The sequence below is a fragment of the Nocardia sp. NPDC050793 genome (genome assembly GCF_040654065.1).
Taxonomy (GTDB): Bacteria; Actinomycetota; Actinomycetes; order Mycobacteriales; family Mycobacteriaceae; genus Nocardia.
In genome coordinates, this window is sequence record NZ_JBFAHG010000010.1 from 57672 (window position 1) to 173014 (window position 115343).

Here is a 115343-nt window from a genome sequence, read left to right on the forward strand (position 1 = left end):
GGAGCGACCGGCCAGGCTGGAACCTTCTTCCAGACCGGCGACCCGCTCGGCCCAGTGTTCCTTGTCCGACTGGAAGCGGGCGCTGGCGCGGTAGTCGAGCTCCGACTCGAGCAGCGACTTCAGATCGGCGGCCTTCGCCGGGCTCGGCTCGACGCCGTTCACCGCGGCCGTGTAGTGCTCGGCGATCCTGGTGACGAAGGTCATCGCGCCGAAGCCGTCCAGCACGATGTGGTGCGCCCGCGAGTACCAGAACCAGCGGGAATCCTCGAGCCGCAGGGCGGCGGCACGGATCAGGCGATCGCCGACGATGTTCAGCGGGCGGCTGTACTCGGCGTGCATCCACTCGAGTGCGGCGGCTTCCGGATCGGCGGCCTCGCGCAGATCGACGTACTCCAGCGTGGAGTCCTGCGTGGTGTCGACGGTCTGGAACGGCTGACCGTCGCGCTCGACGACCTTCAGGTAGCCGGAGCCGAGCTCCAGCGCGGCCGCGCGGCTGGCACGCTCCAGCGCGGCGACGTCGAGGTCACCGCGCAGGTCGACGTACTGCGCGATATTGATCGGCACCTGCGGATCGACGTGCTGGGCGTACCAGATGCCCAGCTGTGCGGGCGACAGCGGGAAGAATTCGCCACCAGCTTCGCCGTTCCCGCCGAAATCCAGCCGGTCCAACCGTAACCTCGCTTCCGGAACACCACGCAAGCGCTCCCCGACGACACCCGGACAGGACGCTCACCTTTCACAGCGTGGCGCCTGCGTCCCCGGGTTCAGTTCTCATATCAATCAAGCAAAAATGTTCACTGGCACTATCTGTCCAGATGGCCGATCTTGTTACATGGGCCCGACCGCGCCCACTACCCACCGACCGGCAGAGCCGGGATGTTTCTCGCTGACCACCGGAACAATCTACCCGCGCCTACCCTGAGCGACCAACCAAGATCCATAGCGTCGGAACATCACGCCTGGCAGGGCGTTCGAGTCGAGTTTGCTGGATTCGGTGTAGCGGTTCTCACAGCGCGACCGAGCACACGGTGCGAGCCTCGGACGGATTTCGTCCAGGGCCCTTCCCGGCACGAGACCCGATCGGCGGGAGGCTCGTCCGCGACACGGTCCGGACACACCGTGGCGCACAGCCCGCTTCGCCTTCTCTACCAGCATCGCCGGGGCCTGCCGCCGTTTTCGGTGGAACCGTTGCCGCCCAGGGAGCGTCCAGTGGGTTGCCGGTATGTTCTTGGGCCAGCACGGTTCGGGTGCAGTAGCGGGGTCGATCGAGGCTCCGAAGCCATTGCAGTGGGCTGCGAAATATGTTGTGGGGACTGAGGATTGGCCTCGCCATTCCGCATAGGCGCGGCGCTGCCTCGCCGTTCACCACAGTTGTTTGAACGCCTCACAGAGGCGGTGGCTATGTGAGGCGTACGAAAGCTGTGTGCCGACCCCCGAGACTTCGGGTGGTTGGTGGCGCAGTCCGTGTCCGATCGGCTGGAGATCGCACGAAACCACTCGGCAAGTGCTGTTCAGTGGCGACCTGATCCGTCCGCTCGCACTGAGTGACGATCCCGCCTCGGGTCGTAGAGGTGCGAACCGGCGCAGGACACGGCGGGCGTCAGGGCGCGGCCGACGAGGATGACGGCCGCCTGCCGCAAGTCGGCGGCTTCGACCTGGTCGGCGATGTCGGCGAGGGTCCCGCGCAGGATCAGCTGGTCGGGTTGGCTGGCGCGGTAGACGACCGCGACGGGGCAGTCGGGTCCGTAGCCGGCGACGAGTTCGGCGGCCAGTGTCCGGATGCGGGTGATGGCCAGGTGCAGGACGAGGGTCGCGCCGGTGTGGGCGAAGTTGGCCAGCGCCTCGGATTCCGGCATGGCGGTGGAGCGGGCTTGGGTGCGGGTGAGCACGACCGACTGCACGAGTTCGGGCACGGTGAGTTCGGTGCCGAGGAGCGCGGCCGCGGCGGCGTAGGCGGGGACGCCGGGGGTGACGTCCCAGGGAATACCGTGGGCGTCGAGGCGGCGGGTCTGTTCGGTGAGTGCCGAGTAGAGGGACGGGTCACCGGAACAGAGGCGGGCCACGTCGCGGCCCGATTCGTGGGCGCGAACGAGGTGGGCGGTGATCTGATCGATGTCGAGGCGCTGCGTGTCGATCAGTTCGGTGTCGGGCGCGCAGTGGGACAGCACCTCGGGGTCGAGGTAGGTGCCCGCGTAGAGGCACACCGGGGAGGTGCGCAGGAGGGTGACCGCTCGCACGGTCAGCAGGTCCGCCGCGCCCGGCCCGGCCCCGATGAAGTGCACGGTCATGCGGGTCAGTCTAAATGGGCGGCGCTGGGCGAAGTCGCCCTCGAGACCCGCACATGGCCGGAGCGGCTGCTCGACGATGTCTTCGCCGAACCCGGCCGCCGCCGCGTCGCCCTCGCCGAGGTCGCGGCAGGCGCGAGCACACATCGAGCACCGCCGCCGTCCCAGAGGACGGGCCCGCCGAGCCGGTCGCGGTGCCGCTGCGGGTGGAGACGGAGCGGCAGCACGGCTGCCCTCGAAGGTCGAAGCGCTCGTCGCCGGCCCCGATCAGGCGGTGGCGTCGAAGTGGGCGATCACCTTCGTCGGACGTAACCGGACGACAAGTTCCCCGGGAACGCCGTTGCGCTTGCCGAACTCCTCGGCGCGGTCTTCACCCATGTAGCGGCCGCCGAGGGCCGTGGCCGTGCGCAACAGTTCGTCCGGGTCGTCCGACATCGTGACGACACCCTGAATCTGGATCGACGCGTACGGCGGCTCTTCGAGGTCGACACACAGGGCGATCCGGCCGTCCCGCACGAACGCCTTGCCCTTGGCGGTCTCCTTCCCGGTGTTGAACACGATCTCGTCGCCTTCGACGAGGAACCACACCGGCGTGACGACCGGACGTCCGTCGGACGCCACGAAGGCGACCTTGCCCGTCCGCGTGCCATGGCCGAGGAATTCACGCACCCTGGGATCCGACAGTGAGGTCATGCGCACACCCTAGGCGCAGACACCGACAGGGCTGGCCAGGCGAGCGCGTGTTCTCAGACCCGCCCTGCTCGCGAGCCCGCCTCATCCTGCGCACCGGACACCGAGTTCGGGTCGATCAGGAACCTTCCACAGCGGCCGTTCGCTTCCACGTAATCCCCGCTGTCGCAAGAACTCCCGGCGATCGCTCACCTCGAGAACCTGTCGGTGTGCGGTTATAGCCTCTACGCATGCCCACCGTCCTGCACGAAGTAGTGATCGACCTGATCCGGCAACGCCCGCGCCTTGCCGCCGAACTGCTCGGTTTAGTGTCGGACGATCCGCTACCCGAATTCGACAATGCCCGTTTGGATTCCGGCGACTTCCCCGATATCGACCCGACCGAGTACCGAGCGGACGCGGTGGTGGTGCTGGCATCCGGCACGGCGCCGGCGCTGGCCGTCATCATCGAGGTCCAACTACGACCGGATCCCGACAAGCAGTGGAGCTGGCCCGTCTACTTGACGACGTTGCGCGCCCGGCTGCGCTGCCGCACCGCGCTCCTGGTGATCTGTCCCACCGACCGCACGGCAGTCCGATGCCGCAGACCCATCGGTATCGCACCCGGGTGCACGCTCAGCCCCCTCGTCGTCGGCCCGAAGGACATCCCAGCCGTCATCGACTCCGAGGCCGCCACCGCCAATCCCGAGCTCGCCGTGCTGTCGGCGATCTCGTACCAGCGGCGCCCCGAACGCGATGCGATCCTCAAGACCCTGGTCGAGTATGTGCTCGACGCACCGAACGGCGAAATGTATCTTGACCTGGTAGCCGCTGTCATGTCGCCGGCGGCCCGGCACTTCCTGGAGAGCCTCATGACGACCGACACGTACGAGTACAAGAGCGAGTTCGCCCGGCGGTACTACGCGCGCGGAGAAGCACGAGGCCGGGCCGAAGGAGAGGCTCGCGGAGAAGCACGCGGAGAAGCGCGCGGTCGGGTCCAAGGAGAGGTCCGGTCCCTGCTGACGATTCTCCAGGCCCTGCGCATCCGAGTACCCGCGGCCGCCGAAACCCGGATCCGAGAGTGCACCGACGCCGATCAGCTGAACAGATGGATCAAACGCGCCGCTACCGCGAAGAACATCGACGAGGTGCTCGGCCAGTAGCTTCCGCCGACCTGTCCCTGCGATCCCCGAGGGAGCCACTTGCCAACGCAACACCAGAGATCGGGCAGCTCAGCATCCGAGATCGCTGCCTGGTCGCCGATCGCCAAGCTCTTCATAGAGGCGCTGCTGGCGAAGAACGCGTTCGATCACAAAGGTGCGTTCGCCCGTCTGCGCTATGAGTGCGCAGCGGAACGCGGTCGAGCCCATGGTTATGCCCGCGCGCTACTGACAATCCTGCGTGTCCGCGACATCCATGTGCCCGAGGAAGCCGAAGCCCGCATTCGCGAATGCACCGATCTCGAACAACTGGACACCTGGGTCTATCGCGCCGCCACCGCGAAGTCCCTGGACAAGGTGTTCGGGCGCTAGCCCTCCCTACCCATCCTCCCCCAGCAACATCTCCTTCTGCTCCCACACCCGCTCCCGAATCGCGTCCACCACCGCCGCGACCTCCGGCCTGCGCAGCGTCTCCGTCCGCGTCACGAGCCAGTACGCCAGCTGCACCGAAACCTCCTCGCGCAGCACTCGAACCAGGTCGTCGTGCCGGTCGGCCATGAAGCACGGCAGCAGCCCCAACCCCGCGGCGGCTCGCGTTGCCTCCACGTGCACGAAAACATTGGTGGAGGAGATGGATTCGCGCATCGCGGGGGCGAAGCTGGAGGCCAGGTCGAGATCGTCGACCTGGAGCATGGAGTCGATGAAATAGACGAGCGGATATCTGGCGAGGTCTTCGATCCCGCCGGGTATCCCGTTCTCGCGCAAGTACTGTCGCGATCCATATAGGCCGAGTCGATAGTCGGCGAGCCGAATCGCCTTGGCCCGGTGTACTTGTGGCTCGCCGACGACGACCTCGATGTCCAATCCCGAGCGCTGCTGCGACGCGCGGCGGGTGGCGGTCACGATCTCGACGGCGATCTTCGGGTGCCTGCGCTGCACCTGCGCCACGGCGGGCGCGGCGAGATAGGCGCTGAAACCGTCGGTGGCCGAGATGCGCACGACGCCCTCCAGCGTGCGGTTGCCCGCCGGGTCCGCGGTGAGCGACCTGACCGCCGATTCGACGGCTTCGGCCGCGGACAGCGCGTCGCGTCCGAGATCGGTGAGTTCCCACCCGCCGGTCACCCGTGTCAGCACGCGCCCGCCGAGCGTTTTCTCCAGCGCGGCGATGCGGCGCGAGATGGTGGTGTGGTTGATGCCGAGCTCGTCGGCGGCGGACACGAAACGACCGGACCGGCCCACCGCGAGCAGCACCAGCAGGTCATCTGCGCTGGGACGGCGGCCGAATCCGGGAGAAGCCGGACTCATATCTGCATCATTGCAGATCGGTCGTGCACATCTGGGCATTGCGACCGACAGAGATCTGCACGAATACTCGTTCTCGCCACAATATGTGGGCCCCATCACAGATGAGGGGTGATGTGGCCCCGGTCATGAAGGAGAGTTCGATGAGCGTGCGCGATACTTTGCGGGCGACCGACAGCGATCCCGGCCCGGCACCGGCCGGCCTACGGCGGGTGGTCGCCGCGTCGATGGCGGGCACGGTCGTCGAATGGTACGAGTTCTTCCTCTACGGCACCGCCGCGACGCTGGTCTTCAGCAAGGTGTTCTTCGCCAAGGGCACCAGCGATCTGGACGCGATTCTCGCCGCCTTCGTCACCTACGCGGTCGGCTTCGCCGCCCGACCGCTCGGCGGCATCGTCTTCGGCCACTTCGGCGACCGCTACGGCCGCAAGAAGCTGTTGCAGTTCAGCCTGCTGCTGGTCGGCAGCGCGACGTTCCTGATGGGCTGCCTGCCGACGTTCGGACAGATCGGCTACTGGGCGCCCGCGCTGCTGGTCGCGCTGCGCTTCATCCAAGGCTTCGCGGTGGGCGGCGAATGGGGCGGCGCGGTGCTGCTCGTCGCCGAACACAGTCCCGACCGCAGCCGCGGCTTCTGGGCCAGCTGGCCGCAGGCGGGCGTGCCCGCGGGCAATCTGCTCGCCACCGTCGTGCTGCTCGCGCTGACCTCGACGCTGTCGGACGCCGCGTTCTTGTCCTGGGGCTGGCGGGTCGCGTTCTGGTTGTCGGCGGTGGTGGTGCTGGTCGGCTACTACATCCGCACCAAGGTCACCGACGCGCCGATCTTCCTGGCGGCGCAGCGCGAGGCGGAGCAGGTCAAGGCGACCTCGTTCAGCGTGGTGGAAGTGCTGAAGCGTTATCCGCGAGGCGTTTTCACCGCGATGGGCCTGCGCTTCGGCGAGAACATCATGTACTACCTGGTGGTCACGTTCTCCATTACCTACCTGAAGGTGCACGTCGGCGCGGACACCAAGACCATCCTGTGGTGGCTGCTCGCCGCGCACGCGGTGCACTTCGTCGCCGTCCCGCTGGCCGGGTACCTGTCCGACCGATTCGGCAGGCGGCCGGTGTATTTCGCGGGCGCGCTCACCGCGGGCAGCTGGGGTTTCTTCGCCTTCCCGATGATGGACAGCAAGAATCACGCGATCATCATGTCCGCCATCATCATCGGACTGGTCTTCCACGCGCTGATGTATGCGGCCCAGCCCGCGATCATGGCCGAGATGTTCCCCACCCGGATGCGGTATTCCGGTGTGTCGCTCGGGTACCAGGTCACCTCCATCGTGGCCGGATCGCTCGCGCCGATCATCGCCGTCCGGCTGCTGGACAGCTTCGGCTCCTCGGTGCCGATCGCCTGGTACCTGGCGGGGGCGGCGGCCGTCACCGCGGTGGCCGTGCTCTTCGCGAGGGAGACAAAAGGTCTCGACTTGCAGGCAGTCGATCGGGCCGACGCCGAGGTGAGCGCTCGATGACCGACCTGTTCGGACGGCGCGCCCTGGTCACCGGCGGCGCGAGCGGCATCGGCGCGGCGTGCGCGCGGGAGCTCGCGGCGCGCGGCGCCGAGGTCACCGTGGCCGACACCGACGGTGACGGCGCGCGGAAGCTGGCGAACGAGATCGGCGGAAAGGCTTGGGTCGTAGACCTTCTCGAGGTCACTGCCTTGGAGGAGCTACGTCTCGAGGTCGACGTGCTGGTGAACAACGCTGGCGTGCAGCGCATTCATCCGATCGAGGACTTCCCGCCCGCGGAATTCCGCGACATCCTCGCCCTGATGGTCGAGGTGCCGTTCCTGCTCATTCGCGCGTCGCTGCCGCACATGTACCGCAACGGGTTCGGGCGCATCGTCAACATCTCGTCGGTGCACGGGTTGCGCGCCTCGCCGTACAAGTCCGCGTACGTGGCGGCCAAGCACGGGCTGGAAGGGCTGTCCAAGGTCACCGCGCTGGAGGGCGGCGCGCACGGCGTGACCAGCAACTGCGTCGACCCCGGTTATGTCCGAACCCCGTTGGTGGACAAGCAGATCGCCGATCAGGCCAGGACGCACGGCATCCCGGAGCAGCAGGTGATCGAGAAGATCATGCTCACCGAGTGCGCCGTCAAGCGCCTCGTCGAACCCGACGAGGTCGCTGCCCTGGTCGGCTGGCTCACCGGACCGCACGCGGGCATGGTCACCGGCGCCTCCTACACGATGGACGGAGGCTGGAGCGCTCGATGAGCGTGCGACGGCCGATCGGCGCGGGATCAGGCGGTTCGGGTGAGCGCGGACAGCGCCATCTCGCGCAGGATCGGCCTCGCCTTGCTGGCGGTCGCCGGGGGCGCACTGTGCGGGGTCGAGTTGAGCAGGCCGAACGCGGCATGCGCCTGCACCCGCGCCCCCTCTTCGGGCAGCCGGGGGTGCAGTTTGCGCAGTACCTCGACCCAGACCTCGACGTACTGGCGCTGGGTGCGCCGCAGCTCGTGCCGCGGTTCGGCGGGCACGTTGTCCAGGTCCCGGTCCTGAATGCGGATGAGCTCGGGTTCGCCGAACGCGAAGTCCAGGTGGAAGTCGACCAAGCCTTCCAGCGCCGCCTCGGCGGAGTTCGCGCCGACCACCACCGACCGGCCGCCCGCGAGCAGCCGCTGACTGACCCCGACCAGCAGCTCGACCAGCAGCGCCTCCTTGTTCGGGAAGTGCCGGTAGACCGCGGGGCCGCTGATGCCGACGGCCGCGCCGAGGTCGTCGAGCCGCACGCCGAGGAAGCCCCGGTCCGCGATGAGCCGGGCTCCCGCCTCCAGCAATTGCTTGCGCCGCTCTGCCTTCAGCTGCTCGCGGCGGGTGAGTGTCACAGCTTCCGCGCCGGTCACACCCGCTCCTTTCACCCGATCTGGACAACTCGGTTAATCGATATTAACCTGAATTCCAGTTATCGGCGACTAACTGGACGGCGGACGTGATGACGGTTACCCAAGAGGTCGGCAACCGCGCGGCGCACGAGGCGCTCACCGGCGACCTGCGCGCGCGATTGGCGGCGGCCGCGCTCGGTGGGCCCGCCAAGGCGCGGGAGCGGCATATCGCGCGCGGCAAACTGCTACCGCGGGAGCGGGTGGACCAGCTGCTCGATCCGGGCAGCCCGTTCCTCGAGCTCTCCCCGCTCGCGGCGAACGGGATGTACGACGACGAGTGTCCTGGCGCGGGTGTGATCGCCGGGATCGGGCGGGTGTCGGGACGCGAGTGCGTCATCGTGGCCAACGACGCCACGGTCAAGGGCGGCACCTACTACCCCCTCTCGGTGAAGAAGCACCTGCGCGCGCAGGAGGTGGCGCTGCAGAACCAGCTGCCTTGCCTGTACCTGGTCGACTCGGGCGGCGCGTTCCTGCCGCGCCAGGACGAGGTGTTCCCCGATCGCGAGCACTTCGGCCGCATCTTCTACAACCAGGCCACCATGAGCGCCAAGGGCATCGCCCAGATCGCGGCCGTGCTCGGCTCGTGCACCGCGGGCGGCGCGTACGTGCCCGCGATGAGCGACGAAGCGGTGATCGTGCGGAACCAGGGCACGATCTTCCTCGGCGGACCACCGCTGGTGAAGGCCGCCACCGGTGAGGTGGTCACTGCCGAGGAACTCGGCGGCGGCGAGCTGCACTCGCGCACCTCGGGCGTCACCGACCACCTGGCCGAGGACGACCAGGACGCGCTGCGCATCGTGCGCCGCATCGTGGCCACACTCGGACCGCGGCCGGAAAGCCCTTGGGAAATCACGGCTTCCAAGCCGCCCGCACTTGCGGAGTCCGAGCTGTACGACGTGGTGCCCGTCGACCTGCGCACGCCCTACGACGTGCGCGAGGTCATCCACCGCATCGTGGACGGCGGCTCGGACGGCGAGAGCGGATTCCACGAGTTCAAGGCCGAATACGGCAAGACGCTGGTCACCGGCTTCGCCCGGATCCACGGCCATCCGGTGGGCATCGTCGCCAACAACGGCGTGCTGTTCAGCGAATCCGCCATGAAGGGCGCGCATTTCATCGAGCTGTGCGACAAGCGCAAGATCCCGCTGCTGTTCCTGCAGAACATCACCGGCTTCATGGTCGGGCGCGACTACGAGGCGGGCGGCATCGCCAAGCACGGCGCGAAGATGGTGACCGCGGTCGCCTGCGCGCGGGTACCGAAGCTCACCGTCGTCATCGGCGGCTCCTACGGCGCGGGCAATTACTCGATGTGCGGGCGCGCGTACTCGCCGCGCTTCCTGTGGATGTGGCCGAACGCGCGCATCTCGGTGATGGGCGGCGAACAGGCCGCCTCCGTGCTGGCCACCGTCCGCGGCGATCAGCTGGACAGCAGCGGGCAGCCCTGGTCCGAGGAAGACCAGGAGGCGTTCAAGGCGCCGATTCGCGAGCAGTACGAGCACCAGGGCAACCCGTACTATTCCACCGCTCGCCTCTGGGACGACGGCGTCATCGATCCGCTCGACACCAGAACCGTTCTCGGCCTTGCTCTTTCGGTTTGCGCACAGGCGCCGCTCGAACCGGTTTCCTACGGCGTCTTCCGGATGTGATCGCGATGCTGAACCCACCCACCCCGTCGGCTTCGCCGACTGCCATCCCCCTGAACAGGACCCACCCCGTCGATTTCGACACCGTGCTCGTCGCCAATCGCGGCGAGATCGCGGTGCGCGTCATCCGTACCTTGCGCGCCATGGGCATTCGCTCCGTCGCCGTCTACAGCGACGCCGACGCCGACGCCAGGCACGTCATCGAGGCGGACACCGCCGTGCGCCTCGGCCCGGCGCCCGCGCGTGAAAGTTACCTGGACATCGAGAAAGTTGTGGCGGCAGCTGTGCGCACCGGCGCGCAGGCCGTGCACCCCGGCTACGGATTCCTGTCCGAGAACGCCGCTTTCGCCGCCGCACTGGCCGACGCGAACATCGTCTTCCTCGGCCCGCCCGCCCGCGCCATCGAGATCATGGGCGACAAGATCGCCGCCAAGAACACCGTCGCGGCCTTCGACGTGCCGGTGGTTCCCGGCATCGCCAAGCCGGGCCTCACCGACGACGAGCTGATCGCCGCTGCCGCCGAGATCGGCTACCCGGTGCTGGTCAAGCCGTCGGCGGGCGGAGGAGGCAAGGGCATGCGCATGGTGGAGGACCCGGCGCTGCTGCCCGACGCGCTGGTCAGCGCCCGGCGTGAGGCGGGCGCCGCGTTCGGCGACGACACCCTGTTCCTGGAGCGGTTCGTCACCCGGCCGCGCCACATCGAGGTGCAGATCCTCGCCGACCAGTACGGCAACGTGCTGCACCTGGGCGAGCGCGAATGCAGCTTGCAGCGCAGGCACCAGAAGGTGATCGAGGAGGCGCCATCGCCGCTGCTGGACGCGGCCACCAGGGAGCGCATCGGCGCCGCGGCGTGCAATACCGCGCGGAGCGTGAACTATGTCGGCGCGGGCACGGTCGAATTCATCGTCTCGGCCGACCGGCCGGACGAGTTCTTCTTCATGGAGATGAACACCCGGCTCCAGGTGGAGCATCCGGTCACCGAACTGGTGACCGGTGTGGATCTGGTGGAGTGCCAGGTCCGGGTCGCGGCGGGCCAGAAGATCGGCGCCCGCCAGGAGGAGATCCGGCTCACCGGGCACGCCGTCGAGGCGCGCGTCTACGCCGAGGATCCCGGCCGCGGGTTCCTGCCGACCGGCGGCGCGGTGCTGGACCTGGTGGAACCGGAAAGGTCTGGCGTGCGGGTGGATTCGGGCCTGCGCGTCGGCACCGTGGTCGGCAGCGACTACGACCCGATGCTGTCCAAGGTCATCGCGCACGGCCCCGATCGCGCCGCGGCGCTCGCCACGCTCGACCGGGCGCTGGCGGACACCGTGCTGCTCGGGGTGACCAGCAATATCGAATTCCTGCGCTTCCTGCTCGCCGACCCGGATGTGGCCGCCGGACGACTCGACACCGGTCTGCTCGACCGCAGGGTCGGCGACTTCCGGCCCGAACCCGTGCGCGACGAGGAATTCGTGGTCGCGGCCGCCTACCACTGGCTGCGGCGCTGGCCCGCCGAGCCGTCCGGCCCGTGGGACATCCCCTCGGGCTGGCGGATCGGCGTTCCCGCGCCCACCCCGATCCGGCTGGCCGGCGGCGACCGCACCGAGCACGTCTACCTCAGCGGCCGACCCGACGCCGCGCAGGTCAGCGTCGGCGAGGGCGAATCCCTCGCGCTGACAGCGACTTTCGCAGCGCGCACCGCCGAGAGCGGTGTGCTCACGGTGACCGTCGACGACGTGCGTCGGGGCTACCGGGTGGCCGAACACGACGGACAGCTGTGGGTAGCGGGCCCCGCGGGCGTTTCGGTGCTGCGCGAGGTCGCCGAGGTCAACGTGCGCGGCGGCGGCGAACACGTCGGCGACGCCGAGATACGCAGCCCCATGCCGGGTTCGGTGATCGCCGTCCCGGTGACTTCCGGCGCGACGGTGGCGGCGGGCGCGCCCGTCGTCGTGGTGGAGGCGATGAAGATGGAGCACACGCTCACCGCGCCGGTCGCGGGCACCGTCGAAGTGCTGGTCGCGCCGGGCGCCCAGGTGCGCCTCGACCAGCCGCTTGCCCGCATCGTCGCCGACACGAATACCTCTGAGCGAGAAGGAACTTCCGAATGACCGACTTCCTGTCCACCGGCACGCTGCCAGAGGACTACCGCGACCTGGCACTGACGGTCCGCGATTTCGCGCGGCAGGTGGTGGCTCCGGTAGCCGCCGAGCACGACGCGAACCACACCTTCCCGTACGAGGTCGTCGCGGGCATGGCCGATATGGGCCTGTTCGGCCTGCCCTTCCCCGAGGAGTACGGCGGCATGGGCGGCGACTACTTCGCGCTGTGCCTCGCGCTCGAGGAGCTCGGCAAGGTCGACCAGAGCGTGGCCATCACCCTGGAGGCGGGCGTCTCGCTCGGCGCCATGCCGGTGTACCGCTTCGGCGACGACAAGCAGAAGCAGGAGTGGCTTCCGCAGCTGACCAGCGGCCGTTCGCTGGCCGCCTTCGGCCTCACCGAACCGGACGCGGGCAGCGACGCGGGCGGCACCACCACCAAGGCCGTGCTGGACGACGGCACATGGATCATCAACGGCCGCAAGCAGTTCATCACCAACTCCGGCACCGACATCACCAAGCTGGTGACGGTGACCGCGGTGACAGGAACGACCGGCGGCAAGAAGGAGATCTCCACCATCCTGGTGCCGACCGACACCCCAGGCTTCGTCGCCGAACCCGCCTACAACAAGGTCGGTTGGAACGCCTCGGACACCCACCCGCTGAGCCTCACCGACGTGCGCGTCCCGGCGGAGAACCTGCTCGGCGAGCGCGGCCGCGGCTACGCCAACTTCCTGCGCATCCTGGACGAGGGCCGCATCGCGATCGCCGCGCTGTCGGTGGGTGCGGCCCAAGGCTGTGTCGACGAGAGCGTGCGCTACGCCAAGGAGCGGCTCGCCTTCGGCCAGGCCATCGGCCGCAACCAGGCCATCGCCTTCAAGATCGCCCGCATGGAGGCGCGCGCGCACGCCGCGCGCACCGCCTACTACGACGCCGCCGCGCTGATGCTCGCCGGCAAGCCGTTCAAGAAGCAGGCGTCCATCGCCAAGCTGGTGGCCAGCGAGGCCGCGATGGACAACGCCCGCGACGCCACCCAGATCTTCGGCGGCAACGGCTTCATGAACGAATACGCTGTGGCCAGGCATTACCGCGACAGCAAGATCCTGGAAATCGGCGAGGGCACGACGGAGGTGCAGCTGATGCTGATCGGACGGGAGCTGGGCCTGTGAACGAACGCAGCGAGCGAACCGTGGACACAGCACCGTCGGGCACAGCGGTGCCGAGCGCCGGCGAGGTGCGGCTGTGAACGACAAGCGTCGAATCGTCCAGCGCGGCTTGTGGTTCGAGGAGTTCGAGACCGGCGTCGTCTACGAACACCGGCCCGGTCGCACCATCACCGAGGCCGACAACGTCCTGTTCACCACGCTGACCATGAACACCCAGGCGCTGCATCTGGACGCCGCCTTCAGCGACGCGCTGCCGCCGTTCAACAAGCGGCTGGTGAACTCGATGTTCACGCTGTCCACGCTGGTTGGGCTGTCGGTGGCACAGCTGACCCAAGGGACCATCGTCGCGAACCTCGGCTTCTCCGAGATCAACTTCCCCAAGCCGCTGTTCCACGGCGACACCATGTACGCCGAGACCGTGATCGTCGACAAACGCGAGTCCAAGTCGCGGCCGGGCGAGGGCATCGTGACCTTCGCCCACACCGCCCGCAACCAGCACGGCGACGTGGTAGCGACGGCCACCCGCAAGACGCTGGTCCGCAAGGCCCCGGAGCAGGCATGACGTGGCAGATGAAAGGGCCGGGCTGGTTGTTCTGCCCCGCCGACCGGCCCGAGCGCTACGCGAAGGCGGCCGCGGCCGCCGACGTGGTGATCCTCGACCTGGAAGACGGCGTGGCGGCGGCGGACAAGGCAGCGGCCCGCGCGGCCCTGCTCGCCACCCCGCTCGATCCCGAGACCACCGTGGTGCGGGTCAACGCGGCGGACACCGAGGAGCACGCGCTGGATCTCGCCGCGTTGGCCGAGACCGGATACCGCCGCGTCATGCTGCCGAAAACCGAGTCAGCCGAACAGATCACGGCGTTGCCGGACCACGAGGTGATCGCGCTGGTGGAGTCGCCGCTCGGCGCGCTGGCGATCGGGCGAGCGGTCTTGGCGCGCAACGTGATCGGCGTCATGTGGGGCGCGGAGGACCTGATCGCGGGCCTGGGCGGCACCTCGAGCAGGCACTCCGATGGCAGCTATCGCGATGTGGCGCGGCACGTCCGCTCCAGCGCGCTGCTGGCCGCCAAGGCCTACGGCAAGTTCGCCCTCGACTCGGTGTATCTGAACATCCGCGATCTCGACGGCCTGCGCGCCGAGACCGACGACGCGGTAGCCGTCGGCTTCGACGCGAAGGTCGCGATCCACCCGAGCCAGGTGCCGGTGATCCGCGCGGCCTACGCACCCGCGGACGACGAAATCGCTTGGGCGAGGCGTGTACTCGACGAGGTGCCGAAGCACCGCGGTGTCTTCGCCTTCGAGGGCCGGATGGTCGACGCCCCCGTACTGCGGCACGCCGAACAGATCGTGCGACGCGCGCACGCCGAGAACTGATCCACCCCACGAGCCAGGAGGTATTGCGGTGCAACCACAGTGGGTGCCCACCGAACGGGACATCGCCGACGCCGAGGTGACCGATTTCGCGCGGTTCGTCGCCGAGCGCACCGGCGTCGCGACGTCGGACTATCACTCGCTGTGGCAGTGGTCGGTGGACGACCTGGCCGGCTTCTGGCGGGCGGTGTGGGAGTACTTCGAGCTCGGCGAGATCGACGGCGAGGTGCTGGCGAGTTCGGAGATGCCAGGGGCGCAATGGTTTCCGTGCACCCGGCTCAACTACGTCGATCAGGTCGTGCGCCAGGCCCGCACCGACCGACCCGCCATTCTGGCCGTCGGCGAGGACGTGCCAACCCGCGAGGTCTCCTGGGTCGAGCTGATCGACGCCACCGCCGCCTTCGCGCGCACCTTGCGCGAACTGGGGGTCCGGCGCGGTGATCGGGTGGTCGGCTACCTGCCGAACATCCCGGAGGCGGTGATCGCGTTCCTGGCGACCGCGAGCTTGGGCGCGATCTGGAGCGCGTGCGGGCAGGACTACTCACCGAAGGCCGCCCTCGACCGCCTCGGCCAGCTCGAACCGGCCGTGCTCGTCACCGCCGACGGCTATCGGTTCGGCGGCAAGGCACACGACAAGCGCGCCGACATCGCCGCGCTGCAAGAGGGTTTCGGCTCCCTGCGCGCGACGGTCGCCGTCTCCCGGCTCGGCCTCGAAGTCCCCGGCGCCGTGCCGTGGGGCGAGGCGATCGACACCGACAATGTCGCGGCGATCATCGAGACCGAGACGGTCGACTTCGACCACCCGCTGTGGATCGTCTTCTCCTCCGGCACCACCGGCCTGCCCAAAGGCATCGTGCACGGCCACGGCGGCGTGCTGCTCGAGCACCTGAAAGCCGTCGCGCTGCAATCCGATATCGGCGAGGACGACACGTTCTTCTGGTACACCAGCCCGAGCTGGATGATGTGGAACTTCCAGATCGCGGGCCTGCTGGTCGGCGCGACCATCGTCTGCTACGACGGCAGCCCCACCTATCCCGCGCCGGACGCGCTGTGGCGGATCGCCGCCGAGACGCGGACGACCGTGCTCGGCACCAGCCCCGGTTACGTGCTGGCGTGCATCAAGGCGGGCGTCGTCCCGCGCGACGAGCACGACCTCGCGGCGCTGCGCACGGTCGGCATCACCGGTTCGGCGCTGCCGCCCTCCTCGGCGCTGTGGCTGCGCGACAACGTCGGCGAGCACGTTCCGGTCAACTCGATCAGCGGCGGCACCGACGTGGTGTCGGCCTTCATCGGCGGTGTCCGGACGGTGCCGGTCTGGCCGGGCGAGCTCTCGGCCCCCTACCTCGGCGTCGCGCTCGACGCGTTCGACACGGAGGGCAAGCCGGTGCGCGGCGAGGTCGGCGAACTGGTTATCACCGCGCCGATGCCGTCCATGCCGGTGAGTTTCTGGCGCGACCCGGACGGAACGCGCTACCACGACGCCTATTTCGACATGTTCCCGGGTGTCTGGCGGCACGGCGACTGGATCACCATCACCGATCACGGCAGCATCGTCGTGCACGGCCGTTCGGATTCCACCTTGAACCGGCACGGCATCCGGATGGGCAGCGCGGACATCTACCAGTCCGTCGAGCGACTGCCGGAGATCACCGAGGCGCTGGTGATCGGCGCGGAACAGCCCGACGGCGGCTACTGGATGCCGCTGTTCGTGGTCCTCGCGCCGGGTGCGGAGCTGACCGACGAACTGCGCGAACGGATCAACTCGACCATTCGCACCGAGGTCTCGCCGCGGCACGTGCCGGACGAGATCCTCGTCGCGCCGGGCATCCCGCACACCCGCACCGGCAAGAAGCTCGAGGTGCCGATCAAGAAGCTGTTCCAGGGCGCCGAGGCCGCGCGCGTGGTGGAGCGCAGCGCCGTGGACGACCCCGACCTGCTGGACTGGTACGCGACGATCCGGCCGACGCGCTGAGCCCGAGGCCGACGGTCAGGCGCGGATTTGGCGAATGGCGCTGCGCCACAACGCCTGCTGCGTGCCCGTGAGGTGCGCAGCAGGGTACCGCTGCGGCGCAGATCCGGCAGCAACCGCACCTGGTCGACCATCGTCTTGCGGCGCACCGCCGTCGCTTTGCGGTCGACGTCAGTGCAAAGCGACTATGTCGTCCCCGAACTCGGCCACCACGCGCAACCGTCCACCCATGGCCGCGACGTAGGCCTCCAGGGTCCCGATCTCGGTGCGGGCCATGTCCCCACGCTCGATGCGGGACACACGCGTCTGGGTTACACCCATCGCCTGCGCGATCTCGGCCTGCGTGCGGGCCTGCGCCTTGCGCACTTGAGTGAGGCGGAAGGCGCGCTGAGCATCCAGTTCCCGCTGCCGAGCCTGCTGCACCTTGGCCGGATCAAGCTCGGCCTTCGCGCGCACGTCCTTCCAGCTCTGGGCCTTGATTGCCATCGTCACTCCTCCTCTTCTTCGTCGTAGTCGCCATTCAGCCAGCCTTTGTACCGCTGCTCGGCCACCGGAATGTTCTCTCGGTACCAACCCTGCCAGTTGCCCGTCTTGTCGCCCGCCACCAGCAAAATGGCCTGCCGCTCCGGATCGAATGCGAACAGGATTCGGATGTTGGTGGCCGCCGGTCGTAGCTCCTTCAGGTTGTGTAGCTGTGCGCCCTTGATACGGTCCACGGTAGGTCGGCCCAAGGTGGGGCCCTGCTCAGCCAACATGTCGATGGCGTTCGCCACCGCTTCCGCGTCGTCCTCGAGTTGGAGAAACCACTCGCTGACCGGGGTCAAGAGAGTCACATTCCACACATCAAGAATATACCCTCAGCGTTCTAGAACTTCTACGTTCTAATCACTGCTCCTGCGCACTCGGTCGCCCCGATCGCCGCAGATGGCACCAGCATGACCGGAAAGCCGCCGACGCCGGCACACTCCCTTGATGAATAGGTATTCAAGGTCAATGCCTCGGGACCGCACGGGACGGCCGCCGCGTCGCGTCGCGCGCACCTTCTCGGCCCGTTCGACGTACCGCGACCTGGGCAAATCACCGTGCGAGCGGAGTCGTTACGATGTCCGGCATGAGTGTCGACAATCGCCGTACGGCGCGAAAGCCAGTCAGCGGCGACTCGGCACCACGGGAGATCAAGCGCAGGCCCAAGAATCGGCGAGCCCAGATCGCCGCGGCGTCCGCCGCCGCTTTCGGCGCGCTCGGCTACCACGGTGTGAGCATGGAGGACATCGCCTCCGGACTCGGGATCAGCTCGGCCGCGCTGTATCGGCACTATCCGAGCAAGTACGCGCTGTTCCGGGAAGAGCTGCTGCGGGTGGGCCGGGCGATGACCGAGTCGGTCCAGCTGCCCGACGACGCCGCCGAACTCTCCTCCGAGCAGCGGCTGCACCGGGTGCTCGACGGACTGATCGGCGCGACCATCGAGAACCGCCCGAGCGTCACGCTGGTGCGCTGGGAGGGCCGCTACCTGGAGCCAGAGGATCAACAGACCCTGGCCGAGCAGCAGGCCACCGTGCTCGACGCCCTCGGCACCGCATTGCGCGGGCTGCGTCCCGAACTGGACGGCAACGACGTTCGGGTGCTGCGCGCCGCCCTGCTCAGCGCCATCACCAGCATCGCCGACCACCACGCCGCGCTGCCCGCGAAATCCCTTGCCCGGCTGCTCGACTCGGCATGCTCCGGGCTGGTGCGCGCCGAGCTCCCGCCCGCGGCGGCGACGGCGGAACCCGCGACCACGCTAGAGATCCCGGAGTCGTTCAAGCACGAGCTGTTGCTGCACAAGGCGGTCGAGCTCTTCCACGAGCGCGGCTATCCCAACGTGAGTGTCGAGGAGATCGCCAGCGCCGCAGGACTTTCCGCGGCATCGGCCGTGTACCGCTTCTACCGCGGCAAGAGCGATCTGCTGGCCGCCGCGTTCCGCAGAGCCGCCGACCGGGTGTCGGCGGCGATCGGCCCGGCCGTGGCGAGCTCCGACGGACCGGAAGCCGCGCTCACCACGCTGATCGAGCACTACGTCGCGGGCTCGTTCGCCGAGCGCGACCTCACGTTCGTGTATTTCACCGAGTTCCAGCACGTTCCGGCCGAGGAACGCACCGTGCTGCGCAATATCCAGCGGCTCAGCGTCGAAGAGTGGGCCAAGCTGCTGCGCGAGGTGCGCCCCGAGCTCTCACCCGCCGAGGCGCGCTTCCTCATCCACGCGGCCTTCGCGCTCGTCATCGATCTCGGGCGCGCGTTCGGCAGCGAACCGCTCGCGGCGCAGGATCGGGTGCGGCTGCTGATGCAGATCGTGCTGTTCGGCCGCCCGGCGCAGGTCTAGAGCGCTCCCCTTCGCATGGCGTGAGAGCAGCATCCCTCGCTCCGGTGATGTTACCGAATATTCTGAGCCGCATCGTAATAATCGTCCTAGCTAGAACTAGTGTTACCACTGGCTTGTGATCTTTCATTCAGTTTGATTTCGGGATGAGAAAGGCGGCTTTACCGAGCATCCGTTTGGGTTAGCATCGCCGCATGGATGCGCACAAGGGCCGCGCCCCGCGAGCGAGCGCGAGCGGTGAGAACGCCGCGCCACGGGTGATCCGGCGGCGGCCGCGAAACCGGCGGGCGCAGATCGCGGCGACCTCCGCGGAGGCCTTCGGCGCGCTGGGGTACCACGGCGTCAGCATGGAAGAGATCGCATCCCGGCTCGACATCAGCTCCACCGCGCTGTACCGCCACTACCCGAGCAAATACGCGTTGTTCCGCGAGGAGGCCCTGCGACTGAGCGCGCTCTGCGCCGAGGCAGTGCAGTTGCCCGACGACTTGGCCGACGCCCCCGCGAGCCTGCGGCTCGAGCACATTCTCGACACGCTCATCGAGAAGTCGATCGCCAACCGCCGCGGCGCGGCCCTGCTGCGATGGCAGAGCCGCTACCTCGACGAGGAGGACTACCGGGTCCTGATCGAGCAGCTGATCGAGGCGTACCGGGTGGTCGGCGGGTTGCTCGCGGAGGCGCGGCCCGAGGCTACGGGCGCGGACAGCGTCGTCCTGGCCACCGCCGCGCTCAGCGTCATCGGCAGCATCTCCGATCACCACGTGTCGATTCCGGTGCGTTCGCTGACCAAGCTGCTGCGCACGGCGTGCCTCGATGTCGTGCGCAGCGATCTGCCGCCGGTCGGCGAGCCGCCCGTCACCGACGGCGCCGCCGAGGTGCCGCTGCGCTTCAAACACGAGCTGTTGCTGCGGCGCGCCATCGAACTGTTCCACGAACGCGGCTATCCGAACGTGAGCGTCGAGGACATCGCCAATGCCGCGGAACTGCCCGCCTCCTCGGCCGTCTACCGCTTCTACCGGAGCAAAGGCGACATCCTGGCCGCCGCGTTCCGCCGTGCGGCGGACCGGGTTTCTGCCGCCATCGGCCCGGCCATCGCCGCATCCGGCGGTGACCCCGAGCGCGCCCTGACCAGACTGATCGAGCTGTACGTCGCCGGGTCCTTCGCCGAGCGGGAACTGACCTTCGTCTACTACGCCGAGATCAGCAATGTGCCGCAGGAGGACCGCACCGTGCTGCGGAACATCCAGCGGCTCAACGTCGAAGAGTGGGCCAAGCTCGTCGTCGGGGTGCGGCCCGAACTGTCCGCCGCCGAGTCACGGGTGCTGGTGCACGCCGCCTTCGCACTCGTCGTCGACCTCGGCCAGTGGCTGGGTCCGGACAACCCGATCTGCTCGCGGGCGCGGGTGATCCACCTGATGCAGGTCATCCTGTTCGGGCGGCCGGTGGCGACCTCGCGGTAATCCGGGACGAAAGATGAAGCGCTACTGTTGCGGCGCGGGGACCAGCGGTGAATTCACCTTGTTCACCAGCCATTTGCCGTCTACCTTCGCCATCCGCATCACCATGGACAGCTGACCGGGCGCGGGCTTGCCCTGGGTGCCGACGCTGGTAATGGTCTGACCGATCACCACGATCGCCTCCGCGGAGGTCTCGTCACCGCTCTTCACCGCGCACTGCACGTCGTTGGTCTTGGAGACCACCTCGCCCTGCGTCAGCACCTCTTTCAGCTCGCGGCTGGTGTCGTCGAACTGCTTCTTCCAATCGCCGGTCGCGCCGTCGAGCACCGCGGCGAAATAGGCGTCGAGATTCTTCGCGTCGTAGTTCGCGAGCACCGGCGCGTACGCGCAGGCGGCCGCCTTTGCCTCCTCGTGGGCTTCCAGCAGCGCCTCGTTGTGCCGGTTCTGCACGAAGTAGTAGCCGGTCGAGGCGACCGCGGCGCCGAGCAGAACGGCCACCGCGGCGCGAGCCGCGACAATTCCCTTGGGGCCGCAGGGAATGCGCAGCCAATCGCGCCAATTGTTGCCCGCCGCAGCCTGTTTCGTGTCGGCATCTGCGGCGGCAGGACCGGTCGACACCGCAGCCTTCACCTCGCGTTCCGCCGCAACTGGATTCGCGTCGGCGGCCACATCCGTTGGCGGCACTGCCTTCACCTCGTCCTCCGTCGCAGCCGGTTTCGCGTCGGCGACGGCCGCGGCCGCACCGCTGGACACCGCGGCCTTCACCTCACCATTCGCCACAACTGGTTTCGGGTCAGCGGCCGCATCGGTGGACGCCGCCGCCTTTGCCTCGTCGTCCCCGGCGGCTGGCTTCACATCCGCGGCCTCATCCACTACCCCCGCCGTGTCGCCCCCCGCGACGGACGCGGCGCCGGTGTCGACATCGTTGTCACTCATGGCATTTCCTTCCTATCGCCCGGGAGCGGGACGGGACAGTTCGTTACCGGTCACGCCGGGCGGCGGTCCGGACCCGTTGTCGGGCACATTCGGCCGCGGCGCGTTCGCCGAACCGCGCACCTGGAGCGCCGGGTTGTTCGTGACGCAGTAGTTGTAGAGCCGCACCCTGCTGTCGGTGGTTGCCAACGTCGGGACGACCGGGATGGTCTCGTAGTCGCAGGTCGGCCGCGGCCATGGGTCGACGAGAGTGTGGAAGGCGCCGTCGTGCGCCGGGATGCCGATCGCCTCGGCGCCTTCGCGCAGCGCGGGGAACAGCGCGGCGATGGCAGGCTGCCGCAGCTTCGCCGATTTGGTGATGGCCACGAAGTTCGTCACCAGATTGGTCACGGGGTCCTCGGTCTCGGTGACGAAGCCGCCCAGCGTCGCCAGCTGCCCCGGCGCGAGGTCGAGGAAGCGCCTGACCTCCTGGTCGGCGGCGGTCAGCTGCTCGAACAGCGCGCCCGCGCCGGTGGTGAGCGTCGTCAGATCGGGCTGGGCGTGCGAGGTGGTCTCCGCGATGATCTCGAGGTTCTCGATCAGCTGCCTGGTCTGCGGCAGCAGATCGGTCAGGCCTGCCATGGCCCTGCTGATGCCGGAGATCATGTTGCGCAACCGATCCGGGCCGCCCGCCAGCGCCTTGTCCAGCTCGTCGACGATGGCGGTGAGCCGCTGCGGGTTCATGCCGCCGATCATGCCGCTCACGTTCGCGAGCACCGATTGCACCGAGACCGGGGCCTTGGTCTGCGACATAGCCACCACGTCACCGTCGCCGAGATACGGTCCGGTGTCGGAGTCGGGCCGGAAATCCAGGTACTGCTCCCCTGCCGCGGACAGGCGGCCGACCGCGACGGCGCCGCCGACGGGAATGCGCGCCGAGGACTGGATTTCGGCGACGGCCGCGATCCCGATGTCCGCGACCCTGACCTCGCGCACCCGCCCGACCCTGGTGCCGCGGAAGGTGACGTCGTTGTTGGCCAGCAATCCGCCCGAGGTCTGCAATTCCACGGTGACGAGGTAGGTGTTCGGCAGCGGGTTGAAGCGCAGCACCTGCGCGCCCAGATATGCCGAGCCGAGGATCAGCACGAGCACGAGGCCGATATTGGCGACCGCTATTCGCTTGCGGACCAGATAATTCCAGAGTGGGATGTTCATCGGCCGCCCTCCGTATGCGGCGGGCTGGTCAGCCTGCCGATCACCTTCTCGATGACCTGCGCGAGGCTGCCGATGAAGGCGGGCACATCGCCCACTTCCGGCCACCGGCTGCCGCGCGGATCGGTCAGCGCGCCCACGCTCAGATACGAAACGGTCGCCGCGACAGACAGATTCGGCCCGTCGAAGGAGGCCATGATCGAGGGATACATCTGATCGAAGCGCTCGAGCGCCTGGCCGAGCTCGTCGCCCATCTGGGTGAATCCGGACATCAGCCGCTGAATGCTGTCGAACAGGCTCACGAACTCGGGGCCCGTGGTGTCGGTGAAATCGCCGAGTGCGGACATGGTCACCGACACCTTGCTGATCAATGCCGAAATGTCCCTGTTGTTCTCGGCGAACAGGCCGAGCAGTGCGGGGAAGGTGTCGGCCGCCTCGCCGAGTTCGGCCTTGCGCGCTGCCAATTCGCCGGTGAGCACATTGACGCCGGACAGCACGCTGTCGATGTCCGCTGTCCTGCGGTTGAGTGCGTCGATGGCGCTGCTCAATTCGATCAGCAGATGCGAGAGCTGCGGCGCTCGCCCGGCGAACATCGAATTCATCTCGGAGGTGATCTTGGCGGCCTGATTGAGGCCGCCGCCGTTGAGCAGCATGGAGATCGAGACCATCAACTGCTCCACCGAGGCGCCCGCCGAGGTGTGCTCGGTGCCGATGGTGTCGCCGGGACGCATCATCTCCGCGCCGTCCCGCGCGGCGGGCAGCGTCATGGCGACGAAGATGTCGCCGAGCGGGGTGGCCTGCCGTAGCTCCGCAGTGGTGCCGCGCGGCAGCCGGATGTCCTCGCGGATCTCCATTTCCACTTCGGCGACGAAGTTCGTGGTGCTGATGCCGGTGACAACGCCGATGTCGGTGCCGCCGATTTTCACGTGCGCGCGATCGGGCAGATTGAGCGCGTCGCGGAACGCGGCGTTGATCTTGTAACCGGGCGCGCCGATGCCAGGTTTGGGCAGCGGGACATTGTCCACGGTGATCGCGCAGCCGGTCGTCGTGCCGATGCTCGCGGCGACCAGCCCGGCCGCGATGGTGCGTCGCAGCACCGCCTTCGTCCTCATTCAGCGATCCCCAGCAGTGCGGCGGTGAGACCGAAATCCGGTCCCATGTCCTGAATCTTCCCGGTTCGGCAGCCGTCGAGTCGCAGCTGAATCCGCTCGCAGAACAGTGCGAGCGCCTCGCCGTCCAGCACGATCTTGTCGAGCAGGCCGTGCAGTCGTACGGCACGGTGCTCGCGGCTCATCGAGTTGCTGATGTTCTGGAAGAACAGCGGTGTGACGTCGACGATCTCGGTGAGCTGACGCGCGTTGGCACGCATCTGCTCGGTGATCGCCACGAAGCGGGTCAGCGCGCCGGCCAGCTGATCCTGGTTCTGTCCGACCACCGTCGAGGTGTTGTTCACGAAATCGTCGAGCTGGGTGAGCACCGCGTGCAGACCGGGCGACTGCTCGCCCATCAACTGCACCAATTCGGTGAGCCTGCCGCTGAAGTCGCGTACCGTCTGGTCGTTGGAGGCGATCACCTGGGTGATTTCGTTGAGCTTGACGATGGTGTTGGCGATCTGATCCCCGTTGGCGAAGGTCACCTCGAAAGCCGAGGAGAGCGCATCCAGCGTCTCCCGCAGCCGGTCGCCGTTGCCCTCGAGCAGCGGGAACAGCACCCGGCTCGCCATCGGCCCGTTCTCGCTGTCACCCTTCAACGCAGCGCCCAGCTGATCGAAATTCTCCAGGATCCGGTCCAATTCGACCGGTGTCCTGGTGCGGGCGAGCGGAATGTGCGCGCCGTCGGCGAGCGTCGGCCCGTCGCCGGTGTAGGCGGGGGCCAGCTCCACGTGCCGATTGGTGATCAGCTGCGGCGAGACCAGCGCCGCGATGGCGTCGGCGGGCACCTGCACGTCCTTGTCGATGGACATGGTGACTTCGACGTAGCTGCCGCGCGCGGTGACCGTGTCGACGCGGCCCACCGGAACACCGAGAATCGCCACCTCGTTTCCCGCGTAGAGACCGGCGACGTTCTCGAAATCCGCACTGATCCTGAGGTGTTCACCCAGGTACTGGTCTGGCAGCGAACTCACGCTCTCGGGCAGCAGCGAACAGCCGGTGCCCACGGCCGCGGCCAGACACACCGCGACCAGCTTCGAGACTCCACGAATCGTCATCAGTTGCACCCCGGTACCGCTTGTGCGAAACAAAGCCAGTTGTCCGGGAAGATCCACGGCGCCCAGACCTCGCCGTACGGCCCGTTGCCCAGCGCGTTGTTGAACTGCCGCACCGCGACCGGCATGATCTCGTACAGCCGGTCCAGGTTCTCCCGGTTCTTCTCCAGTCCCTCGGTCATGGTGTTCAGGTTCTGGATGAGCGGGCCGAGCTGGCCGTTGTTCTCGATGCCCATCTCCCGCAACAGCGCCGACAGCGCCGCCACGTTGTCGAGCAGCTGCCGCAGCAGGTCCTGCCGCAACGCCACCGCGTTGCCGATCGCCTCGCCGCGGGTGAGCAGCAGCAGCACGCTGTTCTGGTTGTCGGCGACCAGCTGCGAGACCTGATCCATGCTCTTCAGCAGCGCGTCCACCTCGTCGCGGCGGTCGTTGATCACCTTGGCCAGCGCGCCGATGCTGTCCAGCGCGGCGACGGTCAGCTGGGGCGAGTCGCCCATCTGCTGATCGAGCACGTCCAGCGCCTGGCGCAGCTTGCCCGGGTCGATGCGCTCGATCCGTTCGAAGGAGGACTTGTACTGCGGGTCCTGGATCACCTTGCCGAGGTTGTACGGCACGGATGTGTTCGACAGCCGGATGACGTTGTCCGGCAGACCTTTTCCATCTCCAGGAGTGAGTTCGACGTGCAGCCGTCCGAGGATTGTCGACATCTCGAGCGCGGCACGCGCGTCGGGCCCGAGCCGCAGGTCACGGCGCACCCGCAGGTCCACCACCACCTTGTCGCCGACCAGCCGGACCGCGCGCACCTGACCGACCTCGATACCGGAGACGTCGACGGTCGCACCCGGCCGCAGCCCCGCCGCCTGGGCGAACTCGGCCTTGATCGTCTTGTCCGCCAGCCGCGCCTCGGACACCACACTCGAGCCGACCAGCAGCAGCGCCACGAAGGCCGCCGCGATCACGCCGAGCCAGAGGTAGCGGTTCTGCGAATACTTCGGCAACCGAATCCGCGCCATCATCGGCAGACCTCCGATTGGGAATTGCCGCCGACCTGCGAGAACAGCCCCGGCGGGAGCAGCACGCCCCACAGTGAGACGTCCAACCGGCAGATGTAGGCGTTGCCGTACGTGCCGTAGCTGGTGAAGCGGGCCAAGGCGTTGAGGAGATCGGGGAACTGCACGGCGGCCTTGTCGAGCGCGGCGCCGTTGAGCAGCAGCATGGCGATGCCGGTGGTCGCGTCGTCCTGCGCCTCGGCCAGGTCGGGCTGCACCTGTGCGATCAGCGAGACCAGGGAATCGGTCGACTCGGCCACCAGTTCGACGGACTGCTTCAGCGACTCGCCCTCGGCGTAGAGCGCCTCCACCAGCGCTCTGGACTGGGCGATGAGCGTCTCCAATTCGCCCGAACGGTTGACCAATCCACTGATCACGCTGCTCAGGTTGGTGATCACGTCGCCGAGGATGCGGTCGCGCTGACCAAATGTGCCTGCCAGATCGGCGGCCTGGGTGATCAGCGTGCTCAGCGAGACGCCGTCGCCCTGCAATGCCTGAATCAGCGTCTCCGACAGCGAGTTCACCTGATCGGGCTGCAAAACGCTGAACAGCGGCTCGAAACCGGAGAGCAGCGCTGAGACGTCGAAGGACGGCTCGGTATTGTCCAGCGAGATGTGGCCGCCCGGACGCAGCGCCTCGCCTTCTTCTTTGCCGGGGACGAGCGCGATATAGCGCTGACCGATGAGGTTCTGGTACCGCACAAGGGCTTTGGTCGTCGTGGTCAACCGCTGCCTGTCCTGGATGCGGAAATCGATGACGGCCTTGTAGTCGTCGTCGAAATCGATCCGATCGACGCGGCCGACCCGCACGCCCGCCATCCGCACGTCGTCACCGACCCGTACGCCCATCACGTCGGAGAAGGTCGCGGAATAGGCGTGCGTGTCACCGGGCACCGAGCGCTGCAAGGTCGACCAGATGGTGTAGGTCAGCGCGATGGCCAACACGGCGAAGAAACTGAAGCCCGCGAGGGCTTTTCCGGATTTCATCTCACTTGCCCCGTTCCGTCGGCGCGGTGTCGTAGACGGTCACCGACCCACCCGCAAGCAGCGGCGTCAGCAGCAGGAGCTGAGCGGCGGTCGGTTGGCCACCGACGATCGCGGCGACACCGGCGTGCCCGCGCCCGCCCGCGATCGGACGCGCCGCCGGGGTGACCGCGGCGGGGGCGGTGATTCCTGGAATGACGGGCAGCCCGGGAATCGCAGGCAGGCCAGGTAGCCCCGGAATGACGGGCGCCACTTCGGCTCCCGGCAGCGCCAGCGTCGGCCGGGGTCCCGCGGCGTCCAGCCAGCGCGGTTGCAGCTGCACCGGAAACTCTTGGTCCGGCGCGACTTCCGGCACCGTCGGACCACCGCAGCGGGGACCGGACATCGAACCGTAGGTCGGGCAGTCCTCGGCCGTGTACTGCTGGAAGGGCGTGAAAGTGACGTCCATCGCCCACACCATCTGGCGACTCGGCCCGAAGTGGAACACCGTGGCCAACTTCTCCAGCGAGGCGTTGAGGTTGCGCGCGGTGTCCGGGATGGCCTGCGCGTCCTGTGCCAGGCTGCCGAACAGCTCGTCGAGGCCTGGGACGAGATGTTTTGCCGCATCCGGGTTTCGAGCGAACAGCGAGTTGACCGAGTCGATGGTGTTGCTCGCGTTGGCGAGCAGGGCGACAAGATTGTCGCGGCGCTCGGTGAGGGTGTGGGCAGCGGTCACCGATTCGGCGAGCACGCCGACCAGGTCCGGCGCCGACTTGCTCAGCTCCGTTGTCGCCCGCCCGAGGTCGCCGAGCAGCTCGCCGACGCCGGGGACGGCACGCATCTCGCTGACCCAGAGATCGAGCCGCTCGATCGTCGAACCCGGCACGCGCGCACCGGGATCGAGCGCCGCGGCGAGCGTCGCCAGCACCCGTCCGAGCTTCTCGGGCTGAATGTTGTCGAGCACATCGCGCAGCACGGTGAGGGTGGTCTGCAACTGCATGGTCGAGGTGCTGGTGTCTTCCGGGATCACAGCCCCGGCAGCCAGTTTCGCGCCCGCCGAACCGTTGTCCACCAGCTCGATCGCGGTGACGCCGAACAGGTTGTTCGGCACCACCCTGGCCGTGACGGCTGCCGGAATCGTCGGCGCGACAGCGGGCTTCAAGTGGATCTCGGCGCGCTGCCGCTCCCCCTTGGCGACCACCTCGACGCCCGCCACGGTGCCGACCACCATGCCGCGGAATTTCACGTCGGCGTGCTCGGGCAGTCCGTCGCCGGTGCTGGTGAGCTCGGCGGTCACCCGGACCTTGTCCTCGAAGTAGCCGTTGTAGCGCAGCATCAGCAGGCCGAGCAGCAGCGCGGTGGCTGTCAGCATCGCCAGGCCGGCCAGGGAGAGCTGGCGGGCAGTAGGCCCGCGGCCACTGGGATCGAGAAGCATGCCGCCCCCTACCCCGAGATCCGGAAGCCGGGGTCTATTCCCCAGATAGCCAGCGTCAGAACAAGATTCGCGAAGACCATCACGACGATCACCATCTTGATGGCCTGTCCGGCCGCGACGCCGACGCCCTCCGGCCCGCCCGAGGCGACATAACCGTAGTAGCACTGGATGAACGTCGCGAGCAGTACGAAGACGACGACTTTGAGCAGCGAGAAGAAGACATCTGTCCCGATGAGGAATTGGAAGAAGTAGTGGTCGTAGGTGCCCGCCGAGGTGCCGCCGAGGAAGAGCACCGAGAGCTTGGTGGCCAGGTACGCCGTGGCCAGACCCACCGTGTACAGCGGGATGATGGTCAGCGTCGCGGCGATCATTCTGGTGCTCACCAGGTACGGAAGCGGCCGGATGGCAATGGATTCCAGCGCGTCGATCTCCTCGGCGATCCGCATGGAACCAAGCTGCGCGGTGAACCGGCACCCGGCCTGGATGGCGAAGGCCAGCGTCGCCAGGATCGGGGCCAGCTCGCGCGTGGTGGCGAAGCCGGAGATCGCGCCGGTCAGCGGGCCCATGGTGAGCAGGTTCAGTGCGGTGAACGACTCCATGCCGACGGTGATGCCGCCGAACGCGCAGAGGATGATCACCACACCGACAGTTCCGCCGCCGACGACCAGCGAGCCGTTGCCCCAGCCGACATCGGCGGTCAGCCGCAGCACTTCCTTGCGATAGTGCTTCAGCACGAAGGGAATCGCGGCCAGCGCCTGGAAGAACGTGATGGCCTGGTGGCCGAGCCGCTGGTTCGCCCGATAGGGCACCGCGGCAACGGCACCGACCGCCCGGAACGGCTTCAGGGCGGGCGGGGTGTACTTCGTGCCCACCTCAGATCACCTTCGTCGGGAACAGCGTGTTGTACAACTGGGTGAGAATGATGTTGGTGGCGAAGAGCATCAGCGCCGAGGTGACGACCGCGGAGTTCACCGCGTTCGCCACGCCGCCGGGCCCGCCCTTGGCGTGCAGCCCGATGTCACAGGCGATGATCGCGGTGAGCGCGCCGAAGATGGCCGCCTTCACCAACGCGACGATGAGGTCGTTGGCCACCGCGAAGGACGCGAACGAGCCGATGAACGAACCCGGCGTCCCGGACTGGGCGTAGACGTTGAACATGTAGGCCGTCGCGAAGCCGACGAACACGATGAACCCGCACAGCAGCATGCTCACCAGCACCGCCGCCACCAGGCGCGGCGCGACAAGGCGGCGCACCGGATTCACGCCCATCACCATCATGGCGTCGATCTCCTCGCGGATGGTGCGCGAGCCGAGGTCGGCGCAGATCGCCGAGCCGACCGCGCCCGCGATCATCAGCGAGGTGACCAGCGGCGCTCCCTGGCGGATGATGCCGAGTCCGGCGACCGCGCCGATGAACGTCGTCGCGCCGACCTGATTGACCAGCGCGCCCACCTGAAGGGACACCACGACCGCGATCGGAATCGCGACCAGCACGGTCGGCGCCGCGGAGACGCTCGACATGAACGCGCACTGCCGGATGAACTCGTGATACGGGAAGCGGCGGGCGGCGATCGCCCGGAACAGCTCGATCACCGCGTCCCGGCCCAGCATCACTTGCCTGCCAAGGGTTTCCAGCGACCGCTGCGGATGACGCCGCCACAGACCCTTCAGATCGTCGACGGCTCGCTCCAGGTCGGTGCGTTCCGGATCTCGCTCCGGTTCGATCCGACCCGGAGGTCGTTCGATGGTTGTCACGCTGCCCGAGTCCTTTCTCGGCCTTCATCTCGCTCACTTCGCCGACCGGTAACGGTGACCCCCTCGAGGGCGCGGAGCGTGTGCAGTGTCGCATAGCTCACGCGCGCGACACAAGTCACATGTGAATAGGAATTCTCAACAACATCGAGACGCAGCGTCTCGATGAGGAAGCCGACACGAACTGGAGAACGAGTAGGTAACCTGCAAATATCCCAAGGTTATCGGCGCATTCCGGTGCCCATATCAGACACTTCCGGCTCGAACAAGTTTCCACGAAGTCACATGCTCGCCAGACACCAGCCCGAGCACGTGCCGATCAGGCCGGTTCGCTGAGGAAGTGCTGCAACGCCACCAACCCGTAGCCGAGCGCGGCGACGCCGGCCACGACGGCGCTGAGCACGGCGAGCCACAGTCCGTAGCGCAGAACCGGATTCACTTTCATCCGCCCACCGAGGATCTTGACGCCGATCACCAAGACGTCGATGAGCCACACCAGGATCATCATCAGGTCATGCACACATTCGAGAAGGTGAGCACCGGCCAGCACACGATCGACCCGAGGAACGAGATGACCACGTCGATGCCGTGCATATCGCGGAGATGACTCGTGTGGGTCAACGTCCAGACGACTCCCACCAGCCCGTAGGGGATTCCGAGAATGATCAAGGTTCCGAGGAACTCGGAGACCTTCATCTCGTAGCTGAATATTCGATCCAGCTTCTGGAGCATGTACGCCACATCCTTTCCTGCACCGGCCGAACCTGCTCGCGGCGCCCGCGCACGGCGAAGGAGATCGCGGGGGGCGCCCGACCGCGTACATCCGGTCCGGCATGGCCCGTATGTTACGCACGATTCACAGCTTCACGGAAGCGTTTTGGACAGATTCCCAGGAACGTGATCCCGAAGCATTCGGGCCAGTCGCCCGATTGACGACCCGTCGACACGTGAATAAGTTATCGAGCGTTCTGATGCGGGACGGGCGATAGCCCGCCAGGAAGGCAGGGAGGCGCAGGTGCTCGACACAAGCAACGTACAGCGGCGCCACCTCGGCGATCGACGCTTCGCCCCGACGCTGCCGCGGGCGGTCGCGCTCCAAGTGCTGCACCCCGCGATAGCCACTACGCTCCGCGAGCACGCATGGAACCGGCTCTGGGAACACAAGCGGCGCACCGTCGGCGGAATGATCAACATCGCCAACAGCGGCCGAGATCTGCGCTCAGTCATCCACTTCGGGCACGAGCGCGTCGACGCCCTAGGCCGTCGCTATCACGCACCGGCTTCGCGCTGCGGGCGCCACGGCTGCGATACGCCCGCCAGGCTCGCAATCTGCTGTAGAACAGCACGACACTTGCCCCGATCTGCACAGGAAAAATACCGCGAAAACCAGGACATCCTTCACACTTGCCATGCAGAATTGCGGGTAACATAATCGACGGAGGGGCGGTCTCGCCCTGGAGCAGGAGATGTTCGATGACGAGCAACCCGGTCGCGGCGACGACCCTCGGTTCCTCGTTTCCTTCCGTCTTGCCGCCCGCACACAGCGCGCCAGGGTGGCAGCGGTCCTCGCCGCCGGCGAGCGTGGGCGTGCCCGCTCCGCATCGACCTCCGGGTGGTCGAACGATGAAAGCACTCAACAGGTTTCTCAGCGTGGAGATGACAGTCTTCGAGTTCCTCGGCTGGCTCTTCCTCGCTGGATTCCTGTTCGGCGCCGGGCGATTCACGGTCGCGCGACTCGCGCGCCTGGCCCGGCCGCTCAGGAAGACAACGGAAGGAATCCCATGACCGCGGTCGCCCAGCCCCCCTACGAGAACGAACCGGCGCCACTGACCAAGGAGCAGACGCGCATTCCCATCAGCTCCGCGCACCGCCCGTTCACCAAGCGGCCGATCAAACTGTCCGACGCACTGGACTTCTGGTCCTTCGCGGGCGCCGCCGCCAACGTCGCGATGCAAATGGCAAGGCCCGGTGTCGGTTACGGTGTCGCGGAGAGCAAGGTGGAGAGCGGCGCGCTCATGAAGCACCCGTGGAAGCGGGCCCGCACCACCACCCAGTACCTGGCGGTGGCCATCCTCGGCACCGACGAGGAGCGCATGGCCTACCGGGAGGCGGTGAACGCGGTGCACCGCCACGTGCGGTCCGAGCCGGGCGCCGCGGTGAAGTACAACGCCTTCGACCGCAATCTCCAATTGTGGGTCGCCGCATGCCTGTACATCGGTTTCGAGGACACCTACCAGCTGCTGCAAGGCAAGATGAACGACGAGCAGGCCGAGGCCTTCTACGCCTCGTCCTCGACACTCGGTACCACGTTGCAGGTCACCGAGGACATGTGGCCCAAGACGCGCGCCGAGTTCGACATCTACTGGAACGAGGCGTGCCACCAGGCCGTCCTGGACGACTTCGTGCGCTCCTATGTCGACGATCTGCTGAACCTGCGCATGATCCACTGGTATCTGCGGCTGCCGTTCCGGAACCTGTTGAAGTTCTTGACGATCGGCTTTCTCGCGCCGTACTTCCGTGACCAGATGCGGCTGGCGTGGACTGCGGCCGATCAGCGCCGCTTCGAGCACCTGTTCGTGTTCGTCGGTTTCGTCAACCGGTTCATTCCCCGGTTCCTGCGGCACGGCGGCAGCCTCGCGCTGATGGCCGACCTGCGCCGCAGGATCCGCAGGGAGAAGAACCTCGTCTGAGATGTAGGAATGCGCACGGCCGCGGCGCGATGTGGGTGATAGTCACCCCGCTGCGCTCACGGGCACAGCGCGTGTTCCAGCATGCCGATCACGTCGGGCTCGGTCTCGGGCTTCTTCGTCAACGCGACGGTGACCGCGCGTCCGTCGACGGTCGCGCCGGACACCGTGTAGTAGCCGTGGATGCCACCGGCGTGTCCGACGTACTCCGCTCCGCACGGCAGCCGGGTCGAGCCGAGCCCGAGGCCGTAGACCATCCCCAACCCCGGGTAGATGGGCACCCCGGCCCGCATCTGCTCGAGTTCGGCGGCGGCCAGCACCCGCCCGGCCAGCAGCGCGCCGTAGAAGCGATTCAGGTCCGCGCCCGAGGACACCAGCGCGCCCGCCGCCCACGGGATGGACGGTTCGATGCGTGAGACGTCCGTGACGACGCCGTCCAAGGTGGCGTAACCCTCTGGGTGCGGGCCGCGGATATCGCGTTCACCCGGTCCCGGCAGGTACGTGTCGGTGAGTCCGAGGGGTTTCAGGATGCGCCGATCCAGCTCCTCGGCGTACGACGCGCCCGTGACCCGCTCGATCAGCATCCCGGCGACCAGGTAGTTCGTATTGCTGTACTGGTAGCGCTCGCCCGGCGCGAACACCGCCCCCGCGCTGTTGACCATCGCGATGCCGTCGTCGGGCGTCATCGTCCGGTTCTCCACACCCGCGCGGTACTCGTTGGCGCGCGGGTCCTCGGCGAAATCGGGCAGTCCGCTCTGGTGGCGCAGAATCTGCCGCACCGTGATGGCGCGGCCGTCGATACCGTCGCCGCGCAGCAGACCGGGCAAGTAGGTGTCGATCGGCTCGTCGAGACGAACTTTCCCCTCCGCGACGAGTTGCAGCACCACCGCACTGGTGAACGACTTGGTGATGCTGCCGACTCGAGTCCGCTGCGGAGGCTGCACGGGAATCGGCGCTGCGGTGCCGAGATCGGCCACCCCGGCGGTCCGGACTTCGGTCTCACCGTTCTCGGTGACCGTGGCGATCGCCCCGGTGACGCCCGCCTCGACCAACCGATCGATGTCCTCCTGCACGGCATGCAGCCGGGCCTCCGAGACGCCCTGCGACTCCGCCTCGGTGTCGTTCGCGCAGCCCGTGACGAGCAAGGCCGCCGTGGAGACGGCCGCGAGGATCGGAATCAGGCGCATACCTAGACGGTAGGCAGCGAGGGAGTCCCGCGCACCGGGACTCGCCGGATATTCCCTGAGCTCGCGGGACCACTTCAGGTGTAAGCCACCGCCGACTCGGCCTCCATGGATCGAGGCACCTTGTCCCCATTCGACGGGAGGGAGATTCCGATGCACTACGAGGTGAAAATTGTGATCATCGGCAGGGCCTGTGCTCCTGTGACCGCTCTAGTCAGACTGCTGCCCGAAGCTCGAAGTGCGGTAGCGTTCCAGGCGGCTGTCGGACGGCTTCGAGGGGAGTGGAGCAAATTGGTCTCGTGGCGGGACACCGCGTCGGAGGCAGCTCAGGGCGATCTCGACGGGTTGTTGGATTCGGCGTTGACCATGGCGGAGCAACGGCTGTCGGAGCGCGGCGAATTCTATCCGTTCGCCCTGGTGGTCGACCGTTCGGGTGCGACCGAGGTCGTCGCGGCGGGGACTGGGTCTGCTCAGCGCGCGCAGGAACTCAACGTGCGAGCGGTGGTCGGGATGCGTGCGGATATCCGTGCGGCGGCACTGGTAGTGGACGTGCGGTTACCCGAGACGGGTGGAGACGGGATCGAGGTACACCTCGAACACGCTGAAGGCACGGCGTTGAGCGTGCTGGAGCCCTATCGAGTCGAGCACGGTGCGGTAATTACTGGTCAGTTGGAGGCGTTCTCGGCGCAGCGGCGCATCTGGCAGTAGCCGTTGCGGCAACCGCGTCCGGGTCGATCAGCTCTCGTCGTAACGCACGATGCGTTCGGCAGAACGCTTGTGCCACTTGTTCTTCGAGGTCAGGAACTGCTCCACTGCACGACGAGTTGCTGTGCGGTCGTCCTGAGCGCCGAGCGGCGCTGCTCGTCGAGCCTGACAACGATCGCGCGTACGCGGCCTACCGGAAGTGGGGTGGTCGCGGGTCGGAGTCCTGACCCCGACCTGGCCGGACGCACCGACCTTCGACGCCCTGATCAAGCACCTCGACACCGATCGGTGAAATCGACGGGAGTCATATGGTGGCGTTTGATGATCAAATAGCCACCATATGACTCCCGCCGATTCGCCTTGACCACCATTTCTCAGGTCATCGGATATTTCGGCGGGATCCCCTAGCTACCAGACGAATACGCCTGGCCAGGGGACGATCACGGCCACTACGAGCACGCCGCCACCATAGCCTTCGCCGGGCTACCACCCCTTGACCTGAAACTCACTACGTCCGGGCAGATCTCGGTCTTCGGCGATACCGAGGGGCGGTCGGGAGCGTTGGGGTACATCCCCGAGAAGGTTCACACCCGCGAAGCGGTGCCGCCTGCGGGATCCCGAAATCGGTATGGGGTGAGGGGATTACGGAACGCTCTACTGCTTCATTCGTCCAGCAGATCTAGCCGCACACGACTTCTCCGACGTCGAAGTCTATTAGGGAGGCTACTGAAGCCCAGGCCAGTGCTCGTCGGTTGTCGCGCGGTCTGACCGAGACTACGTCGAATATCCGTCCGCGCGGGTGTCGGGAACGATGCGTCCCGCGGCGACGAGGGTGCGGAAGGCGGCTCCTTTGCGGGCGCAAGCATCGGCTCGGCAACCTCGGTGCAGCTGCATGGCGCGGTGTGCTTCGGGGACCGTGAAAGGGGCTGGGGGAGCGCGGTGTCCGTCGGCGGCGCGGGTGTCCCCGACGCAGGTTCCGATGATGCCGATGAGGGAGAGAACCAGACCGCATCCGGTCAGGATGGACAGGGTGGCGTACATCGAATCATTTGTCCGCGGTGCGCCGGAAGCAGTAGGCGGAGGCGGCTAGGTATTGGCGGCATCCGCTGCCGTGACCGGCGTGCACCGACGCGATGAATCGGGCGCGGTCGTCGTCCAGGACCTGCGGTTCCTGTGTGCAGTCACGGCTTTGGACCAGCCACAGCTCACGCAAGTCGAAATGCGGGACGTTCATCGTTCACCTCCGCGAAAGTTCAGTGCACCCGGCGCCGGGGCGCCGGCGGAACCGCGCTCGAGGCGGCTGGATCGAGGCCGCGTCGGGACCGTGCGCCGGATTCCGGAGAGCGAGCGCCCCATAGGGTCTGGGCACAACCTTGGCGCCGGGTGCGAAATACAGAGTGCGCGTTGCGATTGGGTACATAACAGCCCGGAATGCGGTAAATGCGAGTAATTTTCGAGTGAATCGGCCTAACGCAAGGAAGCGGGTCATATGGTTGAGGTCGACTGGACGGGCGAAGACGTACATGCCCTTCGCTCGGCGATGAAGCGGAGTCGTTACGAGTTCGCACGTTTGGTGGGCGTCACCCCGCGCACCGTGGTCTTGTGGGAGAACGGCCGGACAACCCGGATGCACGCCGCAAGCCGTCGGCTACTCGATCGAGTGCTGTCCGAGGCCGATTCAGTCGTCGTCACGCGATTCGAGCGGGCGATCACGGCGGGCCGCGACGCGGGCCGCGAAACCGACGATGCGAGCGCGGCGCTCGATCGGACAATCAAGCTCGGTAGGGAAACAGCGCTGGGCGGAACCGAGGTTCGGCCCGCGCCGATCGGGCTCGACAAGGAAGTCGAGGATGACGACGTGAGAAGGCGGGAACTGCTGGCCTGCATCGGCGCAGGCATGGCGGGCCATGCGGTCGATCTGTTGGCAAGTGAACCGGAGAAGATGCTTGCGGCCTTGGACGCCGGGTCGATCAGCGAGCGCAGGCTGGGCGTCCTGGAACATTCCACCGCGGAGCTCGGCAGGGTGGTCGTCCAGGTGCCGCCGCACGAGCTGCTTCAGACCACGCTCGACCAGTTCCGCACGGTCCGTGCGTCTCTCGGCGAGCGCCAGGCCACTCACCACCAGATCAGGCTGGTCCGCACCGCCGGCCGGCTGGCCAACGTGGTCGGCGAGATCTTGTTCAACGAAGGTCATTTCGGACAGGCCCGCCTGTGGTACAGCACCGCGATCCACGCGGCGCAGGACATCGGCGACCGCTACTCGGAGGACATCGCCCTCGCGGGCCTGGCCTACCTGCCCACCTACAGCGACAAGCCGAGGGAGGTGCTGCGCCTGCTCGACCCGCGTCTCGCGGAAGACCCGGCGACCGGCGCGGCCGCCGCCTGGCTCTGGGGTATGGCGGCGCGGGCGCACGCCGATCTCGGTGACGAACGCCAATTCGCCCACTGCATCGACAAATCCGCTCGTGCACTGGGCAGTGTCGGTGGCGAGGAGCTGCCTGTCGGCATCTTCTCGTTCCGTCCGGAGAAGCTCGCGTTCTACCGCGCCATCGGATACGCCCGGCTCGGCAAGCCCGACGAGACGGCCGCCGCAGCGGCGCACGCCATCTCGCTGTACGACCCGAACGAGACCATGGAACCCGCGCTGGTGCGTTTCGAACACGCGACCGCGCTGCTGGCCTCCGGCGAAGTCGACGAGGCCTGCGCGGTCGCCACCGCAGCTGTCACCGACGCGCACACCTACGTCGGCTTGACGGTCACCAAGCGCGCCAGGCGATTCGACTCGACGCTGCTGAACAGTGGCGGTCGCGCGGTGTCCGAGTGGCGGCAGAAAGCCAGGGCGGTCATCGACTCGCCGCGGGCGGAGGTGTAGTCGCGAACCGATCACGGTCATCGAACGCCGATTCGGCCCTCCTGACCTCCACCCGGTCGATGGATCGCGAACGGTTGTTGTCGGTGGCCTCTGCGAGTCTGGCCGGGTGGCAACGACACAAGCGATCACGGCCGCACCGTGGGTGGGCGGTGCGCCAGGGACCGACACCGGCCGGACCGCCGAGAAAGGCGCGGCATGACGGGTCGACTCGCAAACCCTTTCTGCGACTGGACCACCGACGAAGGGTGGCTGGCCGGCCGTCGTGCGGTGATCGATCACATACTCGCCGCCGTCGCGGAATACGAATGGTCGCACTGCCTCGCGCTGCGCGGCAGCATGCTGATGAGAACGTGGTTCGGCGACCGGGCGCGAGAACCAGGCGATCTGGATTTCCTCGTGTTGCACGAGCGACTACCGATCGGCGAGGTGCTCACCGACGAGCTGCCTGTCGACGTGGCTCGGCGCGCGGCGGCACGCTCGCGTGCACCCGGCAGCACAGTGCGGATCGATAGCAAGGTCGACTCGGAAGAGACCTGGTACTGGAGCCACGGCGCGTTCGGCCGCGGCTGGGCGCCCGGCATGTCTGGGTGGCGAATAGTGCTCTCGTGGCGGGGAAACGGGCACGTCGGCACGGTGCAGGTGAATTTCGTGACCGATGAGGTGATCTGCGAGGCGCCGCGGCGCACTGACGTTTCGCGGCTCGGGCCTCCCGAAGCATCGGTACCTCTGCATGCGTTCGGCCGGGAGATATCGCTGGCTTGGAAGGTCCTGTGGTTGGCTGCCGACGCACACCGCGACGGCAGCCCACGAGCCACGGATCTGTATGACGCCGTGTTGCTGGCGGAGCAGTGCACCTTGACGCGCGAACTGCTCGAACGAGCCGCGGCCGCAGCGCCGCCGGAATCCGACGTGTACGACTACGACTACGACGAGGACGCGGGGAGGATCGAACCGTCCTACCCCACTTTGGATTCCATGGTCCATGCCGCCAACGATGTCGACTGGACGGAGTTCGCCATCGCCCGGCCGCACCTGATCGACGCCCACGACGAATACGTCTGGCGCTTCGCGATCGCCGTCGCGCCGGTGGTCGACGACGCCGACACCCTGTATCCGCGACTCCTCGACCATTGTGCGCGCGAGCTGGCTACCGTGCGGAACGCACTGGCAGCGGGCGGCATGCCCGCCGCCGAACTCGCGTTGGCCGAGTGCGGTAGCTCCGTTGTCGTCCAACTCGTCATCGTCCGCGAACTATTGGGCCGCACCGAATGCTCACTGCAGGAAGCGGCGAAACACCTCGCCGCCATGCAATCCGTGCGCACAACGAATGTCGAGGATCTCCAGCGAATCGCCACCGCCCTGGCCGCGCACGCACCATGATTCGGCCACGAGGCGCGCCGGTCGGCAGGGGATGTGGACCGGCGCGCCCCGGCATTCAGTTGGTCTTCGGGATCATGGCGGCGATCAGCGATTTGGGGCGCATGTCGGTCCAGTGGGTCTCGACGTATTCCAGGCAGATGCTGCGCGCGGCCGCGCCGTAGGCGATGGTCCAGCCGGTTGGCACGGCGGCGAAGACGGGCCACAGCGAGTGCTCGCCCTCGGCGTTGACGAGGACGTAGAACTGGGCGTCATCGTCGTCGAACGGGTTTGTCATGGTTCACCTTTCGTGAGGCGGTCGGTTCATGCGCGGTCGGTGTCGGCCCAGCGCGCGGCCAGCACGTGGCCGATGCGGGCGAGGGCGGATTCGGCGGTCATCCGCCAGTGGGTGGCCGCGACGGCGTGGTTGTGCACGGTGCCGTCGATGGCCTCGGACCAGCTCGCGGCACCGGTGGCGCCGGTCGGATCGTCCAGGGCGGCGGTGAAATACACGAGGTTGCCCTTGTAAGGGCGGGGCCGGTAACGGCGGAGCAGTTCGAGGGAGCCGGTTCCCGCGTCCAGCAGCCGCCTGAGCCGTTCGGCGCCGAAGGAGCCGAACGGTTCCGGCAGTTCGGCGATGCGCGCGGCGAGTTCGGCGAGGCCGAGTTCGGTGTCCGCGTCGGCGGCTTGTTCGCCGAGCAGCCCGCCGAGCAAGTCGGCCAGCGGCACAGTGGTCTCGGCCGCCGCGACCGTGCGCGGGCTGTCCATCATGGCCAGTGTCGCGACGTGCTGTCCCCGGTCCTGCAACTGGATCGCGACGGCGTGCGCGAGAACACCGCCGAGCGACCAGCCCAGCAGGTGGTAGGGCCCCTCCGGCTGCACGGCGCGGATCTCGGTGACGTAGCGCCGCGCCCAGTCCTCGATCGAATCAGGCAGCGGCTCCGTCGAGTTCAGCACCGGAGATTGCAGGCCGTAGAGCGCGCGCTCCGGGTCGACGTACGCGGCGAGACCGGCGAACGACCACGCCACGCCGCCGACCGGGTGCACGCAGAACAGCGGCTCCTTACCGCCGCCCGGCCGGAGCGGGAGCAGCACGTCGAAGGCCGCCGCCGCGTCCACCCGCCCGCGGCCCGACCGGGTCAGCTCGAGCTGGGCGACCAACCCGGCCGGCGTCGGCGCGGAGAACAACCACACGACCGGGACCGGTTCGCCGAGCTCCGCGCTCAGCCGGGTGGCCAGGCGGGTGGCGAGCAGCGAGTTGCCGCCGCGCTCGAAGAAGTTGTCGTCCATGCCGACTCGCCGCGCGTCCAGCACCTCGGCGAAGACGGAGCACACCACGGTGTCGAGGTCCGTTGCTGGAGCGCGGAACTCGCGCGCGGTCAGTTCGGGGCGCGGCAGCGCGGCGCGATCCACCTTGCCGTTGGCGTTGAGCGGCAGCGCGTCCAGCCGAACCAGCGCGGCGGGCACCATGTAGCTCGGCAAAGCCTCGCCGAGCGCCGTGCGCAGCGCATCGGTGTCGAGCGGCGTCGACGCGGTGAAATAGCCGACCAGCATGGCGTTCTCGTCATCCGCGCGGTACGCGACGACGATGGCTTCCGCGACACCGGGTCTGGCGCGCAGCGCGTGTTCGATCTCGGCCAGTTCGATGCGATAGCCGCGCACCTTCACCTGGAAGTCGCGCCGCTCCACGTAGTGGAGATTGCTGTCGGAGCCCCAACGGACCATGTCACCGGTGCGGTAGAGCCTGCCGCCCGGCGCGCCGAACGGGTTCGCCACGAAACGTTCCGCGCTCAGCTCGGGCCTGCCGTGGTATCCGCGGGCCAGCTGCGCGCCGCCCAGGTACAGCTCGCCGGTGACGCCAGCGGGCACCGGGTGCATCCGGTCATCGAGGACGTACACCTGGGTTCCCGCCTCCGGAGTGCCGATTGGCACGGTGCCGATCGGCATCGACGCCGCACCCACGACCGCCCGGTACCGGGTCACCGAAACGGCCGTCTCCGTCGGCCCGTACAGATTGTCGACGCGAGCGTCGGTGAGCGCACCGATCCGCGCGACGGTCACGGCGGGCAACGCCTCACCGATCGCCAACATCCTGCGCAGCGACCGAGGCAGCCTGCGCTCGCCGGACACCTCGGCCAGCATGGCCAGCAGCGAGGGCACCAGCGTCATCGTGGTGACCGACGCCCGCCGGACCAGGTCGAGCACACTCTCCGGGTCACGCTGTGCGCCGGCCGGCGCGAGCACGATGCGCGCACCGGTGCGCAGCGCCCACCAGAATTCCCACACCGAGAGGTCGAACGCGGCCGAGGTCATCAGCAGCGTGGCGTCGTCGGCGCCGAGCCGGTACTCCGACTGCATCCAGTCGAGCTGGTGCGCGACCGCCCGATGCGACACGGCGACGCCCTTGGGGACACCGGTCGAGCCCGACGTGAAGATGACGTACGCGGTGTTGTCCGGCGACAGCGCCCGCACCCGTTCGGCGTCCCGCACCGGCGCGGCATCGGTGCTTGCCGGGACCGTCGTGATGTCGAACAGCACCTCGTGATCGGACACCTCGGCGGGCAGCATCGGCCTGCGCCCCGAGGTGAGGACCAGCTCGGGGTTCGCCGCCGCCAGCACGCCGGTGGTCCGGTCGAGCGGATGCGCCGGATCGAGCGGCACATAGGCGCCGCCCGCCGTCACCACCGCGTACATCGCGACGAGCAGGTCGATACTGCGTGGAATGGCCAGCGCCACCAGCGATTCCGAACCAATGCCACGCCTGATCAGCACCCTGGCCAGCCGGTTCACCCGCGCGGCGAATTCGGCGTAGGTCACGGTGTGCGCGTCGTCGACGACGGCGATCGCGTCCGGCGTGCGCGCCGCCTGCGCGTGGAAGGCGGTGGTCAGGGTGTCCGGCGCGAACTCACGGTCGGCGGCGTTCCATGCGACGAGCACGCGTTCGGTCTCGGCGCCGTCCAACAGGGGTAGGTCGCCGACGGGCACCTCGGGCGCGGCGCTGACGGCCGCGAGCAACCGTTGCAGTCGTCCCGCGAACCCCGCGACGGTCGCCTCGTCGAACAGCGCCGTGGCGTAGGTGATCGTCGCCGCGAGACCTGCGGGCGCGCCGTGCGCGTCGTAGCGGTCGGTGACCACCAGGTGCAGATCGAACTGCGAGACCTCGGAATCGAAGTCGACCGCGGTGGCGGTCAGGCCGTCCAAGGCGAAATCGGCCTCGGCCTGGTTGTGGAACGAGAAGCCGACCTGGAACAGCGGATGCCGCGCGGTGGAGCGCTCGGGGTTGAGCACCTCGACCAGCCGCTCGAAGGGAACGTCGGCGTGCGCGAACGCCGCCAGGTCGGCGGCACGCACCCGCTCCAGCAGTGCGGTGAACTCCTCGCCCGCGTCCACCCGGGTGCGCAGCACCAGGGTGTTGACGAACATGCCGACCACGTCGTCCAGTTCGGCCACGCCGCGCCCCGCCACGGGTGTGCCGACGGCGATGTCGCCGGTGCCGGACAGTCGCGCGAGCAGCACCGCGAAGGCGGCGTGGACCACCATGAACAGCGTGGCCCGGCCAGCGCACCCCAATTCAAGCAGGGCTGCGTGGGATTCGGCGTCGACGGCGAAATCGACGTGCCTGCCCCTGGTCGACGCGACCGCGGGACGCGGCCGATCGGTGGGCAACGGCAGTTGCGCGGGTAGCGCGTCGAGAGTTTCGGACCAGAACCGGAGTTGGCGCGCCACCAGCGATTCCGGATCGTCCTCGGAGCCGAGCAGTTCGCGCTGCCACATGCTGTAGTCGGCGTACTGCACCGGCAGCGGCGCCCAACCGGGCGCGCGGCCGTGCTTGCGCGCGGCGTAGGCGAGCATCACGTCTCTGGCCAGCGGCGCCAGCGAGGAGCCGTCGGCGGCGATGTGGTGCACCACCACCACGAGCACGTGTTCCGTTGCCGCCGAAGCACTGTCCTCGGATACGGGACGGAAAAGCCTGGCGCGCAGCGGAACCGCGTCGGCCACGTCGAACCCCGCGCCGACGAAATCCGCGACGGCGACAGTCAGGTCGTCGATCGGGACCTCGATCGGGGTGAGCACCGGCGTGCCCGCCGCGCCGACGGGCAGCACCAGCTGCACCGGCCCGGCCGTGCGCTGCGGGTAGACGGTGCGCAGCACCTCGTGCCTGGACACCACGTCGGCGACGGCGGCATCGAGCGCGCCGACATCGAGCGTTCCGCTCAGCCGCACCGCGAGCGGGATGTTGTAGGCGGTGGACTGGCGATCGAGGCGGTTGAGGAACCACATGCGCTGCTGCGCCAGCGACAGCGGGACCGGCTCGTCGCCCGTGCGGGCGGTGAGCGCGGGCCTAGCCGCCGACATGTCCGCGCCGCCGAGCTCGGACGCCAGCGCGGCCACGGTGGAGTGCTCGAATACGGTGCGCACGCCGACGGTGACACCCAATGCGGCGCCGAGTCGCGCGGCGAGCTGCGTTGCGGTGAGCGAGTTTCCGCCTAGGACGAAGAAGTCGTCGTCCAATCCGACGCGGCCGTCGTCGAGGCCGAGGACCCCGGCGACGGTCTCGGCCACCGTCCGCTCCGCAGCCGTGCGCGGTGCCCGGAACGCGGCGGCGCGGAATTCGGGTTCCGGCAGCGCCTTTCGATCCAGCTTTCCGACCGGCGTCACCGGCAGCTCATCGAGCGCCATGATGGCGGCGGGCACCATGTAGGCGGCGAGCGAACGACCCGCGAAGGCGGTCAACTCCGCCGGGTCGACGGTGCGACCCGGCGCGGCGACCACGTAGGACACGAGCGCGACGACGCCGTCGGCATCGGTATGCCCAACGGTCGCGGTGTATTCCACGGATTCGTGCGCGGCGAGCACGGCATCGATTTCGCCGAGTTCGATGCGCAGACCACGCACCTTCACCTGGTGGTCGGTGCGGCCGAGATGCTGAAGCGCGCCGGAAGCGGTCCAGCGCACCAGGTCACCGGTGCGGTAGATCCGTCCGCCCGCGGGCCCGTAAGGGTCTGCGACGAACCGGCCCGCCGAAAGACCTGGCCGCGCATGATATCCGCGGGCCAGGCCGGGACCGCGCAGATATAGCTCGCCCGCGACGCCGACGGGTACCGGGCGCAACCGGTCGTCGAGCACCAGTGCGGACATGCCGTGGATCGGCGTGCCCATGTCGAGCGATTCGCCGGGAAGCAGCCGCGCGCTGATGTGGGTGATGATCGTGGTCTCGGTCGGGCCGTAGGTGTTGAACATCTCGCGTCCGACGCTCCAGCGCCGCACCAGGTCCGGACCGTACGACTCACCGCCGACGGTGAGCCGCTCCAGCTCCGGCAGCTGCGCCGGATCGAGGGTGCGCAGGACCGCGGGCGTGACGAACGCGTGGGTCACCCGCTGATCGCGGATGAACGCGGTCAGCTCGGCGCCGCCGTAGACGCCCGAGGGCGCCACGACCAAGGTCGCGCCCGCCGCGAGCGCGAACAGCAACTCCAGCATCGAGGCGTCGAAGCTCGGCGAGGACACGTGCAGAACCCGTGACTCCGCCGTCACCGAGTACCGATCCCGTTGCGCCCGAGCCACTCCCGCGATGCCAGCGTGTGTGGCCAGCACGCCCTTCGGCACGCCGGTGGAGCCGGAGGTGTAGATCATCCACGCCGCGTGATCGGTGCGCACCGGACGCACCAGCTCGTCCGGGCCGAGCGGCGCCGCGCTGGTGTGCCGCATCCGCGCCGCGGTGGCGGGCGCGTCCAGCACCAGCCATTCGACGGCGCCGGGTAGGGCGGCGTGCGCGTCGCCGATCGTGAGGCCGATGACCGCGCCGGAGTCGGTGAGCATGTGGGCGATCCGGTCGGCCGGATAGGTCGGGTCCACCGGGACGAAGGCCGCACCGGTCTTGGCCACCGACCACACCGCGAGCAGCGCTTCGGCCGAGCGCGGAATGGCGATCGCGACGATGTCCTCCGCGCCGATGCCGTTCCCGGCGAGCATTCTGGCCAGGCGGGAGGACTGGTCGTCCATCATGCGGTAGGTCAGCGCGCGATCACCGCAGCGCACGGCAATGCCGTCCGGGTTCATGGCGACGGCCGCCGCCATCGTCTCGGCCAACGTCCGCGACGGCACGGCCGCGCCGCCGCGGCGGGCGAGCAGTTCGGCGCGCTCGGCGGGCGCGAGCAGATCCACCGCGCCGATCGGGTGTCCGGGCTCGGCGGTCAGCGCGCCGAGGACTCTGCCGAAGCGGCGCAGCAGCCCGGCGGCGGTGTCGTGGTCGAACAGATCGGTGGCGTAGTTCAGCTCCACGGCGAGGTGCCCGTCGGCATCCGCATCCGCGGCCACGGTGAACTGGAGGTCGAAACGTGCCACAGGCTCGTCGAATTCGACGGCCGAGAGTTCCAGCCCCGGCACCGAGAAGGCGTCGTCACCCGTGTTCAGGTAGCTCAGGGCGACCGTGAACAGCGGATGCCTCGCCTGCGTGGTCGCCGCGCCGAGCTCGTCGACGACCCGCTCGAACGGCACGGTGGCGTGCGCGAACGCCGCCAGGTCGGTGGCCCGCGTGTCGGCGAGCAGGTCGGTGAACGACTGCTCGGCGCGCGGCCGGGTGCGCAGCACCAGCGTGTTCACGAACATGCCGACCAGGTCGTCCAGCGCCGCCGCGCCGCGACCGGCGACGGGCGTGCCGATCGCGATGTCGTCGGAACCGGAAAGCCTGGCGAGCAACACCGACAGCGCCGCGTGCACCACCATGAACGGTGTCGCGTTGTGCTCACGGGCGAGGTCGCGCACCCGCGCGCCGACGCCACCGCCGATCCTGGCGCGCACATTCCCGCCGCGCTTACTGGCGACCGGCGGGCGTGGACGGTCGGCGGACAGCGCCAGGTCTTCCGGCAGATCGAGCAGGGTCGCACGCCAGAACGAAAGCTCCTCGGCGGCCACACTTTCCACCGCGGCGGCCTGCCACAGCGCGTAGTCCGCGTACTGGGCGGCCAGCTCCGGCCACACCGGCGGCGCGCCGAGCACGCGGGACAGGTAGGCAGCGAGCAGATCTCGCAACAGCGGCCGCATCGAGTATCCGTCTGCTGCGATGTGGTGCAGGACCGCGACCAGCACCCGGCTCGCCGGGCTCTCGCGCAGCAGTACCGCGCGCACAGGTACCTCGCCGGTGACATCGAAACCCTCGCTGAGGAATTCGGCGATCCGTTCGTCGATCCGAGCCGCATCGATGGTTTCGACGGCCAGCCGCACGGGCGCGGCGGCGGCGGGCAGGATTACCTGGTGCGCCGTGCCGTCGGCACCGGCCGGGTAGACGGTGCGCAGCACCTCGTGCCGCGCCACCACGTCGGCGAACGCCGCCGCGAGCGCTACTTCGTCCAATTCGCCGCGAATCCGCAGCGCGACCGGGATGTTGTGCGCGGCGGACGACGGATCGAGGCGGTTGAGGAACCACATGCCGCGCTGCACGGGCGCCAGCGGCACCGGCTCCGGACGCGGACCGGCGATCAGCGGAACTACGGAATCACCAGCGGCCGAGGCTATCCCGGCCGCCAGCGCGCGGACCGTCGGCGCCTCGAACAGCAGGCGCACCGGCACCCGCCTGCCCAGCCGTTCGCCGAGCCGGGCCAGCACCCTGGTGGCGCTGAGCGAGTTGCCGCCGAGGTCGAAGAAGCTGTCCTCGACACCCACCGGCCCACGGTCGAGCACGGCCTCGAAGGCGGCGGCGACCAGACGCTCGGCCGGGGTGACCGGAGCCGTGTAGGCCACGCGGTCGAACACCGGCTCAGGCAGCGCCGCGCGATCGAGCTTGCCGGATGCGTTGAGCGGGAACGCGTCGAGCACCACGAAGGCCGAGGGCAGCATGTAGGACGGTAGCGCCTCCCGTGCCGCGGCGCGCAGCGCGTCTTGGAGTTCACGCGCAGCGCTCTGCGATGTCGGCACCACATAGCCGACCAGGTGATCGCCGAGCACCAGTGCCGCGGCCTGGGATACGCCCGCGACGGCGGCGAGCACCGCCTCGATCTCGCCGAGCTCGATGCGCTGGCCGCGGAACTTCACCTGGAAATCGGTGCGCCCCAGGTACGCCAGCTCGGCGATGTCGCCGCCGGTCTCCCACCGCACCAGATCGCCGGTGCGGTACATGCGTTCGCCGGGAGCCCCGAACGGGTTGGCCACGAACCGATCCGAGGTCAGGTCGGGTCGGCCGTGATAGCCGCGGGCGAGTTGCGTGCCCGCCAGGTACAGCTCCCCCGCCACTCCTGGGAGTGTCGGCCGCAGCCGCGAATCCAGCACGTACACCCTGCTGTTCCACTCCGGGTTGCCGATCGGCATCACGGTGCGCTCGGTCTCGCCCGTCACGTCGCGGTAGGTGATGCTCACCGCGGCTTCGGTGGGGCCGTACAGGTTGTGCAGCCGGGCGGCGCTCACCGCGCCGAACGCGCGGACGGTCTCGGCGGGCAGCGCCTCGCCGATCACGAAGACCGTGCGCAGCGCCTCGAGGGCGGCGCGCTGCCCGGCGTCGTGCACGTGTCCGGCGAAGACGCTGAGCATCGAGGGCACGAAGTCGGTGACGGTGACGCCGTGGCTACCCATTACCTCGGCGAGGTAGCCGGGGTCGCGGTGCCCGTCCGGGCTCGCGAGCACCAGCGTCGCGCCGACGCGCAGCGGCAGGAAGTAACCCCACAGCGAGACGTCGAAAGTGGTCGCGGTCTTCTGTAGGTACACGTCGTCGGCGTGCAGCCGGTATTCCGACTGCATCCAGGTCATCTGGTTGACGATCGCGGCGTGAGAGACGCTGACGCCCTTGGGCTTTCCGGTCGAGCCCGAGGTGAAGACGACGTAGGCCGGGTTCTGCGGATGAATGGGCGCGCCGCGTTCCTCGGTGGCGACCGGGTCGTCGGCGTAACCGTCCAGCGCGACGGTGTCCACGCACACCGTGCGTCCGGTGTAGCCGAGCTCGGCGCGGTCGCGCTCGGTGGTGAGCAGGGCGGCGGGGCGCGCGGTGTCGAGGATGTGGGCGATGCGCTTGGCGGGATGATCGGGATCGATCGGCACGTACGCGCCGCCCGCCTTGAGCACCGCGTACATCGCCAGTACCAGGTCGGTGGAGCGTCGAATGGCCAGGGCCACCAGCGATTCCGCTCCGACACCCGCCTCGATCAAGTGGCGTGCCAGCTGATTGGCTCGCTGATCGAGTTCGCCGTAGGTGAGCACCGAGGCGGGCGCGCCGTCGTCGGGAACGTACACCAGCGCCGGATCGTTCGGCGTGGCCGCGGCCTGCGCCTCGAACTCGTCGAGCAGCATCTCCGCCACGAACGCGGTGTGCGCGGAGTCGTTCCACTCGGTGACCACCCGGTGCAGTTCGCCCGCGCCGAACAGGTCGATGTCGCCCACCGGCAGGCTCGGGTCCGCGATCGCCGCGGCAAGCAGCCGCTGGAAGCGCTCGCCGATGGTGCGGACGGTCACCGCGTCGAACAGGTCGGTGGCGTAGGTGAATCGCACCGCGTCGTCGGCGACGGTCAGTTGCAGGTCGAAACGGGTTGTCTCGTAGTCGAACTCGTATTCGGCCACGGTGACGCCGGGCAGCCGCACCGCGACGGGGGCCAGGTTCTGGAAGAACAACGCGACCTGGAACAGCGGGTGGCGCGCCTGCGAGCGCGGCGGGTCGAGCACCTCGACCAGCCGCTCGAAGGGCACCTCGGCGTTGGCGAACGCGTCCAGGTCGCCTTCCCGCACCCGCCGCAACACGGCGGCGAAGCAGTCCGCGCCCGGCACCTCGGTGCGCAGCACCAGGGTGTTGACGAACATGCCGACCAAGTCGTCGAGCCTGCGTTCGCCGCGACCGGCGATCGGCGCGCCGATGGCGATGTCCGAGGTGCCGGAGAGCCGGGCCAGCAGCACTGCCAGCGCGGCGTGCACCACCATGAACGGCGTCGCGTCGTGCCGCGCGGCCAGCGCGGCGATGCCCGAGCGCAGCGCCGGATCGAGCAGCAGTGTGACGCTCGCCGCGGCGTGCGAGGCGACGGCGGGGCGCGGCCGGTCGGCGGGCAGGTCCAGCTGCGCGGGCAGACCGCGCAGCGCCTGCCGCCAGTACGCCAGCTGACGGGCGGCGATCGCGTCCGGATCGTCCTCCGTGCCTAGGAGTTCGCGCTGCCACAGCGCGTAGTCGGCGTACTGCGCGGGCAGCGGAGCCCAGTCCGGTGCGGTGCCGGCGACGCGCGCGGCGTACGCGGCGGCGAGATCGCGGGCCAGCGGTCCCATCGAGAAACCGTCGGCGGCGATGTGGTGCACGACGAGGGCAAGCAGATGATCGCGCTCCGCGATCCTGGCCAGCCCGATGCGCAGTGGCACCTCGGCGGTCACGTCGAACGGGGTGGCGACGAATTCGGCGAGCGCGGCGGCCGGGTCGGTCGCGTCCAGTTCGGTGATCGCGGGCACAGCGGCGTCCAGAATCAGCTGATGGCCGGTGCCGTCGCGATCCGGGTAGACGGTGCGCAGTGTTTCGTGCCGGTCGACGACATCGGCGATGGCGGCGGTCAGCGCCTCGGTGTCCAGCTCGCCCGCGAAGCGGAGGGCGACCGGGATGTTGTTGACGGTCTCCTCGGGATCGAAGCGGTTCAGGAACCACATGCGCTGCTGGGCGGGCGAGAGCGGAATCGGGTCAGGGCGCGGGCCGACGGTGAGGGCGGGGCGACGAGCGGCGCCCGAGCCCTCCGCGCGCTCTGCCAGGGCCGCGACGGTCGGCGCGTCGAACAGTATCCGCACCGGGATGTCGGCGCCCAGCTCCGCGCCGAGCCGCGCGGCCACCTGGGTGGCGAGCAGCGAATTGCCGCCCAGCGCGAAGAAGTCGTCGTCGGCGCCGACCCGCTCGACGCCGAGCAGCTCGCCGAACAGCGCCGCGACGGTCCGCTCCGCGTCGGTCTCCGGCGCGCGGAAGACTGCCGCCGCGACGACGGGCGCGGGCAGCGCCGCGCGGTCCAGCTTGCCCGAGGAGTTCAGCGGGAACTCGTCGAGCACCACGAAGGCCGACGGCACCATGTAGCCGGGCAGTTCGGCGGCCAGCCGCGCGCGCACGGCCTCGATATCGATCGGGCCGTCGGCGGCGGTGAGGTAGGCCACCAGCTGATCGCCGTGGCCGGTGCCGCGCACGACGACAACGGCCTGGCCGACCGCGTCCGAGCCGGTGAGCGCGGCCTCGATCTCGCCGAGCTCGATCCGCAAACCGCGCAGCTTCACCTGGAAGTCGTTGCGGCCCAGGTACTCCAGTTCACCCTTCTTGTTCCATCTGACCAGATCACCCGTGCGGTACATGCGTCCGCCAGAAGCGCCGAACGGGTCGGCCACGAACCGATCGGAGGTCAGTTCCGGTCGCGCCACGTACCCGAGCGCCAGCTGCGCGCCCCCCAGGTACAGCTCACCCGGCACGCCGACCGGCGTCGGCCGCAGCCGGGCGTCCAGCACGAGCAGCCGGGTGTTGAACACCGGCCTGCCGATCGGCACCGAGTCGGTGTCGGCGTCGGTGACCTCGTGATAGGTCACGTCCACTGCGGCCTCGGTCGGGCCGTAGAGGTTGTGCACCCGCGCTCCGAGCACGCGCCGCGCCCGCTGCGCGACGGGTGCGGGCAGGGCCTCGCCGGACGCGAAGACCCGACGCAGCGCGGCGCAGTCGCGGGTCAGCGGCTCGTTGAGGAACACCGCGAGCAGCGACGGCACGAAATGCACCGTGGTGATGCGTTCGGCCGCGATCAGCCGGGCCAGGTAGGCCGGATCGCGGTGCCCGTCGTGCCGCGCGACGACGAGGCGCGCACCGATCTGCAAGGGCCAGAAGAACTCCCACACGGACACGTCGAAGGTGGCGGGCGTCTTCTGGAGCACCGCGTCGTCGGCGCGCAGCCCGTAGCGGTCTTGCATCCACACCAGCCGGTTGACGATGGCGGCGTGCGAGACGGCGACGCCCTTGGGGCGACCGGTGGAGCCGGAGGTGAAGATGACGTACGCGGGATGACCGGGAACGAGCGCGCCGAGCCGTTCGGCGTCGGTCAGCGGTCCGTCGGCGAAGCCGGACAGATCGAGGCGATCGATCCGAACCTGCGGCGCCGCAGTGACTTCCAGATCCATCCCCGAGGTCAGCACGCACACCGGACGGGCCGTGGCCAGTACGTATTCGGTGCGGTCGACCGGATGATCGGGGTCGAGCGGGACGTACGCGCCGCCCGCCGCCGCGACCGCGTACATCGCCGTGACCAGGTCGAGCGAACGCCGCATGCCCAGCGCCACAAAGGAACCCGGGCCCACGCCCTGCGTCACCAGCCAGCGCGCCAAACGGTGCACGCGGGCGGCGAACTCGCCATACGACAGCTCTGCGAAGCGATCCGGTGTGGGGTGGTGACCGGGCGACGGATCGGCCGTCGCCGAGCTCGATGACGGGTGATCGTCGGGCGACGGGTGGGCAAGCACCACATCGGGATACGCCGAGGGGCCTGCCGGGCTCGTTCCTTCGAAGGCGACCGCTATCGCCTCGGGTGTGCGCGCGACCTGCGCTTCGAACAGCGAGACCAGAGTGTGCGTGCTCGTGGCGACCGGGTGCGCGGTGTCGTTCCACCGCTGGAGCACCAGCGTCCGTTCGGCCGGGTCCAGCAGTTCGATATCGCCGACCGGGATCGTCGGGTCGGCCACCACCGTCTCCAGGATCCGGGTGAATCGCGCCGCGAAAGACTGCACCGTGGCGCGGTCGAACAGGTCGGTCGCGTAGCGCAGCAGCGCGCGCAACGCCGTGCCCGCGCCCTGCCGGTGTTCGACCAGTTCCAGTGCCATGTCGAACTGGGCCACCCGGTTGTCCAGCGGGTAAGCCGACACCTCGAGACCGGGCAGCTCGAGCACCGTGTCGTCGCGATGCTCGAGGGTGAGGAGGTTCTGCACAATCGGCGAATGCGACTGGGAGCGCATCGGGTTCAGCTCGTCGACGAGTCGCTCGAACGGCAAGTCGGCGTGCGCGAAGGCGCGCACGTCGGCCTCGCGGACCGCGCGGAGGAGGTCGGCGAAGGTCGCGCCCGCGCGCACCGGGGTGCGCAGCACGAGGGTGTTGACGAACATGCCGACGAGTTCGTCGAGCGCTTGTTCGGCGCGCCCGGCGACGGGGGTGCCGATCGCCACGTCCTCGGTCCCGGCGAGGCGGCCGAGCAGGGTGGCGTAGGCGGCGTGCAGCACCATGAACGAGGAAACACCCTGTCGCCGTGCGAGTTCTGCGATGGCGGCGGTCAGTTCGGCCGAGACAGCGAACTCCACGGCCGCACCCCGCCCGGTGGCGACCGGCGGACGCGGGCGATCGGCGGGCAGCTCCAGCACCGGCGCGAGTCCGGCCAGTTCGGCGCGCCAGTGCGCGATCTGCTCGGCCAGCATGGATTCCGGGTCGGAGGCCGCGCCGAGCGTCTCGCGCTGCCAGAGCGTGAAGTCGGCGTACTGCACCGGCAGCGGACGCCACCGTGGCGCTTCGTCCGCGTGGCGGGCGGTGTAGGCCACCATCAGGTCGCGGGCCAGCGGCGCGGTGGACACGCCGTCGGCGGCGATGTGGTGCACCACCACGACCAGCACGTGGTCTTCGGCGGCGGTATGGAACAGCTTGGCGCGCACCGGGATCTGGTCGCGCAGGTCGAACGGCACCGCCGCGAACTCCGCGACGGACTCCGGCAGTTCCGCCTCGGCGACCGAACTCGGGTCCAGTTCCAGCGCAGGCACATCCGCGATGGAACGCACCGACTGAAACGGGCCGTCGCCGTCGGACGGGAACACAGTGCGCAGCGACTCGTGCCGAGCGACCACGTCGTTCAGCGCGGCGGCCAGCGCGGCGGTGTCCAGCGCGCCGGTCAGCCGGATGGTGATCGGAATGTGGTAGACGGCCGATTCCGGATCGAGGCGATGCAACAGCCACATCCGAGTCTGCGCGAGCGACAGCGGAATCCGCACCGGGCGTGGACCGGCGACCAGCGCGGGCCGCGCGGCGATGTCGCCTTGCTCGGCCGAAACACGCACGCGCACCGCGAGTTCGGCCACGGTCGGCGCTTCGAAGACCTCGCGCACCGTGAGCGCGCTGCCGAGCGCCGCGTTGGCGCGGGCCACCAGTCGCATGGCAAGCAGCGAATTCCCGCCGCGCGCGAAGAAGTCGTCGTCCGCGCCGATCGGCTCGGATGCGCCGAGCAGGTCGGTGACCAGTGCCGCGAGCACCGATTCCGCGCCCTCCCGCGGCGCACGGTACGCCGCCGCGCGGCCACTGAATTCGGCCTTCGGCAGTGCCGCGCGATCCAGCTTCCCGACCGTGGTGAGCGGCATCTCGTCGAGCACGACCAGGTGCGCGGGCACCATGTAGCCGGGCAGCCGGTCGCGCACCGCGTCCAGGACCGCCTCGGCGTCGATCTCTCCGCTGACGTAGCCGACCAGGCATTCGTATCCGGTGCTGTCCTCGGCCACCACGACGGCCGCATTGGTCACGCCGTGCACTCCGGCCAGCGCCGATTCGATCTCGCCGAGCTCGATCCGCTGGCCGCGCAACTTGATCTGGAAATCGTTGCGACCCAGATAGATCAGGTCGCCCGCGCGGTTCCAGCGGACCAGATCGCCGGTGCGGTACATCACCGCGCCCGGCACGCCGAACGGGTCGGCGACGAACCGCTCCGCGGTCAGCCCGGAGCGGCCCTGGTAGCCACGGGCCAGCTGATCGCCCGCTAGGTAGAGCTCGCCGGGCACACCGACGGGCACGGGGCGCAGCCGCGCGTCGAGCACGTAGACGCGGGTGTTCCAGCAGGGACGCCCGATCGCCACATCGCGGCCGGAAGCCACGTCGCCGTCGGTGAATTCGTGATACACCGCCGAGATCGCCGCCTCGGTCGGGCCGTAGGCGTTGTGCACGACGCCGTCGAAGCTGCCGCGGATCGCGGCGAGCAGATCGGGCGTCAGCGCCTCACCGCCGCAGTGCAGGTGCCGGAACGAGCGCAGCGCGTCGCCCATGCCCTCGCCGATCAGCGCGGCGAGCACCGAGGGCACGTATTCGGCGATGGTGATCCCGTGTTCGCGCAGCAGCCCCGCGAAATAGGCCAGGTCCAGGTGTCCGCCGGGCCGGGCGATCACCAGCGGCGCGCCGACCGCGATGGGCAGGAAGCACTCCCACACCGAGACATCGAAGGTCAGCGGCGCGCGTTGCAGGATGCGGTCGGCCGCGGTGACCTCGTACCGGTGCTCGAGCCAGCGCAACTGGTTCATGATGGCGCGGTGGGTGACCGCGACGCCCTTGGGTCGCCCGGTCGAGCCCGACGTGAACAGCACGTAGGCGAGGTTGTCCGGACGCAGCGCGGCCAGGCGCTCGGTATCGACGACCGGCTCGGCGGAATAGCCGGAGAGGTCCAGCTCGGCGGGACGAAGTACGCGCACGTTCGGCAGCGCACGCAGTTCGGCGCCGCCCACGACCAAAACTATTGTGGGCTCGGCGCTTTCGATGACCTGCGCGAGCCGGTCCGCCGGATGCGTCGGGTCGAGCGGAAGGTACGCGCCACCGGCGCGCACGATCGCGAACATCGCCACGAGCATGTCCGGCGAACGCAGCGCGGCGAGCCCGACGACGGTGTCCGGACCGACGCCCTCGGCGATCAAAAGCCGCGCCAGCCGGTTCACTCGGGCGGCCAGCTCGCCATAGGTAAGCGTCGCGTAGCGACTCGATGAGGGGCGGTGGTCGGGTGACGGGTGGGCAAGCGTCGTGTAGCGACTCGATGGGGGATGGTGGCCGGGTGACGGGTGGGCCGGCGACTCGTCCTCGAAGGTCACCGCGCGACCGCCCGGATCGGCGGCGGCGCGGGCGGTGAGCAGGTCGTCGAGCGTCTCGGCGGGCAGCGGACGCGCGGTCGCGTTCCGGTCGGACAGCAGCATGCCGCGCTCGGCGACCGACATCAGCTCGACGTCGCCGACCGCGGTTCTGGTGTTCCGCGCCATGGCGCGCAGCACCCGCTCGAACCCGGCGAGGAAATCGGTGACGGTGTGCTCGTCGAACAGGTCGAGCGCGTAGTGCAGGTGCACGTCGATGCCGTCGGGCTCGCCGTCCGCGTCGTAGCGGTCGGTCAGGGTCCAGTCCAGGTCGAGCTGGATGGGGGCCGGCCCGATATCGAGCGCGCCGATGGCGAGGCGTTGGAGCCGGAAGTCCGGCTTCGTCTGGTTCTGGAGCGTCAACGCCACCTGGTAGAGCGGCGAATGTGCCTGCGAACGGACCGGATTCAGGGTGTCGACGAGCTGCTCGAACGGCACCGCGGCGTGCTCGAACGCGGCCAGGTCGGCGGCCCTGACCTCGGCGAGCAAGTCGGCGAGGGTGGCGTCGGCGCGCACCTCGGTGCGCAGCACGAGGGTGTTGACGAACATGCCGACCAGCTCGTCCAGCGCTTCGTCGCCGCGCCCGGCCACCGGTGCGCCGACGACGACGTCGCCGGTGGCGGCCAGCCTGCTCAGCAGCGCGGCCAGCGCGGCGTGCAGCACCATGAACGGGGTGACCCGGTGTTCCGCTGCGAGTTCCTGGATGTCGCGGTGCAGGTCGGCGTCGAGCCGTCCGGTGACGGCGCCGCCGCGGTTCGAGGCGACCGCGGGGCGGGTACGGTCCGAAGGCAGCGCGAGCACCTCGGGCAGACCGGCGAGGCGGTCCGTCCAGTAGCGCAGCTGCCCGGCCAGCACCGAGCCCGGGTCGTCCGCACGGCCGAGCGCCTCGCGCTGCCAGAGCGCGAAATCGGCGTACTGGATGGGCAGCGCACGCCAAGCCGGCGCGGAACCCGCGCAACGGGCAACGTAGGCGGCGGTCAAGTCGCGGGTCAGCGGCGCGAAGGACCAGCCGTCGGCCGCGATGTGATGCACCACGAACAGCAGGACGTGCACCGGCTTGGCGCCGCCGTCTTCGACGTCGAGCAGCCGAACTCGCAGCGGCACTTCGGAAGTCACGTCGAATCCGGTTCCGGCAGCCGCGGCGATCAACTCGGGCAGTTCGGCGGCGCGCACCGGCCGCGGCACCACGTCGACCAGCCGGGTGCCGGGGGGCAACACCACCTGGGTCGCCGCGCCGTCGTGTTCCGGGTAGACGGTGCGCAGCGTCTCGTGCCTGGCGATCACGTCGGCGACGGCCGCCGCCAAAGCGGCGACGTTCAGCGCGCCGGTCAGCCGCAGTGCGAACGGGATGTTGTAACCGCCACTCACGCTGTCGAATCGGTTGAGGAACCACATGCGCTGCTGGGCGATCGAGAGCGGGATGGTTTCGCCGCGCTCCCCGGCGCGCAACGGCGGCAGCGTCACGGGCGCGGCCGGGCCGTCGAACCGCACATGCCTGGCCAGCGCGCGGACGGTGGGCGCGTCGAACACGGCGCGCACCGGCACCGGCGTTCCGGTGGCCTTGGACAAACGCGCGACGAGCTGCGTCGCGACGAGCGAGTTGCCGCCGAGCGCGAAGAAGTCGTCGTCCGCGCCGATCCGCTCCGCGCCGAGGAGTGCGCGAAATGTCTGGGCGACAAGAGTTTCCGCAGCGCCTTCGGCGGCGCGGAATGTCACGGTGCGCCGCGCGGGGGCGGGCAGGGCGCGGCGATCCAGCTTGCCGGAAGCGTTCACCGGGAAGGCGTCCAGCACCACGAACTCGGCGGGCATCATGTACGCCGGTAGTCGGCGGGCGGCCTCCGCGCGAATCAGGTCGAGGTCGAGCGCGGTCTCCGAGACAAGATAGGCGACCAGCTGATCGCCGGTGCCGTGGTCGTCGCGAACCAGCACCGCGGCCTGCGCCACCCCGGGCGCCGCGAGCAGCGCCGTCTCGATCTCGCCGAGTTCGATGCGCAGGCCGCGCACCTTCACCTGGAAATCGGTGCGACCGAGGAACCGCACCTCTCCGTCCGCCGTCCACCGCACCAGATCGCCGGTGCGGTACATCCGTGCGCCCGGCGCGCCGAAGGGGTCGGCCACGAACCGATCTCCGGTCAGGTCGGCCCGGCTCAGATAGCCGCGCGCCAATTGCGCACCGGCCAGATACAGCTCGCCCGGCACACCGACCGGGACCGGACGCAGCCGCGCGTCGAGGACATACATCTTGGTGTTCCATCCGGGTCCGCCCATCGGCAGCGCGCCGGTGTCCGCGTCGGTCACCTCGTGCGCCGACACCTCGACCGCCGTCTCGGTGGGCCCGTACATGTTGTGCACCTGTGCCGAGGTGAGCGCGCGCATCCGCTGCGCGGTGGCGGCGGGCAGCGCCTCACCGGAGCAGAAGACGTGCCGCAGGGTCGGCACGGCGGGCTCCTCGGCGACGAACGCGGCCAGCATGGACGGCACGAAATGGGCCGCGGTGACGCCCTCGCGGCGGATCAGCTCGGCCAGGTAGACCGGGTCGCGGTGGCCGTCGGGGCGGGCGAGCACCAGCCGCGCACCCACCTGCAACGGCCAGAAGAATTCCGGCACCGACACGTCGAAGGCGACGGGAGTCTTCTGAAGCAGCACGTCGTCGGCGTCCAGTGCGACGTAAGCCGACTGCATCCAGCGCAGCCGGTTCACGATCGCGCCGTGGCCGACCGCGACGCCCTTCGGCCTGCCGGTCGAGCCGGAGGTGAAGATGACGTACGCGGTGTTCGCGGCGCGCAGCGTGCCGCGGCGTTCGGCGTCGGTGATCGGTGCGTCGGAGTATCCGGACAGGTCGAGCCGGTCGATGCGGATCTGCGCCGCGGCGAGGTCCAAGTCCGCGCCGGACGTCAGCACCGCGAACGGAATCGCGGTGGCGAGAATGTGTTCCGTGCGTTCGGCGGGATGGTCGGGGTCCAGCGGCACGTAGCCGCCGCCAGCGGCCGTGATCGCGTACATGCCGATCACCAGATCGATGGAACGCCGCATGCCGAGCGCCACCAGCGAATCCGGGCCGACGCCCTGTGCGATCAGCCAACGCGCCAGCCGGTTGACCCGCGCGGCGAGTTCGGCGTAGGTGAGCGTCGCGCCCTCGAAGGCGAGAGCGGGGCGATCCGGGGTGCGTGCCGCCTGCGCGGCGAACAGCGAAGCGAGCGTGGCGGATTCGTCGACGTGGTGCGCGGTGTCGTTGAAGCGGTCGAGCACCAGTGTGCGCTCGTCGGCGTCGAGAAGGTCGATCTCGCCGACGCGCGTCGCCGGATCGGCGGCCACCGCGCCGAGCATCCGCCGCAGCCTGGTGACGAAGGCGTCGACCGTCGCGGCGTCGAACAGATCGGTGGCGTAGCGCAGACTGCCGGTGAGCCCCGCGGTGACTTCGTTGATCACCAGGTGCAGGTCGAATTTCGCACCGTCGTCGGGGATGTCGATCGGCTCGACGGTCAGCCAGGGAACCTCGACGGCCTGCGGCGTCCGCTCGGCAGCGCCGAAGCTCAGCAGCACCTGGAACAACGGGTGCGCGCCGGTGCCGCGATCGACGTCCATGGCGTCCACCAGCTGCTCGAACGGCAGCTCCGCGTTGCCGAACGCGGCCACGTCGGCGTCGCGCACCTCGGCGAGGAAGTCCTCGAACGGTGTCTCCCAGCCGACCCGTGTACGCAGCGCGAGCGTGTTGACGAACATGCCGATCATGGCGTCGAGATCGCGCTCGCTGCGCCCGCCGATCGGCGTGCCGACGACGATGTCGTCCGAGCCGCCCAACCGCGCCAGTGTCGCGGCGAAGGCGGCGTGCAGCACCATGAACAGCGTCGCGCCGCAGTCGGCGGCCAGTGCCCGCAGCCCGGCGGCGACCTCGGCGTCGATCGTGAAATCGACGGCCGCGCCGCGCATGCTCGGCCGCGCCGGACGCGGCCGGTCGGCCGGCAGCGGCAGCTCGGCGGGCAGTCCGTCGAGGGCGTCGCGCCAGAACCGCAGCTGCTGGTGCGCCAGATCGCCGGGCCGTTCCGTCGCACCGAGCAGCTCGCGCTGCCACAGGCTGTAATCGGCGTACTGGACGGGTAATTCGGCCCAGTCGGGCTGTTTGCCGATCAGCCTGGCCCGGTAGGCGTGGATCAGGTCGGTGACGAGCGGCGTCATCGAGAGCGCGTCGGCGGCGATGTGGTGGACGACGAACACCAGCGCGTATTCGTCGGCGGGCACTCCGCGCGCCTCGTCGACCTGGTCGACGGCCAGCAGGGCGACGCGCGCGGGCAGCTCGGCGGTGACGTCGAAGCCGCCGCGCGCGATCGCCGCGATGGTGTCGGCGAGCTCGGCGCGCCCGACCTCGACGGGGTGCAGGCGCAAACCGATGTCGTCCGCATCCAGGATCGACTGGTAGGGGCCGTCCTCGCTCTCCGGATAGGCGGTCCGCAGCGATTCGTGCCTGGCGAGCACGTCGAGCACTGCCCGCTCCAACGCGCGCACGTCGAGCCTGCCGGTCAGGCGAAGCACCATGGGCAGGTTGTAGACGCCGGGCGCGTCGTCCTGGCTTTCCAGGCGATTCAGGAACCACAGCCGCTGCTGCGCGGGCGACAGGGGAATCCGCTCCGGCCGATCCCGGCGAGTCAAGGGCAGCCGCTTCCGGCCCGCGGTCGCCAGCTCGGCCACCGCGGCGGCGAAGCCCTCGACCGTGGACGCTTCGAACAGCGTGCGCACCGGGATGCGCACGCCGATCGCCTCGCCCGCCCGAGCGGTGACCTGCGTGGCGTCCAGCGAGCTGCCGCCGAGCGCGAAGAAGTCGTCGTCCAGTCCGGCCCGCTCGACGCGGAGCACCTCGCTGAAGACGGCGGCGACCAGTCGCTGCGCCGCGTCGACGGGCGCGCGAAAACTTCTGGCCTGCAACACCGGAACCGGCAGCGCCGTGCGATCCAGCTTGCCGCTGGTGTTGCGCGGGAAGTCGGTCAGCTGCACCAGGGCGGTCGGCACCATGTAGGTGGGCAGCACCCGGCCCACACCGGCCTTCAGCGCGTCCAGATCCAGATCGGCGCCGGAGCCCGGCGCCGCGATGACATAGCCCGCCAGATAGTCGCCGGTCTCGGCGGTGATCAGTCGCACGGCCGCCTGGCCGACCTCGGCCGCGGCGAGCAGCGCGGTCTCGATCTCGCCGAGTTCGATGCGCTGACCGCGGAACTTCACCTGGAAGTCGACCCGGCCGAGGTAGACCAGTTCGCCGTCCTGGCTCCACCGCACCAGATCCCCGGTGCGGTACATGCGCGCGCCGGGCGCGCCGAACGGGTTGGCCACGAAGCGATCCGAGGTCAGGTCGACCCGGCCGTGGTAACCGCGGGCCAGCTGATCACCGGCCAGATACAGCTCGCCCTGCACCCCGATAGGCACCGGACGCAACCGCGAATCCAGCACGTAGACTTGCGAATTCCACTCCGGCTCGCCGATCGGCACGTGCGGTGCGTCGTCTACCGTCACCTCGCGGTAGGTGATGGAAACCGCCGCCTCGGTCGGGCCGTACAGGTTGTGCAAGCCTGCGTCGGAGACCGCGTGAAAGGCCGCGACGGTCTCCGGCGGCAGCGCCTCGCCGATGACGAACACATCGCGCAGCGAGGCCAGCTCGTCGGCCGTCGCGTGCGCGGCGAAGACCGCCAGCATGGACGGCACGAAGTCGGTGAGCGTGACACCGTGGCGCGCAATGGTTTCCGCGATGTAGCGCGGATCGCGGTGGCCGTCCGGTGCGGCGAGTACCAGCGTCGCGCCCGCGCGCAGCGGCAGGAAGTAGCCCCACAGCGAGACGTCGAAGGTGGTCGCGGTCTTCTGGAGATACACATCGCCCGTGCGGGGACGGTATTCGTCGTGCATCCAGGCCAGCTGGTTGGCGATGGCGCGGTGGCTGATCGATACGCCCTTGGGCCGCCCGGTGGAACCGGAGGTGAAGATGACGTAGGCGGGATGCTCGGGGTGCAGCGCCGCCGTCCGGTGGCCGTCAGCGATCTTGGCCGCCGGGTGGTCGGCGAGGTCCAGTTCGTCGAGATGGTGCACGCGCACGGATGGCGGCACCGTGCCGGGCGGCGTGAACCCGGCGGCGCGGGTGGTGAGGATGGTGTGCGGCGCGGCCGTGTCGATGATGTGGCCGATGCGTTCGGCGGGGTGCGCCGGGTCCACCGGCACGTACGCGCCGCCCGCCCGCAACACCGCGTACATCGCGACGACCAGCTCGACCGAGCGCGGCATGGCAAGCACCACAAGCGATTCCGGGCCGACGCCGGTGGCGATCAGCATCCTCGCCAGCCTGTTCGCACGGTCGGAGAGCTCGGTGTACGTGAGCGTTGCACCGTCGTCGGCGACCAAGGCGACCGCGTCAGGGGTGCGCCGGACCTGGTTGTCGAAGCCCTCGTACAGGAAGCGGTCGGCGACCCGGTGGCCGCTGGCGTTCCAGCTCGCGGTCACGTAGTCGAACTCGCCCGCGTCGAGCAGTTCGATATCGCCGACGGGCGCGTCCGGCGCGGCGACGGCGGCGCGCAGCAGGCGAACGAACTTCGCGGCGAACTCCCGGACCGTCGCGGCGTCGAACAGGTCGGTGGCGTAGGTGAATTCGGCGCGGTAGCCACCCGCCGCAGCGGTGGGCTCGGAAAGCGTCAGCTGGAGATCGAACTTGGCGAACCCGGACTCGAAATCGACGAGCTCCGTATCGAGGTCGGGCATGGCGAGCGCGACGGGCGCCATGTTCTGCATGAACAGCGCGACCTGGAACAGCGGATGCCTGCCCTGCGAGCGCGGCGGATTCACCGCCTCGACCAACTGCTCGAACGGAATGTCGCCGTGGGCGAAGGCGCGCAGGTCCCGTTCCCGCGCGTGCCCGACGAGCTGGGCGAAGCTCGCGTCGGGCGCGACCTCGGTGCGCAGCACGAGGGTGTTGACGAACATGCCGACCAGGTCGTCCAGTGCGAGCTCGCCGCGGCCGGCGACCGGGGTGCCGACGGCGATGTCGGAGGTCCCGGAGAGCCGGGCCAGCAGTGCGGCCAGTCCGGCGTGCAGCACCATGAACGGCGTCGCGCCGCAGCGCTCGGCGATCCGTTCGACGGCGGCGCGCAGATCGGCGTCCAGCGCGAATTCGTGGGTGGCGCCGCGATAGGACGCCACGGCGGGCCGCGTGCGATCCGACGGCAGATCCAATTGTGCTGGGATCTCGGCCAATTCGGATCGCCAGAAGCCGAGTTGACGCGCGGCCTCGGAATCCGGATCGCCCTCCTCGCCGAGCACGGCGCGCTGCCACAGCGCGTAGTCGGCGTACTGCACCGCGAGCGGCTGCCAGCCAGGCGCCGTGCCCGCGCGGCGCGCGGTGTAGGCGGTGACCAGGTCACGCATCAGCGGGCCCATCGAGACGCCGTCGGCCGCGATGTGGTGCACCACGAGCACCAGGGTGTGGTCCCGCTGGCCGCTGCGCAGCAGCCGCACCCGCACCGGGATCTCCTCGGCGACGTCGAAGCCCTGGCTCGCGACGGCGCGCACCGCCTCGGCCAGCCGGTCCGCCGGAATCTCGGAGGGCGTCAGATCGAAGACGGCGTGCATGCGCCGCACCACCTGCACCGGACCGGCCTCGGTCTGCGGGTAGACGGTGCGCAGGATTTCGTGACGCGCGACGAGATCGGTGATCGCGGCCGACAGCGCGCGTACGTCGAGCGCGCCGCGCAGGCGAAGCGCCACCGGAATGTTGTCCACCGCGGCATTCGCGCCCAGCCGGTTGAGGAACCACATGCGCCGCTGCGCGGGCGAGAGTGGAACCTGCGCGGGGCGCGGACCCGCCACCAGCGCCGGGCGCGGCGTCCCCGCACCGGAGAGCGCGGCCACCGCCGCCACCGTCGGCCGGTCGAAGAAGTCCCTGACGTCGATCGCGATCCCGAGCGCCGCGGCGACCCTGGCGATCGCGCGCGCCGCGAGCAGCGAGTTGCCGCCGAGCGCGAAGAAGTCGTCGTCCGCGCCGACCCGTGGCGCGTCGAGTAGATCGGCGAAGATCTCGGCGACGCGACGCTCGGCCTCGGTCGCGGGTTCGCGGTATTCGACAACGGCGGCGCCGAAGTCGGGTTCGGGCAGCGCCCGCCGATCCAGCTTGCCGTTCGCGTTGACCGGCATCTCGTCGAGCACCTGCACCAGCGAGGGCACCATGTATTCCGGAAGGTGCGCCCGCGCGGTGGCCAGCACGGCCGCGGTGTCGACGACGGCGCCACCGGCCGCCACCACGTAGCCGACCAGGTGATCGCCGCCCGCGCGCCGATGCAGCGTCACCGCCGCTTGCGCCACCTGCTCGTCGCGCAGCAGGCCCGCCTCGACATCGCCCAGCTCGATGCGCAGTCCGCGCAGCTTCACCTGGAAGTCGGTGCGGCCCAGGTATTCCAGTTCGGCGGGACCGCCGTCCACGCCGGACACCCAGCGGACCAGATCGCCAGTGCGGTACATCCGGTCACCCGGCGCGCCCTCGGGGTTCGCCACGAACCGGTCCGCGGTGAGACCGGGACGAGCCACGTAGCCGCGGGCCAGCTGCACGCCGGACAGGTACAGCTCACCGACCACGCCCGCCGGAACCGGGCGCAGGTTGTCGTCGAGCACCAGCAGTTCGGTGTCGTCGGCGGCCGTGCCGATCGGCACCGTCGTAGTGTCGGCGGCGGTCACCTCGTGCGCGGTCACGTCGACCGCCGCCTCGGTGGGCCCGTACAGGTTGTGCAGGGTCGCGCCGCTGACGTCGCGGAAGGCGGCCGCGGTGGCCGCGGGCAGCGCCTCACCGGAAGCGAATACCAGGCGCAGCGTGTCCACGACGTCCTCGATCTCCGGCTCGGCGACGAACACGGCGAGCATCGACGGCACGAAATGCGCCACGGTGACGCCGTATTCGGCGATCGTCCGCGCCAGGTAGGCGGGATCGCGGTGGCCGTCCGGCTCCGCGATCACCAGCCGCGCGCCGATCTGCAAGGGCCAGAAGAACTCCCACACCGACACGTCGAAGGTGAACGGCGTCTTCTGCAACACCACGTCGGCCTCGGACAGCCGGTACAGCCGCTGCCGCCAGCGCAGGTTGGCCAGGATCGAGCGATGCGAGACCGCAACGCCTTTCGGGCGACCGGTCGAGCCGGACGTGAAGATGACGTAGGCGGTGTTGTCCGCCGCGGGCAGCGGAAGCAGCTCCGCGCCCAGCGGTTGTCCCGTTGCGTCGGTGAGCTGTCCGGCGCTGCGGAGTGCGGCCTCGAATTCATCGATGCGCAGCACCCGGCTGTCGGCGATAGACTCCGGCTGGTCGGCTGTGGTGGTGAGCACCAGCGTCGGGGCCGCGGTCTGGAGCACGTAGGCGATGCGTTCGGCGGGATGCTCCGGATCGATCGGCACGTAGCCGCCGCCCGCCTCGAGGATCGCGTACATGCCGACGAGCAATTCGAACGAGCGCCGCACGGCCAGACCGACCAGCACGTCCGGCCCGACTCCCAGCTCCCGCAAGCGCCGAGCCAGTGCCGTGACGCGCGCGTCGAACTCGGCATAGGTGAGAGTGGCGTCCCCGAACTCCAGTGCGACGGCGTCCGGAGTGCGCCGTACCTGCTCCTGGAATTCACTGACCAGCGTCTCTACCGGGGTGAACGTGGTCGGCAGTACGTCGGAGGCGATCAGCAGCGCGTCGTCGAGCAACCGGTCGAGCACCTCGCCGAGCGCGCCGTCACCGGATTCGAGCAACTCGGGAAGCTGGCCCGAGATCACCACGGAGACGAGTGCGTCCGGGCTCAGCCCGCCGCCCATGGCCGCGCCGAGCGCGGCGACCTCGGTGGCGAGCGCCGCGTAGCCGACCGCGGTGTCACCGTGCCGCAGCGCGATGCGCTCTGGCGCCAGCTCGGCCACGATATCGATGAGACCGGGTAGGTCCGCCACACCGTAGGCGCGGCGCAGGATCGCATGCCGGGGTGAGTAGGTGCGGTTGCCGAGTCCGCCGGATGCGACCGATTCTGCGTGAGACATCAGCTAATTCCTTTCGGAGACCACGGCCTGAGCCTCGGCGAGGAGGCGGTGCAGCGCGGTGGCGAGACCGTCGCCGCCGAGCGCCGCGAGCACGCCGGGCACCAGCCCGGCGAGGGAGACGTTGATGAGGACTTCCGGCGTCGCGGCCGCGCCCATGGCCTTGGCCACGGTGGTCAGCTTCGCGGCGAGATCGGCGTAGGACACCCGGTGCGCACCATGACTGAACGCGATCTCCTCCGGTGCGAGAGCGGCTGCCGCGGTGAGCAATTCGGGCAGCTCGGCGATCGTGGCCGCGGACGCTGCTGGCCGATGTTCGTCGTCGGTGCGGATGTCGATGGCGCGAATCGCGACCGTCGGGTCCGCCGCGATCGCCGCGAGCACCAGCAGCAGCCGGTCGGCGTAGCGCCGGACGGTCGTAGCGTCGAAAATGTCTGTCGCGTAGCCGAATCGGAACGTGAGCCCGTCGCGCTCGCCCGCGGCATCGAAGCGTTCGATGCCGGTGAGTTGCAGATCGAACTTCGCCTCGTCCGGTGCGGGATCCAGCACTTCGACGGCGAGACCTGGCAGTTCGACGCGGCTCGCGGGCAGGTTCTGGAAGGCGAACATCACCTGGAACAGCGGCGAGTACCCGCCGGACCTGGCGCGGCCCATGGCATCGACCACCTGCTCGAAGGGCACGTCGGCGTGCGAGAGCGCGGCCACGTCGCGTTCCCTGGCCTGGCGAAGCAGATCGGCGAAGCCGGAGCGCGGATCGATCTCGGTCCGCAGCACTACCGTGTTGACGAACATGCCGATCAGGTCATCGAGTTCCGCCGCGCCGCGCCCGGCCATCGGTGCGCCGATGGTGATGTCGGCTGCGCCGGACAGCTTGGCCAGCAACACCGCGAGTGCGCCGTGCAGCAGGGTGAACAGCGTGGTCCCGTGCTCGCGCGCGATCCGCTCCAGTGTGCGGGTCAGCTCGGCGTCGACCTCGAAATCGACCGCGGCGCCGCGCATGTCACGGTGCGCCGGACGCGGACGGTCGGCGGGCAGCGCCAGCGCTTCCGGGGTGCCCGCCAATTCCGTTGTCCAGTAGTCGAGTTGCCGTGCGTGCAGGCTCGCTGGATCGTCGGCGGAGCCGAGCAGCGCGTGCTGCCATTCGCTGTAGTCGCCGTACTGGACGTGCAGTGGCGTCCAGCCGGGTTCGCGGCCCGCCGCACGGTCGACGTAGGCGCGGACCAGGTCCCTGGTCAGCGGCGCGATCGAGTAGCCGTCCGCGCAAATGTGGTGCAGCACGACGACCAAGACGTGCTCGTCGGCGGCGAGTTCGAACAGCGCGGCGCGGACCGGCGGTGCGGCCGTGACGTCGAAACCGGCGGCCACGAATTCCGCGATACGACCGTCGATCTCGCTGGGGCGCAGTGGGATCGGCGTCAGGTCGAGCGGCACGGCAGCCGCGTCCAGCACTTCCTGCACGGGTCCTTCGTCGGTGTCCGGATAGCGGGTGCGCAGCGCCTCGTGCCGTTCAAGGACGTCCCGCGCGGCCGCCGCCAGCGCGGCGCGGTCCAGTGCGCCGGTGAGCCGGATGGCGGCGGGGATGTTGTACGCGGCCGAGTCCTGCGCGAGACGGTTCACCACCCACATGCGCTGCTGCGCGGGCGAGAGGCGGGCAGGGCGGTCGGTGTCGCGTCGCACGAGAGCCGGTCGCGCCGCGGCGCCGTCCAGGTCGGTCAGCCGCTGAGCAAGACCCGCTACGGTCGGCTCCTCGAACACCGCGGCGACCGGGACCCGCACGCCGAGTTCCGCGCCGAGGCGGGACGCGAGCTTCGTCGCGAGCAGCGAATTGCCGCCGAGTGCGAAGAAGTCGGTGTCGGCGCCCACCCCGCGGCCGGCCGTGTCCCTGTCGATCACCGCGGCGAAGGTGGCCGCGACCAGTCGCTCCAGGTCGGTGGCCGGTGCGCGGAAGGCCGCTTCCTCGAACACCGGCTCCGGCAGTTTCGCGCGGTCGACCTTCCCGTTGGCGTTGAGCGGCAAGGCCTCCAGCGAGACGATGGCGGCGGGCACCATGTAGGCGGGCAGCCGCGTCGCGAGGCTCGCGCGCAGTTCCGGGACGGACTCGGCGCATCCGTCGGCCGACACGACGTACGCGACCAGGCGTGCGCCCGCCCGCTCGTCCGCCTTGGCGACGGCCACCGCGGCACGTACCTCCGGCAGATTCAGCAACGCGGACTCCACCTCGCCGAGCTCGATGCGGAACCCGCCGATCTTGACCTGGAAATCGGCGCGCTCCAGGTACTCGAGGTCGCCGTCGGCGCGCCAACGGACGATGTCGCCGGTGCGGTACATCCGCGCGGACGCCTCGGCCGCGAAGGGGTCGGCGACGAACCGATCCGCCGTCAGGCCGGGCCTGCTCTGATACCCGCGCGCCAATTGCGCACCCGCCAAATACAGTTCGCCCGCGACGCCGACCGGGACCGGTTGCAGCCGGGTGTCCAGCACGTACACCCTGCTGTTCCAGGCGGGCGCGCCGATCGGCACCACCCGGCTCGGCCGCTCGGCCACCTCGTGCATTGTGATCGACACCGCGGCCTCGGTCGGACCGTAGAGGTTGTAGAGCCGCGCGCCACCGGCAGCCCGATCGAGGAACTCGGCGGCGGTCGCGGGCGGCAGCGTCTCACCGATGGCGAGCACTCGCCGCAACCCGGCGGGCAGCGGTGCGTCCGGCGACGCCGCCAGCAGCATGCCGATCTGGGACGGCACCGCGTACAGCACGGTGACGCCGTGCCGCGCCATCAGTGCGCGCAGTCGATCCGGGTCGCGTTCGTCGCCGGGCCTGGTCACCACCAGCGCGCCGCCGGTGACCAGCGGGGACCAGAACTCCCACACCGAGAGATCGAAGGTGGCGGGCGTTTTCAGCAGCGTCCGGTCGGCCGCGCCGAGCGCGAACCGCTCCCGCAGCCAGGCCAGCTGGTTGACGATCGCCGCGTGCGGCACGGTGACGCCCTTCGGCCGCCCGGTCGACCCGGACGTGAAGACGATGTACGCCGGGTGCTCGTCGCGCAGCGGGCGGATGCGCTCACTGTCGGTGATCGGCGCCGCCGAGAGATGCGCCGCCGCGAGCCAGTCCACCTCGAGAACACGCACAGGGGTCTCGATCGGCATGCCGTCGGCCACGGTGGTGAGCGCGCAGACCGGCGCGGCGGTGTCGATGATGTAGGCGATGCGGTCGGCCGGGTGGTCCGGATCGACCGGGACGTAGGCGCCGCCCGCGCGGACCACCGCGTACATGGCGATCACCAGCTCGATCGACCGGCGCATGGCCAGCACAACGGTGCGCTCGGGCCCGACGCCGTGGCCGATCAACGCGCGCGCCAGCCGGTTCACCCGCGCGTCGAATTCGATGTAGCTCAGCGTCTTTCCGGTATCGGCGTCGATGATCGCGGGCGCGGCCGGGCTGCGCGCCGCCTGCCGGTCGACCAGATCGGCGAGGGTCAGCCGCTCGACCGGATGCGCGGTGGCGTTCCACTCCCCCAGCACGCGGGCGCGCTCGTCGCCGAGCAGGTCGAGGTCGCCGACCAGTGTGTTCGGCTGGGCGACAACGGATTCCAGGATGGCCTGGAGCTGGCCGATGATCCGTTCCGCGGTCGCAGGCTCGAATAGATCGGTGGCGTAGCCGAGGGCCAGCTCGATGCCTTCGGGCGTGCCGTCGGCGGCGTACCGGTCGACGGCGAACAGGTGCAGGTCGAATTGCGCTACGCCGTTGTCGAATTCGAGCTCGCGCACGGTGAGCCCCGGCAGCCGCAATTCGCCGCGCTCGTGGTTCTGGAACGAGTAGCCCACCTGGAACAGCGGGTGGCGCGCGGTGGAGCGCTCCGGGTTCAGCACCTCCACCAGTCGCTCGAACGGCACGTCGGCGTGCGAGAAGGCGGCGATGTCGGCGCCGCGGGTCTGCCCGAGCAGTTCGGCGAAGGACCGACTGCCCTGGACGCGGGTGCGCAGCACCAGGGTGTTGACGAACATGCCGATCACGTCGTCGAGTTCGGCCTCCCCGCGCCCCGCGGTCGGGGTGCCGACAGCGATGTCGCCGACACCCGACAGCCGAGCCAGCAGCGCGGCGAAGGCGGCGTGCACGACCATGAACAGCGTCGCCCCGTGCGCGCGGCCGAGTCCCACGAGCTGCTCGTGCAGCCGCGGCGGCACCAGCCGAGCCGTCTTCGCGCCGCGCAGACTCTGCCGGGCCGGGCGCGGACGATCGGTGGGCAGCGCGAGCTGATCGGGCAGACCGGCCAGCGCCTCGGTCCAGTAGGCGATCTGCTCGGCCGCGCGGGAGTCCGGATCGTCTTCGTCGCCGAGCAGTTCCCGCTGCCACAGCGCGTAGTCGGCGTACTGCACGGCCGGCAGCGACCAGCACGGTGCGCGGTCGTCCAGGCGCGCGGTGTATGCCGTCATCAGATCGCGGACGAACGGCGCGACGGAGGACCCGTCGGCGGCGATGTGGTGCAGCACGCCCGCGAGTACCACGTCGTCGGAGGCAATGCGGAACAACCGCATCCGCACTGGGATCTCGGTGGTGACGTCGAACGCGGTGCCCGCCAGATCTCGAATGCGCTGCGGCAGCCCCGCTTCGGTGACGTCCATCGGATACAGCGCCGGAACCGCCTGCGCCGCGGACTGGATTCGCTGCGTCGGCGCACCGTCCAGCTCGGGGTAGGTGGTGCGCAGCGATTCGTGCCTGCCGATCACATCGGCCAGCGCCGACTGGAGTGCCGGCACGTCCACGTCGCCGGACAGTCGCAGTGCCAGCGGGATGTTGTAGGCGACGGACGCGCCGTCGAACCGGTTCAGGAACCACATCCGCTGCTGGGCAGGCGAGAGCGGCAGCGTCTCCGGCCGGGCGCGGGCCACCAGCGGCGGCCGGGCGGCTCCGGCCTCCCCCGCCGTCACGGTCTCGGCCAGCTGGGCGACCCGCGGCGACTCGAACAGCGCGCGCACGCCGACCGGCCTGCCGAGCGCCGCGCCGATCCGCGCGACGGCCTTGGCGGCGAGCAGGGAACTGCCGCCGAGCGCGAAGAAGTCGTCGTCGGCCCCGACCTGACCCGCGGCAGGCAGACCAAGCACCTCGGCGTACACCCCGGCGACGATCTCTTCGACGACCGTGCCGGGCTTGCGGTAGGTCGTCGCCGCGAAGAACGGAGCGGGTAGCGCGGCGCGATCGAGTTTGCCGTTGACCGTCAACGGGATTCGATCCAGCGCGACGACCGCGGCGGGCACCATGTGCTCGGGCAGCGTGCGCGCCAGCTCCCTGCGCAGCGCGGCCGCGTCGAGCGAGCCGTCGGCGACGACGACGTAGGCGACGATGCGCGCCTCGTCCACCAGATCGGTCCGCACCACCACCGCGGCCTCGCGGACCGCACCGGTGTCCAGCACGGCCGCCTCGATCTCGCCGAGCTCGATGCGGAACCCGCGCAGGTTCACCTGCTGGTCGGCGCGGCCGAGGTACTCCAGATCGCCGTCGGCGGTCCAGCGCGCCAGATCGCCGGAGCGGTAGGCACGCGAACCGTCGGCCGCATAGGGGTCGGCGACGAAACGGCTCGCGGTGAGCGCAGCCCGGCCCAGATAGCCGCGGGCCAGCTGACCGCCGGAGACGTAGATCTCGCCGGGCACCCCGACCGGCACCGGCCGCAGCCGCGCGTCGAGCACCCGCACCGCGAGCCCGGGGATCGCGCCGCCGATGACGCTCGCCGACCCCGTGCCCGGCTCGATCGGACGGTACGACACATGCACCGTGGTCTCGGTGATGCCGTACATGTTCACCAGGCGCGGGCCGTCGGGATAGCGCGCGAACCATCCGGCCAGCCGCTGCGGTTCCAGCGCCTCACCGCCGAAAATCACCTGGCGCAGCGCGAATTCGGCGGGCTCGGCCGCCGCGTCGGCCGCCATGAGCTGGTAGAAGGCCGACGGCGTCTGGTTCAGCACCGTCACCCGCCGCTCGACCAGCAGGCGGCGGAACTGCTCCGGCGAACGCGACGTGAAGTAGTCCACCACGACGAGTTCGCCGCCGTGCAGCAGCGCGCCCCACAGCTCCCACACCGAGAAGTCGAAGGCGTAGGAGTGGAACATGGTCCACACGTCGGAGGGGCCGAACTCGAAGTGTCGCCGGGTGTTGTCGACCAGCCTCAGCACGTTGCGGTGCGGTACGACAACCCCTTTCGGCCTGCCGGTGGAGCCGGAGGTGTAGATGACGTACGCGGTGTGCGCCGGGTGCAGCGGGGCCCGCCGGTCGGCGTCGGTGAGCGGCTCGGCACTCACCGACGCGAGGTCGGCCGCCACGTCGAGCACCGGGCCGCCGAACCAGTCGCGCGGCAGGCCCGTCGCGGCGGAGCTGACGGCGCAGACCGGGCGGGCGTCGTCGATCACGTACTCGATGCGATCGGCCGGGTAGCCGGGGTCGATCGGCAGGTAGCCGCCGCCCGCCTCCAGCACGGCGAGCAGCGCGACGACCAGCTCGACCGAACGCGGCAATGCCACCGCCACCAGGGTTTCCGGCCCTACACCTGCGGCGATCAGTCGCCGGGCCAGCCGGTTGGCCCTGGCCGCCAGCTCGCCGTAGGTCACGACCTCGTCGTCCGCGCGCACCGCGACGGCCGTCGGATCGAGCGCCGCGGCGCTGCGGAAGCGGTCGACCAGCGTCTCGTCGGCGGTCGCCAGATTCGGGCCGGTGCTCGCCCACTCGACCAGCGCGCGCCGCTGCTCCTCGGCGGAGAGCAGCTGGATGTCGCCGACCACCACCGTCGCGTCCGCCGCGACCGCGGCGAGCACCTGGGTGAACCGGCGGGCCAGGACGGCGACCGTCTCCGGCTCGAAAAGATCCGTGGCGTACGTGATCTCGATGTCGATGCCGTCGGCGCGGCCGTCCGCGTCGTCGGCGGCCACCACCGTGAACTGGAGATCGAATTCGGCGCCGACCGCGTCCAGCTCGACCGGACGCACCCGAAGACCGGCCAGCTCGAGCGCGGGCACGGTGAAGTTCTGCATGGTGAGCGCCACCTGGAACAGCGGGTGACGGTTGCGCGCCCGGTGCGGCGCCAGCAACTCGACCAGTCGCTCGAAGGGCAGGTCGGCGTGCGCGAGCGCCTCCAGGTCGCGGGACCGCGCCTCGTCCAGCACGGTCTCGAACCGCGCACGCGGGTCGATCCGGCTGCGTAGGACCAGGGTGTTGACGAACATGCCGACCAAGCCGTCGAGTTCGGCCTCGCCGCGCCCGGCCACCGGGGTGCCGATGGCGATGTCCGCGCTGCCCGACAGCCGGGCGAGCAGCACCGCCAGCGCCGCGTGCACGGTGCTGAACAGCGTGGTCTCCCGCTTGCGCGCCAATTCGCGCAGCTCGCTGTGCAGGTCGGAGTCGATGCGCAGCCGGTGGGTCGCGCCACGGTGGGTGGACACGGCCGGGCGCGGCCGGTCGGTGGGCAGCTCCAGCTGTTCCGGGAGGCCGTCGAGCGTGCGACGCCAGAACTCCAGCTGGCGGTGCGCACGCGCCTCGGGATCGTCGGCGGCGCCCAGGATTTCGGCCTGCCACAGGGTGTAGTCGCCGTACTGGATCGGCAGCGGAGCCCAGTCCGGCGCGGCGCCGTCGCGGCGCGCGGCGTAGGCGGTCATCAGGTCGGCGGCCAGCGGACCGAGCGAGAACCCGTCGGCCGAGATGTGGTGCAGCACCAGCAGGAGCACGTGCTCCACCTCCGCGACGCCACTGAGCGCGAAGAGGTGAGGGCGCAACGAAGTCTCTTCGGTGAGATCGAAAGTCACCGCGGCGCATGCGGCGAGGCGTTCGGTCAGCGCCGACTCAGCGACCCGCTCTTCACGTACCACGGGGGCGTGGCGCGGCACGGGCAGGACCACTTGCTCGGCGCCGTCGGGTCCGGCCGGGTAGACGGTGCGCAGCGACTCGTGCCTGGCGACGACGTCGCCGAGCGCCGCGGCCAGCGCAGGGACGTCGAGATCACCGACGAGCCGCAACGCGATGGGGATGTTGTCCACCGCGTCGCCCGGCCCGTCGGCGTCGGCGAGGAAGCGGTTCAGGAACCAGATGCGCTGTTGCGCAGGCGAGAGCGGCAATCGCTCGGGCCGCGGGCGGCGAGTCAGCGCGGGCCTGCCGCCCCGGCCGCGCAGCGCTTCGGCCCGCGTCGCCATGGCCTGCACGGTGGGTGCGTCGAAGAGCAGCCGCACCGGCAGCTGGGTGTCCAGCGCCGCGCCGAGCCGGGCCGCCACCCTGGTGGCGGTGAGCGAATTGCCGCCCAGCGCGAAGAAGTCGTCGTCGAGCCCGACGCGCGGCGCGCCGAGCACATCGGCGAACACGCGCGCGACGATCTGCTGCACGGGCGTCACCGGCGCACGGAATGCCGCCGCCTCGAACACCGGCGCGGGCAGCGCCTTGCGGTCGAGCTTGCCGGACGCGTTGAGCGGGAACTCCTCCATCGACACGAACGCCGAGGGCACCATGTACGCCGGGATACGCTGCCCCAGTGCCTCTTTCACGCACCCCACGTCGATGGCCGACTCGGGCGCGGCGATCAGGTACGCGACGAGCTGCGTCCCATCGCGCACCACGACGACGGCCTGGTCGATCTCCGGCTGCGCGGTCAGCGCGGCCTCGATGTCGCCGAGCTCGATGCGCAGACCGCGCAGCTTGACCTGGAAATCGGTGCGTCCCAGATACTCCAGTTCGCCCTTACCCGTCGCCCGGCCACCGCCCCCCATCGAATCGCTTGGCGATGCAGGTACCCATCTGACGAGATCACCGGTGCGATACATGCGCTCGGCGCTGGCGAACGGATTGGCCACGAATCGATCCGCCGTGAGATCCGGCCGCCGCGCATAGCCGCGCGCCAGCTGCACACCCGCGAGGTACAACTCACCCGGCACGCCGACCGGCACCGGCCGCAGCCGTGAATCCAGCACGTACACACGAGTGTTGGCCACCGGGACACCGATCGGCACGCTGTCGGTGTCCGCGTCGACCACTTCGTGGTAGGTGACGTCGACGGCCGCCTCGGTCGGGCCGTACAGGTTGTGCAGCCGCGCACCGGTCAGCGCGCGCAGCCGCTGCGCGGGTCCCGGTACCAGCGCCTCACCCGAGGCGAACACCATGCGCAGCGAATCGCACCGAGCCACCGCGGGTTCCGCGACGAACACGGCCAGCATCGAGGGCACGAAGTGCGCCACCGACACACGTTCCCGGCGGATCAGCTCGGCGAGATGGCGCGGATCGCGATGACCGTCCGGACGCGCCACCGCCAAGCGGGCGCCGATCTGCAACGGCCAGAAGAACTCCCACACCGAGACGTCGAACGTCGCCGGCGTCTTCTGCACCACGACGTCCTCAGGGGTGAGCCCGTATTCGGACTGCATCCACCGCAGCCGGTTGACGATCGCCGCGTGCGACACCGCGACGCCCTTGGGCGTGCCGGTGGAGCCCGAGGTGAACAGGACGTAGGCCGCGTTGCCGGGGACGAGCGCACCGAGCCGGTCCGCGTCGGTGAGCGGTGCGTCGGAGTAGTCGGCGGTGTCGAACTGGTCGACATCCAGCACCGCCCACACCCGCGCACCGCGCTCGCACGACTCCAGTTCCAGTCCGTCCTGGGTGCGGCTGAGCACGCACACCGGGCGGGCGGCGCTCAGAACACGCTCGATGCGCTCGGCGGGGTGGTCCGGGTCCACCGGGACGTACGCGCCGCCCGCCGTGAGCACCGCGTACATGGCGACGACCAAGTCCAGCGAGCGCCGCATGCCGATCGCCACGGTGCTCTCCGGCCGCACGCCGATGGAGACGAGCAGCCGCGCCAAGCGGTTGACCTGGCTGGAGAACTCGGCATAGGTCAGCGTCGCGTAGCGACTCGATGGGGGGTGGTGGCCGGGCGACGGGTGGGCCAGCGTCGCGTAGCGACTCGATGGGGGGTGGTGGCCGGGCGACGGGTGGGCCAGCGTCGCGTAGCGAGTCGATGGGGGGTGGTGGCCGGGCGACGGGTGGGCCAGCGTCGCGTAGCGAGTCGATGAGGGGTGGTGGCCGGGCGACGGGTGGGCCAGGGACTCGCCCTCGAAGGTCACCGCCACGGCGTCGGGGGTCCGCCGTGCCTGCGCCTCGAACAGCGACACCAAGGTCGCCGCCTGGCCGAGGTCGCGTGCGGTGGCATTCCACGTACCGAGCAGTTGGGTGCGCTCGGCGGCCGAGAGGGTATCGATGTCGCCGACCAGCACGGCCGGATCGGCGCAGACCGCGTCGAGCACCCGCAGGAGCCGGGCCGCGAACCCGGCGACCGTGTCGGCGTCGAACAGATCGGTCGCGTACTCGAAGACGGCGTCGATGCCGTTGGCGGTCTCGGCGAGAGTCAGCTGAAGGTCGAATTTGGCTGTGCGCGTGTCGATGTCGAGTTCGCCGACGCGCAGGTCGGCAAGCTCGATGGTCGCGCTCGCGGTGTTCTGGAAGTCCAGCATCACCTGGAACAGCGGGTGCCTGGCAGCCGATCGCTCGGGATCGAGCACCTCGACCAGGCGCTCGAACGGCACGTCGGCGTGGGCGAACGCGCGCAGGTCGCCGTCGCGCACTGCCGCGACCAGCTCGCCGAAGGTGCGTTCTGGACGCACGTCCGCGCGCAACACCAGGGTGTTGACGAACATGCCGACGAGGTCGTCGAGCGCCTGCTCGCCGCGGCCGGCGACCGGGGTGCCGATCGCGATGTCCCGCTGACCGGAGAGCTTCGCCAGCGTCGCCGCGAAGACCGCGTGCAGCACCATGAACAGCGAGGCGCTCGCGGACTCGGCGATCTCGCGCAGACGTCGGTGGATCGCGGCGGATATGTGGAAGGCGTGCCGCGCGCCGCTTCCCGAAGCCGCGGCGGGGCGCGGCCGGTCGGCGGGCAGCACGAGAAGGTCGGGCAGGTCGGCCAATTCGGCGGACCAGAACCGCAGCTGCTCGGCCATCAGCGAGCCGGGATCGTTCTCGGAGCCGAGGACCCGGCGCTGCCACAGCGTGTAGTCGGCGTACTGCACCGGAAGGGGTGACCAGTCGGCTGCGCGTCCTTGGCGACGAGAAGCGTAGGCGCGCAGCAGGTCCCGTGTGAACGGCGCGATGGACCAGCCGTCCGCGGCGATGTGGTGTAGCGACACAACGAGCACGTGCTCGTCATCGGAGCGGCGAAGCAGCGTCAGGCGCACCGGCGGAGCCTGGGATACCGCGAAAGGCATTGCGGCCAAGGCTCGTACCCGTCCGAGCACGTCGTCGGCCTCGTCGACGATCTCCAGGACCGGGCCTCGGTCCGCGGGAAGGACCTCTTGGCGCGCCGATCCGTCGACGGCGGGGTACCTGGTGCGCAGCGTCTCGTGCCTGGCGACGACATCGGTGACGGCGGCGGCCAGCGCCGTCCGGTTCAGCGGGCCGGTGAGCCGGAACGCGGCGGTCAGGTTGTTCGCCGTGGATGCCGCGTCGAACTGGTTCAGGAACCACATCCGCTGCTGCGCGTAGGAGAGCGGCACGACCGCAGGACGCTCGGCGAGGACCAGCGGCTGACAGGTGCGATCGGCCCGCGCGCCCGCCAGCGCCGCGGCGAGCGCGACAACGGTCGGGTGTTCGAAGAGCAACCGCACCGGCACGTCGGCCCGCAGCCGAGCAGCCAGCCGCGCGGCGATTCGGGTGGCCACCAACGAGTTTCCGCCGACCGCGAAGAAGTCGTCATCGAGGCCGACCCGGTCGAGCCCGAGCACCTCGGCGAATACCTCGGCCACCGCGCGCTCGGTCTCGGTGACCGGGGCGCGGAAATCCTTGGCCGCCAACACCGGATCGGGCAACGCCTTGCGGTCCAGCTTGCCCGAGCCGGTCAGCGGCATCGCCGCCAGCGCGACGTAGGCGGCGGGCACCATGTAGGAGGGCAGTGTCGCGCGCAGCCGGTCGGCCAGCACCGCCGCCACCTCGGCCTCGGGCAGGTCGGTCACCACGTACGCGACCAGCAGCTCACCGGCCGGATGGGCGAAGACTCGCACCGCGGCGGCGCGCACATCGGGTGCCAGCAGCGCCGCCTCGATCTCGCCGAGCTCGATGCGCTGGCCGCGCAGCTTCACCTGGAAGTCGCTGCGCCCCAGGTATTCCAGCTGCCCGTTCCGGTTCCGGCGCACCAGATCGCCGGTGCGGTACATGCGCGCGCCCGCCGGTCCGTACGGATCGGCGACGAACCGTTCGGCGCTGAGGTCGGCGCGGCCGTGATAGCCGCGCGCGGCCTGAACCCCGGACAGGTACAGCTCGCCCACCACCGTTTCCGGTACCGGGCGCAGGCGGCCGTCCAGCACCAGCACCCGGCTGGCGCGCACCGGCCGCCCGATCGGCGTCGGGCCCGGGGTCGCGGTCACCGGCGCGTGCGTGGCGTGCACCGTGAATTCGGTGGGCCCGTACAGATTGTGCAGTGCGGCGCGGCTCACGGCGGCGAATTCCGCGGCCGCTTCGCCGGTCATCGCCTCGCCCGCGACGAAGACGGTGCGCAGGGTGGCTATCGACGCGGCGGGCGCGGCGGCGGCGAACATCGTGAGCATCGAGGGAACGAAAGAGGTCATCGTGACGCCGTGCGCCGCGATGGTGGCGGCGAGGTACGCGCTGTCGCGATGTCCATCATGCGAGGCGACCACCAAGCGCGCGCCGATCGTCAACGGCGCGAACAATTCCCAGACCGAGACGTCGAAGGTCGCGGGTGTCTTGAACAGCACGACGTCGGCGGGGCCTACGCCGTATTCGCCGACGATCCATCGCACTTGATTCGCTACCGAAGCCTGCTGCACCGCAACGCCTTTCGCGCGGCCGGTGGACCCGGAGGTGAAGATCACGTACGCGGTGTTGGCCGCGCGCAGCGGGCGCAGACGTTCGTCGTCGCGCACCGCGGTGTCCGGGTATTCCGAAACGGCGACCGCGTCCACGTCGAGGACCGGCGGCGCGTCCTCCGCCGTCACCGACCATCCATCGGCGGACCGGGTGAGCACACACACCGGACGGGCGGAGGACAACACGTGAACTAGCCGCGCCGCGGGCTGATCCGGATCTACGGGAACATATCCGCCGCCTGCCGTCAGCACCGCGTAAGTGGCGAGCACGAAGTCGGCGCTGCGACGCATCCCGATCACGACCAGCGTCTCCGGACCTACACCGGCATCGATGAGACGCCGAGCCAGCCGATGCACCCGCGCCGCGAATGCCGCGTAGGTCAGCGTGCGGTCGCCGTCGATCACCGCGACGGCATCGGGGGTGCGGCGGACCTGCGCTTCGAATGCCGTGAGCACGGTGTCCGTCGCGGGGATCGCTGCGGGCGACTCTCCCGGTGCGCGCGGCTCGACCGCTGAACCCGGCTCCTCCGCCGAGCCTGCTTCGCTCGCCCGGCCCTGCTCGACCGCCCAACCCAGTTCGGCGGTGTCCAGCAGCGGCAGATCGCCGACCGCCGTTTCCGTGTCGCTCGTCAGCGCCTCGAGTACGCGCAGATACCAGCGTGCGAAGTCGGCGACGGTGGCCTCGTCGAAGAGATCGGTGCTGTAGGTGAATTCGGCCGGGTAGCTGCGTTCGGCCGGGGCTACCGCCGGTGCCGAACCTTCCCCGAGTCCGGCACCGGCGAAGCCTGCGGTGACCGTGAGCTGGAGATCGAACTTGGTCACCGCGGTGTCCAGGGTACCGGTGCGAACCGACATACCGGGGAGTTCGAATTCGGTGTCGGCCGAATTGTCAACCGAGAGCAGCACTTGGAAGAGCGGATGCCTGGCTTGTGAGCGCGGCGGGTTCAGCGCCTCGACCACCTGCTCGAACGGAACCTGCGCGTGGCCGAACGCGGCGAGGTCGGTCGCACGGACCGCGGCGAGCAGTTCCGCGCCGGTCGCCGCGGCGTCGACCCTGGTGCGCAGCACCAGAGTGTTGACGAACATGCCGATCATGTCGTCGAGTTCGCGTTCACCGCGTCCGGCCACCGGAGTGCCGACCACGATGTCGTCGCCGCCGGACAGCCGCGCGAGCAGCACCGCGAGCGCGGCATGCAGGACCATGAAGTCGGAGAGCCCGGTGGCCCGCGCGGTCGCGGTGACCCGCACGGCCACCGCGGCGGGCACCTCGAAGCGGTACGCCGCGCCGCGGCCGGTGGCGACCGCGGGGCGGGGCCGATCGGCGGGCAGCTCCAGCAGATCGGGTGCGCCCGCGAGCGCCTCGGTCCAGTAGGCCAGCTGACGAGCCAGCGGCGCATCCGGATCCGACGCCGCGCCGAACATCTCCCGCTGCCACAGTCCGTAGTCGGCGTACTGCACCGCGAGCGGAGCCCAGTCCGGCGCGTCGCCCGCCCGGCGGGCGGCGTAGGCCGTCATCACATCGTGGGCCAGCACGCGCAGTGAAAGTCCGTCCGCCGCAATGTGATGCAGCACCATCGCCAAGGCGTAACCGTCGGCGTCGACGGCGAACAGCCGTGCGCGCAGCGGGATCTCGCGCTCCAGATCGAAACCGGAGGCGGCGAACCCGGCCAGCGCCGCGTCCAGTTCGGCCACGCCGATCGACTCGGGCGCACCGAGCACCGCGACCTCGTCGGCGGACAGCACGATCTGCTGCGCCGGGACATCGTGGCCCGGCTCGTCGAGCACGGCGGGGAACACGGTGCGCAGCACCTCGTGCCGCGCCACCACGTCGCCGATCGCCAAGCGCAGCGCGGTCACGTCGAGCTCGCCGCGCAGCCGGGCCACGAACGGCATGTTGTAGCCGGCGGAGCGTTCGAACCGGTTCAGGAACCAGATCCGCTGCTGCGCCAGGGAAAGCGGAACCAGCGGCGGCCGCGGCACCACCCGCAGCAGGCGGGGCACGGCCGCGCCGCCGGTTCCGCCCGCCCGCTCGATCAGTTCCGCGAGATCGGACACCGTGGTTGCGGTGAACAATTCCCGGACTCCGAGCGGACAGCCCAGGTCGGCGGCCAGCCTGGCGGCCACCTGCGTGGCCACCAGGCTGTTGCCGCCGAGTGCGAAGAAGTCGTCGTCGCGGCCGACCGCCGCGCGGCCGAGCACCTCGCCGAACACGCGGGCGACCGCCTGTTCCACAGCGGTCACGGGCGCGCGGTATTCGGCGCTGCGCCGCTGCGGCGCGGGCAGGGCGCGGCGATCCAATTTGCCCGAGGCGTTCACCGGGAATGCGTCGAGCACCACGTAGGCCGCGGGCACCATGTAGCCGGGCAGCGATCCCACCGCCGCGGCCCGCAGCTGCTCGGGCCGCACGGTGCCCGGCTCGGACTCCACCGCGTAGGCCACCAGCTGCTCGCCAACGCCCGCGTCGTCGCGCACCACGACGACGGCGCGAACCACCGAATCGACCGTGCCGAGCACCGCCTCGATCTCGCCGAGCTCGATGCGCAGGCCGCGCAGCTTCACCTGGAAGTCGGTGCGACCCAGGTATTCCAGTTCGCCGTTGGCTGGCCCACCCGTCGCCCGGCCACCGCCCCCCATCGAATCGCTTCGCGATGCAGGTACCCATCTGACCAGGTCGCCGGTGCGATACATCCGGTCGCCCGGCGCGGCGGGCCCGCCCGGAGCAGCGAACGGATCGGCGAGGAAACGCTCGGCCGTCAGGCCGGGCTTGGCGACGTAACCCCGGGCGAGCTGTACCCCCGACAGATACAGCTCACCCGGAGCCCCGACCGGCACCGGCCGCAGCCGGGAATCGAGCACATAGAGCCGGGTGTTGAACACCGGCGCTCCGATCGGCACCGAGAGGGTATCGGTATCGGTCACCTCGTGAAAGGTGACGTCCACCGCGGCCTCGGTGGGACCGTACAGGTTGTGCAGCCGGGCGCCGGTAAGCACCCGCAGCCGCTGGGCCAGCGCGGCGGGCAGCGGCTCGCCGGACGCGAAGACCGCGCGCAGCGTCGAGTCGCGCGCGATGTCCTGGTGCGCCAGAAAGGCTTCCAGCATCGACGGCACGAAATGCACGATGGTGACCCGGTATTCGGCGATGACTTCGCGCAGGTACGCCGGGTCGCGATGCCCGTCGGGCTGCGCGAGCACCAGCGTGGCTCCGATCTGCAAGGGCCAGAAGAACTCCCACACCGAAACGTCGAACGTCGCCGGAGTCTTCTGCAACACCACATCGGCGGTGGTGAGCCGATAGGTCTCCTGCATCCACACCAGCCGGTTCACGATGGCCTCGTGGGTCACCACCACGCCCTTCGGCTTGCCGGTGGAGCCGGAGGTGAAGATCACATACGCGGGGTGGTCCTGTCGCAGTGCCGCGGTGCGCTCGTGCTCCCGGACCGGGCCATCCGGATACCCGGTCTGCCGCAAGCGATCCAGCCGCACCACCGGCACGTCGACCGCGAGGTCCTCGGCGGTGAGGACGCAGGCGGGGCGGGCGGTGGCCAGGATGTGCGCGGTGCGGTCGGCCGGATGGTCCGGGTCGAGCGGCACGTAGGCCGCGCCCGCGGTGAGCACCGCGTACATCGCGGCGACCAGTTCGGGTGACCGGCGAAGATGCAGGGCGACCAGGGTCTCCGGTCCGACGCCGCGCTCGATCAGCTGCCTGGCCAGCCGGTTCACCCTGGCGGACAGCTGACGGTAGGTCAGCATGGACTCCATGTCGCCACCGCGCAGCGCGTTCTCCCCGCGCAGCGCATCGACCCAGCGCAGCGCATCGGCCCCGCGCAGCGGATCGACCCAGCGCAGCGCGATCGCGTCCGGGGTCCGTGCCGCCTGCGCCTCGAACATCGCCACCAGCGTCGCGGCGGAGTGCGCGCCCGGCGCGCGTGCGGCGAGCAACGCCTCGACATCGCAGCCGGTGGAGTTCCATATTCGGGTGCTGACCTCGACCTCCAGCTCGGTCGCCACGTCGATCGCGGCCATCGGCGTGTCCAGGTCCGCGGCGGCCAGCCGCTCCAGGTACTGCACGAAGCGGGCGTGATGGCGGGCCAGGTCGTCGGCCGCGTAGAGATTCGGGTTCGCCTCGAAATCGACGTGCACGCGGTCACGTTCGCCGTAGTAGACGTTCAGGCTCAGGTCCTCGACCGGTCCGGTGGACAGCACGTGGTACCGGCCCGTCGTTGCGCCGAGCGTCAGGTCGCTGCGGAACAGCATGATGTTGGCCAGCGGGCCGAACAGCGCGCGCCGGGCCGGGCGGCCGTCGTGTTCGGCGTCGCGGCGGATGTCCTCGTGCCGGTACCGCTGGTGCCGCAGCGCCCCTGCCACCTCGACGCGGGTGGCGCGCAACAAGTCACCCCAGGTCGCCGCGCCGAGCGACATCCGCAGCGGCACGATATTGGAGAGCATGCCCGCCGAGCGCCGCAGCACGGCGGTGGTGCGGGCGGTGACCGGCAGGCTCAGCACCACGTCGTCGCGGTCGGTCAGGCGGCCGAGGTATCCGGCGAAGGCCGCGAGCAGCACCACCGCGATCGTCGAATCCTGGCTCTCGGCAACGGCATTCATCCGCTCGACCAGCTCGTCGGGCAGGCCGCGCCCGACTGTCAGGTTGCTGGCCGCGCGCGGGGCGGTGTGCGGATCCAGGCTGGTCACGCCGTCGAGCGCGGCCACTCGTTCGGCCCAGTGGGCGCGGTCGGTCTCGTAGCGACCGCTCTCGCGGTAGGCGATTTCGCCCGCTACCAGCGTCTCCAGGCTGCCCGGCCGGATGGCTTCCGGATCGACGCCGAGCACCCGCGCGGTGTACCGCTCGGCGACCCGCATGGTGTTGGTCAGCGCGCCGTAGCCGTCGAGCACGATGTGGTGCGCGCGCAGGTACCAGAAGTAGCGCCGATCGGCGACGCGGAGCACCGCACCCGCGAACAGCCGGTCGCGCAACAGATCCACCGGGGCGCAGGCGTCGGCGCGCATCCACTCCGTCGCGGCGGCCACCGGGTCGGCGTGCGAGCGGAAGTCGATCAGCGGGATGTCGAAGGACAGGTCGGTGTCGACGCACTGACACGGCGTGCCGCCTTCCTCACCGAGCCGCACCAGCGTAGACCCGTATTCGAGTGCCGCTTCGCGCGAAACCTCCTGCAGCAGTGCGGCATCCAGCTCGCCGTGCACGTCGACGTACTGCGCGACATTGATCGGGACCTCTGGCTCGAGCAGCTGCGCGTACCAGAGACCGAGCTGCGCGGGAGCGAGCGGGAACGGCGTGTGGGACGGTGTATGGCTCGCCGCGTTCCCGTTCGGCCGCGCGCTGAACCCACCCAACTCCGTACCGTGCACCAGAGCCTCCTCGTTTAGCGAAACAACAGCTGGCCGAAGGCTTTTGGGCAGCACGAAGTAAGCCTCGGCGGGTGGGTCCTCCGACCCGACGCCCGGCATCGGTGCCACTACAGGCGATTCGGCGAGAGCGCGGACAGTGACGACGTCACCCGCGCGAGATCCAACAAATTGGTGTGACGAGATCGGCGGCCGGAGCCACCGGGCCTAACTCTTGATCGTTCCTCCAACTCCGCTGCCGGGGACTCGGTCCACGCCCCCGGTGGTGTTTCCTGCATCACACGGATGTCAACCGCGTATTGCGAACACTAGGCGGTCAGGAAATAAAAAGGAACACGTTCAGCTAAAAAAAACTGGACAACTGACCATCTTGTTCTCGGGCACTAGTTAACCCCGAGCACATTTGTGCGCGCGACCACATCGAGGTCGCTTTGTGAGCTACCGCACTTTCGGATGTGCAGACTATGAGCCGAAACGTTGCATCCGCGTTGCATCGGCGCCGAGCCGCCGATCGAGCACCCGAATCTTGGCCTCGATCTGCGCATACAGCGGAGAATCGCGATCTACGGTCGTGCGGTACACGGCCCATGCGGCGGCGTCGTCGCGACCTTCCGCACCGGCGGTCCAGCGCCGCAACACCGCGGCGTCGCGCGAGCCGAGCACCGCGGTGCGCAACCGGACGCGCAGTTCGTCGCGAATATCGATAATTCCCGGTGCGGCGGAACGCGGCAGCACCGGACCGGCGTAGAGCCGTAATGCGGAATCGACATCACCGGAATCGAGCGCCGCCCGCAGCGCCTCCACATCGGTTGCGACGTGCACGCGCAACTTGTATGGGCGCGAACCGAACACGGTCGGACCGACTACCGACCGCAGCCTGGACATGGCGGCGCGGATCGTGCCGTTGTCCAGATCGGTATCGTCCAGCAGCAGCGCGAGGTGGTCGGCGCCGAGCCCCTCCGGATGCTCGGCCAACAACAGCAGGATCTCGGCGTGCCGCTGCGACAACGGAACCCGATCGCCCGCGATGGTCAGCTGCGGCTGCCCGAGACCGAGCACGTCGAGGCCGAGCCCGCGCGACTCGGCGGCCACTTCGGGTTCCGGCCGTTCCCGCCCCCGCCCGCCATGCCTGCCCGAGCGCATCGCATTGAGCAGCAGATCCATCTCGGCGGCGGTGGCCGTCGCCTTCACCAGCGCGAGGATCTCCGGCTTCGCCACCCGCACGCCCCCGGCTACCACCAGGACACCGACGAGCCTGCCGTCCGGATCGTGCACCGGCGCTGCGGCGCCGGTGATCTGGTGCATGCGGTGCAGAAAGTGCTCGGGCCCATGGATCCACGCGGCGCGGCCGGTGCGGACAACCAAGCCGACCGCATTGGTGCCCACCCTGCGCTCGCTCAGATCGTCGCCGGCGCGCAAGCCGATCTCGGCTGCGGCCGTGACTTGCTCGGGTTTGCCGTACACGGAAAGCACGCGCCCGAATTGATCGGCGATCGCGACAATCAGACAGGTACGAGCCGCGTCCTGCACGAGCAATTTATCGATCAGCGGCATCAGGCCCGCCATTGGATGAGCATCGCGATAACGTTGCAAATCCGCGCCGCGCAAACCACGTTCGCTCAGTACGTCCATCGGATCGACGCCGGTACGCAGGCTGCGCAGCCAGGATTCCAGTACGAGCGGACGCAGCAAACCGGCTAGCTGGGAGAGCTGCTCGCCACCCGCGCTAAGATATCCGTGTGCTTGTGCGGCATAGGCTTCGAGTGCGCCGAGTTGCGTACCGGGTTCGACGCCGTGCCGTGGGGACCGCCCACCTGCAAGATTGCTGACCATTTGCCTTTCTTTCCGCCACAAACTGTACCGGCGGCTATTCAGAGGGAAGGGCGGATGTTCTGGTTTGTCCGCCAGGTCACACCGTGGGCGGACCTCCTCATTTTGTGACCCATCCGTCTTTCACTTCACGATGTGAGCCAGCCCGCAACATGTTCGGCGAGCATCACCGTCGTGGCCTGCGGACCTCGGCTCAGCGGCACCGGAACGACGGACAGATCCACCACGGACAATCCGCTCACCCCATGCACCCTGCACCGCGCGTCGACCACCCCGTCCTCGGCGGCGCCCATCCGGCAGGTGCCCGAGAGATGCTGCGAGGTGGACAGATTCGCGCGTAGCCAGGCATCGTGACCGGACGCGGGCGGCGGGTGACACGGGTAGGCGCCCGGTATTCGGTGCAGCACGTCGGCGGCGAGCGCGACCGCGTCACGCAGTCGCGCGCGATCGGTGGCGTCCGCCAGGTAGCGGTGCTCGATCCGAGGCGGGCCGAACGGATCGGCGCCGCGCAACCGCAGCACGCCCGCGGACTCGGGACGCATCAGCGCGACGCCGAGGCGGTGCCGATCCGAGGCGAACGGCACTGTGTACGGCCGGATTTCGATGTCATCGAGGGTCAGCACGTACTCCAGCGGCACCGCGGCAGGCGTCGGCACGTCGAGCAGGTATTCCAGACCGATCTCGGGGTGGTCGTCGAACCGGACGCCGACCGGCGCGGGACGCACCACCGGTATACCCAGTGCCGCCAGCTCGTCCGGCGGTCCGATCCCGGAGCGCAGCAGTAGCGCCGCCGATTCCAGCGCGCCCGCGCACAGCACGATTCGATCGGACCAGATCGTGCCGCTGGTCTCGCCGCGCCGATAGTCGACGCCGACCGCGCGATCACCCTGGAAACGAATGCGCGACACCAGGACTCCGCCCTGTACGGACAGATTCGGGCGCGCCAGCGCGGGCAGCAGATAGGCCGACGCCGTGCCGACGCGTGCACCGCCCTCGACGTTGCACGGCACCGGTCCCACGCCCTCGGTGGGGCCCGCACCCGGCAACGCGTTGAGATCGGGCACCTCGGCGAACCCCGCTGCGCGCGCGGCCGCGGCGAACGCGCGGCTCACCGGTGTCGGATCGCTCGTGCGGCGCACCGGGATCGGGCCGCCGCGGCCGTGGCCGGGCAGGTCGCCGTAGTCGCGGTCGTCCTCCAGCCCTCGGTAAGCGGGCAGCACCGATTCGAAAGTCCATTCGGGCGCGCCGCCGAGCGCCGCGCTCCACGCGGCGAAGTCGGCGGCGGGCGCGCGCACGAAATAGCCGCCGTTGACCGTACTGGAGCCGCCGATCACCCGGCCGCGCAGCAAGTTTCCCTCGACCGCACGGTCGTCGTCCGAGCTCGCCGCGAGCGTCGCGGGATACCGCCACAACCACCGGGATTCCGGCCCGATCGGCAGCCGCGTGGCATCGCGCAGCGCCGCGGGCATCTCGGCCGCGGCGGACCACACCGTGCCCGCTTCCAGCAGGCGCACCGTGTGGCCGGGCGCTTCGCTCAACCTCGCCGCGAGCACGCACCCCGCGGTGCCGCCACCGACGATAAGGGTGTCGACCATAGGAACCAGCTCATCCGACGGGCGGGCCGTCGGCCCGGCAACAACGATCAGCGCGGTGGCGCGGTGGATTTCACCGCGGTGGCGCCGTGGGTTTGAGCGCCTCGACGCTGCGCGCCCGGTAGGCGCCGAGCCAGAGCCCGGTGCCGTAGGCGATGTCGTCGAGACGCTTGTAGGCCAGGTAGCGGAACGGGTCGAGCCCGCCCGCGTCGCGGTGGGTGAACCAGTCGGCGAGGCCGTCGGCCACCGCCATGGTCACCGCGATCCGCCGGATGCGCCGCGAGGCCAACATCGCGAGCAGCGTCACCGGCCAGTAATGCCTGCACATCGCCGACGCCAGCTGCCACAGCCCGGAGAAGAAACCGCGGGCCAGGTAGATGGATGCGATGCGCGTCGGGTTGTCCAGCGCGGTGAACACCCGCCGCAGCCGAGCCAGCGCCGTGACGAGGGTGACGACGCCGCCGAGCAGACCCCACTTCGACATCGTCGCGAACAGCACCGAGGCCACCACCATCCAGGGCGGCACCGACAGCGGCGAGACCATGCCCTTGCCGTGCCGCTCGCCGAGCGGCGCGGCGCCCGTGCCGTAGAACAGCTTTCGCCCGAACCAGGACGGGAACGAGACGCGATGGTCGTGCGCCACGTGCGCGGCGGGCTCGTAGCGCAGCCGCCAGCCCGCCCGTTCCAGCCGCCAGCACAGGTCGACGTCCTCGGCGACCTGCATGGACTCGTCGAAGCCGCCCTCGGCGAGCAACGCCTGCCGCCGCACCAGCAGCGCGGCGCTCGGCACGTACGAGACCAGGCCGCGCGATCGCACGGCCGCCTCCCTCCTGCCCAGGTCGAGCGAGGAGCGGGTGTGCTCGTAGCGGGCCAGCGCGTTGGACTCCGGATCCAGCGCCACGATGCGGGGCGCGACGAGCGCGACCTCCGGATCGCTGAAGTGCCCGAGCATGACCTCGAGCCACCCGCTGCGCGGCACCACGTCGGAATCCAGGAACGCGACGAATTCGGTTGTCGCCGCCCGCAGGCCGGCATTGCGGGCCGCGGAGGGGCCCTGCTTCTCGTCGTGGCGCAGCACGGTGACACGGCAGCGGGTGCCACGGGATTCCGGGATCCGCACCGGTCGATCGGAGCCGTCGTCGACGACGATCACGGTGTGCCCGCGCAGCGCCGCCAGCAGCCGGGCGAGGCCGTCGGCGTTGTTGCGCAGTGGCACGATGATGGTCACGTCATCGAGCGAGGGCAGCAGTTGCGGCCGCGGATTGGCGACTCCGGAATCGAGCAGCCGTCTGGCAACAACCGCCGACTTGGGGTCGGTGACCTCGAGGTACCCGTCGCCGATCATCTCGGCGGCCTCCGGGGCAAGTCGTAGCAACCTGGCGGGTGAGCCCCCGATCAGGATGCGTCCGCCGGAGTATGCGCGTACCCGTGGATCGATCCGTACCCCGAAGCCGTCGGGCAGTCGATCATGGCGCATTCTTGGCATGCTAGGCGGATATTCACGCGCGGGCATCATCGGTCCCGAAAAAAGGACGGAATTCCGCGCGAATAGGCCTGTGACCGTGCGTGACTCGAACCACGGCGTGTTGCGGTGGATTTGCGGACAATTCGGTCGCGCCATGTAGCAACTTGTCGGCTATCCATCGCTGACCCCCTCGATAACCTGCGCCCGCCGGCTGGCAGCGCACGGCTGGCAACCGGCGGCTGTTCATGTCAGCGGGCTCTCGCCGCAGACGCGTGACGGCCGCCGCGCCGACGAAGTCGGCGAGATCGGCCCCGGCTTGCGCGCCGTGTCACGCCGCGATGCGGTCCGGCGCGAGTCGTCCACCGAAGAGCGCGAAATGGTCCGCCCTACGTCGGCCCGCGCGGCCGGCTTCCAGAAGTCCTGGGGCACAGTCGGTTCGCCGCCGCTCAGTACGGTCGCGAAGCGTTCCATCAAGTGTGCCGCGCGATCCCCCTGTGGCGCACCGGATTCGAGCGCTGCCGTCATCAACGCATCCTCAGCGGTGCTGGACCCGATGGTAGTGGACCCGATGGTAGCGGACTCGGCGGTGATGGGCGCAGCGCCGCCCGACCGCGGGACCACCCCCGCATCCGGTCGGACGGCCTGCGCCAGCGCGGGCTTGGCTCCCGCGGCGCCGGACGCGAGATACGGCGCGCCGATGATCATGTCACCTTCGGCCGGTCGCGCGAGCGCCCGCGCATATGGCGGGGCGCCTTCGCCGGCGCTACCGGCCGCGCGCAGCGGCGCCCTCGGTCGCCGTCGGGTATCGAGATCGAGCACGACACTCTCGCCCGTCAGTAGACGCCGCACATGCCGTCGATGGATACCTCTTCGATGAGGGTCTCCTCGACGAGCTCCGCTTCGGCGGTGTCGCGCGGTGCGATGATCTTGTGCGACATGAGACCTCCGAGTTCGACGAGGGACCGCGACCATCTACGTAGTCCTTGTCACACCATAGCGACAAGCCCAGCAAAAGTGAAACACGTTCCAATCACTGCGGCCACACCCCTCCCACGCCCCGAGACTCCGCCGCATCGTCACGCCACACCGCGGCGGTCCATGACCACCGCCCGCGCCGCCACCGGTCCCTACCGTGGCGCTCTAGACTTCGGGTGTAGCGCAGCTGAACAGAACGTGACGGGCGGCACATGCCCGCGGCAGTAGAGGTGGCATGGGAGTCGGACGAATGCAGGCGAACGGGGGCGGAAACACTCTGTCGGAGTCCGAGATCGTGGAGGCCGCGCTGCGTGTGGTTCGCGCGGATGGCGTGGAAAAGCTGTCCATGCGGCGACTTTCCCGCGAACTCGGCGTCTCCCCCATGGCGCCGTACTACTACGTGGCCGACAAGCGCGAGCTGCTCGACCTGGTCGCCAGCGCCGCGCTGGCAGGAGTGCGCAAGCCACCGCCGGAATCCGGGCCGTGGCAGCAGCGCCTGCGCGAGCTCATCGACCAGATCGATGAGAAACTGCGCAAACACCCCGGGCTCGGCGATGTGCTCATCGAGCAGATGCTGGGCAAACAGCTCGACCTGATCGCCGCCATCATGGAGATCCTGTTCGAGGCCGGGTTCTCCGACCGCAACGTGCTCGCCGCCTACGCGACGATCCACACCTACCTGTTCGGCCGCAGCCGGGTGAACCCCCGCGACCGGGCTCCGCTGTCGGAGGTCACGCTTCCCGAGTCGGTGGAGCGAGCCACGAAGTACATCTCCGACCTGCGCGGCAAGTACGCCTACGACTTCGGTATGGAGGTGCTGATCGCCGGTCTCGAGGCCCAGCTTGTCCACCAGCCGGAGCGCGACGTACGATGAAACTGAAACACGTTCTAGTTTTGTCGCCGGCCGCTGTTCCCCCGGTCGACGACGATGCCGGATTCGAGAGGACGTCATGACAACCGTCGAAGTTCCCCACGGCTCGCGCTCGGTCGTGCTGCGGGTTGCCGCCGTCATCGCCGAGACGGCCGACACCAGCTCGCTGGTCTTCGACGTCCCTGATGAGCTGCGGGAGAAGTTCGAGTACAAGCCCGGCCAGTTCCTCACGCTGCGCATTCCCAGCGACCGCACCGGCTCGGTGGCCCGCTGCTATTCGCTGGCGAGCTCGCCGCACGTCGACGACCAGCCAAAGGTCACCGTGAAGCGCACCGACGGCGGCTACGGCTCGAACTGGGTGTGCGACAACGTGAAAGCGGGCGACCAGCTCGAGGTGCTGCCGCCCTCCGGCGTCTTCACCCCGAAGAACCTGGACGAAAACCTGCTGCTGTTCGGCGCGGGCAGCGGCATCACACCGGTGATGTCCATTCTGAAGTCCGCGCTGGCCCGCGGCACCGGCAAGATCGTGCTCGTCTACGCCAATCGCGACGCGGACAACGTGATCTTCGCGAGCGAGCTGCGCGAGCTCGTGGACAAGCACCAGCAGCGGCTCGTCGTGATCCACTGGCTGGAGCCGCTGCTCGGCCTGCCGACCTCCGACACCCTGGCCACCCTGGTCGCGCCCTACACCGGCTACGAGGCCTTCATGTGCGGCCCCAAGCCGTTCATGGACCGGGTGCACGACGCGCTCGGCCAGCTCGGCGTTCCGCGTTCGCGCACGCACGCCGAGGTGTTCAACTCCCTGGCAGGCGACCCGTTCGCCGACCAGGCGCCGGTCGAGGTGAGCGACGAGGAGGCCGCAGACGCGGCGACCGTCGAGGTGGAACTCGACGGCGAGGTGCACGAGCTGAGCTGGCCGCGCAAGCAGACGCTGGTCGACATCATGCTCGCCAAGGGACTCGACGTGCCCTACTCCTGTCAGGAGGGCGAGTGCGGCTCCTGTGCCTGCACGGTGCTGGAGGGCAAGGTCGAGATGGAGAACTCCGAGATTCTCGATCCGGAGGACATCGAGAACGGGTACATCCTTGGCTGCCAGGCCCGGCCGGTCACCGATCGGTTGCGCATCCAGTTCTGAGTGGTGCTCGGCGTGCGGATCCGGTCCGCGCTCGGCCGATCGTGGCGTCCGTGCGCGCTCGACGCACCGACCATGCGTGCGGCCGCTCCGTGCTCGACGTGCGCTCAGCGCGCTGAACGGTAGGCGCTGCGCTCGGCCGCGTCGAGATGCTCGGTGGCGTACCCGAGCGCGGTGCGGCCCATCGCCGGTGCGTGCTCGTCCAGGAAGCCGGTCAGCATGACGCGGTCGACACGCTTGCCGACCTCGCGCAGCATCCAGCCGACCGCCTTCTGGATGAGATCCCGGCGGTCGGTCAGCAGCTGTTCGCAGAGCTGGAACGTCGTGCTCGGGTCGCCCGCCTTGATGAAGGCGAAGGTGGTCAGCAGCGCGACGCGGCGCTCCCACAGCGAGTCCGCGGCGGCCAGCTCGAAGAGCAGATCCCGCGGCCGGTCCAGCAACCACGGACCGAGGACGTTCTCGGCGGAGACGTCGACCAGGTCCCAGTTGTTCACCCGGCGGCGGCGCACGGCGTCCAGGTACAGCCGCACCATCTTCTCCTGCGCCGCCAGGTCGATCGTGCGCGGCTTTGCCGCCTTGGCGAAGCGGGCGTTCAGGATGACCAGCCCGGCAAGGCGCTCCTCGTGCACGGCGCTGTCGAGCAGCTCATCGATCTCGGTGAGATCAAGGGCGGCAAAGCGTTTGGCGATCGCGCGCGTCGTCGGGACGCGCACACCGATGAACAGGTCGCCCTCGCCGTATTCTCCCGGCCCGGTCTTGAAGAAGCGCTGGAGATGGATCGCGTCGGCGGCGTCCGCGACCTCGGCGAGGGCCTGCCGCACATCCGCCGCGGTCGGCGCTGTCTCGATCATCTACGGCTCCATCCCTCGGCACGGCGCGGTACGAATTCGACGCACGCCATTCAACACCCGCCGAGCGGCCGACCCCCGCGTAACCCGTACCTCGCAGACCTTCTGCACGCTTCGCAGCGGGTGTACGCCCTGTGAAGGGTGCGGAACGTCTGCGAGGGCGGTGTCAGGGCTGGGCGCCGAGGATGCGGCCGGACTCGAAGGCCGCGGCGCTGGGGGGCAGGGCACCGGGGCGGCCGCTGTTCATGACGCGCACCACGCCGTTGCCGGTGGTCGGTCTGCCGAGCCCGTCCATGCGCCGAATGGTTTGGGCGGCAACGGCTTGCGCGCTGTCGAAGAGGCGAACACCGACCGGCAGCGCGGCCACGATGGCATCGATGACCAGCGGATAGTGCGTGCAGCCGAGCACGACGCCCTCGACGTCGTCGGGCGTCTGCTCGGCGGCGCGGGCGATGGAATCGCGGGCCGCGACCAGGTCGCCGCGGTCGATCGCGTCCGCGAGTCCGTGACAGGCCACACCGACCACCTTCGCGTCGCCCCCGAACTCGGCGATGAGGTCGGCTTGGTATTTGCTCGCGGTCGTCGCCGCCGTCGCCCACACCGCGACCGAGCGGCAGGCCGCGGCCGCGGGCTTGATGGCGGGCACGGTGCCGATCACCGGCACGCCGGGGCCGACGTCGGCGCGCACCTGTTCGAGCGCGGTGACGCTGGCCGTGTTGCAGGGCAGCACGATCACCTCGGCGCCCGACTCGACGGACGTGCGGGCCGCGCCGACCACCCGATCGACGGTCCACCGCTCGGGTTTGGGGCCCCACGGAGCGCCGTCAGGATCGAGTTGCAGCAGCAGGTCCACGTCCGGCCGCAGCTTGCGCAGCCAAGCGGCCGTTGGCAGCAATCCCAGCCCCGAGTCGATGAGCGCGACGATCACATCGACCACCGTATTACAGGCGTACCTCCCCGCCCGAACGGCTCCGGACGGTGTCAGGTTGCGGCGAGCAGGTCGGCGACCGGCGCCGCGGCGGCGATCTTCGCGCGCGCCTTCATGACCTGGGCCGTCATTCCCGCGCCGACGACGCCGGTGAGGATGCCGTCCCTGGCGTAGTAGGCGAGGAATTTGCGGCCGTCGTCGGCGACCACGGTGACCTCGTCGGTGGCGCTCGGGGTGCCGAGTGCCTGGATCTTCACGTTGTACTGGTCGCTCCAGAAGTACGGGACCCGCGCCGCGGTCGGCGGCTCCGCGCCCAGCAGCGCGCAGGCCAGCAGCTTGGCCTGCTCGCCCGCGTTGGTCCAGTGTTCGACCCGCTTGCGCTCGCCGGTCTCGTGCCGCCACGCGGCGACGTCGCCGACCGCCCAGACCCGGTCTGCCGAGGTCCGGCCCACTTCGTCGGCGAGCACGCCGCCGCCATCGGCGGGTTCGGCGAGCGCGATGCCGGAGTCGGTCAGCCATTCGGTCACCGGCCGTGAGCCGACGCCGACCACCACGAGATCGGCGAGCACCTCGGCGCCGTCGGACAGCAGGGCGCCGCGCACCCGGCCCGCCTCGTCGCCGAGGAAAGTGTCCAGTCCGGTGTGGCAGCGCAGGTCGACACCCTCGGCACGGTGCATGCGGGCGACCAGCGCGCCGACCTGCTCGCCGAGCACCGAGGCCAGCGGGGTCGGCTGCGGTTCGACCAACACCACCTCGACACCGCTCGCGCGGAAACTGGCCGCGAGCTCACAGCCGATGAAACCCGCGCCGACCACGAGCGCCTTGCCTGCGCCGCGCAATTCGGCGCGCAGCGCGGCGGCGTCCGCGTGCCCGCGCAGCACGTGCACGCCCTTCAGCTCGGGCAGGCCGGGCAGCAGGCGCGGGCGCAAGCCCGTCGCGATGACGAGGTGGTCGTAATCGAGAGCGCCGCCGTCGGCCAGGGTGATGCGGCGCGCGGCGGTGTCCACCGCGGTGGCCGCGGTGGACAGGCGCAGATCGATCTGCTTCTCGTCGAAGAATTCCGGGGGACGCAGCGTGGTGTCGTCGGTCTCGCCGCGGACGAACTGCTTGGACAGCGGCGGGCGATCGTAGGGCAGTCGCGGCTCGTCACCGATCAGCACCAGACCGCCGGTGTATCCGCCGCGACGCAGCTCTTCGGCGGTGCGCAGCCCGGCGAGTCCGGCCCCCACGATCACGATCGGCGCGGTCATGCGACAACCCCTTCTTCCGTTGACACGACCCTCACCCTAGCGTCTGCTTGGTCAAGTTTTGCTGTGGTGGCGGTCACTCTCGCCAGGTCGCCGATCGCCGCGGAATCGTTTCCGTACCGCTATTGACCGGGCGGTCAATCAGGACTATACCGAGGTCAGAACATATTTCGAGCCGAGGAGGCACACCATGTTCACCGAGAGTCGCGCGCAAGACCTGCTCGCAGTCATACTCGGCGTCTTCACCGCGCTGTCCCCCTTGTGGGTGGACACGAACGACATGGCCATGTGGACGCTGATCGTCCTTGGCGTCCTGATCGCACTCACCGGTCTGGCCCAGATGGCTCGGCCCGCCATGGCGATGGCCGACTACGCGATGGGCCTGTTCGGTGCGCTGCTGTTCATCTCGCCGTGGGCGATGGACTTCACCGAGTACAGCGGTGCATCCTGGACCGCATGGATCGTAGGCGTGGTCACGGTGGTCGTCGCGGTCGCGGCGTTGCCCGTGGTCACGGCCCGCATGCACCGGACCACCGGAGGAATGGCTCCACACCACTGATGCATGACGTGCGAATCCCGCACCGCGATCCGGCAGATGGTCGGACAGCAACGAGGACGCACCCCTGATGCAGATGCCAACACCCGGTCGTCGTGCGGTTCGACGACCGGGCTCCCCCAAGACCGGGCGCCGCCGCAGCGCCAAGATCGACGGCGACGCCCGGCAACTCATCCTGGACGCCGCCGAAAGCCTTTTCGCGGCACAGGGATTCGATGCCACCGCGACGGCGTCCATCGCCGCGGACGCGGGCGTGCCGAAGGGCCTCGTCTTCTACTACTTCCCCACCAAGGACTCGATCCTCTCCGCGCTCATGGCCGAGCGCATGCCCGCGCATCCGATCGCTGACATCGGCGCCGTGGTCGCCCCCGGCGATCCGGCTGCCAGCCTGGTCAACCTCGACGCCGCGCTGAACCTGCGCGACCACCATTCCTCGGTGCTGCGGGTGATCATGTGGCGCGAGGCCGACACCCATCCCGACGTGCGCCGCCAGCTACACCACCTGCGCAACCAACTCCTCGACGTGACCGTCCGCGTCCTCCAGGCCAGCACGCCGACCCCCGTCCGCCCCGGCACCCTGCGCGCCTGCGCCGCCGCCTGGGTCTCTGCCATGTTCGCCATCGCCAGCACCGACCGCCTGCACGCCCTCGACGGCATCCCCCTCCCCACCACCGACGAAATCCTCAACGTCGCCCAGGTAGTCGCCGCGGGCATGACCCATCTCGGCTAGGCGCATCTCCACCTGCACTCCGGCTGTCCGCGCGGCCGCGGTCGACAGCACAACCCGCGCGCTCCGCTTCGTGCGCCGTACTGCGGGCCTATTCGGCCGACAGGAATTCGAGGAGATCAGGGGCGAAGCGGGGGTGTTTGACGGTGCCCATGTGGTTGGCGCCGGGGTAGATGATCAGGCGGGAGTCGGGGATGCCGTCGGCGGTGCGCCGGAAGGTTGCCGTGGAGTAGAACTCGTCGTGTTCGCCACCGACGACGAGTGTGGGGGCGGTGATTTCGCCGAGACGGGCCGAGACATCGAAGGCGTCCTCGGCGCGGACGAAGGCGAGGGTGTCGGACGGGTTCTTCGGGCGCGCGAGCGGATCGAGCAGCCACATGGCGCCTTTGGTGAGGCGAGCGGTGAACGTGGTCGGCGCGGGAATCATGTAGTGCAGCGCCCTGCGGCCTTCGGCGGCGGCCTCGGCGTAGTTCAGCTGCGCGGCGCGCGCTCTTTCCTCCAGACGAAAGCCCGAGGCCCCGACGACCAGCTTCCGGACGACATCGGGATGGTCGGCGGCCAATTGCAACGCCAGCGATCCGCCGGAGGAAATACCGAGAACGTCCACGGGCGTGTCGAATTCGGCGCGCAGCGCCTCGGCGTGCTGCGCCGCGATATCGGCCATCGTGGTGCCTTCGGCCATGCCGGGCGCCCTGTTCACCGCGTACACCCGCGCATGCTTGGCCAACGGCGTGAGTGTCTTGATCTCGGACTCGCGCATCCACCCACTCGGATTGGCGTGATCGGGGGTGAACCAGCGGAGAAACACCAGCGGACGCCCGGAACCCAAAGCTATATAGGGCATTCCGTGCTCCAACGCACCCTCGATGACATCGAGATCGATGTGTGCGGACTTGCTCATGCTTCCCTCCGTTGGGCGGCGACGGCTCACTTGTCGACCGTATCGGTCCGCTCCGACAGAAGCGCGAACATCCGGTTCGCGTCGGCAAGGCAGGGGCGTATCAATGCGCGGTCGTCTGAGTTCGGTACGACCGCGGCATATCTCGTCGCGGCCGTCCGAAGAGCAGATACAGCCGCGCGGCGCTCCTTCGGGATCCATCCACACGTGTGCACAGGACCGGCAGACCCGGTACGGGTCGTCGTCGGTGACCACGCAACCGCCGAGCCGGAGCAGCCCCGCCGCCGCAAGAACGCGGGCCTGGGGCGACGGCAGGCCGTACACGCGAACGGCGCCGTTCCGTACGGAACGGCGCCGTCCACCGATTACCGGCCTCGGCCCGCGATGATCCCGTTCGCGACCGCGGCGGGCGCCTCGGCGTAGGAATCCAGGACCATGGCGTAGTTCGCCCGGCCCTGCGTCCTCGAACGCAGATCGCCGATGTACCCGAACATCTCCGTCAGCGGCGCCAGCGCACGCACCACACGCGCGCCACCGCGTTGAGCCACGTCCTGGATCCGGCCGCGTCGCGCGTTCAGACCACCGATGACCTCGCCGAGGTATTCCTCCGGGGTGACGACCTCGACCGCCATGACCGGCTCGAGCAACACCGGCCTGGCACGCACCAGCGCCTCCCGCACCGCCTGCTCGGCGGCGGTGCGGAACGCGTGTTCGGACGAATCCTGCACGTGCGCAGCGCCATCGAGCAGCACCACGCGCACGCCGAACACCGGATAACCGGCGAGCACGCCGCTGCGCAGCGCGTCCTGCGCACCGGCGTCCACCGCGGGCAGGTACTCCTTCGGCACCCGCCCGCCGGTCACCCGGCTCTCGAATTCGTAGCTCGCGCCGTCGTCGGCCGCGAACGGCTCCAAGGCCAGCACCACCTTGGCGAACTGGCCGCGTCCGCCCACCTGTTTGCGGTGGATGTACTCGTACCGGTCCACCGCGGCGGTGACGGTCTCGCGGTAGGCCACCTGCGGCGCACCGATATTCGCCGCGACCCCGAACTCGCGGCGCATCCGGTCGAGCAGGATCTCCAGGTGCAGCTCGCCCATGCCGCCGACGACGGTCTGCCCGGTCTCGGGCTCGACGCGCACCGCGAACGTCGGATCCTCCTCCGCCAAGCGCTGGATCGCCTCGCTCAGCTTCTCCTGATCGGACCTGGTTCGCGGCTCGATCGAAACCTGAAGCACCGGATCGGGGAACGTCATCGATTCCAGGACGATCTGGTCGTGCGGGTCGCACAGGGTGTCGCCGGTCGCGGTGTCCTTCAGTCCGATCACCGCGCAGATGTGACCGGCCGACGCCGCCGCGATCGGGCGCTCGATGTTCGAGTGCATCTGGAAGAGCTTGCCCAGCCGTTCCTTTCCTCCCTTCGTCGAATTCAGCACGGCGGCACCGGTTTCGGCGCGGCCCGAGTACACCCGCAGGTAGGTGAGCTTGCCGAAGTACGGGTGCGCCGCGACCTTGAAAGCCAGCGCGGCGAAGGGCGCGTCCTCCCGTGCCTCGCGGTGCACCACGGCTTCCTCGTCACCGGGCAGGTGACCGTAGACGCCGCCGCCGTCCAGGGGCGAGGGCAGGTAATCGATGATCGCGTCGAGCATCGGTTGCACGCCCTTGTTCTCGAGCGCCGAACCGCACAGCACCGGGTAGAGCTTCGAACCGACCGTCGACCGCCGGATGGCGGCCTTGATCTGCGTCACCGTCGGCGCACCGGCGAGATACTGCTGGAGCAGTTCCTCGTCGGTGTCAGCGAGGGTCTCGAGCAGTGTCTCGCGGGCGCTTTCGGCTCGCTCGCGCAACTCGGCCGGGATCTCGGCGACGGAGTAGCGCGCACCCAGGTCCGTATCGTCCTGCCACACAAGCGCTTTCCACTCGACGAGGTCGACGATGCCCGCGAAGGCGTCTTCCGCGCCGATCGGCAGCTGCACGACAAGCGGCTGCGCGCCGAGGCGCTCCGTGATGGTCCGCACGGTGAATTCGAAGTCCGCACCGAGCTTGTCCATCTTGTTGACGAAGCAGATCCGCGGCACGTCGTACTTGTCGGCCTGACGCCACACCTGCTCGGACTGCGGCTCGACGCCCTCTTTTGCGTCGAACACCGCTACGGCGCCGTCGAGCACGCGCAGCGAACGCTCCACCTCGACGGTGAAGTCGACGTGGCCAGGCGTGTCGATGATGTTGATCTGGTGTTGTCGCCAGAAACAGGTCGTCGCCGCCGCGGCGATCGTGATGCCGTGCTCGCGCTCCTGCACCATGCGATCCATCGCCGCGTTGCCGTCGTGCACCTCACCGATCTTGCGAATCACGCCGGTGTAGAACAGGATTCGCTCGGTGGTCGTCGTCTTGCCCGCATCGATGTGGGCCGTGATGCCGATATTGCGTACCCGGCCGAGATCGGTCTGTATCCCACGCGTCATGGGAATCTCCCAGTCCATCAACTAGGCGCGCCTACGCATTTCGCAGGCTCCGCGCCGTGTTTCGTCGAAAGTTCGACGCTCGCCTAGTTGTTGCGCTCCGGTGACGGCACGAGCATCATGTCGCGCGGCGCCGCCCGGCGCCCAAGACACGCCGCCGACCTACCCCCGCGCTCGCGGACCCGAAGTAACCATGCCCCTTGTCTACCGCCCGCCCAACCCCACCGTCCACCGAATTACCCACGAAGGCAGGCGATCAACGAACCTCGATGACCTTCTCCCCTGCCTCGATCATCTGCAGCGGTCATGTCCAGATCACAGACATGGACAGCATCGTGCCCCTCGCTCGCCATCGCGCGCGCTAATGTGGGCGGAAGCTGCGCATCGACAAGGAACTTCAAGAGGCGGTCCGCAGGATCGGATGATCGATCTCGGCGGCAGCGAACGCCAGGCAGGCGCGAATATCTTCTAGTTCGAGGTAGGGATAGTCGGCGAGGATGGACTCTTCGGTCTCACCGGCAGCCAAAAGCTCGAGCACGTCCTTCACCCTGATTCGCATGCCGCGGATGCAAGGCCGTCCACCGCACTGATTCGGGTCGAACGTAATCCTGGACACCGGCCAAGCATACCCGGCAAGCTCCTCCGCCGGCCCATAGCTCAGCTGCGCTCGTCGCTCGGGCCTCACATATCCGGCTACTCCCGGAAACGCCGAACGGCGCCGCTCCTTGCGGAGCGGCGCCGTTGGGAGATCGGTGATTCAGGGAATCACTTGATGATCTTGGTGACGCGGCCGGCGCCGACGGTGCGGCCACCCTCGCGGATCGCGAAGCGCAGGCCCTCTTCCATGGCGACCGGCTGGATGAGCTTGACAGTCATCTCGGTGTTGTCGCCCGGCATGACCATCTCGGTGCCCTCGGGGAGGGTCACGACGCCGGTCACGTCGGTGGTGCGGAAGTAGAACTGCGGGCGGTAGTTGTTGAAGAACGGGGTGTGGCGGCCGCCCTCGTCCTTCGACAGGATGTACGCCTGGCCCTCGAAATCGGTGTGCGGGGTGGTGGTGCCCGGCTTCACGATGACCTGGCCGCGCTCGACATCCTCGCGCTTGATACCACGAACCAGCAGACCGACGTTGTCGCCCGCCTGGCCCTGGTCGAGCAGCTTGCGGAACATCTCGATACCGGTGACCGTGGTCTTGGTCTTCTCCGGACGGATGCCGACGATCTCGACTTCCTCGTTCACGTTGATCACGCCACGCTCGACGCGACCGGTGACGACGGTGCCACGACCGGTGATGGTGAACACGTCCTCGACCGGCATCAGGAACGGCTTGTCGGTCTCACGGACCGGCTCCGGGATCGACTCGTCGACCGCGTCCATCAGGTCCTCGACGGCCTTGACCCACTTCGGGTCGCCCTCGAGCGCCTTCAGACCGGAGACACGCACGACCGGCGCGTCCTCGTCGAACTCCTGGGCGGCCAGCAGTTCGCGGACCTCCATCTCGACGAGCTCGAGGATCTCCTCGTCGTCGACCATGTCCGACTTGTTCAGCGCGACCAGGATGTAGGGCACGCCGACCTGACGGGCGAGCAGCACGTGCTCACGGGTCTGCGGCATCGGGCCGTCGGTGGCGGCGACCACGAGGATGGCGCCGTCCATCTGCGCCGCACCGGTGATCATGTTCTTGATGTAGTCCGCGTGGCCCGGAGCGTCGACGTGCGCGTAGTGGCGCTTGTCCGTCTGGTACTCGACGTGGGAGATGTTGATCGTGATACCACGAGCCTTCTCCTCCGGCGCCTTGTCGATCTGATCGAACGCGAAGGCCGCGTTCAGATCCGGGTACTTGTCAGCCAGCACCTTGGTGATCGCTGCGGTCAGCGTGGTCTTGCCGTGGTCGACGTGACCGATGGTGCCGATGTTGACGTGCGGCTTCGTCCGCTCGAACTTCGCCTTCGCCACTTTGGTGCCCTCCTGGACTTTGTTGGTGCGTGCAGTTGCAGCAGTGCATGGGTCATCCCCGCGGACGCGGGGATCGGGTTGTAACTAGAACGCCCGGCACTTGGGGCCAAGTGTGCCACTAGGCCCCAAGCGGTTTATTCGCCGGTCGCCTTGGCGATGATCTCCTTCGACACGTTGGCCGGAACCTCCGCGTACGAATCGAACACCATGGAGTAGTTCGCCCGGCCCTGGGTCTTCGACCGCAGGTCACCGATGTAACCGAACATCTCCGAGAGCGGAACCAGCGCCTTGACGACACGGGCACCACTGCGTTCCTCCATGGCCTGGATCTGGCCACGGCGGGAGTTCAGGTCGCCGATCACGTCGCCCATGTAATCCTCGGGCGTGGTGACCTCGACAGCCATCATCGGCTCGAGGATCACGGGACCGGCCTTACGGGCCGCTTCCTTCAGTGCCTGCGCGCCCGCGATCTTGAATGCCATTTCCGACGAGTCGACGTCGTGGTAGGCACCGTCGAGCAGGGTGACCTTCAGGTTGACCAGCGGGTAGCCAGCGAGCACACCGTACTGCATGGCGTCCTGGGCACCGGCGTCGACCGAAGGGATGTATTCCCTCGGCACGCGGCCACCGGTGACCTTGTTCTCGAACTCGTAGTGCGCGCCGTCCTCGCCGATGAACGGCTCGAGGCCGATGATCACCTTCGCGAACTGGCCGGAACCACCGGTCTGCTTCTTGTGCGTGAACTCGAGCTTCTCGACCTTCTTGGTGATGGTCTCGCGGTAAGCCACCTGCGGCTTGCCGACGTTCGCCTCGACCTTGAACTCGCGCTTCATGCGGTCCACGAGGATATCGAGGTGCAGCTCGCCCATGCCGCCGATGACGGTCTGGCCGGTCTCCTGGTCCAGCTTGACCGAGAAGGTCGGGTCCTCTTCCGAGAGACGCTGGATCGCGGTGCCCAGCTTCTCCTGGTCGGACTTGGTCTTGGGCTCGATCGAGACCTCGATGACCGGGTCCGGGAAGGTCATGGACTCCAGCACGATCTGGTTCTGCGGATCGCACAGGGTGTCACCGGTGGTGGTGTCCTTGAGGCCGATGACCGCGTAGATGTGGCCAGCGGAGGCCGCACCCACCGGGTTCTCCTTGTTGGAGTGCATCTGGAACAGCTTGCCCAGACGCTCCTTCTTGCCCTTGGTCGAGTTGATGACCTGGGCGCCGGAGTCGACCTTGCCGGAGTACACGCGGACGTAGGTCAGCTTGCCGAAGAAGGGGTGCACCGCGATCTTGAACGCGAGGGCCGCGAACGGCTCGTCGGCGCTCGGCTTGCGGGTCAGCAGCTCCTCTTCCTTGCCGGGCACGTGGCCGGTGGTGGCCTCCACGTCCAGCGGCGAGGGCAGGTAGTCGATGACCGCGTCGAGCATGGGCTGCACGCCCTTGTTCTTGAACGCGGAGCCACAGAGCACCGGGTAGAGCTCCGAGTTCACCGTCATCTTGCGGATGGCGCCCTTGATCTCCTCGATCGTGAGCTCCTCACCGCCGAAGAACTTCTCCAGCAGCGCCTCGTCCGACTCGGCGACGGTCTCGAGCAGCTCCTGGCGGTACTGCTCGGCCTGCTCCTTCAGGTCGTCCGGGATCTCGGTGACCTCGTACTGCTCGCCGAGCTTGGTCTCGCCCCGCCACACCTTGGCGTTGTTCTCGACCAGGTCGACGATGCCCTCGAAGGTGTCCTCCGCGCCGATCGGCAGCTGGATGACCAGCGGCTTGGCGCCGAGGCGCTCCTTGATGGTCCGCACGGTGAAGTAGAAGTCCGCACCGAGCTTGTCCATCTTGTTCACGAAGCAGATCCGCGGCACGTCGTACTTGTCGGCCTGACGCCACACCTGCTCGGACTGCGGCTCGACGCCTTCCTTGCCGTCGAACACCGCTACGGCGCCGTCGAGCACGCGCAGCGAACGCTCCACCTCGACGGTGAAGTCGACGTGGCCAGGAGTGTCGATGATGTTGATCTGGTTGTTGTTCCAGAAGCACGTGGTAGCCGCGGAGGTGATGGTGATACCACGCTCCTGCTCCTGCTCCATCCAGTCCATCGTGGCCGCGCCGTCGTGGACCTCACCGATCTTGTAGGTGATACCGGTGTAGAAGAGGATGCGTTCGGTAGTGGTGGTCTTACCGGCATCGATGTGGGCCATGATGCCGATGTTTCGGACCTTGTTGAGGTCGGTGAGCACGTCCTGTGCCACGGAAATCTTCCCCGCTCGTAGCTAGTTGGGATCTTCGGGTTCCAGACCCTGTCGGGTCATCACTATGTCAACGCCGGGAGGGGCACCGAAGTGCCGCCTCTCGACTGTGATCGACTTGGCATGATCGGGGCCCTTCGTGGTGACGACTGGCTGCCGCCTCCAGGGCCTGACCTCACATGCCGTGAGCCTTCCGGCGCCGACACAGAGCGACGGGCCGGCCGGCAATCACCAGCGGTAGTGCGCGAACGCCCGGTTCGACTCGGCCATCTTGTGGGTGTCCTCGCGACGCTTCACCGAAGCGCCCAGACCGTTGCTAGCGTCGAGCAGCTCGTTGGCCAGACGCTCGACCATGGTCTTCTCACGACGCGCACGGGCGAAGTTGACCAGCCAGCGCAGCGCCAAGGTGTTGGCACGGCCGGGACGAACCTCGACCGGAACCTGGTAGGTGGCGCCACCGACGCGGCGGGGCTTCACCTCGAGCGACGGCTTGACGTTGTCGAGCGCGCGCTTGAGGGTGACGACCGGGTCGGTGCCGGTCTTGTCGCGCGCCTGCTCGAGCGCGCCGTACACGATGCGCTCGGCGGTCGACTTCTTGCCGTCCAGCAGGATCTTGTTGACCAGCTGGGTGACCAGCGGCGACCCGTAGACCGGGTCGTTGATCAACGGACGCTTGGGAGCGGGGCCCTTGCGCGGCATATCAGCTCTTCTCCTTCTTCGCGCCGTAGCGGCTGCGGGCCTGCTTGCGGTTCTTCACACCCTGGGTGTCCAGCGAGCCACGGATGATCTTGTAGCGGACACCGGGAAGGTCCTTCACACGACCGCCACGGACGAGCACCATCGAGTGCTCCTGGAGGTTGTGGCCCTCACCGGGGATGTAAGCCGTGACCTCGACCGCGCTGGTCAGGCGAACACGCGCGACCTTACGCAGCGCGGAGTTCGGCTTCTTCGGGGTCGTGGTGTACACGCGGGTGCACACGCCACGACGCTGCGGGCTCCCCTTGAGGGCCGCGGTCTTGGTCTTGGCGACCTTGTCACGGCGACCCTTGCGGACCAGCTGGTTGATGGTTGGCATAGACCGGCTTTCCTTGTTGTCTAACGCGGTGTTTGGACTTCGTGTCTGTCTTCAATTGGCGGGGCGTGCACGTCGGCCCCTACGCGGTCCGCAGGCCCTCGGCCTCCGTTCCGACGCTCGCACCGCCGTTCATCGAGCATTCACTCGCACGTCCAACCACGTTTCTCGCGTCCCGAGGTCGGGCGTGTCGCGCGGTGGACAGAACCCCGATTCCGGGCATGCCGGGGAGGTCGGCCGCTCTCGCTGGCCTACGTCCTACGCACGAACTTGCCCGCATGCTTCCGGGCACAGCGATCCACGATACTCGCGGCCTGCGCGAAGGGTCAAAGTGGGGTCGATCCGGGTACCGTTTTACCTGGCCAGATTCAAAGTCAGCTCCAGCAGTTGCTTCGCCGCGGCGCACGGATCGGGATGCGAGGAACCGGGTCGGTAGTTGATCCACCAACCCACCACGCCGCTGTCGGCGGCACTCGCGCTGACACCGCAAGAATGCGGGTCGTTGGGCCGCCTGGTCTGCAACGCGCGACTGCTCTGCACCGTCACGCTCTCCGAGAGATAGCCGAGTTTGTCGTTGGTGATCTTCTCGTTGTTCAGCGTGCCGAGCTCGTACCAGTTGAGCGTCGCCATGGCCAATCCGCCCGGTGCGTCGTGAATATCCCACATGCACACGGCGCCGAGGAAGGAACCTTCGACGATCTGGGCCTTGCCGACGATCTCACCGATCTTGGCGGCGTCTACGACCTCGCACTCGCGCAGCAGCTTGTCGAAATTGGTGTTCGCGGGCTCGCTGGCGCCGATGGGCTCGGGCACGCCGGGGATCGTCTGGCCACAGCCCGCCGCCGCGACAACCGTCAGGGCCAGCGCCGCGGTCACTCCGGCGACGCGGCGTCGCCACCCGGCCGTCATCCCAACCTCTGCAGGGTCAGGCCGGCCAGTTGCCGCATCCGGTCGCACGGGTTGCCGCTCACCTCGGAGAAGCTTCCGGTGAATGTCGACCACTCGAAGAAGTCGTCGTCCAGTTGCACGGCGAGGTCGCACACGCGCCCGCTCGGGTCCAACGCCTGGAAGCCACGCCTGCCGCCCACTTCGATCACCTCAGGTCGACGCCCTTGCAGCGAAACCCACGCCCGCTCGCGGTCGATGGGACTGCCGCGGTACGACGCGAACGTCACGCTGGGCGAAGTGGCCCCGGCGGACTGCCAATTGCAGCCGACCGAGTTACGGAACACCTGCGAGATCCGGCCGAGACCCCCGAGGTCACGCACCTCGTCGTCGGTGACGTGACCGCACTCCCCGACGAACGGTCCGAGGGCCGCGACCTTGGGCGGTGGGCGCAGCGGCGCGTTGTCCGAATCCCCTCCGTCACCGCCACCGCACGCGGACAAAAGCATCGAAGCGAGGGCCATCGCCGAAACGCGAACCTTCCAAGAAGGGATCACGACACCTCTTTCGACAGCGAAACCCGGAAAACGGCCACCGGTGCCCGGGTGCCCGTTCGACGGCGATCCAGCCGGACCACGCTTCGTGAACACACCATGGTGCCGACTCTACCGAGGAGCCGTCACGAAGGCATGGCGCCGACGGACCGGCGGCGCATCATTGCCGCCGGCCCCCGCGCCCGAGTTCACTCACGCTCGGCGAAATACGTCCAACCAAAACGTCTTTCGCTGCCCTAGAGGTTTCCCCGGGCTTGTTGTTCGCGCTCGATCGCTTGGAACAGTGCCTTGAAGTTGCCCTTGCCGAAGCCGAGCGAGCCGTGGCGTTCGATGAGTTCGAAGAAGACGGTGGGGCGGTCGGTGAGTGGCTTGGTGAAGATCTGGAGGAGGTAGCCGTCCTCGTCGCGGTCGACCAGGATGCCTCGGCGCTGTAGTTCCGCCACCGGCACTCGGACCCGGCCGATGCGGGCGCGTAGCTCCGGGTCCTCGTAGTAGGTGTCGGGGGTTTCGAGGAATTCCACGCCCTCGCGGCGCAGGGTGTCGACGCAGGTGAGGATGTCGCTGGTGGCCAGCGCGATGTGCTGGACGCCAGGCCCGCGATAGAACTCCAGGTACTCGTCGATCTGAGAGCGCTTCTTGCCGACGGCGGGCTCGTTCAGCGGGAACTTCACCCGGTGATTGCCATTGGCCACGACCTTGCTCATCAGCGCCGAGTACTCGGTGGCGATGTCGTCGCCGACGAATTCGGCCATGTTCGTGAAACCCATGACGCGGCGGTAGAACTCGACCCAGTGGTCCATCATGCCGAGCTCGACGTTGCCGACGACGTGGTCGATGGCCTGGAACAGCCTGGTCGGCGCGCCCGCGCGCGGCTGGTGGCCGGAGCGGCGGGCCACATAGCCCGGCCGATACGGACCGTAATAGTTGGAACGGTCGACGAGGGTGTGCCTGGTATCGCCGTAGGCGGCCAGCGCCGCGGTGCGGATCGTGCCGCAGTCGTCGGTCTCGTCGTGCGGCTCGACCAGGACGGTCGCGCCGTGGGTGCGCGCCCAGTCGACGCAGCGGTCCACGTCGGGCACCTCGAGCGCTATGTCGACCACGCCGTCGCCGTGCCGATCGTGGTGGGCGATCAGCGGGCTGTCCGGATGCACCGCGCCGGTGACGACGAACCGGGCGCCGCCGCTGCGCAGCACGAACGCCTTGTGGTCGCGGTTGCCGGTCTCGGGCCCGGAATACGCCTCGAGCCGCATCCCGAACGCCGATTGCATGAAGTGCGCGGTCTGCGTCGCGTTGCCGACCACCCAGACCAGGGCGTCCCAGCCGATCACCGGGAAGGGGTCGATGCTGTCGTCGTGGTCGACCAGTCCGACGAGCCCGCGCAGCTCGCCGTCGGTCGGCAGGTGCTCGATGGTCATGGATCAAGCAAACGTCCGCCGCCGACCGGTAGGCAACTGCCCCGATTTCCGGTAGACACAGTGGCTCATTCGGCTAGCAAACGGTGCTGGATGCTGGACAATTTGAATAGCATGATTGACAGGCACGCTGCCACGCTCGCGCCCCCACAGGAGGTCGCCATGTCACGCACCCCGGCGAAGCTGGACGAACTCGACCTCGCCATTCTGACCGCGATGCACGAGCACCAGAAGGCGGGAATACTCGAGCTCTCCCGGCGTACCCGGGTGGCGCGGGCCACCGTGCAGTCGCGCATCGGCCGGATGGAGGAGGCGGGCGTGATCGCCTCCTACGATCCGCAGATCGACGTCACCGCAGCGGGTTTCGACGTGCAGGCCTTCGTCACCCTGGAGATCGCGCAGGGCGCGCTCGACACGGTGGCCGCCGAACTCGAGGCCATCCCGGGCGTGCTGGAGGCGTACGCGACGACCGGTTCGGGCGACGTGCTGTGCCGCATCGGCGCCGACTCGCACGCCGGGCTGCAATCGGTACTGCTCAGCATCGACCGGACCAGTTCGGTGGATCGCTCGCACAGTGTCATCGTGCTGTCCACGGTGGTGCCGCGGCGCGCGCTGCCGCTGCTGCGCACACTGACGCCGACCGGAAGCAGCAAGGCCCCCGCGTACCGGGAACCCCACGAGCGCTGACGCGCCCGTTCACAGCCGCAGGTCCGCACCGACCTCGAGAATCTCCACGCTCGGCCGCTTGTCACCCTCCAGGAAGTCGAGCAGCGCACGGGCTTCGGCCTCCACCTCGGCTCGCTCGGCGGCCGACCACGCGCGGCTCGGGCTGACCCGCAGCCGCGCCACGCCGGACTGCGGAAAGATCTTGTACAACCCCGCGACGAAGCCGTCCAGCAGCACCGGAGACACCGCTGTCGCGAAGGCGCGCAGCGTCGGGTTCGCACCGTCCGGCACGATCCGGCTCCGATCCTGGTGCGACAGAACGGCATTGTCGTACCAGCCGAGCAGCCGGACCGGCGCAGGTAGCTCCGGGTCGGCCAGTTCGGCGTCGGCGAGGTCGTAGAGGGTGCGGCCGCGCTCGTCGGTGTAGGTGCGCAGCCGCTCGCCCAGCGCGTCGACGGCCTTCTTCATCCCGGTCAGCTTCGACCATGCCTGCATGTCCATGGTCGTCGCAGGGCCGAACGCGCGCAGATACCGGACGAGCAGCTCCGCGAGCGGGTAGCTCGGATCGAGCGGCGCACCCAGCCACGGCTGGACCCGCGACCACACCGGACGGCTGCTGTCCTTCCACTTCCCGCGCGGCGGCGTCTGCAGCACCGGCAGCTGATACAGCCAGGTCTGCACCACCGCACCGGGATCCCGGTCCGGCCACAGTGCCGCGGCGCGGGCGCGCAGCTCCGCGGCGGGCGTCGGCTCGCCACCGAGCGCCTCCTCGCCGCGGGCGCGCACCTCGTCCGGATCGAGGCCGATCATCGCGCCGTAGTTGAAGCCCTTGCGGAACGGGATCTTCTCCAGCTCCGGCTGGATGTGCGGCGCGATGCGCAGCGCGTCCGGCGGGGTGACCAGGTGAATGGTGCCGCGCATCAACGTGATTCGAACCAGCGAGCGGTCCTCCAGCCCCGCCGACACCACCTCCGGGTCGAAATCTGCCAGGCGGCTCCACAATCCGATGAACGGCGGCGGCACGTCCTGCGCCTGCAGGCCGACCAGGTGATCGCACATCTGCGGCACGGTCAGCGATGAACGCTCCAGCAGGTGCTGGCGCTGCAACAAAGTCCGGTTCAACACCCGGTGGGAAAGCGTCATGAGACGACAGCGACCGCCGCGCTCAGCGCAGGGTGACGACGACCTTTCCGGTGGCGGTGCGATTGTCCAGCGAGGCGACGGCCTCGGCGGCGCGGTCCAGCGGGTAGAGCACCGGCTGCGGCGGCGCGATCTCGCCGGAGGCCAGCAGCGGCTCCACCTCGGCCCACTGTTCGGCCAAGTAGCCGGGATGGGTCATGACCCACTCACCCCACGCCGCGCCGGTCACCTCGACGTTCTTCAGCAGCAGGCGATTCACCTTCACCGTCGGGATCTCCCCCGCGGTGAATCCGACCACCAGCAGCCGACCGGCCGAGGCCAGCGAGCGGACGCTGTCGGTGAAGCGGTCGCCGCCCACCGGGTCCAGCACGATGTCGACGCCACGGCCGTCGGTCAGCTCCTGCACCGCGGCCAGCCAGCCGTCGGCGAGCACCACGTCGGTCGCGCCGTTGGCCTTGGCCACCTCGGCCTTCTCCGGGGTGCTCACCACGGCGATCACCCGGCCCGCGCCCAGCGCCGCCGCCATGCGCAGCGTCGAGGTGCCGATGCCGCCCGCGGCGCCGTGCACGAGCACCGTCTCACCCTTGGCCAGCCTGCCGCGGTTGCGCAGGCAGAAGTGCACCGTCAGATCGTTGAACAGGATGCCGGCGCCCGCCTCCAGCGAAATGTTGTCCGGCAGCTTGAACACCATCTGCGCGGGCGCCACCGCGACCTCGGCCATGGCATTGCCGAGCAGCGTCAGCGCGACCACCCGGTCGCCTGGCCGCACGTGCGCGTCGGCGGGCGCCTCGCGCACCACGCCCGCGACCTCGCCGCCCACCACGAACGGCAACTCCGGCTTCATCTGGTACAGCCCGCGGGTCATCAGCACGTCGGGGAAGGCGACGCCGGCCGCGTGCACGTCGATGACCACGCCGCCCGGATACGACGCGGGTTCCGGGATCTCGACGACCTCGACCGCTTCCGGTCCCTCCAGCTTGCTGACCTGGGCTGCGCGCATGTGCCGACCTCTCCGTCCGTTCGACGACATCGGCCGTCGTCGATGACACCGTGACCAACATAACGATTTTGCTATGCTGGCCGCGACTTTCAGGTCGGGGAAAAGGGGGTTTTCCATGGTCGACGGACCACAGTCCGCGCCGCAGCTGCAGGTGAATCCGCAAGCGCTGCAAACGTTCGCGAACAATCTCGGCGGCGAGGCGGGCCTGATCCGCGGGCTCAACATCGGCAACGGGTTCAATCCCGCCGTCTCGGCGCTGCAAGGCACGAGCTTCGGCAACTCGGCGGGCCGCGCCACCGACCTGACCGATCAGTGCCTGGACCGCATCGCCGACCGGCTCGACAAGGTCGCCCAGAGCACCCGCACCGCGGCGGGCGCCTACGAGGTCGCCGAGGACGATTTCGCGGCCCGCCTCCGCGCGATCGCGCTCGAGCTGCCATGACGCTCACGATCGGGAACGTCGCCGCCTGGGAGCCCGCCCAGATCGGTACCGCGGGCGCGAACGCGCGCACACTGTCCGAACAGCTCGACGCGGCGGTGCGCAAGGGGTCCGACGACACCGCCCGGCTCGGCACCGACAAGGTGTGGTCCGGCGCCGCCGCCGAGGCCGCCAATACCCGGATGGATACCGAGAAGATCCGCTCGGGCGCGGTGAGCAGTGCGCTGCTCGAGCTCGCCACGGCCTTCGAAGCCGAAGTCGGCAACCTGACCGAAGCCAAATCCAAGGTGCTTCGCCTGCGCGACCAGGCCGCAGGCGCCGGTCCCGTCCCCGCCGAGGGCATGGGCCTGATCGCAGGCTTCACGGTGAACGACAACGGCGCCGTCGACGCCACCGCACGCACCGACGAGCTGCTCCGCGACCTCACCGGCCAAGCCGCCGACGATCTGCGCCTCCGCATCCGCGCCGACGCCGCAAGCTGGGAAACGCAGATCACCACGGCCCTGCAGACCGCCGAGACAGTGGCCGCAGAGGCGCAACGCAGGGTCGACACCGCCGTCACCAAGCTCCAATCGGCGCTCGACGGCCTCGCCGACACCGAACTCGTCCCCCCACCGGCGCCGACCACCCCGGCGGCCACCACCCCGCCCACCACGCAGCGGCCGAGCAAGCCGCAGTATGTGATGTCGTCGGGCAACGGCGGGAACGGCACCGGCACACCGTCGGGCAGCATGAGTTCGGGCGGCCCGGTCGGGCCCATGCCGACCGGCGACAAAGCCCAGTGGATACAGGAAGCGCTGAAGATTCTGCGTGAAATGGGCTACGACACCAGCGATCCCAATCTGGTCGCCGATATCTCGGAAATCATTCGACGGGAGTCGGGCGACAATCCACACGCATTCAACGGCTGGGACTCGAATGCAGCGGCGGGAATTCCGTCGAAGGGCGTGATGCAAACAATCGACCCGACTTTCAACGCCTACAAAGCACCTGGTCACGACGATATCTGGAACCCGGTCGACAATATCGTGGCAGGAGTCCGATATGCGGTCGACCGCTATGGATCCGTGCACAACGTGCCGGGCCTGGTATCACTGCGCGCGGGCGGCGCATACCAGGGCTACTGACAACCGCCGGAATTCGCGAGCGAGGCGAACTGCGGACGCGTCCGGCACGTCCTCCGGTGGATCGATGAAGCGACGGTCGGCGGGATCGGATCCTCTCCTCTCGATCCTCGACCGTGGGTGGCGACGCCGGGGTGGCCCCAGCGGTTCCAACCGTGCCCCCCTTCGATCCCTGCCGGGGATAGTACCGGCGCTCGGATCGGGCGTCGCCTCGCTTTTGTGCCCGAGGTCCCTCGCCTACCCGGATAATGGCTGGGTTGGACGTGGTTCTGGGGTGTTGCCAGTTATTCGCATACCAGTGGGTACAGGCGGCTCGACGCGAGGGTGTGACGTACGCCCCGTAAAGTCGTCTCACAACAGCACCGCAAGAAGACGCGGCACAACGTGCAGCGCGAGGAGCACCAGTGTCACTCGATCAGCCACTCGCCCCGCTGAGCCAGGAGGGCATGGGCTATGCCTCGGCGTGGCCGGTACGGGCTGGCGATGTGGATCCGTACGACCGATTGAGGTTCGACGCCGTCGCCAGATACCTGCAGGATATCGCCTGGGAACAGCTGCATCACACGTTCCTGCACCGGTCTGATCCGAGCTGGATCGTGCGACGCACGGTCATCGACGTCATCCGGCCGATCGTGTGGCCGGACAAAGTGCATCTGCTGCGCTGGTGTTCGAGCATGTCCACCCGCTGGTCGAACATGCGGGTGCGGATCACCAGCGACAACGGCGGGTTGATCGAAACAGAGGGCTTCTGGATCAACATCAACGAGTCGACCAACCGGCCGACCCGGATCAGCGACGATGGCCTGTCCTACCTCGCCAAGACGGCGAGCGAACACCGGCTGCGGTGGCGGCCCTATCTGACCGACCCGACTCCCCCGGAGTCGGACACCGACCTGCCTTATCCGGTGCGGGCCACCGACATCGACCAGTACAACCACGTGAACAACGCCTGTTACTGGCAGGCGGTGGAGCAGTTCCTGGTGGACTATCCGAAGCTGGTCGCGGGACCGCACCGCGCGGTGATCGAGTACGTCGCCCCGGTGCTCGCGCGCCAGCACATCAGCGTGCGCAGCCGCTACGAACCCGGTGACCGCACCGGACATCCGGTGCTGCGGCTGTGGTTCGTGGTCGGCGGGACGACCACGACCGTCGTCCGCATCATGCCGCTGCCGGCTTGACCGGCCGGCCGGGACCGCACGGGCCCCGACCGGCGCCGCGGCTCAGCCGCGGGAGGCCTTGAGCAGGTCCTCCCGGGTGGTGAACTTGACCCGCGGACGTCCCGCGGACTTGCCCGCCGACTTCTCCGCCTGATCGATGGACTTCCAGCCCGCGCGATCGACGAGGTCGGCCTGCCGCTGCGCGACGAGCGCCTTCAGCGCGTCCCGGTCGCCTTGCGGCGTAGCGAGTTTGCCCGCGACGAAATCGGTGACGAGCTGCTCGACGGTCTCCTCGGAGTCCATCCGGTTCGAGCCGATGACCCCGCGCGGTCCGCGCTTGATCCAGCCGCTGACGTACACACCGGGCAGCGGGACGCCGTCCTCGCCGAGTACACGGCCGTGCTCGTTGGGCACCACGGCGCGACGCTCGTCGAACGGCAGGCCCGCGACCGGCTCGCCGCGGTAACCGATGGAGCGCAGCACCAGCGACGTGTCCAGCCGGTCGGTCCGGTCGGTCGCGCGCGCCACCAGCCGGCCGCCCTCCTCGACCAGTTCGTTGGCCACGAATTCGATGCCGTCCACGTGCTCGTCGCCGGTCAGCGCGGTCGGCGAGGCCAAGTAGCGGAACACGATTCGATTGCAGGCCGGGTCGCGGTGGCCCGCGGCGTACTCCTCGGCGAGGGTGTACTTCAGCCGCAGCGAGGGCTCGACGTCCGGGTCGTCCAGCAGCGCCCGGCTCGCCGGGTCGAGCTCGAGCTCCGTCTCGTCGACGATCACGTCGACGCCCTTCAGGTGGGCGAGCGCGAGGAACTCCGGCGAGGTGTAGGCCGCCTGCAGCGGGCCGCGCCTGCCGAGCACCACGACCTCGCGGATGTTGCTGCGGCGCAAGGCATCCAGCGCGTGGTCGGCGATGTCGGTCTTGGCGAGTTCGTCCGCGCCGACGGTGAGCACCCGCGCCACGTCCAGCGCGACGTTGCCGTTGCCGACGATCACTGCGCGCTCGCCGGACAGGTCGAATTGCCGGTCGGCATAGTCGGGGTGGCCGTTGTACCAGGCGACGAACTCGGTAGCCGAGTGGCTGCCTGACAGCTCCTCGCCGGGGATGTTCATGTGGCGGTCGCTGGCCGCGCCGACCGCGTAGATCACCGCGTGGTGGTGCTGGAGCAGCTCCTCGTGCGAGATGTGCGTGCCCACCTCGACGTTCAAGTAGTACTGCAGCGCCTCGCGGCGGAACGCGGACTCGAACATGCCCGAGACCGTCTTGGTGACCGGATGGTCGGGGGCGACGCCTGCGCGCACCAGACCCCACGGCGTAGGTAGCCGGTCGAACATCTCGATCTCGACGTCGCAGCGGCGCATCAGCTCGTCGGCGGCGTAACAGGCCGCGGGCCCTGCACCGACGATCGCCACGCGCAGCCTGCCGAGTTCCTTCGGCGGACGCTGCGGCGTCACGATCGGCTCGAAGTTGGACTCGAGCGGGTGTCGTTCGAAATAGGCGGCGTTGATGTCGCGGAACCGCGCGAGCGAGGCCGTCAGGTCGTCCTCGGGGAAGATGGCCTCGACCGGGCACGCGTCCACACAGGCGCCGCAGTCGATGCAGGTGTCCGGGTCGATGTAGAGCATTTCGGTCGTCGCGAACTCCGGCTGGTCCGGCGTGGGACGAATGCAATCGACCGGGCACTCGGAGACGCAGCTGGCGTCGTTGCAACAACGCTGCGTGATTACGTAGGCCATAGTGTGCAGATCCTCGAAAATGTACGTGGGCTGGTGCCACCAAGGGTTGAGGTGGTCCGCGGTGTCACAGGGCGGATGGCGAGATGTGACGCCGCTTTCAGTGTGCCTCGAGAGTGGCGTACGCCTCTCTTCGGACTGCCTACGTGCCTATCACACCCGGGTAACGGGCGGAGGCTTACGGTATTGCCATGGTGCGGACCCTGATCCTGATGCGGCACGGCAAGTCCAGCTATCCGGACGGCGTCGGCGATCACGAGCGCCCGCTGGCGCCGCGTGGGCTGCGGGAGGCCGGGCTGGCGGGCGAATGGCTGCGCGCGACCCAGCCGCCGATCGACGCGGTGCGGTGTTCGACGGCGGTGCGGACCCGCGAAACCCTGGCCGCGACGGGCGTCACCGCGCCGGTCGTCTTCGAGCGCGGCATCTACGAGGCCTCGCCGCGGACCCTGATCGAACTGATCCAGCTCAGCGACGACGACGTCGAGACCCTGCTGCTGATCGGTCATGCTCCCGGAATGCCGTGGACCGCATGGGAACTGGCGGCCAACCGCACGTCGAACCAGGCTGTCGAGCTGAGCAGGAAGTTCCCCACCTCGGCCATGGCGGTGCTCGAATTCGACCGCGCCTGGTCCGATATCGACCCTGGCACCGGCGAACTCGTGCGCTTCCACATTCCCCGCTGAGGTGGGCCCGCGCTCATCGCAACAGTTTGCCGCCGACCACGAGGCCGACGCCGAGCAGGATCAGCAGCAGAAACGCGACGAATCCGTTTGTCAGCCACCAGACAACACCGAGCGCGACGACGAACGGCGCCACCGCGATCGCGGTGATCACGGGACTCTCCTTGACCGTGGCCCAGGCCGAGCGGGCCCGGATCCGGTCGATTTCCTTTCCAGGCATGCCACCAGGGTAGGCGCGTTTCCGCCCGCCGACCCGCGACCCGCGATATCGGTCCACATGTCGGTGGGCGGTGGGATGCTGACGCGATGGATTGGAAAATCGAACTCGTCGCCATCCCGGTCACCGACGTCGACCGCGCCAAGGACTTCTACACCGGCATCGGCTTCAACGCCGATCACGACCATTCGCCCAGTGAGGACATCCGCTTCGTGCAGCTGACGCCGCCGGGATCGGGCTGTTCGATCTGTATCGGGCGTGGCATCACCGAGGCGGCGCCCGGCAGCGTCGAGGGCATGCAGATGGTGGTGCCCAGCGCCGAGAAGGCCTATCACCAGTTGATCGAGGCGGGTGTGGACGCCACGCCGGTCCGGGACATGGGCTGGGGCCTGTTCACCTTCTTCAGCGATCCCGACGGCAACAAGTGGGCCGTCCAGGAGTTGCCGAAGTACAACTGAGAGCCCTTCGTAGCCGAACCGCCGCGTGCGGTGTCGGCCGCACTCGATACCGAGCGCCTCGCGCGGTTGGCAGAATCGGTCTTGCTTGGAGTGCACTCCAGGTGACTAGCGTCGTCCGTGTTCGACGAGAGGGGCGAGACCGGTGAGTTCGGTGGCACGTCGCGAGGGTGACAGCGAGCGGGAACGGCCGAGGTACTCGATCGGCGAGGCCGCCGAGCGATCGGGCCTGAGCCGGGACACGCTGCGCTGGTACGAGCGGATCGGGTTGATGGATTACATCGGCCGCGACCACACCGGCAAGCGCCGGTTCAGCGACCGGGATCTGGAATGGCTCGAGCTGATCGGCAGG

At 69.1% G+C, this 115343-nt stretch carries 75 protein-coding genes (2 of these 75 cut by a window edge); 28 read left to right on the forward strand and 47 right to left on the reverse strand.

Annotation, left to right across the window (positions count from 1 at the left end; all coding sequences use genetic code 11):
* From AB0H50_RS28435 to AB0H50_RS28445, 3 genes are all read right to left on the reverse strand, one after another.
* Window positions 1-669, reverse strand: the beginning of a protein-coding gene (locus AB0H50_RS28435; protein WP_357458434.1) for a non-ribosomal peptide synthase/polyketide synthase. The gene continues 36522 nt to the left of window position 1, outside the view; 669 of the gene's 37191 nt are visible here — the first part of the coding sequence; it begins with the start codon at window positions 667-669; its stop codon lies beyond the left edge, outside the window.
* 842 nt (window positions 670-1511) lie between these two features.
* Window positions 1512-2288, reverse strand: coding sequence for a precorrin-4 C(11)-methyltransferase (gene cobM, locus AB0H50_RS28440; protein ID WP_357458436.1), 777 nt, complete (start codon window positions 2286-2288; stop codon window positions 1512-1514).
* Window positions 2289-2552: 264 nt separating this feature from the next.
* Window positions 2553-2978, reverse strand: coding sequence for a PPOX class F420-dependent oxidoreductase (locus AB0H50_RS28445; RefSeq protein ID WP_357458439.1), 426 nt, complete (start codon window positions 2976-2978; stop codon window positions 2553-2555).
* 227 nt (window positions 2979-3205) lie between these two features.
* On the opposite strand from AB0H50_RS28445, the gene AB0H50_RS28450 reads away from it, so the two are divergent.
* Together AB0H50_RS28450 and AB0H50_RS28455 are read left to right on the forward strand one after the other, a co-directional pair.
* On the forward strand, window positions 3206-4117 hold the full coding sequence (locus AB0H50_RS28450; RefSeq protein ID WP_357458442.1) for a hypothetical protein: 912 nt from the start codon (window positions 3206-3208) through the stop codon (window positions 4115-4117).
* A 39-nt stretch (window positions 4118-4156) separates the two neighbouring features.
* A complete protein-coding gene (locus AB0H50_RS28455) occupies window positions 4157-4486 on the forward strand; it encodes a hypothetical protein (RefSeq protein ID WP_357458445.1) in 330 nt (109 codons plus the stop codon).
* A gap of 6 nt (window positions 4487-4492) precedes the next feature.
* Here AB0H50_RS28455 and AB0H50_RS28460 read toward each other — a convergent pair whose 3' ends face one another.
* A complete protein-coding gene (locus AB0H50_RS28460; RefSeq protein WP_357458448.1) occupies window positions 4493-5419 on the reverse strand; it encodes a LysR family transcriptional regulator in 927 nt (308 codons plus the stop codon).
* A 140-nt stretch (window positions 5420-5559) separates the two neighbouring features.
* Between AB0H50_RS28460 and AB0H50_RS28465 the strand changes: the two genes are divergently transcribed.
* Together AB0H50_RS28465 and AB0H50_RS28470 are read left to right on the forward strand one after the other, a co-directional pair.
* Entirely contained in the window at window positions 5560-6924 is a 1365-nt protein-coding gene (locus tag AB0H50_RS28465) for an MFS transporter (protein WP_357458451.1), read from the forward strand.
* On the forward strand, window positions 6921-7667 hold the full coding sequence (locus AB0H50_RS28470; RefSeq protein WP_357458453.1) for a 3-hydroxybutyrate dehydrogenase: 747 nt from the start codon (window positions 6921-6923) through the stop codon (window positions 7665-7667). Before AB0H50_RS28465 ends, AB0H50_RS28470 begins: the two co-directional genes overlap by 4 nt.
* 26 nt (window positions 7668-7693) lie before the next feature.
* Here AB0H50_RS28470 and AB0H50_RS28475 read toward each other — a convergent pair whose 3' ends face one another.
* On the reverse strand, window positions 7694-8296 hold the full coding sequence (locus AB0H50_RS28475; protein WP_357458455.1) for a helix-turn-helix domain-containing protein: 603 nt from the start codon (window positions 8294-8296) through the stop codon (window positions 7694-7696).
* Window positions 8297-8385: 89 nt separating this feature from the next.
* Between AB0H50_RS28475 and AB0H50_RS28480 the strand changes: the two genes are divergently transcribed.
* From AB0H50_RS28480 to AB0H50_RS28505, 6 genes are all read left to right on the forward strand, one after another.
* Window positions 8386-9981 (forward strand): carboxyl transferase domain-containing protein, encoded by a 1596-nt coding sequence (locus tag AB0H50_RS28480; RefSeq protein WP_357458458.1) that lies wholly within the window; start codon window positions 8386-8388, stop codon window positions 9979-9981.
* Window positions 9982-9986: 5 nt separating this feature from the next.
* Window positions 9987-12068: a biotin carboxylase N-terminal domain-containing protein gene (locus AB0H50_RS28485; protein ID WP_357458461.1), complete on the forward strand. Its 2082-nt coding sequence runs from the start codon at window positions 9987-9989 to the stop codon at window positions 12066-12068.
* A complete protein-coding gene (locus tag AB0H50_RS28490) occupies window positions 12065-13225 on the forward strand; it encodes an acyl-CoA dehydrogenase family protein (protein WP_357458464.1) in 1161 nt (386 codons plus the stop codon). The genes AB0H50_RS28485 and AB0H50_RS28490 overlap by 4 nt, the downstream gene beginning before the upstream one ends.
* Before the next feature lie 73 nt (window positions 13226-13298).
* Window positions 13299-13784 carry a MaoC family dehydratase gene (locus AB0H50_RS28495; RefSeq protein WP_357458466.1) on the forward strand — a complete coding sequence of 162 codons (486 nt, stop codon included), beginning with the start codon at window positions 13299-13301 and terminating at the stop codon, window positions 13782-13784.
* The gene (locus tag AB0H50_RS28500; protein ID WP_357458469.1) at window positions 13781-14596 is read left to right on the forward strand and encodes a CoA ester lyase; all 816 of its coding nucleotides are present in this window, start codon (window positions 13781-13783) and stop codon (window positions 14594-14596) included. The genes AB0H50_RS28495 and AB0H50_RS28500 overlap by 4 nt, the downstream gene beginning before the upstream one ends.
* A 28-nt stretch (window positions 14597-14624) precedes the next feature.
* Window positions 14625-16565: an acetoacetate--CoA ligase gene (locus AB0H50_RS28505; protein WP_357458471.1), complete on the forward strand. Its 1941-nt coding sequence runs from the start codon at window positions 14625-14627 to the stop codon at window positions 16563-16565.
* 168 nt (window positions 16566-16733) lie between these two features.
* On the opposite strand, the gene AB0H50_RS28510 is transcribed toward AB0H50_RS28505, so the two are convergent.
* Both AB0H50_RS28510 and AB0H50_RS28515 read right to left on the reverse strand, forming a co-directional pair.
* Window positions 16734-17054, reverse strand: coding sequence for a helix-turn-helix domain-containing protein (locus tag AB0H50_RS28510; RefSeq protein ID WP_357458474.1), 321 nt, complete (start codon window positions 17052-17054; stop codon window positions 16734-16736).
* Window positions 17051-17386: a type II toxin-antitoxin system RelE/ParE family toxin gene (locus AB0H50_RS28515; RefSeq protein WP_357458477.1), complete on the reverse strand. Its 336-nt coding sequence runs from the start codon at window positions 17384-17386 to the stop codon at window positions 17051-17053. The genes AB0H50_RS28510 and AB0H50_RS28515 overlap by 4 nt, the downstream gene beginning before the upstream one ends.
* Window positions 17387-17673: 287 nt before the next feature.
* Between AB0H50_RS28515 and AB0H50_RS28520 the strand changes: the two genes are divergently transcribed.
* Window positions 17674-18921, forward strand: a complete 1248-nt coding sequence (locus tag AB0H50_RS28520) for a TetR/AcrR family transcriptional regulator (protein ID WP_357458480.1) — start codon at window positions 17674-17676, stop codon at window positions 18919-18921.
* Between the two features lie 191 nt (window positions 18922-19112).
* Complete coding sequence (locus AB0H50_RS28525; protein ID WP_357458483.1) at window positions 19113-20375, forward strand: TetR family transcriptional regulator; 1263 nt, start codon at window positions 19113-19115, stop codon at window positions 20373-20375.
* A gap of 21 nt (window positions 20376-20396) precedes the next feature.
* Here AB0H50_RS28525 and AB0H50_RS28530 read toward each other — a convergent pair whose 3' ends face one another.
* From AB0H50_RS28530 to AB0H50_RS28580, 11 genes are all read right to left on the reverse strand, one after another.
* Window positions 20397-21308, reverse strand: coding sequence for a hypothetical protein (locus AB0H50_RS28530; RefSeq protein ID WP_357458486.1), 912 nt, complete (start codon window positions 21306-21308; stop codon window positions 20397-20399).
* A gap of 12 nt (window positions 21309-21320) precedes the next feature.
* A complete protein-coding gene (locus tag AB0H50_RS28535; RefSeq protein ID WP_357458488.1) occupies window positions 21321-22499 on the reverse strand; it encodes an MCE family protein in 1179 nt (392 codons plus the stop codon).
* Window positions 22496-23608, reverse strand: a complete 1113-nt coding sequence (locus AB0H50_RS28540) for an MCE family protein (RefSeq protein ID WP_357458490.1) — start codon at window positions 23606-23608, stop codon at window positions 22496-22498. The genes AB0H50_RS28535 and AB0H50_RS28540 overlap by 4 nt, the downstream gene beginning before the upstream one ends.
* On the reverse strand, window positions 23605-24705 hold the full coding sequence (locus AB0H50_RS28545) for an MCE family protein (RefSeq protein WP_357458493.1): 1101 nt from the start codon (window positions 24703-24705) through the stop codon (window positions 23605-23607). Before AB0H50_RS28545 ends, AB0H50_RS28540 begins: the two co-directional genes overlap by 4 nt.
* On the reverse strand, window positions 24705-25715 hold the full coding sequence (locus tag AB0H50_RS28550; protein WP_357458859.1) for an MCE family protein: 1011 nt from the start codon (window positions 25713-25715) through the stop codon (window positions 24705-24707). Before AB0H50_RS28550 ends, AB0H50_RS28545 begins: the two co-directional genes overlap by 1 nt.
* Window positions 25715-26737, reverse strand: a complete 1023-nt coding sequence (locus AB0H50_RS28555) for an MlaD family protein (protein WP_357458495.1) — start codon at window positions 26735-26737, stop codon at window positions 25715-25717. The genes AB0H50_RS28550 and AB0H50_RS28555 overlap by 1 nt, the downstream gene beginning before the upstream one ends.
* Before the next feature lies 1 nt (window position 26738).
* A complete protein-coding gene (locus tag AB0H50_RS28560; RefSeq protein WP_357458498.1) occupies window positions 26739-28148 on the reverse strand; it encodes an MCE family protein in 1410 nt (469 codons plus the stop codon).
* Between the two features lie 8 nt (window positions 28149-28156).
* The gene (locus AB0H50_RS28565) at window positions 28157-29020 is read right to left on the reverse strand and encodes an ABC transporter permease (protein ID WP_357458500.1); all 864 of its coding nucleotides are present in this window, start codon (window positions 29018-29020) and stop codon (window positions 28157-28159) included.
* Window position 29021: 1 nt separating this feature from the next.
* A complete protein-coding gene (locus AB0H50_RS28570) occupies window positions 29022-29840 on the reverse strand; it encodes an ABC transporter permease (protein WP_357458862.1) in 819 nt (272 codons plus the stop codon).
* Between the two features lie 379 nt (window positions 29841-30219).
* The gene (locus AB0H50_RS28575) at window positions 30220-30408 is read right to left on the reverse strand and encodes a hypothetical protein (RefSeq protein WP_357458864.1); all 189 of its coding nucleotides are present in this window, start codon (window positions 30406-30408) and stop codon (window positions 30220-30222) included.
* Window positions 30408-30632 carry a hypothetical protein gene (locus AB0H50_RS28580; protein ID WP_357458867.1) on the reverse strand — a complete coding sequence of 75 codons (225 nt, stop codon included), beginning with the start codon at window positions 30630-30632 and terminating at the stop codon, window positions 30408-30410. Before AB0H50_RS28580 ends, AB0H50_RS28575 begins: the two co-directional genes overlap by 1 nt.
* An 891-nt stretch (window positions 30633-31523) precedes the next feature.
* Between AB0H50_RS28580 and AB0H50_RS28585 the strand changes: the two genes are divergently transcribed.
* Together AB0H50_RS28585 and AB0H50_RS28590 are read left to right on the forward strand one after the other, a co-directional pair.
* Complete coding sequence (locus tag AB0H50_RS28585) at window positions 31524-31685, forward strand: hypothetical protein (RefSeq protein ID WP_357458502.1); 162 nt, start codon at window positions 31524-31526, stop codon at window positions 31683-31685.
* Window positions 31682-32590, forward strand: coding sequence for an oxygenase MpaB family protein (locus AB0H50_RS28590; RefSeq protein ID WP_357458504.1), 909 nt, complete (start codon window positions 31682-31684; stop codon window positions 32588-32590). The genes AB0H50_RS28585 and AB0H50_RS28590 overlap by 4 nt, the downstream gene beginning before the upstream one ends.
* A 56-nt stretch (window positions 32591-32646) precedes the next feature.
* Here the strand turns inward: AB0H50_RS28590 and AB0H50_RS28595 are convergent, their stop codons facing one another.
* Entirely contained in the window at window positions 32647-33774 is a 1128-nt protein-coding gene (locus AB0H50_RS28595) for a serine hydrolase domain-containing protein (protein ID WP_357458506.1), read from the reverse strand.
* Between the two features lie 150 nt (window positions 33775-33924).
* Here AB0H50_RS28595 and AB0H50_RS28600 point away from each other — a divergent pair, with 150 nt between their 5' ends.
* On the forward strand, window positions 33925-34479 hold the full coding sequence (locus tag AB0H50_RS28600) for a hypothetical protein (protein WP_357458508.1): 555 nt from the start codon (window positions 33925-33927) through the stop codon (window positions 34477-34479).
* Window positions 34480-35250: 771 nt separating this feature from the next.
* On the opposite strand, the gene AB0H50_RS28605 is transcribed toward AB0H50_RS28600, so the two are convergent.
* Together AB0H50_RS28605 and AB0H50_RS28610 are read right to left on the reverse strand one after the other, a co-directional pair.
* Entirely contained in the window at window positions 35251-35517 is a 267-nt protein-coding gene (locus tag AB0H50_RS28605) for a hypothetical protein (RefSeq protein WP_357458510.1), read from the reverse strand.
* Between the two features lie 4 nt (window positions 35518-35521).
* Window positions 35522-35710 carry a hypothetical protein gene (locus AB0H50_RS28610; RefSeq protein ID WP_357458513.1) on the reverse strand — a complete coding sequence of 63 codons (189 nt, stop codon included), beginning with the start codon at window positions 35708-35710 and terminating at the stop codon, window positions 35522-35524.
* A gap of 255 nt (window positions 35711-35965) precedes the next feature.
* On the opposite strand from AB0H50_RS28610, the gene AB0H50_RS28615 reads away from it, so the two are divergent.
* Window positions 35966-37348, forward strand: coding sequence for a hypothetical protein (locus AB0H50_RS28615; RefSeq protein ID WP_357458515.1), 1383 nt, complete (start codon window positions 35966-35968; stop codon window positions 37346-37348).
* A 195-nt stretch (window positions 37349-37543) separates the two neighbouring features.
* Window positions 37544-38728 (forward strand): nucleotidyl transferase AbiEii/AbiGii toxin family protein, encoded by a 1185-nt coding sequence (locus AB0H50_RS28620; protein ID WP_357458517.1) that lies wholly within the window; start codon window positions 37544-37546, stop codon window positions 38726-38728.
* 55 nt (window positions 38729-38783) lie between these two features.
* Here AB0H50_RS28620 and AB0H50_RS28625 read toward each other — a convergent pair whose 3' ends face one another.
* From AB0H50_RS28625 to mftA, 8 genes are all read right to left on the reverse strand, one after another.
* On the reverse strand, window positions 38784-39002 hold the full coding sequence (locus tag AB0H50_RS28625) for an MbtH family protein (RefSeq protein WP_357458520.1): 219 nt from the start codon (window positions 39000-39002) through the stop codon (window positions 38784-38786).
* A 26-nt stretch (window positions 39003-39028) separates the two neighbouring features.
* Window positions 39029-64546, reverse strand: a complete 25518-nt coding sequence (locus AB0H50_RS28630) for a non-ribosomal peptide synthase/polyketide synthase (protein ID WP_357458522.1) — start codon at window positions 64544-64546, stop codon at window positions 39029-39031.
* A gap of 3 nt (window positions 64547-64549) precedes the next feature.
* Window positions 64550-82744 (reverse strand): non-ribosomal peptide synthase/polyketide synthase, encoded by an 18195-nt coding sequence (locus AB0H50_RS28635; RefSeq protein ID WP_357458525.1) that lies wholly within the window; start codon window positions 82742-82744, stop codon window positions 64550-64552.
* Between the two features lie 459 nt (window positions 82745-83203).
* On the reverse strand, window positions 83204-84574 hold the full coding sequence (locus AB0H50_RS28640; RefSeq protein ID WP_357458528.1) for a GAF domain-containing protein: 1371 nt from the start codon (window positions 84572-84574) through the stop codon (window positions 83204-83206).
* A gap of 125 nt (window positions 84575-84699) precedes the next feature.
* Window positions 84700-86166 carry a mycofactocin system GMC family oxidoreductase MftG gene (mftG, locus tag AB0H50_RS28645; protein ID WP_357458530.1) on the reverse strand — a complete coding sequence of 489 codons (1467 nt, stop codon included), beginning with the start codon at window positions 86164-86166 and terminating at the stop codon, window positions 84700-84702.
* A gap of 70 nt (window positions 86167-86236) precedes the next feature.
* On the reverse strand, window positions 86237-87640 hold the full coding sequence (mftF, locus tag AB0H50_RS28650; protein WP_357458533.1) for a mycofactocin biosynthesis glycosyltransferase MftF: 1404 nt from the start codon (window positions 87638-87640) through the stop codon (window positions 86237-86239).
* Between the two features lie 231 nt (window positions 87641-87871).
* Window positions 87872-88333 carry a hypothetical protein gene (locus tag AB0H50_RS28655; RefSeq protein ID WP_357458536.1) on the reverse strand — a complete coding sequence of 154 codons (462 nt, stop codon included), beginning with the start codon at window positions 88331-88333 and terminating at the stop codon, window positions 87872-87874.
* 128 nt (window positions 88334-88461) lie between these two features.
* Window positions 88462-88566 carry a mycofactocin precursor MftA gene (gene mftA, locus AB0H50_RS28660; protein WP_357458538.1) on the reverse strand — a complete coding sequence of 35 codons (105 nt, stop codon included), beginning with the start codon at window positions 88564-88566 and terminating at the stop codon, window positions 88462-88464.
* A gap of 272 nt (window positions 88567-88838) precedes the next feature.
* Between mftA and mftR2 the strand changes: the two genes are divergently transcribed.
* A complete protein-coding gene (gene mftR2, locus AB0H50_RS28665) occupies window positions 88839-89477 on the forward strand; it encodes a mycofactocin system transcriptional regulator MftR2 (protein ID WP_357458540.1) in 639 nt (212 codons plus the stop codon).
* 76 nt (window positions 89478-89553) lie between these two features.
* Window positions 89554-90609, forward strand: coding sequence for a ferredoxin--NADP reductase (locus AB0H50_RS28670; RefSeq protein ID WP_357458542.1), 1056 nt, complete (start codon window positions 89554-89556; stop codon window positions 90607-90609).
* Window positions 90610-90713: 104 nt separating this feature from the next.
* On the opposite strand, the gene AB0H50_RS28675 is transcribed toward AB0H50_RS28670, so the two are convergent.
* The 3 genes from AB0H50_RS28675 to AB0H50_RS28685 form a co-directional block, all read right to left on the reverse strand.
* A complete protein-coding gene (locus AB0H50_RS28675; protein ID WP_357458545.1) occupies window positions 90714-91457 on the reverse strand; it encodes a DNA alkylation repair protein in 744 nt (247 codons plus the stop codon).
* 163 nt (window positions 91458-91620) lie between these two features.
* A complete protein-coding gene (locus AB0H50_RS28680; RefSeq protein ID WP_357458547.1) occupies window positions 91621-92382 on the reverse strand; it encodes an aspartate/glutamate racemase family protein in 762 nt (253 codons plus the stop codon).
* Window positions 92383-92435: 53 nt separating this feature from the next.
* A complete protein-coding gene (locus AB0H50_RS28685) occupies window positions 92436-93632 on the reverse strand; it encodes an FAD-dependent oxidoreductase (protein WP_357458550.1) in 1197 nt (398 codons plus the stop codon).
* Between the two features lie 187 nt (window positions 93633-93819).
* Between AB0H50_RS28685 and AB0H50_RS28690 the strand changes: the two genes are divergently transcribed.
* Both AB0H50_RS28690 and AB0H50_RS28695 read left to right on the forward strand, forming a co-directional pair.
* Window positions 93820-94188 (forward strand): SPW repeat protein, encoded by a 369-nt coding sequence (locus AB0H50_RS28690; RefSeq protein WP_357458553.1) that lies wholly within the window; start codon window positions 93820-93822, stop codon window positions 94186-94188.
* Window positions 94189-94261: 73 nt separating this feature from the next.
* Window positions 94262-94915 carry a TetR/AcrR family transcriptional regulator gene (locus tag AB0H50_RS28695; protein WP_357458870.1) on the forward strand — a complete coding sequence of 218 codons (654 nt, stop codon included), beginning with the start codon at window positions 94262-94264 and terminating at the stop codon, window positions 94913-94915.
* 88 nt (window positions 94916-95003) lie between these two features.
* Here AB0H50_RS28695 and AB0H50_RS28700 read toward each other — a convergent pair whose 3' ends face one another.
* The 11 genes from AB0H50_RS28700 to hppD form a co-directional block, all read right to left on the reverse strand.
* On the reverse strand, window positions 95004-95813 hold the full coding sequence (locus tag AB0H50_RS28700; protein ID WP_357458556.1) for an alpha/beta hydrolase: 810 nt from the start codon (window positions 95811-95813) through the stop codon (window positions 95004-95006).
* 362 nt (window positions 95814-96175) lie between these two features.
* On the reverse strand, window positions 96176-98272 hold the full coding sequence (fusA, locus tag AB0H50_RS28705; protein ID WP_357458558.1) for an elongation factor G: 2097 nt from the start codon (window positions 98270-98272) through the stop codon (window positions 96176-96178).
* 233 nt (window positions 98273-98505) lie between these two features.
* Window positions 98506-98670 carry a DUF5615 family PIN-like protein gene (locus AB0H50_RS28710; protein WP_357458560.1) on the reverse strand — a complete coding sequence of 55 codons (165 nt, stop codon included), beginning with the start codon at window positions 98668-98670 and terminating at the stop codon, window positions 98506-98508.
* Entirely contained in the window at window positions 98667-98885 is a 219-nt protein-coding gene (locus AB0H50_RS28715) for a DUF433 domain-containing protein (RefSeq protein WP_084482886.1), read from the reverse strand. Before AB0H50_RS28715 ends, AB0H50_RS28710 begins: the two co-directional genes overlap by 4 nt.
* A gap of 149 nt (window positions 98886-99034) precedes the next feature.
* Window positions 99035-100225, reverse strand: a complete 1191-nt coding sequence (tuf, locus tag AB0H50_RS28720; protein ID WP_357458562.1) for an elongation factor Tu — start codon at window positions 100223-100225, stop codon at window positions 99035-99037.
* Window positions 100226-100359: 134 nt separating this feature from the next.
* Complete coding sequence (gene fusA / locus AB0H50_RS28725; protein WP_357458565.1) at window positions 100360-102462, reverse strand: elongation factor G; 2103 nt, start codon at window positions 102460-102462, stop codon at window positions 100360-100362.
* A gap of 225 nt (window positions 102463-102687) precedes the next feature.
* Window positions 102688-103158, reverse strand: coding sequence for a 30S ribosomal protein S7 (gene rpsG, locus AB0H50_RS28730; RefSeq protein ID WP_067838240.1), 471 nt, complete (start codon window positions 103156-103158; stop codon window positions 102688-102690).
* 1 nt (window position 103159) lies between these two features.
* Complete coding sequence (gene rpsL, locus AB0H50_RS28735; protein WP_014353064.1) at window positions 103160-103534, reverse strand: 30S ribosomal protein S12; 375 nt, start codon at window positions 103532-103534, stop codon at window positions 103160-103162.
* 351 nt (window positions 103535-103885) lie between these two features.
* A complete protein-coding gene (locus AB0H50_RS28740) occupies window positions 103886-104440 on the reverse strand; it encodes a DUF3558 domain-containing protein (protein ID WP_357458567.1) in 555 nt (184 codons plus the stop codon).
* A complete protein-coding gene (locus AB0H50_RS28745; RefSeq protein WP_357458569.1) occupies window positions 104437-104940 on the reverse strand; it encodes a DUF3558 domain-containing protein in 504 nt (167 codons plus the stop codon). Before AB0H50_RS28745 ends, AB0H50_RS28740 begins: the two co-directional genes overlap by 4 nt.
* Window positions 104941-105206: 266 nt before the next feature.
* The gene (gene hppD, locus AB0H50_RS28750) at window positions 105207-106385 is read right to left on the reverse strand and encodes a 4-hydroxyphenylpyruvate dioxygenase (RefSeq protein ID WP_357458571.1); all 1179 of its coding nucleotides are present in this window, start codon (window positions 106383-106385) and stop codon (window positions 105207-105209) included.
* Between the two features lie 159 nt (window positions 106386-106544).
* Between hppD and AB0H50_RS28755 the strand changes: the two genes are divergently transcribed.
* The gene (locus tag AB0H50_RS28755) at window positions 106545-107069 is read left to right on the forward strand and encodes an Lrp/AsnC ligand binding domain-containing protein (RefSeq protein WP_357458574.1); all 525 of its coding nucleotides are present in this window, start codon (window positions 106545-106547) and stop codon (window positions 107067-107069) included.
* A gap of 9 nt (window positions 107070-107078) precedes the next feature.
* Here AB0H50_RS28755 and AB0H50_RS28760 read toward each other — a convergent pair whose 3' ends face one another.
* Window positions 107079-108191, reverse strand: coding sequence for a winged helix DNA-binding domain-containing protein (locus AB0H50_RS28760; RefSeq protein WP_357458577.1), 1113 nt, complete (start codon window positions 108189-108191; stop codon window positions 107079-107081).
* A gap of 22 nt (window positions 108192-108213) precedes the next feature.
* Window positions 108214-109188 carry an NADPH:quinone oxidoreductase family protein gene (locus AB0H50_RS28765; RefSeq protein WP_357458580.1) on the reverse strand — a complete coding sequence of 325 codons (975 nt, stop codon included), beginning with the start codon at window positions 109186-109188 and terminating at the stop codon, window positions 108214-108216.
* Between the two features lie 115 nt (window positions 109189-109303).
* On the opposite strand from AB0H50_RS28765, the gene AB0H50_RS28770 reads away from it, so the two are divergent.
* The 3 genes from AB0H50_RS28770 to AB0H50_RS28780 all read left to right on the forward strand — a co-directional run bounded on the left by AB0H50_RS28770 (window position 109304) and on the right by AB0H50_RS28780 (window position 111929).
* Window positions 109304-109630, forward strand: a complete 327-nt coding sequence (locus AB0H50_RS28770) for a type VII secretion target (protein WP_357458583.1) — start codon at window positions 109304-109306, stop codon at window positions 109628-109630.
* A complete protein-coding gene (locus tag AB0H50_RS28775) occupies window positions 109627-110754 on the forward strand; it encodes a transglycosylase SLT domain-containing protein (protein WP_357458586.1) in 1128 nt (375 codons plus the stop codon). Before AB0H50_RS28770 ends, AB0H50_RS28775 begins: the two co-directional genes overlap by 4 nt.
* A 401-nt stretch (window positions 110755-111155) precedes the next feature.
* Window positions 111156-111929: an acyl-ACP thioesterase domain-containing protein gene (locus AB0H50_RS28780; RefSeq protein ID WP_357458589.1), complete on the forward strand. Its 774-nt coding sequence runs from the start codon at window positions 111156-111158 to the stop codon at window positions 111927-111929.
* A gap of 42 nt (window positions 111930-111971) precedes the next feature.
* Here AB0H50_RS28780 and AB0H50_RS28785 read toward each other — a convergent pair whose 3' ends face one another.
* Complete coding sequence (locus AB0H50_RS28785; RefSeq protein ID WP_357458591.1) at window positions 111972-113642, reverse strand: FAD-dependent oxidoreductase; 1671 nt, start codon at window positions 113640-113642, stop codon at window positions 111972-111974.
* A 188-nt stretch (window positions 113643-113830) separates the two neighbouring features.
* On the opposite strand from AB0H50_RS28785, the gene AB0H50_RS28790 reads away from it, so the two are divergent.
* Entirely contained in the window at window positions 113831-114322 is a 492-nt protein-coding gene (locus tag AB0H50_RS28790) for a histidine phosphatase family protein (RefSeq protein ID WP_357458594.1), read from the forward strand.
* 13 nt (window positions 114323-114335) lie between these two features.
* On the opposite strand, the gene AB0H50_RS28795 is transcribed toward AB0H50_RS28790, so the two are convergent.
* Entirely contained in the window at window positions 114336-114539 is a 204-nt protein-coding gene (locus tag AB0H50_RS28795; protein WP_357458596.1) for a hypothetical protein, read from the reverse strand.
* Between the two features lie 86 nt (window positions 114540-114625).
* On the opposite strand from AB0H50_RS28795, the gene AB0H50_RS28800 reads away from it, so the two are divergent.
* A complete protein-coding gene (locus AB0H50_RS28800) occupies window positions 114626-114994 on the forward strand; it encodes a VOC family protein (RefSeq protein WP_357458599.1) in 369 nt (122 codons plus the stop codon).
* A 142-nt stretch (window positions 114995-115136) separates the two neighbouring features.
* Window positions 115137-115343 carry the start of a MerR family transcriptional regulator gene (locus tag AB0H50_RS28805; protein WP_357458601.1) on the forward strand. 249 nt of this gene lie beyond the right edge of the window, so only the first 207 of its 456 coding nucleotides appear in the window; it begins with the start codon at window positions 115137-115139; the stop codon falls past the right edge of the window.

Coding starts and splice junctions, on each gene's coding strand:
- AB0H50_RS28790 (WP_357458594.1), top strand. CDS start 113,831: ATGGTGCGGACCCTGATCCTGATGCGGCACGGCAAGTCCAGCTATCCG.
- fusA (WP_357458558.1), bottom strand. CDS start 98,272: ATGACGCGTGGGATACAGACCGATCTCGGCCGGGTACGCAATATCGGC.
- AB0H50_RS28590 (WP_357458504.1), top strand. CDS start 31,682: ATGACCGCGGTCGCCCAGCCCCCCTACGAGAACGAACCGGCGCCACTG.
- AB0H50_RS28630 (WP_357458522.1), bottom strand. CDS start 64,546: ATGTCTCACGCAGAATCGGTCGCATCCGGCGGACTCGGCAACCGCACC.
- AB0H50_RS28555 (WP_357458495.1), bottom strand. CDS start 26,737: ATGAAATCCGGAAAAGCCCTCGCGGGCTTCAGTTTCTTCGCCGTGTTG.
- AB0H50_RS28795 (WP_357458596.1), bottom strand. CDS start 114,539: ATGCCTGGAAAGGAAATCGACCGGATCCGGGCCCGCTCGGCCTGGGCC.
- AB0H50_RS28525 (WP_357458483.1), top strand. CDS start 19,113: ATGGATGCGCACAAGGGCCGCGCCCCGCGAGCGAGCGCGAGCGGTGAG.
- AB0H50_RS28530 (WP_357458486.1), bottom strand. CDS start 21,308: ATGAGTGACAACGATGTCGACACCGGCGCCGCGTCCGTCGCGGGGGGC.
- AB0H50_RS28500 (WP_357458469.1), top strand. CDS start 13,781: ATGACGTGGCAGATGAAAGGGCCGGGCTGGTTGTTCTGCCCCGCCGAC.
- hppD (WP_357458571.1), bottom strand. CDS start 106,385: ATGACCATCGAGCACCTGCCGACCGACGGCGAGCTGCGCGGGCTCGTC.
- AB0H50_RS28640 (WP_357458528.1), bottom strand. CDS start 84,574: ATGGTCAGCAATCTTGCAGGTGGGCGGTCCCCACGGCACGGCGTCGAA.
- AB0H50_RS28625 (WP_357458520.1), bottom strand. CDS start 39,002: ATGACAAACCCGTTCGACGACGATGACGCCCAGTTCTACGTCCTCGTC.
- AB0H50_RS28465 (WP_357458451.1), top strand. CDS start 5,560: ATGAGCGTGCGCGATACTTTGCGGGCGACCGACAGCGATCCCGGCCCG.
- AB0H50_RS28575 (WP_357458864.1), bottom strand. CDS start 30,408: ATGATGATCCTGGTGTGGCTCATCGACGTCTTGGTGATCGGCGTCAAG.
- rpsG (WP_067838240.1), bottom strand. CDS start 103,158: ATGCCGCGCAAGGGCCCCGCTCCCAAGCGTCCGTTGATCAACGACCCG.
- mftA (WP_357458538.1), bottom strand. CDS start 88,566: ATGTCGCACAAGATCATCGCACCGCGCGACACCGCCGAAGCGGAGCTC.
- AB0H50_RS28445 (WP_357458439.1), bottom strand. CDS start 2,978: ATGACCTCACTGTCGGATCCCAGGGTGCGTGAATTCCTCGGCCATGGC.
- AB0H50_RS28610 (WP_357458513.1), bottom strand. CDS start 35,710: ATGAACGTCCCGCATTTCGACTTGCGTGAGCTGTGGCTGGTCCAAAGC.
- AB0H50_RS28550 (WP_357458859.1), bottom strand. CDS start 25,715: ATGGCGCGGATTCGGTTGCCGAAGTATTCGCAGAACCGCTACCTCTGG.
- AB0H50_RS28740 (WP_357458567.1), bottom strand. CDS start 104,440: ATGACGGCCGGGTGGCGACGCCGCGTCGCCGGAGTGACCGCGGCGCTG.
- AB0H50_RS28765 (WP_357458580.1), bottom strand. CDS start 109,188: ATGCGCGCAGCCCAGGTCAGCAAGCTGGAGGGACCGGAAGCGGTCGAG.
- AB0H50_RS28600 (WP_357458508.1), top strand. CDS start 33,925: ATGCACTACGAGGTGAAAATTGTGATCATCGGCAGGGCCTGTGCTCCT.
- mftF (WP_357458533.1), bottom strand. CDS start 87,640: ATGCGCCATGATCGACTGCCCGACGGCTTCGGGGTACGGATCGATCCA.
- AB0H50_RS28540 (WP_357458490.1), bottom strand. CDS start 23,608: ATGAGGACGAAGGCGGTGCTGCGACGCACCATCGCGGCCGGGCTGGTC.
- AB0H50_RS28460 (WP_357458448.1), bottom strand. CDS start 5,419: ATGAGTCCGGCTTCTCCCGGATTCGGCCGCCGTCCCAGCGCAGATGAC.
- AB0H50_RS28745 (WP_357458569.1), bottom strand. CDS start 104,940: ATGGCCCTCGCTTCGATGCTTTTGTCCGCGTGCGGTGGCGGTGACGGA.
- AB0H50_RS28770 (WP_357458583.1), top strand. CDS start 109,304: ATGGTCGACGGACCACAGTCCGCGCCGCAGCTGCAGGTGAATCCGCAA.
- AB0H50_RS28690 (WP_357458553.1), top strand. CDS start 93,820: ATGTTCACCGAGAGTCGCGCGCAAGACCTGCTCGCAGTCATACTCGGC.
- AB0H50_RS28755 (WP_357458574.1), top strand. CDS start 106,545: ATGTCACGCACCCCGGCGAAGCTGGACGAACTCGACCTCGCCATTCTG.
- AB0H50_RS28675 (WP_357458545.1), bottom strand. CDS start 91,457: ATGATCGAGACAGCGCCGACCGCGGCGGATGTGCGGCAGGCCCTCGCC.
- AB0H50_RS28685 (WP_357458550.1), bottom strand. CDS start 93,632: ATGACCGCGCCGATCGTGATCGTGGGGGCCGGACTCGCCGGGCTGCGC.
- AB0H50_RS28620 (WP_357458517.1), top strand. CDS start 37,544: ATGACGGGTCGACTCGCAAACCCTTTCTGCGACTGGACCACCGACGAA.
- AB0H50_RS28760 (WP_357458577.1), bottom strand. CDS start 108,191: ATGACGCTTTCCCACCGGGTGTTGAACCGGACTTTGTTGCAGCGCCAG.
- AB0H50_RS28605 (WP_357458510.1), bottom strand. CDS start 35,517: ATGTACGCCACCCTGTCCATCCTGACCGGATGCGGTCTGGTTCTCTCC.
- AB0H50_RS28695 (WP_357458870.1), top strand. CDS start 94,262: ATGCCAACACCCGGTCGTCGTGCGGTTCGACGACCGGGCTCCCCCAAG.
- AB0H50_RS28545 (WP_357458493.1), bottom strand. CDS start 24,705: ATGACGATTCGTGGAGTCTCGAAGCTGGTCGCGGTGTGTCTGGCCGCG.
- AB0H50_RS28775 (WP_357458586.1), top strand. CDS start 109,627: ATGACGCTCACGATCGGGAACGTCGCCGCCTGGGAGCCCGCCCAGATC.
- cobM (WP_357458436.1), bottom strand. CDS start 2,288: ATGACCGTGCACTTCATCGGGGCCGGGCCGGGCGCGGCGGACCTGCTG.
- AB0H50_RS28580 (WP_357458867.1), bottom strand. CDS start 30,632: ATGCTCCAGAAGCTGGATCGAATATTCAGCTACGAGATGAAGGTCTCC.
- AB0H50_RS28670 (WP_357458542.1), top strand. CDS start 89,554: ATGACAACCGTCGAAGTTCCCCACGGCTCGCGCTCGGTCGTGCTGCGG.
- AB0H50_RS28585 (WP_357458502.1), top strand. CDS start 31,524: ATGAAAGCACTCAACAGGTTTCTCAGCGTGGAGATGACAGTCTTCGAG.
- rpsL (WP_014353064.1), bottom strand. CDS start 103,534: ATGCCAACCATCAACCAGCTGGTCCGCAAGGGTCGCCGTGACAAGGTC.
- AB0H50_RS28470 (WP_357458453.1), top strand. CDS start 6,921: ATGACCGACCTGTTCGGACGGCGCGCCCTGGTCACCGGCGGCGCGAGC.
- AB0H50_RS28450 (WP_357458442.1), top strand. CDS start 3,206: ATGCCCACCGTCCTGCACGAAGTAGTGATCGACCTGATCCGGCAACGC.
- AB0H50_RS28520 (WP_357458480.1), top strand. CDS start 17,674: ATGAGTGTCGACAATCGCCGTACGGCGCGAAAGCCAGTCAGCGGCGAC.
- mftG (WP_357458530.1), bottom strand. CDS start 86,166: ATGGTCGACACCCTTATCGTCGGTGGCGGCACCGCGGGGTGCGTGCTC.
- AB0H50_RS28595 (WP_357458506.1), bottom strand. CDS start 33,774: ATGCGCCTGATTCCGATCCTCGCGGCCGTCTCCACGGCGGCCTTGCTC.
- mftR2 (WP_357458540.1), top strand. CDS start 88,839: ATGGGAGTCGGACGAATGCAGGCGAACGGGGGCGGAAACACTCTGTCG.
- AB0H50_RS28480 (WP_357458458.1), top strand. CDS start 8,386: ATGACGGTTACCCAAGAGGTCGGCAACCGCGCGGCGCACGAGGCGCTC.
- AB0H50_RS28535 (WP_357458488.1), bottom strand. CDS start 22,499: ATGAACATCCCACTCTGGAATTATCTGGTCCGCAAGCGAATAGCGGTC.
- AB0H50_RS28655 (WP_357458536.1), bottom strand. CDS start 88,333: ATGATCATCGGCGCGCCGTATCTCGCGTCCGGCGCCGCGGGAGCCAAG.
- AB0H50_RS28615 (WP_357458515.1), top strand. CDS start 35,966: ATGGTTGAGGTCGACTGGACGGGCGAAGACGTACATGCCCTTCGCTCG.
- AB0H50_RS28785 (WP_357458591.1), bottom strand. CDS start 113,642: ATGGCCTACGTAATCACGCAGCGTTGTTGCAACGACGCCAGCTGCGTC.
- AB0H50_RS28485 (WP_357458461.1), top strand. CDS start 9,987: ATGCTGAACCCACCCACCCCGTCGGCTTCGCCGACTGCCATCCCCCTG.
- AB0H50_RS28490 (WP_357458464.1), top strand. CDS start 12,065: ATGACCGACTTCCTGTCCACCGGCACGCTGCCAGAGGACTACCGCGAC.
- AB0H50_RS28700 (WP_357458556.1), bottom strand. CDS start 95,813: ATGAGCAAGTCCGCACACATCGATCTCGATGTCATCGAGGGTGCGTTG.
- AB0H50_RS28560 (WP_357458498.1), bottom strand. CDS start 28,148: ATGCTTCTCGATCCCAGTGGCCGCGGGCCTACTGCCCGCCAGCTCTCC.
- AB0H50_RS28800 (WP_357458599.1), top strand. CDS start 114,626: ATGGATTGGAAAATCGAACTCGTCGCCATCCCGGTCACCGACGTCGAC.